The following is a 108,877-nucleotide window of genomic DNA, read 5'->3' on the forward strand; positions in this document are numbered from 1 at the left end:
GCGCGACCGCCCCGGTCAGGCCGGAAAGGCTCCACAGCAGGAAGCCGATGATCGCCACCGTCAGCGACGATGCCGCCAGTTCCTCAGGGCCCAGCCGGGCGATGAAGATCACGTCGACCGCGTAGGTCAGCATCTGCAACAGATTGGCCAGCACGAGCGGCACCGCGAGGCGGGCCGTTGCGGCGCTTTCGGCTTTCCAGCCGGGCGTAGGGGGGAGGGCAGTAGGTCTCATGGCAAACAGCCGGCCCGGATAGGCCAGGATTGTTGCAAGAGAAATCACAAAAGCACGCCAGCGGGTGAGTTTTGTCGCCAGCAGAGGTTTGCCGGACACAGTCAACGCACGGCCTCTTGCCCAAGGCACCCGTTGCCTTCTAAGTGCGCCAAACAGACGAAGGATTCCTTTTCATGCGTATTTCGATTTCGCTTGCCACGGTTTCGCTTGCTGCTCTCGCTCTTGCTGCCTGTGGTGGCCCGCCCGAGAGCGCGGATGAGGCTGCCGTTGAAGAGGTCGCGGCCGATAACGGTGCGGTCGACGAGGTCGAACTGACCCAGGCTGAGGGCGCCGCCGAGGCGGCCAATGCCGAGGCGACCGAAGCCGCTGCCGAAGAACCCGCCGCGAGCGCAACGCCTTCGCCGACCCCGAGCGCTTCGGCCAGCGCGCGCCCTGCGGCTGCTCCGACGCAGGCTGCCGCCGCTGCCGGTCCGCCCGACAGCTTCACGATCTGCACCGTGTGCCACTCGGTCTCGCCGGGCCAGAACATGGTCGGCCCCTCGCTCGCCGGTGTGGTCGGGCGCAAGGCGGGCAGCGTTTCGGGCTTCGCCTACAGCGCGGGCATGAAGAGCAGCAACCTGACCTGGAACGAGGCGAACCTGCGTCGCTATCTCGTCGATCCGCACGCGGTGGTGCCGGGTGGCTCGATGCCGGCGCCGGGCGTGAATGCCCAGCAGGCCGGCGAGATTGTGACCTATCTGAAATCTCTGTAAGGGCAGGCGCGGCGGCCCTGGGTCGCCGCCCGGCCTTGCTGGCATACAAAAAGGGCGGCACCATCGGGTGCCGCCCTTTCTGTTTGATCCGGTTGGATCGAAGCGTAATCGCGGGGCGATTACTTCAGCGAGCCGAAATTACTTCAGCTCGACGGTGCCGCCGGCAGCTTCGATCTTCGCCTTGATGTCTTCGGCTTCCGCCTTGTTCACGCCTTCCTTGATCGGCTTCGGCGCGCCTTCGACGAGCGCCTTGGCTTCGGTCAGGCCGAGGCCGGTCAGGGCGCGGACTTCCTTGATCACCTGGATCTTCTTGCCGCCGTCGCCGGTGAGGATGACGTCGAACTCGTCCTTCTCTTCAGCAGCCGGGGCATCGCCACCGGCAGCCGGGCCAGCCACAGCCACAGCAGCAGCGGCGCTGACGCCCCATGCTTCTTCCAGGGCCTTGGCAAGTTCAGCGGCTTCCATGACGGTCAGCGCGGACAGGTCTTCAACAAGCTTGGCAATATCGGCCATTGTGCTTCACTCCAAATTGGGCGGGGCGAAAAAGGTACGCCCCAAGATGTTTCGTTTCGAAATGCGAGAACCGCTTATGCGGCGTCCTTGGCGGCGTAAGCGCCGGTGACGCGGGCAAGCAGCGATGCCGGTTCGTTGATGACGCGCACAACCTTGGTCGCAGGCGCATTGACGAGACCGACGATCTTGCCCCGCAGCTCGTCGAGGCTGGGCATTGCGGCGAGCGCCCTGACCCCTGCTTCATCGAGCTTCACTGCGCCCAGAGACCCGCCGACAATTTCAAGCTTGTCGTTGGTCTTGGCGAATTCCACCGCAGCCTTGGCAGCTGCAACCGGGTCGGTCGACCAGGCCAGACCCGTCGGGCCGGTGAGATACTCACCAATGCCTTCGTAGTCGGTGTCCTTCAGGGCGAGCTTGGCGAGGCGGTTCTTCGCAACCTTGTAGGACGCACCAGCATCACGCATCTTGTTGCGCAGGTCGGTGGTCTGTTCCACCGACAAGCCGAGGTTGCGGGTGACAACCACCACGCCGACCTCGTTGAAGACCGTGTTGAGCTGGGCGACCGCGTCGGCTTTCTGCGAACGATCCATGCCTTACTCCTTCACTATGGCCACGATCCCGCCGAAGCGAAGCCGTGACCGGCTCATACTTCCACACCGCTGGTGCGGCATGGTCTTACGTTTGCCCGATACGCTTAGCGCGATCAGGCGAGTCCGTGATGGGGAAGGAGGAGCGCGAATGGCGCGAACGGAGCAGCCGCATGGGCTGGCCCGAAAATCTCTGTCCCCGTCTAGGCTGGAAATTAAGACCGGCAGATCCCGGTCACCAACTGTCTCGGACGGATGACCACGCGAGGTGGTCGGGGCGGGCTCATAGAGAGATGGCGCAAAAGGTCAAGCGATTCGGCTCGGGCGCGCCTGCACCGTAAAGTGCACGCCAAAGAAAAAGGCCCGCCTTCGTGGACGGGCCTTCCTCTCCTGCAATTCGGCCAGCCGCAGCCTTGTGAGCGCGGCTGGCAAAAACCGGATCACATGGTGTCAGCCTGGTCTTCCAGCTGTTCGGCCTTGCTGTCGACGGCGTCGGCCTGGGCTTCCATCCCGGCATCGTCGAGCGCGTCGGCCTGTGCTTCGAGCGCTTCGGCCTGCTCGTCGATCACTTCGCCCTGCGCTTCCACGGCCTCTTCCTGCACGTCCTGAGCCTCTTCGGCGGGCGAACCGCCACAGGCGGCGACAAGCAGGACGGCGGGCGAGGCAAGCAAGATCTTCTTCATGGCAATTCCCCTGATGGTTGGATTGCGGTGTAACTATCGATTGCGCCAATCGTTCCAGGTTATAGCGAAACTGGCGAACGGCTCCTGCGCGTCCCTCACGAAGGTCCTGCTCTCCTTGACGGCGCGGGGCCTGCGCCCTATATCGCGGCCACACCGAAAGCTTCGAGCAAGGCGCGCCTTACGCGGGGGTGCGCATCGGAAGGAAGCTTCGGCAATCCGTGAGACCTGAGGGAACGCTGCAATGCAGGCGCCGATAGCGGTGGCTGGCCTTGTGGCTTTTCGTCGTCTCATGGCCCTCCCGCCCGATTCGAAATTTCAAGGCAAGAGGCACACCTCCCTTATGGCGACCAAGGCGAACGCACCGGCGAAGGCTGGCAGCAAGGCAAAGCGCATCCGCAAGATTTTCGGCGACATCCACGAAGTGGTGCAGATGCCGAACCTGATCGAGGTCCAGCGCGAAAGCTACGAGCAGTTCCTGCGCTCCGACCCTTCGATCGGTTACGTTTCCGGCCTTGAGAAGACCCTGCGCTCGGTGTTCCCGATTCGCGACTTCGCCGGCACCGCCGAGCTGGACTTCGTCCACTACGAGCTGGAAGACCCGAAGTACGACATCGTCGAGTGCCGTCAGCGCGGCATCACCTATGCCGCGCCGATGAAGGTCACGCTGCGCCTGATCGTGTTCGAAGTGGATCAGGAAACCGAGACCCGCTCGGTCCTCGATATCAAGGAGCAGGACGTCTACATGGGCGACATGCCCTTGATGACGAACAACGGCACCTTCATCGTCAACGGCACCGAGCGCGTGATCGTGTCGCAGATGCACCGTTCGCCGGGTGTGCTGTTCGATCATGACCGCGGCAAGACGCACTCCTCGGGCAAGTTCCTGTTCGCCGCGCGGGTGATCCCGTATCGCGGCTCATGGCTCGACTTCGAGTTCGACGCCAAGGACATCGTGAACGTCCGCATCGACCGCAAGCGCAAGCTGCCGGTCACCGCGCTGCTCTATGCGCTGGGCCTCAACCACGAGGAAATCCTCGCGCACTTCTACAACACCGTGACCTGGAAGCGCGGCGCGAACGGCTGGGAAATCCCCTTCGTGCCCGAGCAGTGGCGCGGCCAGAAGCCGGGCTTTGCTCTGGTTGACGCGAAGACCGGTGAGGAAGTGTTCCCCGCCGGCCAGAAGGTCAGCCCGCGCGCTGCCAACAAGGCGGCCAAGGATGGCCTCGAAACCCTGCTGATCCCGACCGAGGAAATCTTCGGCCGCTATGCCAGCCAGGACCTCGTCGAGGACAGCACCGGCCGCATCTACATCGAAGCGGGCGAGGAAGTGTCGCCCGACAACCTCGAGAAGATCGACGCCGCCGGGATCGACCAGCTCGTCCTGCTCGACATCGACCACGTCACCACGGGCCCGTGGATCCGCAACACGCTCGACGCCGACAAGGCCGAGAACCGCGAAGAGGGTCTTGAGGCTATCTACAAGGTGATGCGCCCCGGCGAGCCGCCGACCAAGGAAACCGCCGAAGCGCTGTTCGAAGGCCTGTTCTTCGATGCCGACCGCTACGACCTTTCCGCCGTGGGCCGCGTGAAGCTGAACATGCGCCTTGGCCTCGATGCCGAGGACACCGTGACCACGCTGCGCAAGGAAGATATCCTCGCCGTGGTCAAGGAACTGGTCGACCTCAAGGACGGCAAGGGCGAAGTCGACGACATCGACAACCTCGGCAACCGCCGTGTGCGTTCGGTCGGCGAGCTGCTCGAAAACCAGTACCGCGTCGGTCTGCTGCGCATGGAGCGTGCCGTTAAGGAGCGCATGAGCTCGGTCGATGTCTCGACCGTGATGCCGAACGACCTCATCAACGCCAAGCCTGCCGTGGCGGCGGTGCGCGAGTTCTTCGGTTCCTCGCAGCTCTCGCAGTTCATGGACCAGACCAACCCGCTGTCGGAAGTCACCCACAAGCGCCGCGTTTCGGCGCTCGGACCGGGTGGTCTGACCCGCGAGCGGGCAGGTTTCGAAGTCCGCGACGTGCACCCGACGCACTATGGCCGCATCTGCCCGATTGAGACGCCGGAAGGCCCGAACATCGGTCTGATCAACTCGCTCTCGACCTTCGCCCGCGTCAACAAGTACGGCTTCATCGAGACGCCTTACCGCAAGGTGATCGAGGGCAAGGTGACCAGCGAGGTCAACTACCTCTCGGCGATGGAAGAGCAGAAGCACACCGTCGCGCAGGCTTCGGCCGAAACCGATGGTGGCGGCAAGTTCGTCGAGGATCTGATCTCGGCTCGCCAGAACGGCGAGTTCGTGATGAGCCCGTCCGAGCAGGTCACGCTGATGGACGTGTCGCCCAAGCAGCTCGTGTCGGTTGCCGCATCGCTCATTCCGTTCCTGGAAAACGATGACGCGAACCGCGCGCTGATGGGCTCGAACATGCAGCGTCAGGCCGTGCCGCTCGTGAAGGCGGAAGCGCCCTGGGTCGGCACCGGCATGGAAGAGACCGTGGCGCGCGATTCGGGCGCGGCGATCGCTGCCGTGCGCGGCGGCGTGATCGACCAGGTCGACGCCACCCGTATCGTGATCCGTGCTTCGGGCGAAGTCGATGCCGGCAACCCCGGCGTGGACATCTACACGCTGCAGAAGTTCCAGCGCTCGAACCAGTCGACCTGCATCAACCAGCGTCCGCTGGTGAATGTGGGTGAAGTGGTCGAAGCCGGCGATATCATCGCCGACGGCCCCTCGACCGATCTGGGCGAACTGGCGCTGGGCAAGAACAGCCTCGTCGCGTTCATGCCGTGGAACGGCTACAACTACGAGGACTCGATCCTCATCTCCGAGCGTATCGTGAAGGACGACGTCTTCACCTCGATCCACATCGAGGAATTCGAAGTCATGGCGCGCGACACCAAGCTCGGGCCGGAAGACATCACCCGCGACATCCCGAACGTCGGCGAGGAAGCGCTGCGCAACCTCGACGAGGCGGGCATCGTCTACATCGGTGCCGAAGTGCATCCGGGCGATATCCTGTGCGGCAAGATCACGCCGAAGGGCGAAAGCCCGATGACGCCGGAAGAAAAGCTCCTGCGCGCCATCTTCGGCGAGAAGGCTTCGGACGTGCGTGACACCTCGCTGCGCCTGCCGCCGGGCACCAGCGGCACCGTGGTCGAAGTGCGTGTGTTCAACCGTCACGGCATCGAGATCGACGACCGTACCCGGGCGATCCAGCACGAGGAAATCGAACGCCTCAAGAAGGACAGCGAGGACGAGCGCAACATCCTCAACCGTGCGACCTACAACCGCCTCAAGGACATGCTGATCGGCCAGACCGCATCGGCGGCTCCGAAGGGTGCGAAGAAGGGCGCGGTGATCGACGAGGCCACGCTCGAAGAACTGGACCGGATCGAGTGGTTCAAGTTCGCCGTCTCCGACGACAACATGCAGGCTCAGCTCGAAGCGGTGAAGAGCCAGTATGACGAGGCGATCAAGGCCATCAAGGACAAGTTCGAGGACCGTAAGGAGAAGCTCGAACGCGGTGACGAACTGGCGCCGGGCGTGCTCAAGATGGTCAAGGTGTTCGTGGCGGTGAAGCGCAAGCTGCAGCCGGGCGACAAGATGGCCGGCCGTCACGGCAACAAGGGTGTGATCTCGCGCATCCTGCCCGCCGAGGACATGCCCTTCCTTGAGGACGGCACTCCGGTCGATCTCGTGCTCAACCCGCTGGGCGTGCCTTCGCGCATGAACGTCGGGCAGATCTTCGAGACCCACCTCGGCTTTGCCGCGCGCGGGCTCGGCATGCAGATCGGCGAGATGCTGGATGACTGGCGCCTCAACAACCCCGATCCCAAGGCCGGGCCGCCGCCCGCCGTGCTGGTCGACAAGCTGAAGGACGTCTACGGCGACAACTACGTCGAAGACATCGAGAGCCGGACTTCGGACGAGATCTATGAACTCGCCGAGAACGTGCGTCGCGGCGTTCCGATGGGCACCCCGGTGTTCGACGGCGCGCGCGAGCAGGACGTGACCGACACGCTGCTGAAGGCAGGCTACGACCGTTCGGGCCAGTCGACGCTGTACGACGGCCGCACCGGCGAGGCGTTCGACCGCAAGGTGACCGTGGGCATCATCTATATGCTCAAGCTGCACCACCTTGTGGACGACAAGATCCACGCCCGCTCGATCGGTCCCTACTCGCTCGTCACCCAGCAGCCGCTGGGCGGCAAGGCGCAGTTCGGCGGCCAGCGCTTCGGCGAAATGGAGGTCTGGGCGCTGCAGGCATATGGCGCTGCCTATACCTTGCAGGAAATGCTGACGGTGAAGTCCGACGACGTGGTCGGCCGCACCAAGGTCTACGAGGCAATCGTCAAGGGCGACGACACCTTCGAGGCCGGCATCCCTGAGAGCTTCAATGTGCTCGTCAAGGAAATGCGCTCGCTGGGCCTGAACATCGAACTCTCCTCGCTGAACGACGGCGAGGAAGACGAAGACGGTACGACGGCGATCGCGGCTGAATAACAGGGAGCGGGCGGCACCGGTTGCCGCCCACCCCCATCGCCCCCTGTTTTTCCCCTCTCAAGGGAACTGAGAAATGAACGAACTGACCAAATTCACCAACCAGATGGCGAAGCCCGAAACCTTCGACCAGATCCAGATCGGCATCGCGAGCCCCGAGCGCATTCGCTCGTGGTCGTTCGGCGAGATCAAGAAGCCCGAGACGATCAACTACCGCACGTTCAAGCCCGAACGTGACGGCCTGTTCTGCGCGCGCATCTTCGGCCCGGTGAAGGACTACGAGTGCCTGTGCGGCAAGTACAAGCGCATGAAGTACAAGGGCGTCGTCTGCGAAAAGTGCGGCGTCGAAGTGACCGTGACCAAGGTCCGCCGCGAGCGGATGGGCCACATCGAACTGGCCGCGCCGGTCGCGCACATCTGGTTCCTCAAGTCGCTGCCTTCGCGCATCGGCCTGCTGCTCGACATGCAGCTCAAGCAGCTTGAGCGCGTCCTCTACTTCGAGAGCTACATCGTGATCGAGCCGGGCCTGACCCCGCTCGAAAAGTTCCAGCTCCTGACCGAAGACGAACTGCTCGACGCGCAGGACGAGTATGGCGAAGACGCCTTCTCGGCCGGCATCGGCGCCGAAGCCGTGCGCGTGATGCTGATGGACCTCGACCTCGAGTCCGAGCGTCAGGCGCTGCTCGACGAGCTGGAGACCACCAAGTCGAAGCTCAAGCCCGCCAAGATCATCAAGCGTCTGAAGGTCGTCGAAAGCTTCATCGATTCGGGCAATCGCCCCGAGTGGATGATCCTCGAAGTCGTGCCGGTCATTCCGCCGGAACTGCGCCCGCTGGTGCCGCTCGACGGTGGCCGCTTCGCGACCTCGGATCTCAACGACCTCTATCGCCGCGTCATCAACCGTAACAACCGCCTGAAGCGCCTGATGGAGCTGCGCGCGCCCGACATCATCGTGCGCAACGAAAAGCGCATGCTGCAGGAAGCCGTTGACGCCCTGTTCGACAACGGCCGCCGTGGCCGCGTGATCACGGGTGCCAACAAGCGTCCGCTCAAGTCGCTCAGCGACATGCTCAAGGGCAAGCAGGGCCGCTTCCGTCAGAACCTGCTCGGCAAGCGCGTCGACTATTCGGGCCGTTCGGTCATCGTGACCGGCCCGGAACTCAAGCTGCACCAGTGCGGCCTGCCCAAGAAGATGGCGCTCGAGCTGTTCAAGCCGTTCATCTACGCCCGCCTCGATGCCAAGGGTCTGTCGATGACCCTGAAGCAGGCCAAGAAGTGGGTCGAGAAGGAGCGCAAGGAAGTCTGGGACATCCTTGACGAGGTGATCCGCGAGCACCCGGTGATGCTCAACCGCGCGCCGACGCTGCACCGTCTCGGCATTCAGGCGTTCGAGCCCGTGCTGATCGAGGGCAAGGCGATCCAGCTGCACCCGCTCGTCTGCTCGGCCTTCAACGCCGACTTCGACGGTGACCAGATGGCCGTCCACGTGCCGCTTTCGCTGGAAGCCCAGCTCGAAGCGCGCGTGCTGATGATGTCGACCAACAACATCCTCTCGCCCGCCAACGGCAAGCCGATCATCGTGCCCTCGCAGGACATGGTGCTGGGTCTGTACTATCTCTCGATGGACCGCGAAGGCGAGCCGGGCGAGGGCAAGGTGCTGGCCGATATCGACGAGGTGCACCAGGCGCTTCACGTGGGTGCGGTGACCTATCACTCGAAGATCACCACCCGCGTTCCGCAGACCGATGAGAACGGCAAGCAGTACATGCGCCGCGTCGACACCACGCCGGGCCGCATGCTGATCGCCGAGTGCCTGCCCAAGAGCCACAAGGTGCCCTTCGAGGTGGTCAACAAGCTGCTGACCAAGAAGGACATCGGCGATGTGATCGATCAGGTCTATCGCCACACCGGCCAGAAGGACACGGTGCTGTTCGCCGACGCCATCATGACGCTGGGCTTCCGCCACGCGTTCAAGGCCGGCATCTCGTTCGGCAAGGACGACATGATCATCCCCGACAGCAAGGAAGGGATGATCGAGGAAACCAAGGCGCTGGTGGCCGACTACGAGCAGCAGTATCAGGACGGTTTCATCACCCAGCAGGAAAAGTACAACAAGGTGATCGACGCCTGGAGCCGTTGCGGCGACCAGGTCGCGGCGGCCATGATGGACGAAATTCGTGCGACGCCGAAGGACGACAACGGTCGCGAGGCGCAGATCAACTCGATCTACATGATGAGCCACTCCGGTGCGCGTGGTAGCCCGGCCCAGATGAAGCAGCTGGCCGGTATGCGCGGCCTCATGGCCAAGCCGTCGGGCGAGATCATCGAAACGCCGATCATCTCGAACTTCAAGGAAGGTCTGACCGTTCTTGAATACTTCAACTCGACCCACGGCGCCCGTAAGGGTCTGGCCGACACCGCACTGAAGACGGCGAACTCGGGTTACCTGACCCGCCGTCTGGTCGACGTGTCGCAGGACTGCACGATCGTCGTTGACGACTGTAAGACGCAGAACGCGCTCGACATGCGTGCGATCGTTCAGGGCGGCTCGGTGATCGCCTCGCTCGGCGAGCGTATCCTTGGCCGTACTCTGGCCGAGGACATCGTGAACGCCGCCACCGGCGAGCTGATCGTCAAGGCCGGCACCCTGCTCGACGAGCCGATGGTGGCTGCGATCGAGGCCGCCGAGACGCAGGTTGCGAAGATCCGCAGCCCGCTGATCTGCGAGGCCGAACAGGGCGTTTGCGCGACCTGCTACGGACGTGACCTTGCCCGCGGTACGCCGGTGAACATCGGTGAGGCCGTTGGCGTGATCGCGGCGCAGTCGATCGGTGAGCCGGGCACCCAGCTGACCATGCGTACGTTCCACATCGGTGGCGCGGCGCAGGTCAACGAGACTTCGCACCTCGAATCGATCTCGGACGGTAAGGTCGTCTATCGCGACATGCCGACCATCACCGACAAGCGCGGTCGCCGTCTGTCGCTCGCCCGCAACGGCGAGATGGTCGTGGTCGATCCCGAGGGTCGCGAGCGCGCCATCCACCGCGTGCCTTACGGTACCGAACTCAAGTTCGAGGACGGGGCCGAGGTCAAGGAAGGCGATCGTCTGGCCGAGTGGGATCCGTTCTCACTGCCGATCATCACCGAAACGGCGGGTGTGGTTCGCTATCAGGACCTGCTCGAAGGCAAGACGCTCGAAGAGCGCATGGACGACGCCACCGGCATCGCCCAGCGCGTGGTCATCGAGTATCGCGCCGCCGGTCGCTCCAAGAAGGAAGACCTGCGTCCGCGTCTGACCCTGTTCAACGAGGCGGGCGATGAGTCCGAGGCAGCACGCTACATGCTGGCTCCGGGCACGACGCTCTCGGTCGAAGACGGTCAGGAAGTGGTCGCCGGTGACATTCTGGCACGTGCTTCGCGCGAAGCTTCGAAGACGCGCGACATCACCGGCGGTCTGCCGCGTGTTGCCGAGCTGTTCGAAGCCCGCATCCCGAAGGACGCGGCGGTGATCGCCAAGATCTCGGGCCGGATGGAATTCATCCGCGACTACAAGGCCAAGCGCAAGATCGCGATCGTTCCGGAAGAGGGCGATCCGGTCGAGTACCTGGTGCCGAAGACCAAGGTGATCGACGTTCAGGAAGGCGACTTCGTGAAGAAGGGCGACACCCTGATCTCGGGCTCGCCCAACCCGCACGACATTCTCGACGTGATGGGCGTGGAAGCGCTGGCCGAGTATCTCGTGAACGAGATTCAGGAAGTCTACCGGTTGCAGGGCGTGAAGATCAACGACAAGCACATCGAGGTGATCGTTCGCCAGATGCTGCAAAAGGTCGAGATCACCAACGGCGGCGACACCACGCTGCTGCCGGCGGAGCAGGTCGACTACGAGGAAATGCTGGAGGCGAACGCCAAGCTCGCCAAGGGCAAGGAACCGGCACAGGGTGTTCCGATCCTGCTCGGCATCACCAAGGCCTCGCTGCAGACCCGTTCGTTCATCTCGGCGGCCTCGTTCCAGGAGACCACGCGCGTGCTCACCCAGGCTTCGGTCGAGGGTAAGAAGGACTCGCTGATCGGCCTGAAGGAGAACGTGATCGTGGGCCGTCTGATCCCGGCGGGCACCGGTGCGGGCATGAACCGCATCCGCGTGGCAGCCTCGGGTCGCGACGCGGCGATCCGCGCGCAGTACAAGAAGATGCAGGAAGCGCTGGTCGCTGCCGATACGGCAGCCGAGGAGCATGCTGCGGAACTGGCGCGCGATCCGGCCGACGATCTGGGCGATAGCGTGCTGGCATCGGTCGAGGGCGAGAGCCACGGCACCGACGCCGACGCGGGCGATTACCTGAACCCGGAGGCCGCTGACGGCGAATAAGCCGCCCGCGAACCTCAAGACTTTGGAAGGCCCCGCCGGAGCGATCCGGCGGGGCCTTTTCGTTGGCGGGCGGGATGGCCAGTGCGCTATCAACGACTAATGCAAATCATTCGCATTGCATCGCGAGTCTGGCTGGGTAGTATTGCTGCGAATCATTCGCAGGAGACGAGCATGCCGAAAACCCCATCCTCCGCCAGTGCCGCCACGCTTGAGCGGGTCGCCCGGCTGGCTCAGCCGGTTCCGCTTGCCAACCTGTCGTGGATCGCGCTGCGCACCGTTTCGGCCACGCGCCTGATCGCGGTCTGCGCGCGCGGAGGGCGCGATCCGCTGGTCGAGCTGACCCAGCGGCTGGGCGATGTCACCACCGCGCGGGTGTTCCTCTACTTCGCCAACCTCGTCGGTGCCTACTGGCCCGAGGACGTGCAGGTGATGCGGCCCTGCTGCTGCATCCTCAGCCCCGACGAGATGACGCTGGCCCTGATGGCCGACTGCGCCGCGACGGGGCGCCGCGAAGAGTTCAGCGCCGTGCTCGATGGCTTCGTGCGGTCCGACCGGCACGAAGAGCTGTACGACCGCACCACGGTGATGATCGCGCATCTGCAATGAGGCCGTGGCCTCGCCCGCACGAGACGCTATAGCGCAGGGCGATGACCACCACCCGCTTCGCTCCTTCGCCCACCGGCAACCTTCACGTCGGCAATATCCGCACCGCGCTCCACAACTGGATGCTGGCCAAGCGCGACGGCGGCAGGTTCCTGCTGCGGATCGACGATACCGATCAGGCGCGCTCGAAGGAGGCCTATGTCGATGGCATCCACGCCGATCTCGCCTGGCTCGGTTTGGTCCCCGATGGCGAGGAACGCCAGAGCGAACGGCTGGCGATCTACGAGGAGGCGTTCGAGCGCCTGCGCGCGGCGGGCCGGGTCTATCCGTGTTATGAGACCGCGCAGGAACTCGAAGTCCGCCGCAAGATCCAGCTCGGCCGCGGCCTGCCGCCGATCTACGACCGCGCCGCCCTCGCGCTGAGCGACGAAGAGTGCGCGGCGAAGGAAGCCGAGGGCATAGCCCCGCACTGGCGCTTCAGGCTCGACCATGCCGAGCCGATCGCCTGGGACGATGGCGTGCGCGGGGCGCAGAAATTCGATCCGGCGCTGTTGTCCGATCCGGTGATCCGTCGTGCCGATGGCTCGTGGCTCTATATGCTGCCGAGCTGCATCGACGATATCGAGATGGGCGTGACGCAGGTGCTGCGAGGCGAGGACCATGTCTCGAACACTGCCACCCAGATCCAGATGTTCACCGCGCTCGGCGCCACACCGCCCGCCTTCGCGCACGAGGCCCTGTTGGTGGGCAGCGAGGGCAAGTTGTCGAAGCGGCTCGGTTCGCTCGGCTGCGATGCCTTCCGCGAGCAGGGGATCGAGCCCGGTGCGCTGGTGGCGCTGCTGGCACGGCTGGGCACCAGCCTGCCGGTCGAACCGCTGGCGGATCGGGCCGAGCTGCTCGCCAGCTTCGATCTCGCCACCTTCGGGCGTGCGCCTGCGCGGTTCGAGGAGGCGGAGCTGGCGCGGATCAACCACGGCATCGTCCACCAGCTCACCTATGCCGAGGTTGAAGAGCGCCTGCCCGAGGGGATGGGCGAGGCTGGCTGGCTGGCGATTCGCCCCAACGTTGCCACCGTGGCCGAGGCTGCCGACTGGTGGAGCGTCGTGACCGGCCCGGTCGAACCCGGTGACCTGAGCGAGGAGGACCGCAGCTTCCTTGCCCGCGCCGCCGAACTGCTGGTCTGGAGCGAAACCCCCTGGGCCGATCTGACCGGCGCGCTCAAGGCCGAGACCGGTCGCAAGGGCAAGGCGCTGTTTCTCCCCTTGCGTCAGGCGCTTACGGGCCGCGCGCATGGCCCCGAGATGGCCGCGCTGCTGCCGCTGATCGGCGAAGAGGCGGCCCGCACGCGCCTCGCACTCGCAGCAAAATCACAAGGCTAGTTCGCAGACGCAGCGCAAAGGGGCTTGCAACGCGCTGAGCTTGGGTTATGTGGAGCGATGTTATAGCATTACATCTGTCCAAGTGAGATCCCATGAAGTCTATCCGGCTAGCCCTTTTCCTTTCCGCCGCCAGCCTTGCCGCCCCTGCGCTTGCCCAGGATGCCAAGCCCGCCGAAAAAACTGCCGGCGACGACTTCCATAATCGCGACATCAGCCGTGACACCATCGTGGTCAGCGCCGCCGGGCTGGAGCGGCTCGACGTGCTGGCGGGCACCTCGGTGCTGGAGGGCAATGCGCTGCAGCGCGATCTCGAAAGCCAGATCGGCGACACCATTGCCAAGCTGCCGGGTGTTTCGACCTCGGGTTTCGCCCCCGGTGCCTCGCGCCCGATCCTGCGCGGCCTTTCGGGCGAGCGCATCCGGGTGCTGACCGATGGCGTCGGCTCGATTGACGCTTCGGCGGTGTCTGACGACCACTCGGGCACGGTCGATCCGCTGATCGCCAGCTCTATCGAGGTGCTGCGCGGCCCGGCAGCGCTGCTTTACGGCAGCCAGGCAATCGGCGGCGCGGTGAACGTGATCACCAAGCGCATCCCGCCCTCGGTGCCCGACGAGCCGGTCCATGTCGACGGCATCGTCGGCGTCGACAGCGCCAGCGACCGGGTTGAAGGCGGTGCCTCGATCGACTTCGCGCTGGGCAAGGAAGTCGCCTTCCACATCGACGGCTCGTACCGCGAGACCGGCGATCTCGAAATTCCCGGCTTTGTCGCCACGCCCGCCTTGCGTGCGAAGCTGCTGGCACAGGCCGCCGAGGAAGAGGAAGAAGGCCACCTCGATGAAGCGGCGGAGTTCCGCGATGGTGCCAATGCCTCGGGCAAGCTGCCCAACAGCGCCACCCGGACCTCGACCGTGGGCGTGGGCCTTGCCTGGCATTCGGGCCAGAACATGTTCGGCATTTCGGCCGACTATTACGACACCAACTACGGCATCCCCGGTCTTCCCGGCGTGGGCCACGTGCACGAGCACGGCGATGAAGACCACGGCGACGAGGACGATCACGATCACGATCACGAGGAGGAAGGCCCCGTCACCATCGGCATGCAGCGCTACCGCGTCGATGCGCGCGGCGCGCTCGATCTGGGCGAGGGCTTCTTCGATCTGGTCCAGGCCAAGTTCGGCTATTCCGACTATACCCACACCGAGTTCGAAGGCCGCGAAACCGGCACCAGGTTCGATGTCGAGGGCGTGGAAGGCCGGCTTGAGCTGGTGCAGAACAACCGCAACGGCTGGGGCGGTTCGCTCGGCATGCAGTATTCGCACGTCGATTTCCGTGCCGATGGCGACGAGGCCTTCGTTGCGCCCAACACCACCGAGAACTGGGCGCTGTTCGCGGTCCAGCAGTTCGATATCGGCAAGCTCGGCCTGCAGGCAGGCGCTCGCTACGAGCACTCGGCGGTCGATGTCGACTTCACCGATGGCTCCAGCCTGTCGCGCGATTTCGATGCCTTCTCGGCTTCGGCCGGTGTCTCCTACGCGTTGATCGAGGGCTACGAGGACGACCTGCGGATCGGCATCAACGGTTCGCGCGCCGAGCGCGCACCGGTGGCGCAGGAGCTGGTCGCCGATGGCCCGCACGTCGCCACGCAAGCCTATGAAATCGGCGATCCGACGCTCGACACCGAAGTCGCCTGGGGGCTGGAGGGCTATGTCCGCGGTTCGATCGGGCGGGCGCTGGTCAGCGCCTCGGTCTATCACACCTGGTTCGACGGCTTCATCTATCTCGACGAAGCCGACCGCGCCCCGATTGGCGGGCTCGAAGTGTTCGAGTTCCTGCAGCAGGATGCCAGGCAATTTGGCGTCGAAGGGCAGGTTACGTTCCCGCTGATCGACGCCAACGGCTTCCGCCTGAACGCCGACCTGCGCGGCGACTATGTTCGCGCCACGCTGGACGACGGCAGCCCGGTTCCGCGCATCCCGCCGCTCAGCGCGCTGGCCGCACTGGAGGCACAGGTCGGCCACTTCGACATCCGCGGCGAGGTGGAAACCTTTGCCAAGCAGGACCGCGTGTCAGAGCACGAGAGCCCGACCGACGGCTTCACCTTCGTCAATGCCTCGGTAGCCTGGCACCCGATCGAGGGGCAGCAGAACTTCACCTTGCTCGCGCAGGTCGACAACATCTTCGATGTCGAAGGCCGTCGCCACACCAGCTTCACGAAGGAATATACTCCGCTCTCCGGGCGCAACTTCAAACTGAGCGCCCGGGTGAGCTTCTGAAGTTCGATGACACTAGCCTGATCTACCTTGCTCCCCTTCCCCAAGGGGAAGGGCTTCGAGGGTCGATGCTATGTCATCAAGCTCAAAAGGCTTACTTCTGGGTGACGGAATCGCCCACCTGCTTCACGGTGTCGCCGACCTGATCGGCGGCACCGCTGACAGAGTTGGCGGCATCGGCCACGGCATTGTCCTTGGCGACTTCGGCACCGCTCATCTGGGTGACGAAGTAGCCGCCGATCAGCAGCGCAACCAGCAGCATCAGCGCAATCGCCCAGGTGCCGCCGCCCGACCGACGCGGCGCATCGTCGCGCACGTAGGTGGTCGTGTGGCTATGGGTGTTGCCGGCCTCGTCGGTGGTGATCGTGGTGCGTTCTTCGCTCATCATACAACTCCTTGATTGGAGGGATGAACGCTGGACGCAGGCTTCGGTTTCCCGAGGGCCTTACACCTCGTCGTAGTGGAACGGCGCGATCACGGCCCTGGGGTGCGCCTCATAGTCGAAGCTTGGCGGCAGGTCCGGCTCCAGCCCGTCGATCGAGCGCAGCAGCGGCACGCCGCCCTTGTGCCAGCCCTTCTCGTACTCGGCATAGAAGTTGATCACGCCGTGCAGCCTGGCGATCCGCCACTTGCCGCCCTCGCGAACATATTCGTTCTCGTAGGTGGCTTCGCCCCAGCGGCCCTCGCGCCCGATCCAGCCGATCATGATGAAGGTGCGCCAGCGCGCCTTGGCCGTGCCCGCAGCGCTGTCGATATGGAGCACCGGCTGCAACTGCATGTGGTTGAACACTGCGCCGTCTTCGTAGGCGGGGAGCTGATGGAGATAGGCCCGCACCCGGTCCTGCCCGACATAGACCCCGCGTCCGGCGATCTCCAGCGTGCCATCCTTGGCGAAGAGGTCGGCCGCCTTGTCCCACAGCCCCTTGTCGACATAGTAGCCATAGGCGCATTGCAGGTTGATCAGCGCGCGATAGTCGTCGCCCTCCTGCACGCGCGCTTCGAGCGCCTCGATCCGGCTGAGCAGGTCGCCGAGGGTGGGTTGGCTGGCCATTGGTCTTCTCCCGTCAGAGCCGGGGCAGGGTGACGCCGCGCTGGCCCATATATTTGCCCGCCCGGTCGGCATAGGTCACTTCCGGGCGCTCGTTGCCCTGCAGGAACAGGAACTGGCAGGCGCCCTCGTTGGCGTAGATCTTCGCCGGCAGCGGGGTGGTGTTCGAGAATTCGAGCGTGACGTGACCTTCCCAGCCCGGTTCGAGCGGGGTGACGTTCACGATGATGCCGCAGCGGGCATAGGTGCTCTTGCCGAGGCAGATCACCAGCACGTCTTCGGGGATGCGGAAATATTCCACCGTGCGCGCCAGCGCGAAGGAGTTGGGCGGAATGATGCAGACCTCGGTCTCGCGGTCGACAAGGCTGTCGCCGTCGAAGTCCTTGGGATCGACCACCGCCGAGTTGACGTTGGTGAAGATCTTGAACTCGGGCGCCACCCGCGCGTCGTAGCCGAACGAGCTGAGCCCGTAGGAGATGCAGCCATCGCGCCGCTGCGCTTCGACGAAGGGCTCGATCATGCCTTCGTTGAGCGCCTTGTCGCGAATCCATTTGTCCGAAAGAATTGCCATGGGCGAGGGATTCCCGTTTGTGCCGGGGCAGGCAAGGGCAGCGTGATTTTTACCCCCTATTCGCGCACCCAATCATAGCGAAAATGCTCGCCATCGCGCTGCACATGGCCCGCGCTGGTGCCGCGGAAGTGGGCGGGAAAACACATGATCTGCTCGTCGGCGGCGCGGGCCATCACCTCCTGTCGCACGCGGCTGGCGGCGGCGGGGTCGGCGTCGAAGGCGAAGGGCAGGTCGAAGCGGATCATCTGGATCGGATGGTGGATCACGTCGCCCCAGAAGATCGCCGGAGCCCCGTCGGCCTGCGCGTTGACGATCACATTGCCCGGAGAATGGCCGAAGGCGGGTTCGAGCCAGACGCCGTTGCCGACCTCGCGGTGGGCGCAGAAATCGGCCTCCACCAGCTCGCCTTGCCCCGCCTCCATTACCGGCAGGATCGAATCCTGAAACGCCTCGAAGTGGACCGCCTCGCCTTCGGGATTGGCCTTGAAATAGTCGTAGTCCTTCTGCCCGAAGACATAGCGCGCGTTGCGGAAGGTCGGCACCCAGTGGCCACTTTCGAGCCGGGTGTTCCAGCCGATGTGGTCGAAGTGCAGGTGCGTGCACATGACCATGTCGATGTCCTCCGGCTGGAACCCAGCCCGCGCGAGGTTGCCGAGATAGTCGGTGTCGAGCTGGTGGACCGCTTCGATTGAGCGGTTCTTGTGATTGCCATCGCAGGCGTCGACAAGGATACGCTTGCCATCGAGCTCGATCACCCAGGAATGGACGCCGAAGGTCATCAGGCATTGTTCAGGATCGGGGTGGATTTCGCCCGGCGCATCGTACCAGCGGCGCATCCGGGTGATGTCCTCGGCGGTGACGCCGGGCAGGTTCATCAGCAGGGGCGTCGGGCTGTCCATCTCGTGGACCTTGTGCACGCGCATCCGGCCAAGCTCGATTGGCTTCATGGCAACTCTCTCTCCCGTTTTGCCCGCGAGGCTATCGTGTGGGGGCGAGCGGCGCTAGGGCTTTGCCATGCGTATCGTGTTCAGCCGCAAGGGGTTCGACAGCGCTTCGGGCGGCGGGCCGTCGCCGATTGTGGCGGGCAGGCCGGTCACACTGCCGATCCCGGCGGGCGCTGGACTTTCGCGCACCACCTATGGCGCGCTGGGGCTGGGCGACCATGCGGCGAAGGCCAGCCGGGGCCGTCTCGGGGCGGGAAGCCTGTGCCACCACGATCCGATGTTCCTCAATGGCGGAAAGGTGCTGCTCGGCCAGTGCGGCGCGGCGCAGACGCACCTTGCCAACCACGGTGTGAGGGCGGGCGATGTGTTCCTGTTCTTCGGCCTGTTCCGCGAGGAAGGTGGCAAGCCGCACCACCGCCTGTTCGGCTACCTGCGGGTGGACGAGGTGCTGCCGCTGGCGGCGATGGACCCGGCCCGCAAAGCCGAGCTTGCCGCCCTGGGCTTCCCCCACGCGCTGGCACTGCACGCCAGCAGTGGCAACGACACGCTCTATCGTGGGCGCGGCGGGCAGGCGTCGTATGCCAGCGATGCCCTGCGGCTGACCGAGCATGGCGCCTCGCCCACCAACTGGCGGGTGCCCGAATGGCTCGCCAAGGTGGGCTTGTCCTATCATCACAACCCGGCCCGCTGGACCGAGCCGGGGCGGCTCAAAAGCGTCGCGCGGGGGCAGGAGTTCGTCGCCGATGTGGGTGAGCGCGCTGATGCCCGCCGCTGGCTGGAGGCCATCGTGGCCGAGATGGAGATCTAGTCGCTGTTGAGGCAGTTGATCGCGTCGAGCACCCGCGCTTCGATCTCTGCGCGTTCGAGCCCCGGCGCGATCGGCTCGCCGAAATGCACGGTGATCGTGCCCGGCCGCTTCCAGGTGCGGTGGTACAGCGGCCCGGAATTGACCGCCACCGGCACCACCGGCAGCTTCAGCATCTTGTAAAGCGCGGCAAAGCCCGATTGCAGCGGCGCGCGCGTGCCGTGCGGAACGCGGGTGCCCTCGGGGAAGATCACGATCGGGCGGCCCTGCGCCAGCGCGGCCTTCGTTTCCTTCATCATGCTGCGCAGGGCGCTGGCCCCGGCGTCGCGGCGCACCTCGATAATGCCATAGATCCGCGCCGCATGGCCCCAGCCGGGGATCGCAAACAGCTCGGCCTTGGCGAGGCCCGCCGGGTGGTCGAAGATCACCGGCATCTCGATGGCCTCGGCAAAGGCCTCGTGCTTGATCGCATAGAAGGCCAGACCCTCGGGCCGCTGGCCGGTCTCGACCACGCGGATGCCGAGCAACGCCAGGCAGCGCCGGTGCCAGTGCCCCCAGCTGTCGCAGATCGCGCGCAGTCGCTTGGGCCGGTCGAGATAGCTCACCGCCACCGCAGCGAGCACGAAGAGCGCCGAACCGCCGTAAAAGGCGGCATAGAAGGCGATGTTGCGCAGATAGATCATCGGAACGGCGCTACCACGTAGGCGACGAGGAACTTGTTGTATTCGAGGAAGAAGGTCCACAGGCTCGCCTGCGAGCGGACCGCGTCGCGCACGATCACGATGCCCGGTGGCAGTTGCGCCGCCAGTTCCAGCGCGGCGCGGCGCATGTGCCAGTCCGCCGTCACCAGCACCAGCGAGCCATGCTTGTGCGTCGCCACCCAGTCCGCCGTTTCCAGCGCATTGCCGCGCGTATCGACCGCGATGTAGCCGAGCGTGATGCAGCACTCCATCAACTGCGGCTCGACCCGGTACTCGGCCTCGAACTCTTTTTCCTTCACCGAGGCATCGACCCCGGTGACGAGCATGCGTTCGACCGCGCCCGAGCGCAGCAAATCAAGCCCACGCGAAATCCGGCCGCCGCTGCCGGTCGGCACCACCACCGCATCGCCCTTCGCGGCGAGGTTTGGCTGCGGCAACACGCCCGCAAACCACACGAACCCGCCAAGCCAGGCGAGCAGGACAAAGGCCATCAAACGTCGAATCATCGCGCCTGCCTCATAGCTTGCGCCGCAAGGCTGTCAGCACCGTTGCACGGGCGGTGATCATGGCCAGAACCAGCGCGATCACCGGCACCGCCAGCAGCAGTCCCCAGTCGCCGAGCGACAGCCCCCCGCCAGCCACCAACCCGGAACCCAGCGCCGCAAACTGTGCGCCCAGCACCATCACCGCCGCCAGACCCAGCAGCAGCCCGGCAACCCCGCCGATGACCGCGTCGATGCCGACCGAGCGCTGAAAGATCGCGGCGATCTGTCCGTCGGTGCCGCCGAGGTGATGGATCACTTCAATCGTATCACGGTTGCTGCCGAGCGCCGTGCGCGCGGCCAGCCACACCGCCGCCGCCGCTGTCAGCGCCAGCAGCGCTACCAGACCCAGCGCCAGCAGCTTGAGGCTGCGCAGCGCGTCGAACACCGGCCCCAGCCAGTTGGCCTGCGCATCGATCTGCGCCGCCGGAGCGACCTTCGCCATTTCGGCGCGCAGAGAGCTCAGCATCTGTGCCGAAACCTCGCCATCGAGCTGCGCGTCGATCAGGCTCGGGGTGGCCATGGCATCGTCATCGACCGCGCCTGCGCCGAGCCACGGTTCGAGCAATTGCGACAGCTCCTCCTGCGGCACCTGGTGGACTTCGGTCACGCGCGGGTCGGTTTCGAGGAAGGCGAGCGCGGCCTGCGTCTGCCGGGCGCGCTCGGCCGGAGCGCCTTCGACCACCTGCACGGTGATCCCCCCGGCGATTTCGGAGCGGGCATTTTCGGCGACATTGTCGAGCGCCAGCGCGGCGGCGGCGGCGATAACGGTCAGCGCGACCATGATCGCGATCACCCAGGGCATCGGCCCGCCGATCCGCGCCTGCGGCAGCAGCCGCGCCGCTTCCCCCGGCATCAGCCGCCCAGCGCTCTCGAACAGCCGTCCCAGCATCAGCGGGGCATCCCTTCGCGGCGCGGCGGATAGCGCAGCGCACCGGTCGGATCGGACAGCCGCCCCTTGTCGAGCCGCATGATCAGCGAATCGGGCACCTTGCGCAGCAGGTGGACATCGTGGGTGGCCACCACCACCGTGGTGCCGAGCCGGTTCAGCGCCTCGAACAGGCGCAGCAGCTTCACCGCCATTTCCGGGTCGACGTTGCCGGTCGGTTCGTCGGCCACCAGCATTTCGGGCCGGGCGATCACCGCGCGGGCAATGGCGACGCGCTGCTGCTCTCCGCCCGAAAGCGTGGCGGGATGCGCATCGGCGCGCTGGTCGAGACCGACCCATTCGAGCATGTCGGCCACCGGCTTTGCAATTTCGCGCTCGCTCATCCCGGCGATGCGCAAGGGCAGGGCGATGTTGTCGAAGGCGTTAAGATGGGGGACGAGGCGGAAGTCCTGAAACACCACCCCGATCCGGCGGCGCACTTCAGGGAGGCGCTGGCGCGGCAGGGTGATCATGTCGTTGCCGAACATCCGCACCACCCCGCGCGAGGGCCGCTGTGCGCAATAGAGCAGCTTGAGCATCGAGGTTTTCCCCGCGCCGCTGGCCCCGGTCAGGAAGTAGAAGCTGCCGGGGTAGAGCGTGAACGAGACATCGGACAGCACCTCGCGGTCGGTGCCATAGCGTAGCCCGACGTTGTCGAATTCGACGATCGATCCCGCGCCCGTGCCCATGCCCGCTAGCTAGGGCACGAGGGCGCAAACGGGAAGGGCGATTGGCGTGAGTGGCGGGAGATTTTCGGCGGGCGCTTGTGGAAAAACGCAGCCACGGGGCGGCCTGCCCTTGCGCGCTGGCCACATCAAGCCAATGCGGTGTATGGAAAAGAATTCCATGCGAGTTAAAACAGTTTCATGATTATCCAGTGTCCTGCCTGCTCCACGCGCTATGCGGTGCCGGACGATGCCATCGGCATCGAAGGCCGCACCGTGCGCTGCGCGAAATGTCGGCAGAGCTGGTTCCAGGACGGGCCGGAAGTGCTGCTCGACGATGCCGCGGCAGCGCCGCCGTCCGCTCCTGAGGAGGCGGCAGATCCGGCTCCTGCGGCAGTCGAACCGCCAGCGGACCCTGAAACACCGCCTGTTCCCGCGCCTGCCTCCGAGGCCGAGCCGGCGCAGGCGCCCGTTGTGGCGGCTGTCTATGAGGACGAGCCGGGCTTCGTCGAAAAGCCCGCCGTGCGCACTGCCATGCCGCCGGCCGCGCCTGCGGGCTATGGCGCGGGCGAAAGCTCGCAATACGACCGCGAACCGCCGTTCCGCCGCCGCCGCAATCCGCTGCGGATGTGGAGCTGGGCTGCCGGTATCTTCGCGCTGGTGGCTGCCGGCCTGATCGTGGCGGTGAGTTTCTATGGCCTGCCCGAGTGGGTGCCGGTCAACCGGCCGACCTTCGCGATGTCGCCGCCGAACCTCCAGATCGATTTCCCGCCCGAACAGCAGGAACGGCGCGAACTGCCCAACGGCACCGAGTTTTTCGGCGCTTCGGGCACGATCACCAACATCGGCACGCAGGAGCAGGCCGTGCCCACGCTGCTGATCGTGCTGCGCGATGCGCGCGACCGGATCGTCTATTCGTGGGAAGTGCCGCCGCCCAAGCGCCAGCTCGCTCCGGGGGAGAGCCTGACCGTGAACGAGGCGGTGACCGATGTGCCGCGTTCGGCGCGTGTAGCAGAAATCGGCTGGAAGCCCGAATAGGTGCTTGCAGCGCATATCGGGCTTTGCTAGTGGCGCGCTCCTACCCGATGGGGCTTCGGCCCTTTCTTCCTGATGTGCGGTCGTGGCGGAACTGGTAGACGCGCAACGTTGAGGTCGTTGTGGGCGAAAGCCCGTGGAAGTTCGAGTCTTCTCGACCGCACCAGACAGTCCCTATCTTCTTGCTTCAAAGCGGGCCGAACCATAGCGGTGAAGCGCCCGGGCCGCTCCGCGGCGTCCGGGAAGGACGCGGTGCGGATGGCCGGGGTCGGCAGACTGCCGGAAGTTACGGGCGTTTCACTCATCCGAAATTCTTGTCGGCAAGCGCTGCTCTCCTTTCAATCTGATGCAGGCTGCTCGACCAGCTTGGCGGGGTCGAACAGCGGGTTCGGCTGGGCGCCACCGGGCCAACTGCGGAGATGGGCGGCGAAATCGGCCAGTCTCTTCCCGGACGGTTCGCCATCATAGAGCTGTACCCACTCCTCGCCGATCAGCCGGGCGAGTTTGGGCATTGAGCCGAGCGCGGGCACCAGCACCGGTCGAGACCTCGCGCGCCGGCCGACCCGGCCTGCCGGCAATACTCCCACTAATAGCTGCCACTGCGGCGCCCTGAGCGCTGCCTTCTCCTCGGTATTGGCCGCCAAACCGGCAGAAATCCGTCGTTTTATTGATGGAGTCAAAAAGGCTTTATTTTGATTTTGTCAAATGTATGCTGCGAGTCGCGCTGACCAAGGCCCGGCAGCGACGGGGCAACTACGAATAATCGAATCAGGGCCGGAAAAACTTGGGGGAGAATCCATGGCGTATCGCAATTCTGCGTTGGCCCGTGCGTGCCTGCTTGCCACCTGTGCAGCTGCAGGCCTGTCCGCACCGGCGCTCGGCCAGACGGCATCGGGCGGGGCAGCGGCAGACGGGGCCGCAAGCCAGCCGACCTTCGGCACGGCCATCGTCGTCACCGCCGAGCGGCGCGCGACCAACCTGCAGGACACACCACTTTCCATCGTCGCCGTGACCGAGGAATCGATCGAGGCAAAGGGTATCGAGAACCTGCAGGATCTCGCCACCTTCACGCCCAATCTCAACATCACCGGCGGGCGCGGTTCGGGCAATGCCAGCCCGCAGTTCTCGATCCGGGGCATCTCCGGCGGCGGGGGCGCGGCGGGCGAGCGCGGGGTCGGGCTCTATCTCGACGGGATCTACATCCCGCGCACCAACGGTTCGGTGCTGCGCGTGCTCGATATAGACCGGGTGGAGGTGCTGCGTGGTCCGCAGGGCACGCTGTTCGGCCGCAACTCGACCGGCGGCGCGATCCGCTATTTCACCAAGCGGCCCGAATTCGGCGAGACCAACGGCTATGTCCGCGCGACCGTGGCCAACATGGATCGCTCCGAGGTGGTGGCTGCGCTCAACCTGCCGATCGGCGACATGGCCGCGTTGCGGGTTCAGGGCGCGCGGCTGGTGCAGGGCGGCTGGGTCGAGCGCGGGACGCAGGATCTCGGGCGCACCAAGGACTATATCGGCCGGGTCGACCTGCGGGTCGAGCCGAGCCATGATCTGATGATCGACCTGGGCTTCGTCTATTCGGATTCCGAGGCCACCAGCTCGCCGCAGGTGTTCGAGGACTTCGACATGCGGCCCGGCATCGGCGAAGGTTTCTGGGAAGGCAACTATGCCGACTGGGTCGGCGATGCTCTCATTGCGGCCGGTCAGGAGCGGCTGGCGGCCTACAACGACCCGCGCATCGTGCGCGGCGATTTTACCGCGCCGAGCATCTGCCTGCTCGACGACTTCGATCCCGACTGGGACGAGGCCTGCGAGCAGTTCACCAACACCACCTTCGTGCAGGGCAGCGCCAACATTGCCTATGATCTGTCGGACAAGCTGACGATCACCAGCATCACGGGCATTTCCCACCTTGAGAACGAAAGCCGGGTCGACTGGCAGTTCCTCGGCACCGAGCAGCGCGACAATGCGCTCGAATCGTCGGTGTTCTATCAGGAGCTGCAACTCAACGCCGAGCTGTTCGCGGGCGCGGTCGACCTCGTGTTTGGCGGCAGCTACTTCCATGAGAAATCGTTCAGTGCCGCCGAGGTCAACACCCGGCGCGGCACCAGCGACACCCCGCGCGGCGGGCCCAACCGCAACGTGGGGCAGCCCAACGGCAATACCGATGCCGGCCTGTTCCACCGCGACGACATCGAGACCACGCAGAAGTCGGATTCGATTGGCCTGTTCGCCAGCGCCACCTGGCACATCACCGAAAGGCTCAACTTCACCGGCGGGCTGCGCTACGCCCATGACTACAAGGACTACGAGGAAACCGAGTATCCTTCGGCCGACTTCACGCCGGTCGCGGGCACCGATTCGACCACCGTCTGGAGCGACCACAGCTGGGACGAGGTCGACTGGCGCGGTTCGCTGGACTACCATCTGACCGATCACTGGATGTGGTACGCCACCGTGTCCAAGGCCTATAAGGCGGGCTCCTACAGCGGCGTCGGCATCGCTTCGGAGGTGGCGGGTGAACTGCAAAGCGGTGATTTCCTCCAGCCAATCGCGCCCGAACGGGTGGTGAGCTATGAAACCGGCATGCGGATCGAGGCCTTCGGCGGGCGCCTGCGCTTCAACCCGACCGCCTTCTATATGCAATGGTCGAACCGTCAGGCAGCGCGGCAGGTGCAATGCGCCGGTGAGCCGAACTGTCCCGATCCGCCAGGCTTCCGCATCGAGGTGTCCAACACCGGCGATGTCGATCTCTATGGTGTGGAGCTGGACGCGCAGGCCTATCTGACCGAGAACTTCTGGTTTGACGGCTCGTTCGGCTACACCGGCTACGATCTGAAGAACGAGGACGCGAACGGCGGGCCGAACCTCTATCCGGGGCCGCCGGAGATCAGCTTCAATGTCGGCGCGAACTATGCGGGCGACATCGGGCCGGGCAGGCTCTCGTTTAACGCGAACTATGCCTACACCGCCGACCAGCCGACGCACCCGACCGAAACCGGCGATTCGGCCTATCGTCTGCCGGCCATCGAACTGGTCAATGCGCGCATCCGATTCCAGCCGCACAATGCGCCGGTTTCGATCAGCCTGTTCGCGAACAACCTCTTCGACAACACCTATCCGACCTACGGCACCCGTTTCGGCGGCGGCTACTGGGATCGCGGCGGGCCTATTCCCTCGCTTCCCGCGGATGCCAAGCACGAACGCTCGGCGGTGTTCGTGGTGCGCGGGAAGCCGCGCGAAGTGGGGCTGACGCTGCAGTACGACTTCTGATCGCAGACTTGCCGGGGGCGCTCTCCCAAAGTTCTCAGCCCCCGGCAAACCAGCCATTATTGACTTTATCAAATAGGCATTTCACAAGGGTGCCGAGAGTTCAACGGGAGTGTCCTTTGATCCGCAATCAGCCCATCGCTGCCGTCCTTCTGGCCAGTGCGCTGGCTCTGGCCCCGGCCTTTTCTGCGCTCGCGCAGGAAGACGCTGCGCCCGTTCAGCCCGAAGTGACGCGCGAATATGTCCCGCTCTCGCCCGAGCGGCTGGAGGCCATGGTGCCCAAGCACCCCGGCTATCTCGGTGCGCTCGCCCCGGAAAACCTTGCGAAAGAGCGTCCCGCGCCGCCGTTCGACCTGACCGGCACCTGGTTCGTCGACCTGTCGGGCGGCTTTGCCCACTTCCTGTTCGGCCCGCCCTATCCGCGCTTCGGGCCTGAGGGGATCGAGGCGCTGATCGAGGCGCCCAAGGCGCAGGCCCGCAACGAGACTTATCGCGACGCCATCGGCCAGTGTTACCCGCCGGGCATGCCGATGATCATGACGCGCGTGTGGCCGCATGCCTTCATCCAGCTGCCCACCGCGATCTACATGATTTCCGGCTTCAACAACTCGGTCCGCACGATCTTCCTCGACGGGCGCAACTTCTCCGATCCCGATTTCGTGGTGCCCGGCTACAACGGCGAGAGCATCGGCCATTTCGAGGGCGATACGCTGGTGGTCCACACCAGGTATCTCGAACCGTCGAACCACTACATCGACCACGGCATTCCGATCTCCGATCAGTTCGAGATCATCGAACGCATCCGTATGCTCGAGGGCGGCACGGTGATGGAGGTCGAATACGAGCTGATCGACCCGCAGATGTGGGAGGGCGAGTGGAAGAGCACCAAGCGCTTCAACCGCGCGGACTACACCGACATCAACGAGAGCAACTGCATCCTCGCCTATAACGAAAACCTCCCCGGCACCGACCTCGGCAGCGAGGTCGCGGAGGAGCGGGGCCAAAGCGACATCGAAGGAACAGGTAATGACTGACAAGCTCACGCTGGCCGCCTGCGCCGGCGCAGCTCTGGCCGCAACGGCACTTGGTGCGCTGGCCCCACACTCTGCTCTGGCGCATCACAGCTTCGCCATGTTCGATCAGCGCAAGGTGATGACCATCGAAGGCACGGTGCACGAGTTCCAGTGGACCAACCCGCACGCCTTCATCGAGTTGGATGCCCGCAACGCGCAGGGGCGCACCACCCGCTATTCGATCGAGCTGAACAGCCCGAACAACCTCACCCGTCAGGGGTGGCGGCGCAACTCGCTGCGCCCCGGCGAAGTGATCAGCCTGCGCATGGCGCCGCTGCGCAACGGCAGCCCCGGCGGGCTGTTTCTCGATCTCACCAAGGCCGACGGCACCGTGCTCGATTCCGGCCTGCCGAAGAACGGCGCGGCCGTGAACGTGCCGCAGCTCTGATTCAAGGGAACCTCCGGTCATGAAAAAGTTCGCATTGCTTCTGCCGCTTGCCGCCCCCCTCCTCGCGCTGGGTGCGCTGGGTCCGGCGGCGATCCCGGCCAGCGCGCACCATTCCTATTCGATGTTCGACATGCAGAAGACCATCGTGCTCGACGCCACCGTCACCCAGTTCCGCTGGCAGAACCCGCATGCCTTCATCGCGGTCGAGGTCGACGAGGATGGCACCAAGCAGCGCTGGTCGATCGAGATGACCAGCCCCAACAATCTGGTCCAGAGCGGCTGGCGCCGCACCTCGCTGCGCACGGGCGACAAGATCCGGCTTTGGGTCCATCCGCTGCGCTCGGGCGCGCGCGGGGCGAGCTATATCGGCGTGCGCCTGCCCGATGGCAGCACGCTGGGAGACGTCGGCTGATGGCCATGAGGCCACGGCCTGGGGGAGAGACATACCAATGAACACCTGCCGCGCTGCCCTCGCAGCCTGCATCGCCCTGACACTGGTTCAACCGGCTTCCGCGCAGCTGGACGCTTCACCCGGTTCCCCTGTGCCCGAAGGGCTCAGCGAGGGGGAGGGCGCACCCTATCCCAAGGGCCACTATGCCGCGCTCGACCAGTTGCCCGACTGGGGCGGGATCTGGTTCATTCAGCGCCGCGCACCGGGCAGCGGGCCGCCGCCGCAGCCGGTGCTGAAGGGCAAGTATAACGAGGCACGCGAAGCCTGGCGCGCCGAGGTCGCCGCGAATGAGGGGGTCGAGCGGCTCGAACGCTCCAATTGTTCGCCGCCGGGTCTGCCGCGCATCATGCAGCTGCCGCAATACCCCTACGAGTTTCTGTTCACCCCTGGTCGCGTCACCATCAACCAGGAGGCCTGGATGCAGACCCGCACGATCTGGACCGACGGGCGCGGGCATCCCGAAGATCCCGATCCCACCTTTCACGGCCATTCGATCGGGCACTGGGAGGATGGTGCGCTGGTGGTCGATACTATCGGCATTTCCGACCTGCTCGAAGTGGGCGATGGCGGCCGCCATTCGGACCAGTTCCATCTTACCGAGCGGATCTATCTCTCGCCCGATAACCCGGACCTGCTGATCAACGAGATGCGGATGGAAGACCCGGAGGCCTTTGCCGAGCCGTTCGAGGTCACGCTCAGCTATCGGCGCGACCGCAATGGCACGCTGATCGAGTTCCAGTGCTCTGAGAACGACCGCAACCCGGTCGATGAGAACGGGAACACGCTTTATCTCTAGGCGCTCGCCTTGCGGGTGCGGTGGACATTGCGTCGCAGCATTGGCTGATCTAGCCTTTGTCCGATGACACAAGTGACAGCACCATCCGTCGGCATCTCGGAATCGGCGGAGCTTTCCTCCACAGAGGACCACCGCGACGAGAGCGGGCGCTTTGCGATCATGCGCGAGCTGACCTCGATGCGCATGATCAAGCTTTACAGCCTGCTGCGGCGTTCGGGCATGCTCGCGCGGCGGCGCCAGTTCGGCATGAACGAAACCGACTGGTGGATTCTGGCGCAGGTCGGTGAGTTTGCGCCGCTCTCGCTTAACGGTCTGGCCGAGCGGCTGGGGCAGGATCGCGGGCAGCTCAGCCGCGCGGTGAAAAGCCTTGTCCAGCGCGGCCTGCTCCGGCGCGATCGCAAGCCCGGCGGGCCCGAGATCGAGATTGCCCTCGCGCCCGAGGGACAGCGGATTTACCGCGATATGATCGAACTCGTGATCGAGCGTGACCGCGAGCTGACCGAGGGTTTCGCGCCCGAGTCCATTGAGGTGCTGCGCGGGCTGGTTGAAGAGATGATCGTCCGCGCCGAAGCGATGCTGGCGGAAGAAAAGCGGCTGGCGGCGCTCGATGCCGAGCGCGCCGACGGCTAGAGCGGGATGACTTAGCATTGATTAGCCAAAGCCCTTCCCCTTGGGGAAGGGTTGGGATGGGGGTTCCACGCGAGCGCCTAGCCCCACCCCCAGCCCCTCCCCAAGGGGAGGGGAGCAAGGTGGGCCCTAAACCGGCAGCCCCACGTAGTTTTCGGCGATGCTGGTCTGCGCCGCGCGGCTGGTGGCGATGTAGTCCAGCTCGGCCACCTGCATCGCGCGTTCGAACGGGCCATCCTCGGGGAAGCGGTGCATCAGCTTGGTCAGCGTCCAGCTGAACCGCTCGGACTTCCACACCCGCGCCAGCGCCGTATCCGAATAGGCGACGATGCCCTCGTTGCTGGACTTGTTGAAGAAGCCGGTGAGTGCGGCGGCGGCATAGTGCACGTCGCTGGCCGCGAGGTTCAGGCCCTTGGCCCCGGTCGGCGGCACGATATGCGCGCTGTCGCCGCACAGCAGCAGCGAGCCGTGGCGCATCGGCGCAAAGACGAAGGACCGCAGCGGGGCGATGCTCTTCTCGATTGCCGGGCCGCGGGTGATATGGGCGGCGGCGTCAGGGCCGAGGCGGATCGCCAGCTCGTCCCACAGCCGGTCGTCGCTCCAATCCTCGACCTTGTCGGTCAGCGGCACGTCGACATAGTAGCGGCTGCGCGTGTTCGACCGCATCGAGGCGAGGGCGAAGCCGCGTTCGTGGTTGGCGTAGATCAGCTCGTGGTTGCACGGCGGAACATCGGCGAGAATGCCGAGCCAGCCGAACGGATAGACCCGCTCGAACTCCTGCCCGACGCTGGCGGGAATGGCCTTGCGGCTGGGGCCGTGGAAGCCGTCGCACCCGGCGATGAAGCGGGCGTCGATCCGGTGCTGGGTGCCGTCGCTGGTGTAGGTGACATAGGGCGCGTCGCTCTCGACATCGTGCAGCGCGACATCGGCGGCCTCGTAGATCACTTCGAGGTCGCGTTCGGGGGCGGCGTCCATCAGGTCGCGGGTCAGTTCGGTCTGGCCGTAGACCATCACCCGGTTGCCGACGAGGTCCGCCATGTCGATGTGGATCAGCCGTTCGCCGTCAGCGAGGTTGACCCCGTCGTGCCACAGCCCCTCGGCCTTCATCCGCGCGTCGAGCCCGAGCCGCTCCATCAGCGAAACCGTGATCGTCTCCAGCACGCCCGCACGGATGCGACCGAGCACATAGTCGGGAGTCTGGCGTTCGAGCACCACGCAGTCGACGCCCTCGGCGCGCAGCAGGTGGCCGAGCAGCAGACCGGCGGGACCGGCACCGATGATGCAGACTTGCGTTTTCATGATCGAGGGCATCCTGTTTTTGCGTTCTTTCCTGTCTGACTAGGCTGGCGGGATAAAGAGCCAAGGCCAGATCCAGCAAACAACTTGGACTTTTCGCCGAAACTGGCGCAGGGTGGCGCTTGTGAACGCGCAGCTGCCGCCCCCTTTCTTCCTTTATGGCGAGCCGCCGCGCGCGGCTGATCCCGATTTTCTGCATGTCGAGGATCTGGCCGTGCGCTCGCGCCCCAGCGGCTGGCGCATTGCCACACACCGGCACGCCGATCTCAACCACCTGATCCTGATCACCGAGGGCGGCGGCGCGACGCTTTACGAAGGACAGGAACAGAGCTTCACCGCGCCGAGTCTGCTGGTGGTGCCCGCCGGGACGGTGCACGGCTTCTCGTGGGCGCGCGGGACGCAAGGGCGAGTGCTCACTATCGCCACGGTGCAGCTCGAACAGGTGCTGAGCCTGTGGCCCGAGGGCGCGCCACTGTTTGCCGCTCCGCGTGCCGTGGCGTTGGAGCCCGCAGAAAGCGCCGAGCTGGCCTCCACCGTCGCCCAGATCGCGCGCGAATGCACCTGGCACGCACTTGGACAAACTGCCGCCGTGCAGGCGCTGCTACAACTGGCGCTGGTGCGCGCCGCGCGCGCTGCCGAGCGCAGCGGCGCGGCTTCGGAGGCTTCCGGCAGGCAGGTGCGGCTGGTGGCACGTTTCCGCCAGCTGGTGGAGGAGCGTTATCGCCAGCGCGAGCCGGTGGCCGCCTACGCCCGCGCACTGGGCGTGAGCGAGACGGCGCTGCGCGATGCCTGCGCCGCGCAAGGCCTCTCGCCCACGCAGATTCGTGACGAACGCGCCGTGCTTGAAGCGCAGCGGCTGCTCGCCTTCTCGGCGGTGAGCGTGGCCGAGATCGGCGCCAGCATCGGTCTTGCCGACCCGGCCTATTTCTCGCGCTTCTTCCGCCGCCTGTGCGGAGTCTCGCCCGGGCAATGGCGCGCCCGCCTCGCGCGGCGCAAGCCCGGCTAGCCCCGCCAGCAGAATTGCTTGGGGGAAGCGGCCATGCGGCTTGCTTGAATTGCCTGCGGGCTGGACCTAGGTCGGGCAGCAGGAAAAGGGATTCGAACAGACATGGCCACCCACACCACCCGTATGCTCATCATCGGTTCCGGCCCGGCCGGCTATTCCGCCGCGATCTATGGCGCGCGCGCGGGGATGCAGCCGATCGTGGTGCAGGGGCTCCAGCCCGGCGGGCAGCTCACCATCACCACCGATGTCGAGAACTATCCCGGCTTTGCCGACGTGATCCAGGGCCCCTGGCTGATGGAGCAGATGCAGAAACAGGCCGAGCATGTCGGCACCCGCATGATGTGGGACACCATCGTCGAGGTCGACCTCGAAAATGGTTCGCCGTTCCGCGCCGTGGGCGACAGCGGTGACGAATATGTCGGCGACGTGCTGGTGATCGCCACCGGCGCGCAGGCCAAGTGGCTGGGCGTTCCGGGCGAGCAGGAACTGGGCGGCAAGGGCGTTTCGGCCTGCGCCACCTGCGACGGGTTCTTCTATCGCGGCAAGAAGGTGGCCGTGATCGGCGGCGGCAACACGGCGGTGGAAGAGGCGCTCTACCTCACCAACCACTCCGACGACGTGACGCTGATCCACCGCCGCGACGAACTGCGCAGTGAGAAGATCCTGCAGGATCGCCTGTTTGCATCCGACAAGATCACGCCCTTGTGGAACAAGGCGGTCGAGAGCTTCGAGGCGGGCGAGGATGGCAAGCTGCATCACCTTAACCTCGTCGACACCGTGACAGGCGAGAAATCGACGCTGGAGGTTGACGGGGCCTTCGTCGCCATCGGCCATGCGCCCTCGACCGAGCTGTTCAAGGGCAAGCTGGAGACCGACGCGGGCGGCTATCTCGTCACCGAGCCGGGTACGCCGAAGACCGCCATCCCCGGCGTCTTCGCGGCGGGCGACGTGATGGACCACACCTATCGTCAGGCGGTGACGGCGGCGGGCACCGGCTGCATGGCCGCGCTCGATGCCGAGCGGTTCCTCGCCACGCTGGAACATGCCGCCAAGGAAGCGCAGGCGGCGGAATAGGCGAAAGCCTGTCAAAGCCCTTCCCCTTGGGGAAGGGTTGGGATGGGGGGCCACACGCCAGCCAGCGTCGAGCCCCCACCCCCGGCCCCTCCCCAAGGGGAGGGGAGCAAGAGGGATCAGACTAACGGCATCCCGCTCTAATCGTGGTCCTTGCGCCCGAAGTCGGGGCGGGCGTCGTCCTGCCCGATGGCGACGATCCCGCGCCGGATCGCGCGGGTGCGGGTGAACCAGTCGAACATGGTCTCGCCGTCCTCGGCACGGATCGCCTCGCGCATCAGGGCGAGGTCGGTCAGGAACCGGTCGAGCATCTCCAGCACCGCCTCGCGGTTGTTCAGGAACACGTCGCGCCACATGGTCGGGTCGGAGGCGGCGATGCGGGTGAAATCGCGGAAGCCACCGGCGGAGAACTTGATCACCTCGCTGCGGGTCACCTGCTCAAGGTCGCTCGCGGTGCCGACGATGGTGTAGGCGATGAGGTGCGGGATGTGGCTGGTGACGGCGAGCACGCGGTCGTGATGGCCTGCATCCATCGTCTCGACCAGCGCGCCCAAATCCTCCCAGAAGGTGACCAGTGCGGCGACCTTCGCGGGATCGGCACCCTCGGGCGGGGTGACGATGCACCAGCGGCGGTGGAACAGCGAGGCAAAGCCCGCATCCGGCCCCGATTCCTCGGTCCCGGCCACCGGGTGTGCGGGGATCACGTGATGATGCGGCAAGGCTTCGCTCAGCGCGCTGTAGGTCGATTCCTTGGACGAGCCGACATCGCTGACGATGGTATCCTCGCCCAGGGCCGGGGCGATCGCGCGCGCGGCCTCGCCCATTGCGCCCACCGGCACGCACAGGATCACCAGATCGGCCTTTTCGACCGCTTCCACCGGCCTATCGGCGACGACTGCGGTCAGCCCCCGCTCCCGCGCCCTCGCACGCACATCGGGGTCGGCGTCGTAGCCAGCGGTGGCGACGCCCGGCAGGTGTTTCTGCACCGCCAGACCGATCGATCCGCCAAGCAGGCCGAGACCGATAATCGCGACGCGTTCGATGGTCATTGCGAGCCCTCTGCCGCCGTGTGCGCTGCCGCCCGCAGCGCTGCCGCAATCGCCTGCATCTGGTCGGCGGTGCCGATGGTGATGCGCAGCGCCTGCGGCAGGCCCTGTCCCGGCAGGTGGCGCACGATAAAGCCCGCCTCGTCGATAGCGGCCATGGCATCGGTGGCGGTGAGCGCGCCCTCGAACAGCACCAGCACGAAGTTGGCCTCGCTCGGCACCACGCGCAGGCCCGCGTTGCCGAGCGCCGTCAGCTCATCGCAGAAAGCAGCGCGCACGGCGGTGTTGTGCTCGCGCGTGGCAATGACAAAGGCCTGATCGTCAAGCGCGGCCAGCGTCACCGCCTGGGCGACGGAATTGACGTTGAACGGACCGCGCAGGCGGTTGAGCGCGCCGATGATTTCCGGCGCGCCATAGCCCCAGCCGACCCGCTCGCCCGCGAGGCCATAGACCTTGGCGAAGGTGCGCGTGACCAGCACGTTGGCCGCGCGGGTGGCCAGCTCGATGCCGCCATCGTCGTTTTCGGGCGCGACATATTCGGCATAGGCCTGATCGAGCACCAGCAGCACATGCGGCGGCAGGCCTGCGTGCAGGCGTGCCAGTTCCTCGCGGGTCAGATAAGTGCCGGTCGGATTGTTGGGGTTGGCGAGGAACACCACCCTGGTGCGCGGGGTGACCGTGGCGAGCAGCGCATCGATATCGGTGCCGTAGTCGGCATCTGGGGCTTCGACCGGTTCCGCCCCGCAGCGCCTTGCGGCGATTTCATACAGCGTGAAGCCGTAGCGCACGTAGAGCACCTCGTCGCCCGGCCCGGCAAAGGCGCTGGCGGCGATGGTCAGCAGCTCGCCCGAGCCGGTGCCGCAGACGATGCGCGCGGGGTCGATCCCGTGCAGTTCGCCCAGCTTCGTGCGCAGCGCGGTGCTGTCGGGGTCGGGATAGACCGACGGCGCCGGCGCGGTGGCGCGCGCGGCGAGCGCCGCCGGGCTGGTGCCGAGCGGGTTCTCATTGGCCGAGAGCTTGATGCGCGGCTTGCCATCCGCCCCGCCGGACTTGCCGGGAACATAGGCGTGAATGGCGGCGATATTCGGCTTCATCTGCGGCCGATCGGGGGTAGCTTCCTGAGTCACGCCACGGCGCATAGCCGCAGCGGGCGGCGAATGACAGCCAGTGATTGGCCGCACCCGATTGACAGCGGCGGGGCGCTTCGACAGGGATCGGGGCACGATGGCCACTTTGTCTGATCTGACTCTCAACCGGCTGGCGCTGTCCGCTCCGCTTCCGCTCGATAGCGGGCGCGACCTGCCGGGCGTCGAACTCGCTTACGAGACCTATGGCGAACTGGCGGCGGACAAGAGCAATGCCATCCTGCTGTTTCACGCGCTGACGATGGATCAGTTCGTGGCGAGCGAAAACCCGCTGACGGGCAAGCCGGGCTGGTGGCAGGCTTCGGTCGGGCCGGGCAAGGTGATCGACACCGACCGCTTCTTCGTGATTTGCGCCAATGTGATCGGCGGCTGCATGGGCTCGACCGGGCCTTCGAGCATCGGGCCCGAAGGCAAGCCCTGGGGCATGGAGTTCCCGGTCATCACCATCCGCGACATGGTCCGCGCACAGGTGGCCATGCTCGACCAGCTCGGGATCGGACGGCTGCACGCGGTGGTCGGCGGGTCGATGGGCGGGATGCAGGCGCTGAGCTTTGCCGCCAATTATCCGGACCGGGCCGGGCGCGTGCTGGCGATTGCCACCACCGCGCGGCATTCGGCGCAGAACATCGCCTTTCACGAGGTCGGGCGGCAGGCGATCATGGCCGATCCCGAGTGGCAGGGCGGTGCTTACTACGAAGGCGGCAAGGGCCCGGAGAAGGGCCTCTCCGTGGCGCGCATGGCCGCGCATATCACCTATCTCTCCGAAGCGGGGCTGACCGAGAAGTTCGGCCGCCGCCTGCAGGATCGCGACAGCAAGACCTTCGGGTTCGATGCCGATTTCCAGATCGAGAGCTATCTGCGCTATCAGGGGCTGAGCTTCACCAATCGGTTCGACGCCAACTCCTACCTCTACATCACCCGCGCGATGGACTATTTCGACCTCGCCGAGGAGCACGGCGGGATGCTGGCGGATGCCTTCCGCCAGAGCGACGCGCGCTTCTGCCTGATCAGTTTCGACACCGACTGGCTCTATACCACCTCTGATATGCGTGAGGTGGTCCACGCGCTGAACGCGGTGGCGGCGCCGGTGAGTTTCGTCGAGCTGTCCGCGCCGTTCGGGCACGACAGCTTCCTGCTCGACGTGCCCGCGCTTGACCGGGTGATGAAGGGGTTTCTCGAATGACCGCGCTGCCCGAAGGCTATGAGCTGACCGCCGATCAGAGCCGGATCGACGCGAAGGCCGCGCATGCCTATCTGGCGCGGTCGTACTGGTCGCCGGGTGTGGCGCTGGACCTGATCGAGCGGGCGCTGGCCAACAGCCTGTGCGTGGCGGTGTTCCATGACGGCGAGCAGATCGCCTTCGCCCGCGTGATCAGCGACAAGGCGACCTTCGCCTGGCTGGCTGATGTCCATGTGCTGGAAGAGCATCGCGGCAAGGGCATTTCGAAAGCGATGGTCGCGGCCTTGCTGGCGCACCCTGAGTTGCAGGGCCTGCGCCGCTGGGCATTGAGTACGCTCGACGCGCACGAGCTTTATCGCGGCTTCGGCTGGGACACGCCCGCCTATCCCGAACGGCTGATGGAGCGGATGGCACCCGGTGCCCATGCTCCGCCGGTGGTGCAGGCATGACCCTGCGCGCCGACCTCGCCAAGATCGCCGAGCTGGTTCCGGCCGGTGTGCGCGTGCTCGACGTGGGCTGCGGCGATGGCGAGCTGATGGCTGAACTGCGCGATGCCAAGGGCGTCGACGCGCGCGGGATGGAGATCGACGCCGCCGAAGTCGAGAAGGCTGTCGCGCGCGGGCTCAGCGTGGTGCAGGGCGATGCCAACCGCGACCTTGCCGACTACCCCGATCAGGCTTTCGATGTCGCGATTCTCAGCCAGACCTTGCAAACTGCCGAGCGGCCCGACTGGTTGCTCGAACAGCTTTTGCGGGTGGGCAAGGTGGCCTTCGTCAGCTTTCCCAACTTCGCCTATTGGCGGATGCGGTTGAGTCTATTGTGGACCGGCAGGATGCCCAATTCGCGGCACTTGCCGGCGAACTGGTACGAGACTGCGAACATCCACCACACCACCATTTTCGACTTTCTGGAGCTGGCCGGTGAGCGTGGAATTCGCGTGGAGGGCAGCTGGTTCTTTGCCGCCGGGCGCGAGATCGGCGGCGCGAATGCCAACTGGCGCGCCGAACATGCGGTGTTTCAACTGAGCCGTTAGCCAAGGGAGCCAAGGCCATGTCAGAAGCCGAGAACTTTGCCGGATCGTGCCTGTGCGGCGCCGTGAAATTCACCGCGCAGATCGCGCAGCGCGAGATGGCGGTTTGCCATTGCTCGATGTGCCGCAAGTGGTCGGGCGGAATGTTCTTCGCCGCCGAGGCCGAGCGGATCACCTTCGAGGACGAGGCTCAGCTGGGCGTCTATTCGTCGTCGGACTGGGGCGAGCGGTGCTTCTGCAAGACCTGCGGGACCACGCTGATGTGGCGCGGCAAGGATGGCAGCCATACGGCTCTCGCGGTCCCGACCCTCGACCGCGCCCCGGAGTTCGCGCTGACGACGCAGATCTTCATCGACGAAAAGCCGGAGGCCTACGATCTGGCGCAGACCACCAACAATCTGACCGGGGCCGAGGTCTTCGCGATGTTCGCGCCGCCGAATTAGAGCGGGATGACATAGTATTGACTCGCAAAGCCCTTCCCCTGCGGGGAAGGGTTGGGATGGGGTTTCACGCTAACCACCGCCGAGCCCCCACCCCCAGCCCCTCCCCAAGGGGAGGGGAGCAAGGTGGATCAGGCTTGTAGCGCGGCGGAAGCTTTTAGAGTCTTTGACAAGAGCTTTTAGAGCAGAAGCTTCGTTGTTTTGAGCGTCTCGTAAGATGCGCCAAAGAACCTCCTAACATCCTCTCAAAGGAACCTTGTACCTGCCGATAGGGCTGGGAGGGGGTGGCGCTCACGGCAGCACCGCTGTCCACGCTTGCATCTGCTCATCGGTCGGCGCGGTGTCAAAAATCACAAGCCGCCGGATGTAACCAGCTATGTTCGTCGTGCCCGATCCATTCGACCCCAAATCTTTGTGATCAAGGGTGGTATAAGCCCCGAACCCTGTGCGTGAATAAATAGGGCCGCCATTCGCGCAAAGCCGTACTCCGGTCGTATCGGTATCCACGAACATCATTGCCTTGTTTGTCAGTGGTGCCGTTGGGTCCACCGTCAGCCGGTTGGTGTCAGCAGCGGTCACTAGGGTTTTTCCGCCATCGTCTGTGCTTGCTGAAATTACCCCATCGGAATTGACCTTGATGATCTGGCCGAACAGAAATCCTGAAGGCTTCTGCGTGTCCCACTCGATGTAGACACCCCACGACGCGCCTGAGGCTAGAAAATCCATAAGGCCCGATGATTTCGGAGTGGTACTGCCGCCTTCAGTTGAGGTAGATGGGCGGTCGTAAAGGCGGCGGCGCGCCGTACCCGACATATCCCAAGGCGACAGTTCGTAGGGTGATAGGTCGCTGGTGACGAAGGCTACTGCGATTTGATCGCCTGACGTGCCCAGACGGAAACCAAACGAGGGGTCTGTCACCGTCGCCAAGGGAAGGCCATATCTTCCCCATCCGTCATAGCGAGGTTTATTGAGAGTGATCTCGGTCCAGTTCGCGCCTCCGTCTAGCGTCATCTCAACCGTCCCGGTTCCTGTAATCCGCTTGATGTCGGCATAAAGGTTGCGGGTGCTCTCAGCCAAAGTCACCGGATACAGGACTGTTCCGCCATCCGCCGTCGCCGTTAGCCGGGTTGCGCTGTTCGTGCGGTTCGCCCGATTGGTTTCATTCGCCACAGCCGTGATGCCCGTCTTGATCCAGGCAGCATTGGTAAGATCATTCGTCCAAAGTATAGGCTGTTCGCCATTGTTGACGATTGGCTCGACCAGAATTCCTCGTGACGAAGTGCGAAGAGTCGTTGAGGATGCAAAGCGCCGCAGCGATCCATCCGCATTCTCTGCATAGACAGGCAGGCTTTGTGACACGAGTTGCCGGAAAAAGCGACCATCGTTCGAGCTGGTGTTGTTGTCAGGCTGGATCGGGAAAACAGCAGGGTTGGAAGGAATGGGCGCGGACGCATAGGTCAGGATTTCCCCATCCGCCGATTGAGTCCAGTCGATGTCGTAGCGCGCTCCCTGGGCCGGGAAGGAAAGTGGGGCGACGCCTTCCGCCTCTGTCGTGAAGCCGTCCGACGTCGCAATCGCGCTGTCATTGCCCGCGTCGTCACGGTGCAAGAAGTGCGTGTAATAGGTCGTCTCGGCGCTCAGCCCGCTATTGCTGATGTTCTGTGTGCCGGTGGCGCTGACGGCCTGAGAGCCTGCCGCAACCGCACCCACGCCCGCCTTGAGGTTCGCCGCGCTCGGGGGTGTCGGGCTGGTCGAGATGAACCAGTAGAGCGTGCCGTTGCCCTCATTGGTGCTGACAGAGCCCGTCATGGCGTCGGTGCCGTTGGCAGCATCGGTCGGGCTGGAAAGCGTTGGGGCAATCACATCGCCCGCATCGGCAAGCGTCGTCGAAGTAAAGGTATCCGACACCCCGCCGATGGTCAGCGTCGTATTGACCGCCGTTTCGTAGCTGGCGCTGCTGGTGTGCCGCACCCGAAAGGTGTCGCCGTTCTGCGCCGTGCCAGCGCTGCTGGTGTAGGAGCCGCCATTCTTCGAATAGGTGCCGCCCGCTACCGACACAGCGACTGAAACGCCGGTGCCGAGCCCCGCCACCGTGATCAGGTTCGAAGTCTGTTGTGCGGAAAAGCCCGCGCCGGTCGCATCGGTGAAGTTAAAGGCGTCGGGCGTCTCGTCCACGGGAGTGGAGGCTTCAAGGGTCGCGATGCGCGCCTCAAATGCCGCAAGGGTAGCGGCAATGGTGTCGGTCGGGTTGTAGGTCATTCTGCGGCCTCCATAGCGGTCAAACGGCCATCAAGTTCGTCAGCCCAGGCGATGAAGCCGACCACCTGATCACCTCGTAGGTTGCTGTTGCTGAGCGTGTTGTAGATGGTTGCCACGGCGCTCACGCCGCCAACGCTCGCCTCGGTCGCCCCCCAGTCCTCCACGGACAAGTCCCAGCGTGTCTGTGCCGGATTTCGTCGCTCGTAGGACTTGAGGTTCACCAGCTTGCAGTAGTGGATACGGTAGCCCTGGCCGGGGCTCGCCTGCGGGTCTTCGACCACGAGCAGCGGCTTCGTCGAACCGCAGATCAACTGAAGGATGTAGAGCTGCTCGGTTTCCTCGGGACTGAGGTCCTGCAAAGTCCATTCGAACGCGCCCTTACGCACCCCTTCCACCACCGCGAAGCCGCCATCGGGTAGCGGTGTCGCGGTGCCGGTATCGATGACCTTTCGCCCGGCTCCCCAGGTCATATTGTACTGCGGCATGAAGGCTTTCCCGATCACCTGGCAACCGATCGAGACGGGCTGCTCACCAGCCTTCTGGGTCAGCGCTATTCTGAGGTATCGGACATTGACCGCCGAACCATGCCAGAGAGCGTTGGTTAGTTTCGGTGCCTGGCCGGGGCTGTCGACGGCGCGCAGGGCACTGTCGGCCATCACGGCAAACTCGCCGTGGCCGTCCAGCCCCCCGCTAATGCTCCATCGGGCATCGGCGTGCGCGCCATAGACGTGCCCCAGGAGGACGGTATCGATCGTGACCACTGCCCCCAGATCGACGTCGATCGTGGCGGCGGTGCCAGCGGCGCTGTCGAGCCAGACTTCCTTCGGGTCTGCGGTCAGCAGGTTGGCCGCGCCCGAGCCGCGCGAGGCGGTCAGCGTGGCCGGGGCGATCGGTGCAACCATGATCAGATTGGCCATCAGAGCCTCCTCAGCACGGTGACCTTTGAGAGGCCCGTGGAATGGTCGTCAGAGGCACCGGCGACGAACACGTCCACGCTCGCAGGGTAGCTGTCATCGTCGCAGGTCAGCGTGATCACCCGGCCAATCCGCTGCACCCATTTGCCCTGCAGCTCGACGGTATCCTTTACGAGCGGGCCTTCGAGGAAGGCGAGCTGGCGCTGCGCCTCCGCTTCCGCGTCGGATCGGTTGGCAAGCGTGGTGGCACGCTCCGAGCTTGACGCGAGGTCGCCCCACTTTGCCTGGGTCACGGCGTCCTGGCGCACGGCCCACAGGCTCTCGGCCGAGAGCCACTGCGCAAACTGCGGATCGACTGCCGGAGCTGTTGCCATCAGCCGTTCCAGTCCACCGTGGCCGCCTGAAGAATATCGCAGATGTTATCGCCAGCCTGGACGGCGATCTTGCTGGCAACCCGCAGCGCTTCGATCCGCGCCTCCGCTGCAGTGACTTCGCTCGATCGGGCCAGAACTTCCGAGCGCACCTGCGACACGGGAACGGCCGAACCAGAGATGGCACTGCGAGCCTCTGCCTCGGCGACCATGAAAGGATAAAGCGCAGGATCGGCTTCATCAGCACCGGCCGCCCAGCTCTGCGCTTCCGCGAGCTTTTGGGCATAGCGGCGATCCTGCCCCGCTATATCTGTCACATTGGACTTGAAGATTGCGGCAGCTTCCATATCGACCTTGCTGCGCAGATAGGTCTTCAATCTGCTGAAATCGGGTGTCTCTGCATAAGGATTTAGGATCAGCCCATCGGGCAGAATGAGTGCTGCCCGCCCATCCTCGACCGGCTGCATTTCCGCTTCCCGATCGCTGGGTGCAACGCCAATCGCGACGATCTGACCAGTGGTGGTGTCATAATGTACCCAGGTGCTCATCTTTTGCGTTCCTCGACCTCGAGAATGGTGTTGCTCATGTGGGAAAAATTGGTCGTCGCTCCGTTGAAAAGCGTCGTCCTGAACGAGATCGTGTGAGAACCGGCAGAGAGCCCGGCGACGACGGCCTTGTAGGCTTCGGTTGACCAGGTTGTGTCGTCGCCTGCGGGCCAGGTCGTGCTTGACCAGACCACTGTGCCACCAACGTAAATGTAATTGGTTCGGCGGGCGTTATCCTGCAGCCGCGCATTGGAATGCACCGTTATCTTGAGAACGCTGTCAGCCTCATCTTTGGTGACGGTGAGCGAGGCGATCGTTACCTGCACGTTGTTGTTGATATAGATAAGGCCGGTTTCGACGTAGTTGATCTTAGTGACCGCATCGAACCCGATCTTGCTTGTCCCGACTTGCAGGTTTCCGATCTTGGCGTTCGTCACCTCAAGGTTGCCGATTTTGACACCCGTGATCGCACCGTTGGCCAGTTCGTTATTGCCCACCGATCCCGGCGGCAGGCTTCCCCCGAATTGCGCGCTGCCGTTCTTGTCTACCCAGAAGACCCCGGAGCCCTTCGACACGTTTGCCGGGCTGGACGGGGTCGGTCCGGCCCAGAGCAGCAGGTCGTTGGAAGTGCCGAAGTTATGCCCCATCAGCACGCTGTTGCTGGGGCCCCGATTCCAGAGAATGCCGCCAACCCATGTCAGGCCGTAGCCGCCGCTGGGGCTGGTGACGCTGAAGACGTCGGCAAGCACGGCAAATGCCCCGGTCTGCCCATTGTTGTTGAGCGCGACCCCGGTGACATGGCCGTTGACGTTGACGGTCACACTCCAGCGGCCAAAGAGGGTCGCCACGTTCCCATTGAGGGTGGTGATCGCGGTTGTCTGCTGCGAGATCGACACGCCATGTGAGGCGACCGTCGTGTTGAGCGAGGCGAAGGATGTTTCGAGCGTGGCGAGGGCCGACGCCTGTGACGATACGCTGGCGCTGAGGGTGCCGATCGTATCGGACTGGTCGGCGACAATGCTTGCGGTCAGATTGTACGAATCGAGCGCGGCTGCGGCTGCATCGGTGGCAATCACCTGCTGGGTGGATGCAACCGTCGCGCTGGCAGCGGCGTCTCCAGCATGCGAGGCAGCCAACGCCGCACTCTCGGCCGCTCCCGCCGTATCGCCGTAGGTTGCGAAGAGATCGGCGATTTGCGCTTCGGCCGCAGCGACGGCAATCTCGGCCGCTGTCACGTCGGCCTGCAAATCAGCAAGGTCGCTTACGGCCTGCGCCACCTGGCTGGCGGGTACGCCGTTCACATTTTCCGTGTCTTTCGACGTATTGTCGCCCGTCACGTCCGCGCCCGGCTGAGCCGGTTTCAGATCCTCGATCGGCGTGCCGTCGCCATAGAGCACGATCGCAGCCAGGCTGCTGCGCGGCATCACCAACTCGTTGCGCCGATAGCCGAGGCGGCGTGTGCCCATCGGGCTGAAGCTGGCAACGCGGCTGGCCTTCACGATCCGCGCACTGGCGACAGGTGCGCCCCAGGCCCACTCGCGAATGGAAATCGTGCCTGCCGCCTCGATCACCCACAGCAGCGACACATTGCCCAGCAACTGATCGAGCACGGACGCTGCGGTGACGGTCTCGTCCTTCAGCAGCCATCCGGCCGGTGCAGGCCGCAGGATGGTCGCTTGCGCCACGTTTCCGGCAGTGAAGGCCGGGCCTCCTGCAGCGGCAACGATGCGCTCGGCAAGCTCGGCGCTGGTCTCGACATAGCCCGACCCGACCTCGCCCCTGATATCGGCCGTGATGGCGCGGGCATGGGCCGACCACCACTTTACGCAGGCGATACTCGGGGCGACGACACCGCCGCCCTGCGGCGCTTCAGCCGCCTGCAGTGCCGCGAACGTCGCCTCAGCACTGCCCTGCCACCCGAGCAAGGTCAGGCTCGCCGCTGCCGCGCCCCGGTCGCGCACGGCGTCGAAGGCATGCAGAGGGCGGGAAGGATCGGCAAAACACCAGATGTTATTCGCCGGATCGAGCGGCTCGCCCGGCACGTTCCACACCGCGCCGAGCGACCGCTGCTTGATCCGGCCAGCCCAGTCGGCTGGCCCTTCCAGCCCACCAGTACCGGCGAAGCGATCGGTCAGCAGCGGCTTCTTGAGGTCGGCTGCCGGATCGGAGAACTGGATCGTCATCACGCCATCGGCGATCGGCGTCTCCAGCACCTTGCCGGTCAGCACCACGGGAGGCAGCTCACCCTCGGTCGGCTCCGGCCCGATCCGCATGGTGATCGCGGCATCCTTCCAGAGAAAGGCGGCCATCTCCGCCAGGTCGGCCTTGCTGCTCGGCGACCAGCGCACCTCGCTGGCCGCAGGCACCGCGCCGGTTCCGAACTCGCCGTTTTCGAAGTCGAGCGCGGTCACGATCGTGGGCAGCTTTGCGATCCCGGCGCGCCAATGATGGCCACCGTAATGGTACGGTTTGATCCCGCCGCCACCAGCCAGGCGCACGGTCTCGGTCGCCCCGGTAGATACGCGGCGAGGGCTCGCTTCGATGAGGATAAGCGGCGCGCCCATCAGGACGTCCGCGCGAGCCGTGCCAGCGCGGCGTAATCATCGCCGGAGCCACCATTCCGCGCGATCTGCTCCAGCCAGGCGTTCATGGCCTTCTGTTCGGCCAGCATGCGGGCGTTCTGGTCATTGTTCTCGTCCAGCGCGGCATTGGTGGTGGCCAGTGCCGGGTCGCTGCTCTTCTGCGCATCGCTGATCCGCTGATTGGCAGCAGCGATCACGTCACGCGCACTATCGAGAATGAAGGCGTTGTCGTTGGCGAAGCCGCCCGTCGTTCCGTAAACCTCTTCCGAGACCCGGTTGAGCTGTTCGAGCAGCTCGGCCAGCCGGTCGGCTGCACCATCCTGCCCGGCTTGCGCTGCCGCCTTGGCGAGATCGATCTCGCCCAGCAGGGCATCACGCCGATCGACAGCGGAGCCTTCGAACAGGTCCCCGCTGGTCATCCGCGTGATGAGGTCCTGCAGGGAACCGACCTGTCCAGCGAGCAGCTGATCGGTCAGCGCCAGCCGGTCGGCAGCATTGCGCTTCTCCAGCGCCACGACATCGAGGCCGTATTTTCGGGCGATGCTAAGACGCTCTGCGGCGACACTTTCGAAGTCGCTAAGAGCCTGCGCGAGGGCGTCGGTCGGACCGGCCAGCAACTTCTCGATATCGCGAACCTTCAGCGCCTCTTCGAGCCCGGCCTCGATATCCTTGGAGGACTTCAGCGCCGTCTGAACCGCCTCCGAAACGCCCGTGATCGCGCCGTCTCCGATCGCATCGGCAAAGGCGGCCGCAAGAGCAGCTTGCGGATCGGTGCCGTTGTAAAGCGCACCGCTGGGACGCTTGGCCCCGGCGTCGAAGCTGGCTGAGCTGCCGACGCGGAAATAGTCTTCGCGCTGGCCGATCGAGACCGAGAAAGACCCGATCTGGGCACCCAGTGCATCGGCGACCTTGAGCAGTCCGGCATCGAGCGTGTCCGCCAGCGTTTGTACGTTGCTAAGCAGCTCGCCGCGTGCCTGGGTGCGCCCGCCAATGCCGGTCACTCCGAGGTTGGCATCGTCGACGTTGCCGAACAGGCTGCCCACCACGCTGCCGAGGATCGAGCCGATGATGTCCCCGCCGGGAATGCCGGTCATACCACCGATTGCGCCGCCGATCTGCGCGCCTTCGCGAGAGCCGCCAAGCCCCAGCGCGTCGCTGAGCATCGCGACGTTAGAGCCGGTCTTCGCGCCCGAAAGGCCCTTCGCCAGCCCTTCGGCAATCGACTTGTTCAACGCACCGCCGAACAGGCTGTCACCGATCTCGCCATCGAGAAGGCCTTGGACCCCGCCCAGCACCGCGCCGGTCTCGCCGCCCGTGAAATAGCCCTTCATGGCTCCGGCGAACGCGCCGGAGAGCTGGCCGAAGAACTCGACCCCGAACAGATTGTCGAGCTGATCGGTCAGCGTGTTCGCCATCCCCAACGTCAGCTTGTCGAGGAAGGCGTCGGGATCGATCCCCGCGACGCCGCGCTCCAGGCGGCGGGCGCTGACGACGATTTCGTCGGTGTTGTCGGCGGTCTCCTGCTGCGCGCGATCGGGGGTGTTTGCCGTAGCATTCCGCGCAAAGGGCGCGAATGCAGCGGCAAAGCCAGTACTGGTGCTCCCGCGTGCGCCGCTGTTGTCATTCGCGGCGCGGCCACCGATCAGCCCATCGATCCGCGCCGAGGCGGCCGACATCGTCTCGGCCAGATCGGTCGCGGCCTGGCCTGCCTTCTCGGTGCCTGCCTGCATGATGTCGACGCCGGTTGCGATGCCGGTGTTCTGTCGCACATAGTCGTCCAGTTCGCGCAGCATCGGGCCGAACAGCTGCTCGGTCAGCAGCTTGCCCTGCAGCCCGGCAATGTTGTCCTTGAACGAGGATAGGAAATCGCCCGCACCCGCCTTGCCGCTGAGCAGCGCCTCAAGGTCATTGCGAACTGTGCCGATGCTACCCGAATAGGCGGCGATCAACTCCTGCCGCTGCGCCAGCGCCTCGTTGAGCTCGCGCTCGGCCCTGACATTGTCGAGGATCGCCCGCCGCTGATCCTCGGTCACTTGTCCGACCCGATCCTGCAGCTGGTAGATCTGTTCGAGCGCGCGCGCCTCGTCCTCGCGCCCGGCAAGGATCAGCTCGCCGATATCTTCCTGCCGTCGGCTGGCCTCGATCAAATCGTTGAATGGGCGCAGCAGGCTTTGCTCGATCGCCTGGCGCGCAGCACCGGCGCTGGCGATCATGCCCTCGAAGCCCTCGGGCTTGCGCTTGCTCAGGTCGGCGACGATGTCGTCGAGCTGGCGAGTGGCCTGTGCAGCCTGAGACAGCAGTTGCGGCTGTTCACCGAATCGTTCGTTGATCCGGGCGATCTGTTCGGCGGCGCGCTTGCCAAATTCCGCGGTCTTTTTGAGTTCGCGCTCGGCGGCGTTCGATGAAGAGCGGGTCCGCGAGCGTGGGGCATTCCCTTCACGCCGAAGCTCAGGTGCGAGCTGCCCGCTTTCGAGAGACTGTTCGATGAGATCAGCCATCTCTCGGTTGCGCTCGGCCGTAAGCTTGTCGACCACTGCCTGCGCGAGCTCCGTGCGGCTGACGCCCGTGCCGCTCAAGTCCATGCTCTCGATCTGGCGTAGCGCGGCCCGGTTGCTCAAAACGCCAGCTTCTACCAGCTCCAGCATGCCCCTTACACTTGCTGCATTGTTTCCGCTCGACGACGCAACACCCTGCAAGTCGTTGGCCTGCAGCTCGAAGAAGCTAGGATTGGCCGTTTGCGCATCTGCCAAAGTGCTGCGCGAACTTGCCTCTTTTTCGAGCGCGTCTTTGCGCAGATTCATTGCCGTCAGCTGCGCATTGACGATCAGCAGCTCGTTCTGAGCTTTGATCCTGCCGCTGGTGAGGTCGAATATGCCGCCGAGGGCCGATTGCGCGGCACCAAGCGCATCCGCGCCAACCTCCGCTGCTTTTGCGGCTTCCTCCGCCTCCCACAGGCCATCCACGAGATTGGCCAGCATGCTGGCACCGACGAAAACGGCCGCACCCCAAGGTCCGGCGAGGAAGCTCGCGAACCCTGAGAACCGCCCGCCCATCTGCGAAACGGCATCGGCCACCTGTGCGCCCTGCAAGGCGATGATCGAACCGAGGTTGACGCCCGGCATCTGCGCCATGACGGCGACGTCCTGGATTTGGCGACCGAAGTTTACATAGCCAGCGCGGGCCTGCCTCACGCTTACGCCGGATCTGTTCAACGCCTCGTCCGATGCCCGCAGCGCGTTGACGGTGTCGCGGTGCTCCTTCTCGACCAGGCCGAGCGCGGTCTTCGTCTCCAGCAGCTCGCGGTTGTACTGCTCCAGGCTGATCTCGCCCGCCTTGTAGGCCGCGCGCGTCTGATCAGTCTGCTGCTTGGCGCGGGCCTGCGCCCCGGCCACCTTCTCGATCGACCTGTCGACCTTGTCGTAGGCCTGAGCGAGCTGGGCGGCGTTCTTCTCCGCGCCGTCCATGGCACTGTCGAACTTGTCCAGCGCCTGTTCGGCCCCACTGGCATCGCCCGTCAGGATAAAGCTGGTTTGCAGTGCCATCAGTCGCTCTCGATCACGCCGTTAAGCCGGTTGCGCGCCGCGCCTTCCATCGCCTGCAGGTCGGCCCACAGCGGCGGCTCGGAGGTGATCCCGCGACCGCTCAGGGCTACGCTCACGCTCGCGTAATCGAGCCCCTGATAGTAGACCTGACCACCGGCCATCGGGATCGTCCTCCATTGCGTGGTGCAAGCGAGGAAGGCCTGCAGGCTGGGCCAGTTCTCCGGCCAGACCTCGAACTCGCACCGTTCACCGCCCCGCGCCCTGATCGCTGCGACCGCCTCGGGCGGAGCGCCGAGCACCTCGGCATCCTTGGCCGCCTGCGACCAGTCCGCCTGCTTGCCGCCGCCCGCCCAGTGGCGGGCGGCATCCCTCAGTTTCCCACGCGCGTCTTGGAAACCGCCTTCAGGTAGGTCTGCAGAACGGCGGCGCTGACGTAGGACTTGCCCGCCAGCTGGTCGCGCAGGTTGTCCGAGTAGGGCACGGGCGTCTTCTTATCCTCGCCCACCAGATCATCGCCCCAGCCTTTCCACACGGCCTTGACCATGCCGAGCTCGCCCTTCTCGCGGTTGATCGCCTGCAGTTCCTCGTGGTCGATCACTTCGAACCTGGCGGTGAAGGTCTGCTCATCGTGCCCGCCGTCGACGGGCACCATGACGGGGACGATGTGCGAGAAAGTGGGGTTGCCTTTGGTGACTACAAACATGATCCGAATTGCCTCTTAGGTGAGAGTGAGCGTCCACTGGTCGTTGGCGACCGTGGGCAGCGGCGTGAAATCGAGCGGCCATTCGACGATGCCCTGCTGCTGCTCGTATCCGCTCGGCCGCTTCTGCTGCGCTGCCGGCACATCGAGCGTGACGATCTTCCCGGCAGCCGTGCCGTGCACCAGCTTGATTTCCTGCCGCGTGCCCGCATTGGCGATCGCGAACGGGTTGTAAGTGTCGAGCGAAACCGCCTCGACCTGCGCGCGCAGGGTCTCGGCCTTGTCGACGATCAGGATCGCCTCCTGGCCGATCAGGAACCGGCGCTGCACATCGTTGCCGAGGTTGAGCGTCAGGTCGCGCAGGACAAAGTCGCTGCCGCCGATCGTGAAGGTCGGCGTGTTGGCGTTGGTGGCCACCTGCGGGTCGGCGAAGGCGGAATAGTCCACAGCAGGTGCCGCAGCGGTCGTCGGCACCGTGAACAGGCCGGTCATAGTGCAGCTCAGCATCGGGATGCCCTGTGCCGAGACCTTCAGCTCGGCCGTGCCGCGCGCACCAAGGATGACATGGCGGGTGGTGCCGATCGCGAAGTAAAGGCACGCGCTCTCGCCGATCCCGGTGATCGGGTTGTAGGTGACGCTGTTGCCGGGATCGATCGTCTCGGCCACGTTCATCGCGCGCAGCAGCGGCCCCCAGGCGGGCGGCGTGCCCGCCGTGCCGGAGCCGACCAGTTCAAGGTCAAAGGTCAGAACGGCATGGATACCGACCGGAATGGTGGGATTGGCACCGAAGTTCGGCTTGTCGTTCGCCCGCTCGACGTCTTCGCCCTCCATCGGGCGCAGCGTCACGTTGCTGGCGAGGATGGCGTTGGCCGCGCCCGTCGGCACCGCATCGACGCCGTAGGATGTTTCGAGCTTCGCCAGGAACGTCTTCGATTTCCAGAACAGCATCTATTTGCCCTCCTCTTCGCTGTGCGTATCGGTCTGCGGTTTCGCGGCCTCGCTCGCCGTTGCCGCGTCGGCCAGCACGGCCGGGCTGTTGTCCTTCAGCGTGCCATTCTTCTGGCGCACGAAGCTACCGGCGCGCTGCGGCAGAACGGGCTTCTTGCTCTTCGTCATCGTGTGATCCTCAGTTGGTCGTTGAGCTGGAAATCGATCTGGAACACGAGCACGCCGTTCTTCGCGCCGACCAGATCGGCCTGAGCGAGCTGAAACACGCCGACCGCGTCATCCGGCCCCCATCCGGCCACTGCATCGATCACGTCGCCCACCATCGGGCTCATGTCGCGCAAGGCCTGATCGCCGCGCGGATCGCTCTGGAAGCGGTCCATCAGCACCACGGCCACCCCCTCGCTGTAATGCTGGCGAAACATGCCCGCAGCGACGTCAGCCTGCCCGCCGATCAGCCCGCCAAACGACACGAATGCGGCAGGCGTCACCTGCGGCAAGCGATCCTTCTCGACCAGGTCGGCAAAGTCGGCCGCGTTGCCGATCCGGCTCAAAACGGGGATGTGCGCAATCAGTCGCTCGCGCACGGCATCGAGGCGCAGGATCATACAAACCCCGTCAGGTTCTCGTTGCTGAAGGGGCGCGCCCGATCGGTGGTCTTCACGCCGCCGTCGTTCCGTGCTGCAGGTTCCACGCCTTCGAGCGGCAGCCGCACCGCGCCGCTGGCGATATCGCGCAGCGTGCGCATCGCCTGCTCGTAATCCTTCACGATCTTGGCGTCGGGCTCGTAGCGGTGCAGCTTGTAGATCGCGATCGAGCTGGCGAGGTCCACCAGCATCGGCGGCACCTCGGCCAGAGGCAGGCGATACTTGCCCGCCAGATAGCCGTCGATCACCGCGTCCGCATCGATCAGCGCACGCGTCACCACCTCGGCGTCGATCGCACCGGCCGGCACCTCGCCGCGATCGGTAAGCTCGATCAGCATGCGGGTGTCGAACCGGTCTGCAAGGATGGCTTGGGTGGCGTAGGTCATGTCAGGCTAGGCCTTGTTCTCATCGTTCGGCAGAGCGATCCGCTCGGGGCGGAACACGCTGCGATTGAGCGCCATGAAGCCCTGCTCTAGATGGTTGCGCGCGATCGCCAGCCAGCGGTTATCGTAGCGCGTTTCAGTGATGCCGATATCGAACATCACGTCGATCTCGCGCAGCAGCCGCTCTTCCACTTCCTTGAAGTGGTTGACCAGCTCGATCCGGTCAGCGCTCTGGTTCGTGTAACCGGCGACGGGGAGGGGAGCACGATCAGCCATGGTCTTCGCCCTCAATAACGACGCTCAGGCGCGGATCGGTGTAGATCGCGTCGAACTCCGCCTCATGAAGCTCATCGAGCGGGATGCGCACCGGCTCCGCGCCGAACAGGCGACCAGCACGGCGGCGACCACGCTTGGGACCGGTGACCACGATCGACTTCGCTTCGTCCTGAGTTGACGGTGGCGGTGGCGGTGGCGGTGGCGAAGGAGGTGCTGGCGACGGCGCAGGCGTGGGAGCGGCCTGAGGCTCCACAGTCGACGCGGGTGTCGATGTTGGCGTGGCCGAGGTCAGCACCTTGGCCGCATCGATCCACGCGACAAGCTCATCGGCGAAGTTCGCCAGGCTCTCGACCTTGGCCAGCTCCTTGGCATCGGCGGCGGCAAGCGCCGGGACACCATTGATCCCGGCCGCCTGCAGCTTCTTCTCCGTCGCCGGGCCGATCCCGGCGATATCGGTCAGCTTATGCTCGCCCATGATCAGGCCAGCCACGGCACGACCAGCAGCTCGGCCGTGCCCTTCCATTCGTTGGTTTCGCCACCGGCGGCGTTCTCGCTGTTGAGCAGCTTGAGGCCAGCGCTTTCGAGCGAGGGCGGCACCACCAGAAGGTTGCCCTTGAGGCCCAGCGGGCGGCCATAGTCGCCCTTCATGCTCGAAAGGGCAGCGCGGGCCGTGCCATAGTTGGCGGCGTTGAGCGTCTGTTTGGAGCCCCAGGCCATCTGCCAGAAGCCGAAGCCGAAGTTCATCCGGGCATCGACGCCGTAGATGAACTCCTTGCGATCGAAGACGTTGTCGTCCGTCTCCTTGTCCTTCGCCACCAGCAAGCCGAAGTCGCGCCGCACCTGCTTGATCAGCGGCTTGAGCGAGCGCGAGGTGTCGAGCAGGAACCATGGCGTACCAGAGCCGCCGTCGGTATTGGCGACCGATTGCGGCTCACCCGCCGCGTCGAGCACCGGGTGATCGGTGTCGAAGAAATTCTGGCCGTCGTAGCATTCGGTGGTGAAGCCTGCCTTCAGCAGGTCCCACACCATCTGCTCGGGATCGAGCACGGTGGCCTCGCCGATGCCTTCGAACAGCGTGGCATAGTGGCCGAGATTGTCGGTCTCGATGTCGTCCTTGTCGACACCGATGGTCAGCTCGAACGCCTTCTCCTTGATCGCATAGTCATGCTCGGAGATGTTCTGGACGACGCGATCGCCGATCCATTCGCGGACCTTGGGCATCTTGCCCAGCCAGCCGTACTTCTGCTCCTTCTGCGTTGCACGCACGACGGTAGCGATGCGCTTGGCCATGGCTGCAGGTGCGCCATCGATGCCCCGCTGCATGGCGGCCGAATAGCCGGTGCGGAGCGCTGCCAGATTGGCACTGTTGATCTTCATGTCCTGGGACCCCTTTAGATTTCGATCCAGACGCCCTGGGCGTCCACATCGTAGATCTTCCCGGCAGCCGAACGCGTGTTCGTGCCGTTGGTGAGCGCGACGGTTTCATCGTCGACGACGTAAGCCGTCTTGCCGATGTCCTCCGGGCCGATTTCGTCCGCCGCCGCGCTGTTGCCGAAGCGGTAGACGCCACGGCGCACGTTAATGGTCTTGTCGCCAGCAGCGCCCGCGCTGTTGTCGACGTACTCCTCGGCGCGGCCGACGGCGGTCAGCGTGGTTGCCGTGGAACCGGGCACGGCGGTGCCAGCGGCGTTGAGGCACACCAGGGCACCGGCATAGATCGTCGTCGCGGCGGCGACGTTGAACTGGCGGAGATCGCCCTCCTTGCGGGGCGTGTTGCGGTCAGCGGCAAGAGCCATCAGAGGGCCTCCTCGTTCTCGCCCAGCTCAGCGGCACGGGCTTTCTTGAAGCCTTCGGGATCGATGCCCATCAGCGCGATGGCCTGAGCGTCGGCGTCGTCGAGTTCGGCGGATCGGGCAGGCTTGCTGCCGCCAAGGTTGATCCGGCCCCCAAGCGCGGGCTTGGCGCCGATCAGCTTCTCGGTCCGCGCCGGGTTTTCCATGTGCATGGCGATGTAGTCGTCACGCATGGCCTTCACGCCGGGGCGTCCCTCGGCGATCGCACTGTCGACAAAGGCCGTTGCGGCGGTGCGGGCCTGAGCGGCCTCCATTTCGTCGAGCTTGGTGTGGGCGGCGTCGAGCCGCGACTGCAGCGCCGTGATCGTGCCGTCGTTGCCGTCATCGGCCGACAACTTGCCGATCCCGGCAATGATCGTTTCGGCGCTCGCCCCATCGGCGAGGCCCAGAGCCTTGCCGATCGGCAAGAGTGCAGACTGGACCGCCTCTTCGGTGGTTGCGCTCAGCGCCTTTTTCATCGCCGCTGCGACATCATCGTCGCTGGCGTTCTCATCGAGGCCGAGGGCGGCGATGAGCATCATCTTCCAGTCCATGCTGGTTTCCTCCTGGTTAAGGGCGGTGAGCCCTTCGAGATTGGGTTGGTTGACGAGGCTGGCGCGCCGGATGGCGACAATCCGCTTGTCCTTGGTGTGCGCGATCACCGGTGAAATGCCGGAATATGCCTTTTCGCGGCGCAGCTGGCGGCCAGCGTCGTTCCACTCGACCTCGCCCCAGATACCGTCCTCGCGCAGCTGCAGTGCCACGATCCAGCCGCGTGCCGGAGCGGGAAGCCCCTTGGGCGCGGCAAGATCAGTGGAGTGGTTTTCATCCAGCACCAGGCGTCCGCCCGGCGCGAGGCTTTTCGACATCAGCGCATGATAGTCCTCCACCACATAAGGTCCGCGACGGTCGGCAGTGTTGACCACGCCCCCGGCCGGAAGCAGGTGGACCCACTCCTTGCCGGTTTCGTCGCTCGGTTCGCCCAAGGCGAATGCCGAACACAGCGCGATCTGATTGCTCGTTCCCATGCCGAGCGTGATGGCGCAGGCGATGCGCGCATCCCATGCCCGCCACGGCGGGCATCATGGTGCAATCTGGGGGAAATCAGGCGGAAAGTGTGAATCGGCCCGATGCGACTGGTGCCACGATCAGGGCGTAGAGATCAATCGTTCGTCGCGCCTTCGCTCACTGATCGAGCGCTTTCTCTAGCCATTCCTCGACGATGTCGATCACGTTCTCGTTGTCCTCGCGCCCCATTCCCAGCCACTGGCGAGCAGGGATGCGCCCCCACGGGATCGGGCGGCCGCGCGAGTTGGTGCCAAACGCGCCCTTGGCCGCGCCCTGGTCCATCACCCGCGAATTGATCTGGTTCGAACCGATCACCACGCCATGCTGGTTGGCAAAGCTGGCAATGGTCCGCGAGAGCAGCTTCGAAGGGCCGATTAGCGGCTTTCTAAGCGATCCGTAACCGAGCGCCTTGTAGCGTGCGAGCGTTGCTTGGCTCTTCGGTGCCCAGACAACGCCATCAGGCGTCTTGCCGTCCACGAAGCGCCGCCGGTGCCGTTCGAGCAGATACTCGCGGATATCCTCGTAGACCGGCGTCATGTTCGCCAGCTGCGCGGCGGCGCGGCGGATCACCTCGCGAGAGGCCCCTGCATTGAACTGGACGCCAAACATCGCTATTTCCCCTCAGGTCGATGGCATTGCCCACCGGGGTCTAGAGCTACCGGGACGTTTCGGACGTTTGGGAACAGGGCCATCGGCTAGTTTACCTCGCATATTTGACCACGTAGAACGTCTTGAGCATCAAGGTGCGCGTCCCGCCGCGCAGCTCGAACACGGCTTCGTAGACCTTCCCGGCAATCGTCTTCCGGAACAGCGCGCGAGGCAGGCCCTTGTGCTCATCTCCGCCCGATAGGATTGCATCAGGCTGTTCGACCAGCTCCGGCAGCAATGCAAAATCCACTGGTGTGATCGTGATCGCGCTTTTCCCCGACGGCCCGTGCTCGCTGCGAATGTGGCGGGTGCCATTCCGGTCGATGGCGAAGTCGAAGCCCGTCTTTCTGATCGCTTCGGTGCCCAGCGCCTCGTTGATCTGCGCAACGTGGCCGCTGCGCGCCATGCCCAGCGTCCGCGTCGGCTGCACGGGGGCCATGTCCTCTGTGCCCGCATCCGTGCGATCAAACACACGCTGCGCGTAGCGCCGCAGATCGTCCCTTGTGCTCGGCAAGGCACGGTATGCCCGACTGAGCTGGTCTGAGGTCTCAGCGGGCAGCTCTTCGAGGAAGGCCGTGGCGATGCGATTGTCCCAGCTGCCGACCTTGGCGGCCAGTGCCTGCACCTTCTCCGAAACACTATCGCCGGGCGCGTAATCCCAGTTCTTGCCTATCCCCACCGGGGCACCGGTCTTCGGATCGATGGCCTGCCAGTCCTTCGGCAGTGTCTTGCCCGGCTTGCCACCAAGGCGCTTCGCCGCGCGCTCCGAGCTTGCGCCGAGCACGTAGCAGCTGCAGCCCCAGTCGCTCGGCGGATAGTGCGTGCGCCAGAACAGGTGAGCAGGGTTAAGCATAAGCCCGTCCCAGTCGAGGTGCTGCGGTCGCGGCTCCTGGCTGCCGCCGTGGCGATAGACCCAGATCGGGAAGTTGCCCGCCTTCAGCTGCGCCAGCCGCCCGGCCGCGTAGCTGGTCATGGCGTTGGTGGTCAGGATCGTACGAACACGCCACGCCTCGCCGCGCACGCTGCCCTCACCGGTCCAGCCGGTCCACCCGTTGCGGCGGACGATATCGCGAAAGTCGGCGCGGAACTCTTCCAGCCCGCGCCCTTCTGAAATCGCCTTGTCGACGGCGGCTGCCAGATCGCTCAGCAGGTCAGCCTTCGCCGCACCTGCCACCATGAACGCACTGTCATGTTCGGAGCGCTTCAGATCGTCCCATGCCTGCGTCGGCACCTGATTGCCGAGCTTGCTGCGAAAGAACGCGATCTGCTCGGTAAAGGGGCGCTGAAACGCTCCTGAGACCGCGCTCGGATGATCGCTCACGCGCTTTCGTCCAGAAGGTCCGAACGTCCGGCCAGATGCGAGACAGTCATGGCCTGAGCAAGTGCGGTACCGAGCTGCTCGGTCGAGACTTCAGGAAAGCCGGACGCGAGCATCTCGCGCAGCTCGCCGAGGTCGGCAGCCTTGCTCATCATCGCTTCGATCGTGTCGACCATAGCCGCGACTGCGCCTTCAGCTCCGGCCGCCGCTGCCTCTGCGGCCTGCCGGGCCGGATGTTTGGCGGGGCGATCATCACGCGCTTGCAGAGCCGTCATGGCTGGCGCTTCCGGGGCGGACTGAGTTTGGGCCGGTCGGAGCAGTTCGTCGTCATCTTCCGGATCGGCAAGCCCGAACTTGTCGCGGATTTCGGCCTGCTTCACCCGCAGGCCCATCGGCACCAGTTGCGCAAGGCTGCTGGAGAGCAGCTGCAGGTCTTCCTGCTTTGGCCGCGCGATCACGAGGCGCGGATAGCCGACATCGCCGGTGGGAGGCCCGAATTCGAGATCCATCCATGGGCGGATCAGGTCGCGGTTGAGCGTTCCCGAGAGCCCCTTGCAGTCGGCGGTCTCGATATCCTCCTGCACCTCGCGGTGCTCCTGGCTCACCGCGTGCCCGCCGCTCACCGCGTCGGTGGTGGTGGTCTGGCCCAGCACCGCCTTCGACATCTGCCGATCGAGCCAGTCCGCGCGCTTCTCATAAAGATCGCTGCCCGTGCCGACATTCTTGGCCTCGACGAAATCCATCGACATGCCCTCGGGGATGATCGCCGCGCAGTCCCCGGCAATGTTCGCCACCGCCCGGAACAGCGTATCCTTGTCCTCGCTGCTCGCGCCGGGTCCGAACTTTCCGAGCCTGAGGGGCTGGCCATAGGTCTGGGTGAACACGGCCCAGTCGCGCATGGTGTAGGCCTTGAACATCCAGTTCCACGTCGCGAGGCGGGCGATGCCTGATCGCACAGGCAGCCCGGACTTCGCCTTCACCTCGTGTCGGATGAACTTGAACGCTGGCAGCGGTTCGTCCTGGCCGTGGCCGTCGATCCCGCCGCGTAGCAGCGGTGTCACGCCGTCCCGGTCTGGGCGGAACCAGCGGGCATCGCGCCATTCGAGGCTGGAGGGCTGGTATTGGCCCTCACTGAAGTCCCAGACGATCTCGGTAAACGACAGCCCTTTGCCGACGGCATCGAGAATGTCGAACAGCTCGCCCGACAGCTCATCCCGCTTGAGCCAGGTGCGGACCAGATCGGCACGGCGCACGTCCTCGGCTCCGTCGCTCGCCGCTTCCACGGTGATGTCGACCTGACTGACGCTGCGCTTGCGTGTGGCAAGCACGCCAGCATAGTGCAGATCACGCTCCTCGATCTGCTCGGCGAGCTCGAAATAGCTGAGCGGCTCGCCCATATCGGCCTCGCGCAGAATGCGGGCGAGCCGCACTGGCGTAAGCCCGTCGCCGGGGTAGCCGGTCACTGGCTGTCGAACACCCGCGAGGGTCGGCCCCGACACCTCTCGCTGCAGCAATTGCTTCTTCAGTGGGTTGCCCCACCGGTCGACCAGGCCGGTCATTGGCCCACTCCTTTCATCTGAATAGCCGCCAGAGCCGATTTAAGACGGGTTAAGAGGGCGGGTGCGGGCATTTTGGCGGTGAGGGGGCGCGAAGCCATCAGAAAGCCCCTCCTGCGCCGAATATGGAGCCGAGCGGCCTGCGCCACCATTCGCGACCGCTTTCTCGGCTGTCGAAATCGCTGTCAGGGTCGCCGAACGGGTCGCCGGTTGACCGTCCCACGGCGCGATAGTCGTAGGCAGTCTCGTTGGGGTTCATCGTGGCCGCATGGAAGTTCCAGAGCGCCACCGCGTTATCGCCATGGCGCTTGCCGCCGTCGGTGCCTTCCTCGCGCACCGACTTCGGCATTCGGGCCACGCCCCCGATCATTTTCAGCTGGCGCAGATCGTCGCGGGTGTCCTTATCGGCAGGGATCAGGATCGTGCCGTCCTCGAATGCCGCGCGGAAGAGCGGTCCGTACTGGCGGCTCCATACAAGGCTCGGCATCAGCTCGACGATCCGCTCCGGGCCTAGCTTCTGCGCCGCCTCCTGCGCCAGCGCCATGCCGTTGCCGTTGGCATCGAGCACGCCGCCGCCGAAGCGGCCATAGTGACCAATCTGCTCGACCAGCCAGAACAGCGCCTGCTTCTGCTGGTCGTAAGGGCATCGATCCAGTTCGAGGATCATCGGCACGTGCCGCTTCAGCTGCTCATCGACAAAGCCAATCGGGTAGGAGCTGCGATCCTGCCGCATGGCGAAGTCGCCGCCGAGGAACCATGTGAGGCTTTGGCCGCGATAACGATCGAGCGCCGGGGCCACCTCGCGCTCAAGCCAGGCGAGCATGTCCGCGCGGCGCTGGGCTTCCGGCCAGTGCACGAAGTCCGGCTTGCCAGCAGTGGCGATCGGCGGAGCCCATCGCGCCACCTTGTAGCTTTGATCGGTGCAGGCCTCGATCCAGGCGAGCGGCAGCAGCGTGCCTTCGCCTTCGCGCGGGATCGCATCGAGCTCCTCGCGCATCGCTTCCACGCGGCTGCCATAGCTCTTGCGAATGCGGCGATACCATTCGGCCTTGCCTTCCGCCGTCGGTGTCCAGCCCCGGATCAGGCAGACCCGCTCATAGAGGCCATTCGCCACGGCATCGTCGAAGGTCGCGCGGTGGATCGAGTACTCGTACTTGCCCTCGCGGCTCTCCTTAACCAGCTCGTTAAAGGCATTCAAATTGCCGTTATGCGTGCTGATAATGCGGATCGTGCCGCCCCAGATCAGCATCGCGTTACAAGCATCGATCACGGCCGCCACGTCGCGGTGGAAGGCCGCTTCATCGATCACCACGCGCCCCTGCAGGCCGCGAATGTTCGCCGGGCTGGATGAAAGGCCGACGATCTGAAACTCGCTGGCGAAGCGGATGCGATAGGCGTTGATGTACTTGCTCTCGCCGTCGGGCTGCCGGTCCTCGAACAGGAACTCGTGCACCGAGACCAGTTCCTTGGCCACACTGGTGGCGAACCGCGCGCAGGTGGCGACGAACTCCAGGCCCTTGTCCTTCGTGTCGCCGATGTAGAACGTGTTGTCGCCACCGGCGCTGCGCGAGGCGGCCGCGATCAGCGTGGAATCGAGCGCCTCGGCAAAGGTAAAGCCGGTGCGGCGGCCTTTCTCGGCCAGCTTCAGCGGCGAATGATCGGCCACCCATTCACGCTGGTGCGCCATCAGGATGCCTTCGGCCAGCGGGTCCATGCCCTCGGGCGGCAGCTGGCCCGGCATAAGATCATCGATCGGCGAACGCGGTGGTGCTTGGTCGGCGGTGGGGAGGAAGTCGGTGTCGGTCTGGTTCATGCCAGCTCATCCCACCAATCACAGAGCGAGACCGGGCCATCGGTCGCGATCCAGCCATGTGATTTCAGTGTGCGTAGCAGTCGCTGTGCCTCGCCATCGGTGAACCTGTACCGGTTCCAACACCAGTTCCCGACCCACTCAGTGGTTGGGCTGGCAAGCTTGAAGACTTTCCGGTGCAGACGAATTTTTCGACCCGTGAGCACGGTGAATTTGACCGGCTTGCCCCAGGGCGGTTCGATCGTCATTCCGCCGCAGCACGCTGCGGCTACCCTTCCGGCGAACAGCCCGTTGTCGGGATCGTTGCAGGCAAGGTCGATGGCGGCGAAACGGCTCATAGCGGCCCCACCACGTCAAAGCTCTCAACCTGCCAGCCGTCGAACCGGTAGCAAATCGAGAGCCGCATGCCGTTGGCGAATTCGGCCGTCAGGTAGCGCCGCGCGTCCTGCTGGTCGTAGTAAACCGACGCTTGCAGAGGATCGCCCCACGCCGGGAGCACCTCCTGGCACTCGCGCCGCAGCCGTGCGCCGAGGCCTGCGAGCTCGGGTTCATCGCGACGCCACTCACGCGGCACGCCTGCGGGCCAATCACGGCCGCTCATGCAATCGCCAGAGGAGGCATTTCAGCGTCCACTCCTCGGTGCAACTCCACCTGCGAGCCGCTCGCCAAACCGTTCCAGTAGTCGTTCTCAGCAGCCCGCCCGGTCTTCGCAGCAGAGCGGGAATCGACACCGACAAGCTGAGGGTGGCGCTCGGCGAGATATTGGTCGATCACGGCGTCTTGGGGCAGCTGCGGGGCCAAACGGGCGATCTTGCTGTAAACAGCGAGGGTCCATGCCTCGCAGTAAACGTCGGCTCGCCGCCGCTTGTTCGCGGTTTTGCAGCGGCTCAATTTGGCTGCGATATAGTCTCGGCGTGCGCGCTTCAGCTGCCGGAAAAGCACTGCGAAGGCGTAGGAGGCAATCTCTGCTGAAACGCCGCGCCCGACGAACGTGCGGTCGCCGCCCTCATTGATAAACGACACGACGCCGAACGCTCGTTGTACAGCGGCGCACAGGTAGGTTTCCCATACAGGCGGCCGTTGCGTTCTGCTTGCTCGCGATGTGGCCTCCTCGATGTCGGCCATTTGCAGCATTTCGAAGCTGATGCCGTTCTCGTCCATCAGGGCTTTGGCCTTGGCCAAGGCAGCGGCTGCCTCGTACTCGTTGGATGAGCCGGCGAGTGCAAAGCACTTCTGAATTTTGGCGAGGAGCTGCTTATCCATGCCGCTCACTTCTTCGCCTCGCGTACCCCGAGGAAATCACGCCGCAGCTGCTCGATGCGCTCGGGCGAAAGCCCGGCTTCGCGCGCCATCTCCTCGGCCTTGTCGGCTGCCTGCTCGATCTGCTTGCTGACGCGGGCTTCGAGCTGCTTGCGATATTCGTCCGAGGCGCGCTGCGCGTTCACGGCGCTTTGCAGCGCGCGGCCCAGCTCCATGATGTTCTTCGAATCGACCTCGCCCTCTTCGAGCATCTGGAACATCGCCAGCTTGAGCATTTCGGCCACGGCAACCGTCACCTGATCGGGGCCGTCGCTGCCGAGGCTGGTCACCAGCTCGCCCGAAATTCGCTGCACCTCGTCCAGCTTGCGGAACTGGATGGCCTTGCGCACGGCGTAGCGGCTGAAGGCACCTTTGCTGATCGGCTCCAACCCTTTGTCCATCAGCCGTTCGTTGAACTCGGCGAGGATGACGGTCTGCGGAAGCTTCCGGTCGCGCAGCTTCTCCAGCGCCCACACGACATCGGCCTCGGCCTCTTCGGGCAGCAAGTCGATCGACGACAGCCGCCCCCGGCCGCGCTGCGAGCCCGATGCGCGTTCCTCGCTCATCAGCTGGCGTCCCTCGGCCGGGTGACGCCCGCGAGGATCGAACGCTGCGCCACATGGTGCTGGCCGGGGGCGAGAATGCGCGCGATCGGGATCGCCCCGGCGCTGATCACCTCGACCGCGCCGAGATCGGCCAGGAGGTTCAGCTGGGTCGCCAGCCACTCGGGCGTGCGATCGATGCCATAGCGTGCGCGCAGGAGACTGCGCAGCGAGACCGCGTTGAGATGGCCGTCAGTCTGGGCATCAAGCTCGACCAGGATAAACAGTCGCGCATCTGCCGCCAGCTGCTCGTGAACACCCGAAAGGCTCTGGCTCAGGCTCATACGTCCATCCCTTTCTTCACGATCGCGTCATAAAGCCGGTCGACCTGCCGCGAAGTGTGCTGGATCATCGGCTGTTGGCTGGCCACTGCCTCGCCCAGCTTGCTCACCTTGGTGTCGTGAATCTTCAGCTGGTCTTCGAGCCGCTCTATGTCGACCTTGCTGGCCGATCGGTGCTCGATCTCGGTGACGCGATTTTTGATCGAGGTGACCTGGCCTCTCATGCTGGCGACCTCGCGCTGCAGCTCCCCGGTGCCGACCGGATTGGCCGCACCACCGCGCCGGATCGCCACGCCGATACCCAGCAGGATAAAGGCGATGATCGCGATTTGCAGCCATTCACTCATACCTGTCACCTTGTTCACTGTTGCGCCGAACAGGGCGGTTGCGGCGATATCCGCCTCCGCCGTTGGCCGACATCTCTTCAAATTCATCGGAAGGATCGAAGGGCTCGGCTTCTGCGGTGCTGCGGTCTTCGTCGGGAAGGCCGATCAAGCCGCCGATCCGACGCCGCACAGCGCGAAAGCCTGCGCTGACCAGCTCCTTCAGTTCCTTGCCCAGCAGTTCGATCAGCGAGTATCCGGAAAAGCCGAGGCCGATCGCCACCACGAAGGCGAACAACCAGCGCGGGCGCATCTCGATCACCCACAGCTCGACCACCACCAGCATGATGGCCGACACGAGAACGAACTGGCCCAGGCTGAGCTTGCTCTCCTCACGCCGCGCGAGCGGACGGGCGGCGAGCACACCGAAAGCGGCGAGCAGCGCAGTCACCACCGGCACCTCGACGCCGCCGAGGTCGAGCGCGATGTACGCAGCCTCGGGCACGGGATTGAGCACTGCACTCACGGCCATTGCCGGAAGCCAGCCTGCGGCGAACTTGCCTGCTGAGACACCTGAAATAATCATCGGCGCTCGTGATCCTCCTGGCAGTCGAAGCAGCGCCGCGCGTTGGGCATGGCCATGCGCCGGGCGACATCGATGGGATCGCCGCAATCGCAGCAGTGCTCTTCACCGCGCCCGGAAAGGCTGGCACGCACCATGGCAATGCGCCGGTCGCGCTGCTCTTCCTCGAACAACTCCGAGGCTTCGAGTGTGCGGTTATTGCCCTGCATCGAAGGTCTCCGGCATGGGGGCGGGCTGTGTGATGATCGGAGCCACAGGCACCGTTGATTGCCTCTCCACCCAGCTGATCAGCGCATCGAGCTGGACGGCCTGCTCGCTGGCGATGAGCCGCTCTTCGAGGCTCATGTTGCCGGTGCAGATATCCGCGCCGCTCAATTCGTCGGGCCAGTCGAGGCCGGATCGGGCGGCAGGAAATCCATGATCCGCGGACGCTGCATCAGTGCTGGTGGCGGCATCGCCGGGCTGGGGCAGATCAGCTGCTGAGGCACCGCCGTGATCGGCCGCATCGGTTGCTCGTCTTTCGGCTGCAGCGCGCAGCCGCCGCTCAGCAGCAGCAGCGCGGGAGCGCAGCGCCGCAACCCGTTGCTGGTATTCATCGGTGGCCTCCTGTGTGATGGCTTCCTGCTCGGCTTTGACCCGCGCGACGTTGGCATGAGCTGCGGCGGTCGCCGCCAGCACTGCGGACTGAAACCTGCCGATAGTCTTGGCATGGGCAGCGCGCTCGGCCTGCACCTGGTTTCGGGCTTCCTTCAGCTTGGCCTCGGTGCCCTTGTGTGCGGCGCGTTCCTTGCTCAGGTCACTGCGCATTGCCGGATCGACCAGCAGCCAGTGGCACAGTGCCACGAACCAGCCGACCACCAGCGGGCCATTGCGCCAGTCCGCCACCATCCATTTCAGGATCGCCTTAAGAGCGTCCGAAGCGACCTTCAGGACGCCTGTTGCCTTGAGCGTTAGCCAGGTGAAAATGCCGGTCACCGCGTCAGCCCTCAGCGTGGCGGCCGAGCTGCTCGGCGCGCCGCAGCCAGCCCTTGAGAAACCGTTGCTGGCGCGCGTCGCGCCGCACGATCGCAACGTAGCGGTCGGCGGCGGCCTGGCGGTAAGCCTTCACGATGTCTGCAAGCAGGCCGCGCGCGATGAAGCCGTCGAGATATCTTTGGGTTCGGAACCCGACCACGCCGTCGACCACGAGAGGCGTCTGGCGGAAGTGGTGCTCGGCGACCACCTTGTTGAGCGCGCGCTGCAACAGCTTGCGGGCAGCAACATTCCCGCCGTTCACGCCTTGGTCGAACATCATCTCCCCGATTGGGCGCGGCATGTTCTCGCAGCGCAGCACCTTCCAGAAGCACCGCTCATAGAGCTCGGCCGCATCGAGCACGGTCAGCTTGCGGATATCCTGCGCGTCGATGTCGCCGTCGAAATCAAGGTCGAAGTCGGCGAAGCCATCGCCGTCGAGATCGATCTTGCCCGCCGATTTCAGGAACCGCAGCGAGATGCCGTATTTGGTCGCGCCGCCGCGATCGACCGGGTCGTCTACAAACTCGCCTTCCACACCGAGCAAATCGACATAAGCATTGACGAACCGCCGCGAATAGCCGCGTTCGACCAGGTCCTGAATGCTGATTTTGCTCGCTGCCATGGTGCCGTCCTGCCGAAATGGCGGAGCATCCCGCTCCGCTCTTCCCGGAGCCCTTCTGGATCATGGCAGGGGGTGACAGTATGCCCGCCACGGCGGGCATGATCGGTCAAATGTCGAGGGAGAGCTGGGCGGAGCCTTTGACAGGCTTGTCATCCATGCGGGCGAACAGCTTGTCCACTCCGCTCTCGGTGATGCCCAGCGCGCGGGCGATCTGGGCATTCGAAAGCCCTTTCGCGCGGTAATGCCGCGCCCGAAACGCGCGCGCAAGAGGGATGCGTAGCACGGCAGGGGCGTATCGCTGCCCCAGCCGGTGAGCCATATCGGTGCCGATCGCAGCGGCGATCTCGTGATCGGCATCAGGTGTTACGGGGATATAGACGCGCGTGCCGCCGAAAGCCTCGACCAGCGCGATAAACGCGCCATCGCCCAACAGAGCAATCAGATCGTGGCTCAGCTGCTCGCTCATTGGTCGGTGCAGCGCTCCGGATCGAGCACACGTGCGCTCTGGTAGGGGCTCTTTTCTTCAAGCACCGTCACCAGCGTGCCGCCGCGCATCAGCAACAGCATGCCATCGGCCTTTACCACATACTCGTAGACGCCGAGCTGGCGAGCAGCTCGGTGCGCGCGGGTAAGCGAGCGGCGCAGGTCTTCGCGCAAGGCCTCGACATCGAGCCCACCGCCACGCTCAAGAAAGCGCAGCAAGCCGTGGTCGCTGATCGCCGGCACGTCTGCTGCGGCTTCATTGGCCATTGCAGACAATCCAGATGATCAGCGCCCATACTGAGAGTGCAGCGAGCATTGCGCCCCAGAACCAGCGCAGCCGTATCGCCGCCTCTCGATCAATCGGGCGGCGGCGATAGTTGATGCGGGAATTGCGCATCATGCCTGTCCATCCCGTGCGATCTGCAGGACGTGTTCGCAGAATGCGCATTCGGCGCTCTGCCGCCCGATGAACCATTGCCGCCCCTCACAGGCAGGGCACAGATTGACCTGTCCGAGCCGGTAGCGTTGGACCGGAAGGAACGTGCGCGCGGTGGCGATCCGCCGCCGTGTCATGTGCCGTGTGACCGTTGCAGCCAGTTTCATCGCCCGCTCCTGTCATGGTGCGGAGCGACCTCGCGCAGCTTGGCTCCAAGCGCTGATGCCAGGCGGTGATAGTCCTCGGCCGAATATCCGCGCTCGGTCTCACGGGTCTCGATCCCGCACAGACGGTAGGCGGCGGTGTCGAGCGACCAATCCTGCGGAATTGCCCCTGCCGACTTGAGCTTCGCCACGATCAGCTCGCAGAGGTGTTGCTGCAGCGTGGACGGGGCGAGCTTCTTGCCCGACACCGGACAGTTCTGCCGCCAGCCCGCGCGCTCTGCCATGGCCTTCAAGGCTTCGATCAGCCGGAAGCCATCCGACTGCCGCGCCCAGACCAGCCGCTCGCAACCGAGCTGACGCTTGGCAAAGGCCTCCAGCGCCAGTTCCGACGGGTTGTGAACCTCGCCGAGGTGGTAAAGCGAGATCCACAGCGCCCGCGCCTTCTTGGCCACCGGGTGCTGCGCGCCCTTCTGGCCCGCCTTGGGCAGGGGCTGAAAGCCCAGCGCCTTCATCCGGGCGAGAACCGCATCAAGGGCCTTCTCATCCATCTCTTTCAGGCTGCGCGCGCCAGCCACATCGAACAGGACTTGGCGGTAGTCGTCCTCGTCCATTTTGAGCTGGTGGCGGGCGATGTTGATCTTCCCCAGCATCGCTCGACGGTGCTGGGTTGATCGGTCGAACGTCGCTTTGCGGGCTGCGTTAGCCATGGGCGCGCCCTCCATTTTGAGGCGACAGGGCATCGCCCGTGAACGTCGCGCAAAGGGCGGCGAATTGGAGGTCTTCCAACCTCAGCCGGATTGCCATGCGGTGCAGATTGATGATCGTTGTATGGTGGCGCCCGCCAAGATGGCGTCCGATGGTCGGATAGGAGAAGGCCGGTTCACATGTCCGCAGCAGCCAGACGGCGAGAGCGCGGGAATGCACCAAAATCGCCTTGCGCCGATACGAGAGCAGCTCGTGTTCATCGATGCCATAGGCCTCGCATACGAGGGCGATGGTCGACTTCGTGACCAACTGCTCAATCAGCGGCGGGATGTTTTGCCACATCCCTAGGTGAATTTTCAGCCGGTGCTCGATCGGCCGGATTGCGATGGGGGCGTTCATGGCAGCACCGCCATGGCACCGGCCACACAAATGAACCCGGTGAAGCAGGCCACTGCGAAATCGAACACCTCGACGGCGAGCTCTGCGCGCGAAACGCCCAGCTCTTCGACATAGTCGCGGATCACGGTCCGCACCGTGTTGACCAGCGCGCGCATCATGACCGGTTCGCCCGAGCAGAGAAGCGAACCCAAGCTTCCTTGAGGTCAGCCACTTCGAGAGGTCGACTCTGAGAACGAGAAATCAACAGCGCTTCGCAAAGTGTCTCGGTCGGATTGCCGAGCCCGCCACCCATCTCGGCGATTTCACCGAGGAATTTGACACATTTGGGATCGGTGACGTTCCATGCGTCGGCCAGTGCCTCCACGTCCTTCGCAAAGGGGCGCTCCCAGACGATCGGCCGCATTCGCCTCCGCAGCTGAGGTACGTCGCTCGTCTGAATCAGCTTGTGAAGCCGCATGTCCCCCATGAAGACAACACCCAGTCCAATCTCGTCGCTCCACGCGCGGATTTCTTCCATCGCCTTGATCGTGAGTTCCTGTGCCTCATCGATCAGGAGGAGCGGGTGGCGCAGCTTTTTCAGGTGATCGACGATTTGCGCGGACAACCGGTCCGGCGCGCCCTTCGCATTGTCCTGACCCAGCGCGCTCAGTATCCGGACCATTGCCGACATCAGCCCGGCCGACGAAGGTCGCATCGTCGCCAGGATCACATTGGGATAGAGCTGCTGGAACTGTCGGGCAGATGTTGACTTGCCCAGCCCCGATGGCAGCGAGACGTAATACATCTTTCCGCGCTGAGCCATCAGGAACAGATGGTGCAGTCGCTGGCTGGTCTCGGTTTGGAAGAAAGCTGGCGCTGTGACTGGCTCAAGGTCTGCCGCTTCGTGAGCGGACAACATTTCGCGATATCGGCGAACATGCTCGGCGGGGCGCTCTTCCTTGCCGGGGTATCCGTTCTTTCCTCCGAACAGGCTGATGGTGCTGTCGGGCAGGCCTGTGCGCTTCGCAAGTTCAGACCACGACAGCCCCGTTTCGTGCTTGTGGTTCTGAAGCCAGCGGCGCTCGTTTTCGATATCGATCGTTGGCGTAGGTGTGCTCATCGGTTAAATCACTTCCCGTCTGCTGCACCCCAAGGGTGCGTTTCGTGGACGGTGCGCGGGGATCAGTTTGCAGCTCGCCCCCGCGCACCACTTCAGTCCACCGCCCTCAGCTTCCCCAAGGCGGTGAAAAACCTGTCGTCGCTCGCAGCGCGCTGATCTTCGATCTGATCGACAATCTTCATCGCGGCAGCCGTCTTGCTGTGGTGGACCAGCCTGACCGCCCCGGCTTTCAGTGGTCGCGGCGCTGTGTTCTTCTGACGATCTGCTGCCAGTGCCCGCTGCGCTGCGGCGATATCGGCCGCGCTCATCTCGCGTTCGGCTTCCAGCCCGGCGCGCACCGCCCGCCGCTGCTCCTTCTTGCGCTTGCCGGTTGCGATCGCACCCGCCACATCGCCGAACCCGCTATCCTGCAACAGCGCCGCCTCGGCCAGGTAGCGACCCTCCCGGTCGTAGACGTGGATCGACTGGTGCAGGTTGTCCGGGTCGAACCGCACGGTGACCATCTCGCCCCGATGGGCGCTGCACTCGGGCGACCAGTAGCGGTTCTCGTAGAGCTTGATCTCGCCATTGCGCTTAGAGAGGCGCTTCCGCTCCGCTGCCAGCAGCGCCATGCGCAGCTGCTCGGGTGTCGCCTTGCGGATCGTCGCCTCGGCATAGCTCTCGGCAAAGGTCTGGTCGAAACTGCGCCCCCGGCATACACCTGCGCGCCGTCCCAGCCGGGCGTTATGGTCGGCAATGCCGCGCTCCACGATGCCCTCGAACTCATCCCACGGGATCGCCCGCTTGCCGTAGTTCTCCGGCTTGTTGACCGGGCTGTTGCCGGTGTAAGCGCCCGCGCATTCGGGGCCGCGCGCGATATGGTCGCACAGGTCGCGAAAGGCGCGCTCGATCGGCTTCGATTGCCCGTGGTAGACCTGCGCGAACCGCACTTTGATCCCGAGCGAAACGAGCAGACCCGCCGGTTCTTCAGCGATCGTCTTGAAGCGGTATCGGGTAGCTGCACCCGCCGTCAGTGCCTTGCTCGCGAAGGTGCGGCTGTTGTCCAGCAGGCATTCGCGGGGAATGCCGTATTCGCGGAACAGGTCGGCAAAGGCGAGCCGGGTGGCAAGCACATTTTCGGAGAGGTCGAGCCGCCAAGCCAGCATCTTGCGGCTGTAAATGTCCTGAATCGCCACCATCACCGGACGAACCGGCTTGCCGGTCTCAGGGTGCGTCACGAAAACGTCGAAGGTGTGCCCGTCGATGTTCACGATATCGAGCGCGTGCAGCCCTTCAAGCGTGCGGCGAACGTCCGGTGTTGCAGTTTCCAAAGCTTCTTTTCCTTTCCTTCCCAGCGTCACCACGCGCGGGTCCAGTTCACGCTCCAGGCGGCGTCTGATCGACCGTTCGGAAGGCAATTGGATGCCTCTCGAATCCGCGATCTTTGTGATCCGCGCCCAGCAGCTCGAAAGGCTCGGCTGCTCAGGCCGCAGCCAGTCGCTCTTGAGCATGGCCCACAGGTCGGCAGGCATCTGAGCGCGTTGCCCTCCGCCTTTCCGGCGCGGTGCGAGCGCGGGCAGCCAGTTCGCCTGAGCAATCCCGTCGACCAGCGATTTCCAGTTCCAGATCGTGGCTGGCGACACGCCATTGGCCGACGCCTGCTCGCCGACTGCGGCGCTGGCGGTCGCTCCGGCCTCTTCGAGCAGAGCAGTCTCGTTGAGAATGTGCAGGCGTCGTGCGGCTTCCTCGCGCACTGCTGCAGGCTGCTGCTCGAACCATGCCCAGCTGCCGCGCAAAGGCGTCTTGGCCTCGTCTTGGCTCGGCTCTGCGGCCAGCAGGCCACGCCGCACCAGATCGACGCGGGCAGGACCGGGCAGAAGGCTCATGTGGAATTCGCTGCCGCCGCCACGGGCCTTCCGCTCGCGGACCAGCAACTCGCCATCCGGGCTGACCTTGCTCGCCCAACGTTCATCGCGTGCGCGCCGGTTGATCGCCCGCTTATCCGCAGGCAGGCCGGGCAGGCGCAGCTCGGCCAGTTCGGCTGCGGAGAACCACTCGCGCGGTTCGGCAGCCTGCTCATTCGCAGCGGACGCAACGCGGTCAGTCAGGGCTTGTGCTGCGAGTTTCACTTATTTCCCCTGATCACCGGTGCGCCGTCGCCCTTGATGCGGCGGCGCTCTTTCTTGAGTTCTTCCATCATCGCGTCGATCTGGCCGAGGCGTGCGGTTTGCACCTCCCTGCCGATCAGGACGCCAGCGCCGAGCTCCCGCGTCAGCGGATCGAGCAAGTCCTGCCGCGAAGTGACCAACAGCAGCGCCCAGAACCGGCTCATGGGCACCTTGTGATCGCTGCGCGCCGGGCTCGCGTAGGCGTCCAGCATCTGCCAGCTCACGTCTTCGTCGAGGATCTCGCTCATCTCGGCTGCGATCACCTTCCGGCTGCGCGGATCGCTGGCCAGAATGGTGCCCACGGTTTGCGAGATGCGCCGCTCCAGCCCCGCCAGTGCGGCAACGCCGCTGGCAGGTGCGGGCGCTTCGAAATCGAAGCCCAGCTGGCCGGGATGAGCGCGAGCCTTCGCCATCGCCTCAGTTCCTCAGCATGTGGGCAGCATCCCACTTCCTGAACGGTGCCGTGGCCGGGCCATATTTGCGCTCGAATTCCTCGGCGGTCGCCTGCAGGCGCGCCATGCGCTCTTCGTGCTCGATCAGCTGCGCAGCCTCTGCAGGCGTGATCCCGCCGCGCTGCGCGCGCTCGAAGGCGAGGCGATGCTTGCGGTAGTAAGCGGCATTGCGGGACGTGCTGGCCATCATGCGCTCCTGCTCTGAAGAATCGTGCGGACGTCGGCATCGAAGCCCCTGCGCACCTGCCGCAGGTCATCGTCGCGCTTGCGTTGTGCCGCGCTGATCTGTTCGAGGATGGCTGGCGGGCTCGCCCGTTTCGGCAAGACCGCGATCACGTCGCTAGGCTGCAGTCTCTGCAGGCCATGGCTCCAGCGGCCTTTCGAGGTCAGCCAGCGCCTCACGCGCAGCCTTTCCGGACTCTGCTCGGCCACGCGGGCGAGGATGAACTCGCGAACCTCGCGGTAAACCACGATCCTGCCGATCAGGCGGGTGCCAGCCGAGGCCTTCATGCGAAGTACTCCAGCTTCACCACCTGCAACGGCGCACCGTCGGGCGTGCGCGGAATGGCGGGCACATGCAGCGGCGTGATCGCACGCGAACTGCCGTGCCGCCGCAATATCAGTCCGCGATCTTCAAGCCCGGTCAGCAAACGATGGACCGCGCCTTTGCCCTTGACGCCGACGCCAGCCGCCATCTCCACGAAGCTCGGCCCGTAGCCATGCGCTCCGATATAGCCGACGATGTAGCGCAGCAGATCGTACTGGCGGGGGGTTGCACCCAGCATCAGAGCGCCTCCCCGATCGGATCGTCGAATCGGGGCAGCCACACGCTGCGCGTCTCGCCCGGCGCGGTCGGATGCCGCACGTCCCAGACCACGGCGCAGTAATCCACCGCGCCGTCTTTGTAGGCCTTGCTGCCCATCGCATCGATCATGTCGCCGGGCGGCATGCTGGGGCGCTGGGTGAAGTACAGCACCTGCTGCGGCGGATGGTCGAGCCGGAACAACCGGCCCCGCTTCTTGCCACCCGCTAGCCACTTGATTGGAAACAGCGTCACCACCCGGTGCGTGGCGAGCTTCAATGCGTGGCGCACGAAGGCCTCGCCGATTCCCTCGATGTAGGAATAGGGCGCGTTCATGAAGATCGAGACCGGCCGCACCGGTGGCGCGGTCAGCTCAAGGAAGTCCGCCGAGAAGAACGTCGGCCGGATATGGAAATCCTGCCAGGCGACGTTCTCGACCAGATCGCTGAGGTAAATGCGCGTGGAGAAACCCCAGTCGGCCAGCCGCGATCCGGCATGGCCATAGCCTGCAGCCGGGTCCCAGATCGCCGCACCATCGGCCAGCTCAGGCTCCATGCCGATCTGGCGCGCGACCATGTCCCATTCCCAGCCCTGCTCGACATACCAGTCGAGCGGGTGCCGCTTGGCCTTCTTCGTGCGGGTCACTTCGCCGTTACGCATGGCCAAGGCCCTCCTTCATGCGGAGGGCGCGCAGGTCGTAGGCGAGCAGGCGCGGGGCCTTGTCCCACAGGTGAACAACCAGCTGGGCCGGGGCACTGAGAACGGTGTCGTCGCGATAGGCCCAGCCGCAATCGTCGTGATGCGCGAGCCAGGCGAGCGCGGAGAGATAGCTCGCGCGCATCAGCCGATCCACTCCCCTGGGCCCATGGGACGGCCGTCGAGATCGGTCTCACGCAACAGCGAAATCTCGACGACAATGCCAAGCCAACGGATCGTCAAGGTGCGCCCTTCGGCTTGAAAGTCGTCTGCTGAAATACAGGTGCCGCTATGGTCGATTTCGGGGAGCAGCCTCATGCGACACCACCTTGCTCAGGTGCGAGAGCTGGCTGCATTTGCGGGTAGGCGATTACCTCGATCGGCCCCGCATAGAAGACCGTGTCCGGCTTCTTGCGGTGCGCGCCAATGGTGATCAGCAGGCCGGTGAAATTCACTTTCATGCCGCGTCCTCCTCGTCCAGCAGCTCGCGCAGGCGAGCCTTCATGTCCTTGCTCAGCAGGTTCACGAACCGTGGCAGACACTCGCGCTTGGCGGTGATCGAAAGCCGCCCCCAGCTGTCGATCATCGTGCTGGTGAACTTCACGTCGGGCGTGGGCGCTGCACCCTTGGTGCTGTCGATGCCCAGTTGCGCCCGCGCCATGTCGGCCGAGAGGTCGCGATCTTCGAGCAGCGCCTCGATCACCTCGCGGCGCTGCGCCTCGTCTTTCACGTCCTGCACCAGCTTGAGCTGGCTCCGGTTCTCGCCGACAATCGGGTGGCGCGAGAGCGCCTCGATCAGCTCAGGAAAAGGCTCGATCAGCAGACGGAAGATGGCGAGGTCGCGATGGATTTCGCGCTTGCCCAGCTCCATGGCGGAGCCGACGGAATCGACCCAGCTGGATGCTTGTGCAGCGTTTGCAGAAGCATCATCGGATACGGAGTGACAACTTGTCACTCCGTATGCTTGTGCCAAGTTGTCACAAGCATCCTCGGCATCGTCGCGCAGCGCTTCTTCGGTGCGCATTTCGCCGTGCTTAACCCGGTCCCAGCGCGCCTTAACAGCCAGCTGTTGCTGGCTTTTTCCGCCTCGCTCGCGCGCCAGCCGCTCCTGCGCAGCCTGCACCAGCGCGGCGGTGAATTTGGCGCGCTCGATCGGCCCCAGCGGGCGGCGGTGCAGGTTCTCGCTGGCCTCAAGGTCGGCGAGCTGGTCGGGCTTGCCCGAGACTTCGATCGCCCAGACCGTAATCCCTTCCATCCGCGCGCCGATCAGCCGGTGCATGCCGGTCACCAGCCGCCATGGCTTCTTGCCCTCGGCGATCACCTGATCGATCGGCTTGCTCGGCAGGTTGCGCACCACCTTGATCGGGTCGCGCTGGCCGTCGACGGCCATCAGCCGCCCCAGCGCCGCCGCCTTGTCCTCGTGCAGGAAGCCGATCCGGTCGCCCTCGAACACGTCGGTCGGTGCCAGCTCGAACAGCGTGGCATTCGTCAGCAGGGTGTTCATTCGGCATCCCCACTTAGACGATGACCGCCCTCAGAAGCGCCGCTAGCCTCCCCGCCACCAGCAACAGGAAGGGAACCGTCATGACCGCCGAAGACAGACAGACCATGTTTGAGAACCGCCTCGATTTTCTTGAGGTCCAGATCGACGCCATGCGCGGCCTCGTCACCGGCCTGCTCGCCATCATCGAGCGGGATCAACCCGGCCTCGCGGCCCGCTGCCGGGACTGCGCAAGCGCTGTCATGATCCAGATCGGCAACGAGAGGTCCAACGCGCTTGAGGGCGCGCTCGATGCGCTGGTCGATGATGTCGAGCAGCTGCGCGGCCTGCCAGCGAACGATTGAATCGCGACGTGCTTCCGCTTCCGCCCGTTCCGCGCGTAGCGCACTCGCCAACTTGGCGCGGCGAACCGCCTTCGGGTTGGCGAAGCCAAGATCGTCCAGCACCTTCACGCTGCAGCCCTCCCGCGCCTGTTATCTTCGGTCACGTTCCGCAGTCGCTGCAGCGCCAGCGCCGCACTGCCCAGCGAACGCGGGGAGGCTTCCTCATCATGCGTGACACAGTTGGAAATCCGCTCGCGCAGCACCTCGGCGGTCGCCACGAATCCTGCGCGCCCGCCGTCCGGGCCAAGCCGCGTCACGATTTCCTCGGTGACCTGCTGGCTTTCCTCGAACCGTCGCAGCGCCAGCGACTGGCGCACCGCGAACCGCCCGAAAGCCCCCTTGCTGATGCGCTTCACAGCCTTCGCCGCCAGCCGCCTGTTCAGTTCCGCCAGGATATCCACCTGCGCCAGCCGCCGCTCGGCCAGCGCCTCGCGCACCCACGCCACGTCTTCGTCGCATTTGGCAGGCAGTTGCTCGATGCTGGAAAGCCTGCCGCGCCCGCCGCGCTTGGTCGCTGGCGTCGGGATGAACCGCGCGGGTTGAGCGGACTGCCCAAGCTGTCCTCGGCGGTAGGCCATGAACACCGTGATGATCTCGCGGCGCAGAGCCTGCGCCAGCGGGCTGCGGCTCAGCATCGCCAGCAACAGCGCCTGCTCTTCGTTCAGCAGGTAAACCGTGACCTCGCGCTTCGCGCCGCTGCCCAGCTCGACCATTTCGCACCTGGTGCGCAATGGTCCGTAGCCTGCCAGTTCTTCGAAGTTCCGCTTCACAGAGCGGCGGATGTCGAGAGGCTGCGCCATGCCCAGCCGTTCGCCCAGCCGCACGTCCTCGATGCAGGCATCGCCCTCCAGCTCGCGGATATCCGCTGCACACAACGCCACCGCATTCATGCGCGCTTCTCCTGCGCAGGAAGGGCGTGCTTTTCGCTCTTCGGCCCTCTATGCCGGGGCGAAATGGCTAACTTCAGGTATTGATCATGATAACGGCGCGACACCCGATGCACCGGAATATCCAGCTCATCCGCGATTGCCTCTGCCGTGGGCAGGATCGGATGTCCGGCCAGCACAAGGCTTACCGAATGGTTCATCAGCCCTTTTTCGCGCTCAAACGCCAGCATCGAGCCGTACCGCTGGCGGATACGCGACTTGATCTCTTCTTTGTGCAGGGGAGGGTTCATGGCTAACTCTCGTTTTACATATGATGTCATCATCAAAACTATAGTTTACATTTGATGTCAAGCGTGGACGAGCAGATTGCCGCGTGGCGCGCGAGCTTTCATGCTGCATCAGATCGCCAACTCGCTCTTTTAATTGGGTATTCTGCCCAGAATTTTGTGAATTGGAGGAAACGCGGGGCGATCCCGGAAGCCGCCTACGAACGTGTCGCGGCGATCTTGCCCGATCATCAACGCGCGCAGGCACGGCAGGCACGGCGCGAGGAACTCGGCCAGCAGCTGCTTTACGAAGGCCGCTGCCTGGCCATCTTCATCGCGCCGTCGTTCGATGCCTATGGCCGGCGCTTCTCACCCCTCGAATATGCAGCGCAAATGCGTGATTTCACGTCATTCTTTGATGAGATCGCCCTCGCCTGCGCCGAACGCATCGCCGATCGCAAGGAGGAGAAAGGCGGCAACGCCACCGAGGCATTCGAGAGCATCGTCAAGGATATCGGCAAGCCCGATGCGCCCGACCGGCTCGAAACGTTCTACGAAGAGGTGACCCAGCGCGCCCGCTACTGGCGCTACGGCGATGGTGAGTAGGGTACCCTCGTTACGGGTACCCTTCGCAACTCCCCCACATTGTGGGGGTCTGGTGTCCGCAATGTGGACCCCAGCGCGCTGAAATTTCGCGCCCAGTTTCACTCGTGTAAGTAGGGTTGCGCTGGGCCGCTTTTGCTTAATTTATCGTTAGATATCAATAAGTGCCCAGTTCGGGCCGAAAATGGCGAACTGGGCACGATAAACCCCAGTTCGCGCCCACTTAACGCAGCCCTAAGAGCCTCTCAGATGCGTCTTGAATGGCCCTGAAACGGCAGAAAACCGCCACTAAGAGCCGCCTAAGACGCTCACTTCTTAGATCGCGCCACTCCAGCCGCAAGTGTCAGATCATCGTCTAAATCGACCGTCACTCTAGACAATCGCAAACCGGCTGGGAGCGCTGGCCAGATCGAGCCCCGAAGCGCGAAAACCACGATTTTCCGCCATTTCTGGACCGCCAATTCCCGGCTCTCCCCGGAAATCCCCGCCAAAACCACCCCGGTCGTCCACTCTAACTGGTGGTGTCAACTAACAAGGCTAATGTCATCAGAATCTAAGGCTCAGGCGACCTTCAGCACCGAATCGTTGCGGGCGAGGCACCACAGGCTGAGCCCGGCGGCCTCGGCGCGGGCGACCGCCATCGAAGTCGGCAGCGAGATAGTGACCAAGCTGGTCGCGCCCGCGCGCACCGCCTTCTCGACGATCTCGTATGAGCAGCGCGCCGAGGACAGGATAAATCCCTCGGACGGGCTCTGCCCCGCAGCGGCGAGCGCGCCGACCAGTTTGTCCATCGCATTGTGGCGGCCCACGTCCTCGCGGGCGTGGAGGATCGTGCCATCCGGCGCGCAGAAGGCGGCGGCATGGGCTGCGCCGGTGGCCTTCGTCAGCGGCTGGTGATCACGTAGTTTTGCCAGCGCGCGGAAGATCGCGGCGCTTTCGATGGCCTCGTGCTTTGCCACGGGCGGCAGGGGCTTTGCGACCGCCTCAAGGTTCTCGATCCCGCACAGCCCGCACGAGCTTTCCGCTACCCGCGTGCGCACGCGCTCGGTCAGCTTGTCGATCCCGAGGCCGGTCAGTTGCGCGCGTGCGATCCAGCCTTTCTCGACTTCGACCACCGCCAGATCGGCGATATCCTCGACCGACTGCGCCAGCCCTTCGGTGAGCGCAAAGCCACGCGCGAAGTCTTCGAGGTCCGTCGGCGTGGCCATCATCACCGCATAGGCGAGCCCGTTGAACTCGAGCGCCACCGGCACTTCGGGCACGAACTCGCGGCTCAGCAGGATGGTGCCGCCCGAAAGCCCGAACTGGGTGACTTGCCTTGTGGTCGTTGCCATGTTCCAAATCCCGTCCGCTCGCCCTGAGCTTGTCGAAGGGCTGCTTTTCCTTCGACCCCAGCGCTAGAAGAAAGGACCACCCTTCGACAAGCTCAGGGTGAGCGGAGGTTGGGTTAGCCCGCGTCGTTGTGCCCGACTTCGTCGACCTTGTTGAACTCGGTCGCGCCGGTCTGCGGGGCGGGGTTTGCGCCCTTGGCCAGCTTCTCCACCGCCGCGGCAGCAATCGGCGACAGATGCGACCAGTCGTCACCGAAGATCCCCGCCTTCATGCGGGGATCCCAGAACTTGTTGATGTGGTCGGCGGTGGCCAGCACGGCGTTGTCGTGCCCGATTGCCTCGAAGTTGCGGGCAATCTGGTCGGCCATCCGGCGCAGCTTGTCGGTGCTCATTATTCGGCGGGCTCCACGTGTTCGATCCGGCGCGCCATGGCGGCGAGGTCGGCATAGTCTTCCTGCCACTCGGTCGGCCCGTTGCTGGGCGTGACCTGCACCGCAGTCACCTTGTACTCGGGGCAGTTGGTGGCCCAGTCCGAATTGTCGGTGGTGACGACGTTGGCTTGCGTACTGGGATGGTGGAAGGTGGTGTAGACCACACCCGGAGCCACCCGGTCCGTCACCAGCACACGCAAAGTGGTCTCGCCCGAACGGCTGGCCAGCTTGGCGAAGTCGCCCGTCTTCAGCATGCGGTTTTCGGCATCGGTCGGGTGCATTTCGAGGATATCCTCCTCGTGCCAGACGTTGTTGCCGGTGCGCCGGGTCTGCGCGCCGACGTTGTACTGGCTAAGGATGCGCCCGGTGGTCAGCAGCAGCGGATAGCGCGGACCGGTCTTCTCGTCGGTCGGCACATATTCGGTGACCACGAACTTGCCCTTACCGCGCACGAAGCCATCGACGTGCATGATCGGCGAGCCCTGCGGGGCCTTGTCGTTGACCGGCCACTGCAGCTGTTCGTTGGCATCGACGCGTGCCCAGTTCAGCCCGGCAAAACCGGGGGTGAGGCGAGCGATTTCGTCGAGGATCTCGGAAGCGTGGCTATAGGTCCAGTTGCAGCCGATGGCATTGGCGAGCAGCTGGGTAACCTGCCAGTCCTCATAACCGTTGGCCGGCTCCATCACCTTGCGCACGGCCTGCACGCGGCGCTCGGCATTGGTGAAGGTGCCGTTCTTCTCGAGGAAGGTGCTGCCCGGCAGGAACACGTGGGCATAGTGCGCGGTCTCGTTGAGGAAGATGTCGTGCACGATCACGCAGTCCATCGCGGCAAGACCGGCGGAAACGTGCTTGGTGTCGGGGTCGGACTGGAGGATGTCCTCGCCCTGGATGTAGATCGCCCGGAAGCTGCCATCGACGGCGGCATCGAGCATGTTGGGGATGCGCAGGCCCGGTTCCGGGTCAAGCTTCACGCCCCAGTCGTTCTCGAACAGCTCGCGCACCTCGGGGTTCGAGATGTGACGGTAGCCGGGCAGCTCGTGCGGGAAGCTGCCCATGTCGCAGGCGCCCTGCACGTTGTTCTGGCCGCGCAGCGGGTTCACGCCCACGCCCTCGCGGCCGATGTTGCCGGTGACCATCGCGAGGTTGGCAATCGCCATCACGGTCGACGAACCCTGCGAGTGCTCGGTCACGCCGAGGCCGTAGTAGATCGCGCCGTTGCCCCCGGTGGCGAACAGGCGCGCGGCTTCGCGTACGGTTTCTGCCGGAACCTTGGTGACGGCCTCGAGGAATTCGGGCGAATGCTTCTCTTCGGAGACGAAGCGCGCCCAGTCCTGATATTCATCCCAGTCGCAGCGCGCGCGGATGAAGTCCTCGTCGGCGAGGCCTTCGGTGACGATCACGTGAGCGAGGCTGGTCAGTACGGCCACATTGGTGCCCGGCTGCAAGGGCAGGTGATGCGCGGCCTCGATGTGCGGCGACTTCACGAGGTCGATCCGGCGCGGGTCGACCACGATGATCTTGCCGCCTTCGCGCAGGCGCTTCTTCATGCGGCTGCCGAACACGGGGTGCGCGTCGGTCGGGTTGGCGCCGATCAGCAGGAACACGTCGGTCTTTTCCGCCGAATCGAAGTTCTGCGTGCCGGCGCTGGTGCCGAAGGTGGTCGAGAGGCCGAACCCGGTCGGCGAGTGGCAGACGCGGGCGCAGGTATCGGTGTTGTTCGAGCCGAACCCGGCACGGATCAGCTTCTGCACGAGGAAGGTTTCCTCGTTGGTGCAGCGGCTGGAGGTGATGCCGCCCAGCGCGCGCGGACCGCTCTTGGCCTTGATCTTGTTGATCTTGCTTGCCGCGAAACCGATGGCCTCGTCCCAGCTCACTTCGCGCCAGGGATCGGTGATCTTCTCGCGCACCATCGGCCTGGTGATGCGGTCCTGGTGGTTGGCATAGCCCCATGCGAAGCGGCCCTTCACGCAGGAATGGCCGTGGTTTGCCTTGCCATCCTTCCACGGCACCATGCGGACGAGCTGCTCGCCCTTCATTTCGGCGCGGAAGGCACAGCCGACGCCGCAATAGGCGCAGGTGGTGACGACGGCGCGCTCGGGCTTGCCGATCGCGGTAACGCTCTTTTCCATCAGCGCCGAGGTCGGGCAGGCCTGCACGCAGGCACCGCAGGAGACGCACTCGGAGCTGAGGAAGTTGTCCTCGCTCTGGCCGGCGGAGATCACGGAGGCAAAGCCGCGCCCGTCGACGGTCAGCGCGAAGGTGCCCTGCACTTCGCCGCAGGCGCGCACGCAGCGCGAGCAGACGATGCACTTGTCGGCGGCAAAGGAGAAATAGGGGTTCGACTTGTCGACCGCGCCATCGAGATGGTTCTTGCCTTCATAGCCATAGCGCACATCGCGCAGACCCACGGCGGCTGCTTCATCCTGCAACTCGCAGTCGTTGTTGGCCGAGCAGGTCAGGCAATCGAGCGGGTGATCGGAGATGTACAGCTCCATCACGCCCTTGCGCAGCTTTTCGAGGCGCGGGGTCTGGGTCTTGACCTTCATGCCCTCGGCGGCGGGGGTGGTGCAGGAGGCAGGAGTGCCGCGCGCGCCTTCGATCTCGACCAGGCACAGGCGGCACGAGCCGAAGGCCTTCACGTTGTCGGTGGCGCAGAGCTTGGGGATGTGGCCGCCCGCCATGGAGGCGGCGCGCATCACGCTGGTGCCAGCCGGAACGGTGACGTCGCGGCCATCGATGGTCAGCGTGACCTGCTTGTCGGACTGCACTTCCGGTGTGCCGAAATCCTGTTGCGGTTCGTAACCCATGCTAATGCTCCAATGCCGCGAGATCCGCGGGCGTATTGATGTTCGCAGGCGTCGAGGCACTTTGCACACCGCGCGCATTGGCGGCTTTGGCAAAGGCGATCATCGAGTGGCGTCCTTCACTCTGGAGGATGCGCTCAGCAATCGATGCGGCGTCTGTATTCCAATGCCCGATAACGGGCTGTTTTTCAAGATAGGCGCTGGCTGGCGACAGCAATTCGAGCAGGTTCTGCGGCAGGCCGAAACTGTCGACCGACGTCGTGAGCACCGAAGCGAATTGGTGATCTCGCGCATGATTGAGCGCGCCGGACACGCCGCCAAGCGGACCCATGCCGGGGCGCGGGGCGTCGGGAATGCACGGCGCGGGGCCTGCGGTGCGGCCAACGATCACCACCTTGTCACACAGTTGCGCCAGCGCTTCGACGGCGCGTTCGAGCAGGGTGCGGCCATCCAGCACGGCGAGCGCCTTGTCGCTGCCGAACCGGGTGGACATGCCGCCTGCAAGGACCGCGCCGAGGATCACTGTCCCACGCCTCCAAGCCCGCTCATCCTGAGCTTGTCGAAGGGCTGCTCTTCCTTCGAGCGCAGGGCCCGAAATAAAGACGATCCTTCGACAAGCTCAGGATGAGCGGGGTTGGGGCGGAAGGGCATGCTTACTCAGCCATTTCCGCCGGAACTTCGCTTTCACCGAAGAAGTCCTGCGGCCAGTGCTTGAGCGCACTCATCACCGGGTAAGGCGTGAAGCCCCCCAGCGCGCAGAGCGAGCCGAACTTCATCGTTTCGCAAAGATCCGTCAGCAGGCCGACTTCCTCGGCAGCCTCGCGGCCCTTGTCCTTGGTGGTATTGTGCATCTGCGGGCGCAGTTCGAGCACGTCGCGCTGGCGGCCGCCGGTGCGGATGCGGTCGATCACCTCGACCCCGCGCACCGCGCCGATCCGGCACGGGGTGCACTTGCCACAGCTTTCCGCCGCGCAGAACTCCATCGCAAACCGCGCCATCTCGCCCATGTCGACGCTCTCGTCGAACACGGTGATCCCGGCATGGCCGATCAGCGCATCGGCCGCCGCGAACTCTTCGTAGCCGAACACGAGGTCGAACTGGTCGGGGTGGATATAGGCCCCGAGCGGCCCGCCCACCTGCACTGCCTTCACCGGCTTGCCCGTGAAGGTGCCGCCGCCGATCTCGTTGACCAGCTCGCCCAGCGGCAGGCCGAAGGCGACTTCGAACAGGCCGCCGTGCTTGATATTGCCCGCCAGCTGGATCGGCATCGTGCCCTTCGAGCGATCGACCCCGAGCCGGGCATATTCCTCCGCGCCGCCCTCGGCGAGGATGTGCGGGATGGCGGCGATGGTCAGCACGTTGTTGACCACGGTCGGCTTGCCCATGAAGCCCTCGAGCGCGGGCAAGGGCGGCTTGGCGCGCACTTCGCCGCGCTTGCCTTCCAGCGAGTTGAGCAGCGAGGTCTCCTCGCCGCAGACATAAGCGCCCGCGCCCATGCGCACTTCCATGTGCAGCGGCGAAATGATCGGCTCGGCGCGGCGGATCGCCTCTTCCATCTTGGCGATGGCGTGCGGATATTCGCTGCGGGTGTAGATATAGGCGGTCTGCGCGCCCACGGCATAGGCGGCAATCGCCATGCCTTCGATCAGCTGGTAGGGATCGCCCTCCATCAGCATCCGGTCGGCGAAGGTGCCGCTGTCGCCCTCGTCGGCGTTGACGACGATATATTTGCGGTCGGACTTGGCCTCGGCCACGGTCTTCCACTTGATCCCGGTGGGGAAACCCGCCCCGCCGCGCCCGCGCAGGCCCGAGGCGAGCACTTCCTCGATCACCGCCGCCGGTTCCATCGTGCGCACGCGCTTCCACGCCTGCCAGCCGCCGGTGTCCTCATAGTCGTCGATGCTGGTCGGACGGGTCTTGCCCGCACGCGCAAAGGTCAGGCGCTGCTGGCGGGCGATGAACGGGTGCTCTGCGATAACGCCGATGCCCTTGTCGCTCGATCCGTCGAGGATCGCATCGACATCGTCGAGCGTGGCCGGACCGAAGCCCTTGCCGTCGATCTCGACCATCGGTTCGAGCCACTGCATGCCCCAGCTCGATGTGCGGTGCACCTCGCAGCCCTTGGCCTCGAAAGCCTTGGCGAGCTTGTCTGCGCCGCCGGCCAGCGCCAGCGCGTCATCGGAAATCTTTACCAGAGTCATGCGTTTTCGATCAGCTTGGTGATCGCCTTCTCGTCGAGCCGGATATGGAGGTCATCGCCGGTGCGCGCGGCGGGGCCGGAGCTGCACAGGCCGAGGCAATAGACCGTCGAAATCTTCACGCGCTTGCCTGCCGCCGCTTCGGCAGCACCCATCAGCCGCTCGACCCCGTTGGCCTTGCAGGCCTCGGCGCGGCAGATCTGCACCACGGGGCGCGGATCGGCTTCGGGGGTGTAGTCGTGATAGAAGCTCACCACGCCATGGATGTCGGCACGGGTGAGGTTGAGGCCCTTGGCCAGCAGCACTTCGGTTTCGGCATCGACGCAGCCGAACTCGTGCTGGATATCGTGGAGGATCGGCAGCAGCGGCCCTTCCTGATGCGCGTGCGCGGCGATAATCTCGCCAATGCGCTGGCTCTTGTCACTCATGCGTTCAACCTCTCGGCATGCCACGCAACATGGTCGGCCATGAAGGTGGAGATGAAGTAATAGGAGTGGTCGTACCCCTCCTGCATCCGGATCGTGGCGGGCATATCTGCCGCAGCCACTGCCTCGTCGAGCAGGTGCGTTTTCAGTTGCTCTTCGAGGAAATTGTCGGAGGTGCCCTGATCGACCAGCAGGTCGGGCAGGCGCGCGCCGTCTGCGATCAGCGCGCAGGCATCGTATGCGCGCCATGCGGCCTTGTCGGCGCCGATATAGCCGGTCAGCGCCTTTTCGCCCCAAGGGCAGTTGAGCGGCGACACGATCGGCGCAAAGGCGGAGGTCGACTTGTAACGCCCCGGATTGCGAAGCGAGATGGTAAGCGCGCCGTGCCCGCCCATCGAGTGGCCGGTGATGCCCTGGCGTTCAATATCCACGGGGAAGTTCGCGGCGATCAGAGCGGGCAGCTCGTTCTCGACATAGTCGCGCATCTGGAAGTGCGTCGCCCACGGCTCCTGCGTGGCGTTGACGTAGAAGCCTGCGCCCTTGCCGAAGTCGTAGCCTTCGTCGTCGGGCACATCATCGCCGCGCGGGGAGGTGTCTGGGCAAACGAATATGACCCCGTGCTCGGCGCAGGCGGCACGGTATTCGCCCTTTTCCATGACATTGGCATGGGTGCAGGTGAGCCCCGAAAGGTAGAACAGCACCGGCAGCTTCGCGCCTTCGGCATGGTCCGGCACATAGACCGCGAAGGTCATTTCGGTGCCGGTGGCTTTGCTGGCGTGCTTGTAGACGCCCTGCGTGCCGCCAAAGGCGCGGTTGGTGCTGACTGTTTCGAGGCTCACGAGATGCTCCTCAGTCCATCCGATAGAGAGCGCACAGCTTGTGGCCGTCGGGGTCGCGCAGATAGGCGAGATAGAGCTTGGTTCCGTGCATATCGCGCACGCCCGGCGCATCTTCGATCTCGGTGCCGCCAGCAGCTGCGCCGGCGGCGTGCCAGGCGTCGGCCTGCTCGGGGTTGTCCATGGCAAAGCCGATGGTGCTGCCGTTCGAGATACAGGCCGGTTCGCCGTTAATCGGCTTGGTGACGAGGAAGGCACTGCCCTTGTGGGCGTAAACCAGTCGCCCCTTGGGATCGTAGGTGCCGGGTGCGCCGCCGATAGCGGTGAACACGGCATCATAGAAGGTCTTGGATTTTTCGAGGTCGTTCGAGCCGACCATCATGTGGCTGTACATTCTCGGGATACTCCTTCGCTCAGCGCGGGCCGGTGTTGACGGCGTAGGCGCACAGTTTGTGGCCATCGGGATCGCGCAGATAGGCACCATACATGTTGCCCGGCGAATTTTCACGGAAACCCGGTGCGCCCGCATCGGTGCCGCCATTGGCGAGGCCTGCGGCATGCCAGGCCTCGACCTGATCGTAGTCGGCGGCGCGGAAGCCGAAAGTGAAGCCGTTCATGCAGGTGGCTGCCTCGCCATTGGCGGGCGTGGCGACCACGAAAGAGCCGTGCTCGCTCGGATAGGCGGTGCCGTGCGGCATGTCGTGACCGGCATGGCCCAGCACGGTCATCGTGGCGTTGTAGAACTTGCGCGCGGCGGCGACATCGTTGGTGCCGACGAAGACGTGATTGAACATGGTGTTGGTCTCTCCTCTCAGGCTGCCCGCAAAGGGCGCGCGTGACTCGGCGATCACATAGCCGAAGTTTTCGGCCTTGTGAAAGAACGAATGCTCAATTGGGCAAATTGGCAAGGCGCGGCAGGGTTGGGCCTGCCGCTTCGCTATGCCTGTTCGTGCTCGTAGACGACGCAGAGCTTGTTGCCGGTCGGGTCGCGCAGATAGGCGACCGTGACCATCTGGCCGGTGGCAGGCGAGATGCGTTCCTTCGGAGCGCCTTCGCAAAGCGAACCGCCATTGGTGAGCCCGGCCGTTTGCCAGGCGTGGACCGCCTCGGCACTCGGCGCGAAGAACCCGAGCGTGCCGCCATTGGCATGGGTCGCCTTCTGGCCGTCGATCGGACGCCCGATGATCAGCATTTGACCCTCGTGCCGATAGATGAAGCGGCCGTTCGGATCGGGCACGCCGGGGCCGACCCCGATGGCGGCGAAGGTCGCGTCGTAGAAGACGCGCGCCGCCTCGGGATCGTCGGCTCCGAACACCATGTGGCGAAACAGGCCGGTCATCGCCCGCGCCTCGCTCAGAACACCACCACCGAGCGGATCGACTTGCCCTCGTGCATGAGGTCGAAGGCGGTGTTGATCTCTTCGAGGCCCATCACGTGGGTGATCATCGGGTCGATCTCGATCTTGCCCTGCATGTACATGTCGACGATCTTGGGCACGTCGGTGCGGCCCTTGGCCCCGCCGAACGCCGTGCCGCGCCAGTTGCGGCCCGTCACCAGCTGGAACGGACGGGTGGCGATTTCCTTGCCCGCCTCGGCCACGCCGATGATGATCGAGGTGCCCCAGCCGCGGTGGCAGGCTTCGAGCGCGGTGCGCATGACCTCGGTGTTGCCGGTGGCATCGAAGGTGTAGTCCGCCCCGCCGTCGGTCATTTCGACGATCTTGGCGACGGTCTCCTCGCGGCTCATGCCCCTGGTGTTGAGGAAGTGGGTCATGCCGAACCTGCGGCCCCACTCTTCACGGTCGGGATTGAGGTCGACGCCGACGATCATGTTCGCGCCCGCCAGCCGCGCACCCTGAATGACGTTGAGGCCGATCCCGCCGAGGCCGAACACCACCACATTGTCGCCTACCTGCACCTTGGCGGTGTTGGTGACCGCGCCCACACCCGTGGTCACGCCGCAGCCGACATAGCAGGCCGACTGGAACGGCGCGTCTTCGCGGATCTTGGCGACGGCGATCTCGGGCAGCACGGTGAAGTTCGAGAAGGTCGAACAGCCCATGTAGTGGTAGATCGGCTGGCCCTTGTAGCTGAAGCGGGTGGTGCCGTCGGGCATCAGGCCCTTGCCCTGCGTGGCGCGGATCGCGGTGCACAGGTTGGTCTTGCCGCTGAGGCAGCTCTTACACTGGCGGCATTCGGGGGTGTAAAGCGGGATCACGTGATCGCCGGGCTTCACCGAGGTAACGCCCGCACCCACTTCGCGCACCACACCTGCGCCCTCGTGGCCGAGCACCGAGGGGAAGATGCCCTCAGAGTCGAACCCGTCGAGCGTATAGGCGTCGGTGTGGCAAATGCCGGTGGCCATAATCTCGACCAGCACTTCGCCAGCCTTCGGGCCTTCGAGGTCAAGCTCGACGATTTCGAGCGGCTTCTTCGCCTCGAAGGCGACTGCTGCGCGGGTTTTCATGATGAGGGTCTCCTAGATTTTCAATCGAGCGGCGTGCCGGCGGGCAGGTCGGCGGCGCTCACCAGTTCATCGCCTTCGCGTTCGGGCAGCATCAGGAACAGCACCAGCGAGATCACCGAGCCCATGGCCATGATGATCGAGACGGTAAGAAGTTCCGAATTGCCGAGCACCGTGAACAGCGTGCCGGCCAGCAGCGGACTGCCTGCCGCACCGAGCCGGCCGATCCCGAGCACGAAGCCGGTGCCGGTGGCGCGGGCATAGGCGGGGAAGCCGCGCGCGAAGGCGGCGTAGTAGCCCGAAATCGCGGCATTGGTGAAGAAGCCGGTGATGACGGTCGCCCACTGCCAGGCATCGAGCGTGTTGCGGCCCAGACCGAAGCTGGCCACGGCGACCGAGCCGAGCAGCAGCATCAGCGCAGTCGGCCAGCGAATGCCGAGGCGCGCCATCACGAAGCCGAACAGCGCCGAGCCGAAGAACCCGCCGACATTGGCATAGGTGAGCACGGTGGCCGCTTCCGAGGGGGCATAGCCCGGCGGGTAGTCGGCCACGATCTGCACCGCGAACTTCAGGATGTAATAGAAGGTGATGGTGTGGAACATGTAGCCGAAAGCCAACAGCAGCGTGACCGGACGGAGCTTGGGGTTCGACAGAATGTCGGTGACCTTGGGCCGCGTGGCCGACATGTCGAGCGGCGGCAGTTCGGCAATCGGGGCCTTGCCGAAGGCGGCAAGCGTCTTGTTGACGCCTGCGACGTTGCCCTTGCCCGCGTTGTAAGCGGCGGTTTCCGGCACCAATGCATAGAGCACGGGGATCAGAGCGGCGGTGACGATCGCGCCGAAGTCGAACACGCCGCGCCAGCCATAGGCCTCCAGCAGCCATTCCGAGGCCGCGATGCCGCCGACGATCGCGCCCAGCGGATAGCCCGCCACATAGACCGCGATGGCGGCCTTGCGCCACTTGCTGTTGGTGCTTTCGGCGGTCACCGCGTTGGTCGCGGCGAGCATGCCGCCGATGCCGATGCCGGTGATGAAGCGATAGATCACCAGCGGCGTTACCGAGGTTGCGTGCCCGGCGGCCCACATGCCCGCAGCCATGAACAGCAGGCACACCAGCATGGTGTTCTTGCGGCCATATTTGTCAGCCGCGCCGCCCAGCAGCACCGAGCCGAAGCCCATGCCAACCAGCTCGGCTGAGAGGACGACGCCCAGCGCCGCACGTTCGATGCCCCATTCGGCAGAGATGCCCGGCGCGGCAAAGGCGCTGGACAGCACATCGAACCCGTCGAGCGCGTTGAGCATCACCATGAGGATCACCACGACCCACTGGCGCACCCCCATAGGCGTATCGTTGATGACAGTGATGGGGTTCGTGCCCCCGCCAGGTGCAGCCATGGTTCGTGTCCCTCTCCTCAGTTCGCGCGGACTATTCGTGGATTCGCGCGAGCATTTCCACCAATTTCTTGACTTCGTCCGAAGTGAACCGGCTCTTCAGCCAGCGCTCATGTTCTTCGATGCAGGTTTTGGCCTGATCGAGCGCGTTTCGGCCCTCATCGGTCAGGTGCAGCAATTGCTTGCGCCCGTCGGACGGGCAGCGTTCGCGCCACAGATAGCCGCGTTCCTGCATGCGGCTGACGATCGACATCGCGGTCGCCCGATCCATCCGCAGACGGTTGCCCAGCTCGCTCTGCGCGATGCCAGGCATTTCGGCCACCAGCCACAGCGTGCTGACCTGCTTCTGCGTCAGCCCGAGCGTGGCGAAAGTCTCGCTGAAATGGCGATACACCGCCCCGTGCGCGAGGCGGATGTGAAAGCCCAGCACAGAGTCGAGCGAAGCCGGGCCTTGCCCCGCTCCGTCCTTGCTCTCGATCAATGCGGGTTGTGCCAACGTACCTATTCCTCGACCTTGCCTATTTGTTAGTGAAGCATACAATCGAGCGCAAGGAAGAGGATTCGAAAGAGATATGGCGCAGTTCCCTGACACCCCCAATTTCACCGGTTTTAACACGCCCAGCCGGGTTGAGGCCGATATCGAGGATCTGGATTTCGACGGCACGATCCCGCCCGAAATCGACGGCGCGTTCTTCCGTGTGCAGCCCGATCCGCAGTTCCCGCCGCTGCTCGGCGATGACATCGCCTTCAACGGTGACGGGATGATCACCCGCTTCCACATCCACGACGGGCAGGTCGACTTCAAACAGCGCTGGGCCAAGACCGACAAGTGGCACGCCGAGCGCGCCGCTGGCCGCGGCCTGTTCGGCAAGTATCGCAACCCCGTCACCGACGATCCCAGCGTGAAGGGCATGATCCGCAGCACCGCCAACACCAATGCCTGGATCTATGCCGGCAAGCTGTGGGCGATGAAGGAAGACAGCCCGGCCCTCATCATGGACCCGGCCACGATGGAGACCGACGCCTTTGAGACCTGGGAAGGGGCGATGAAGTCGCAGACCTTCACTGCGCACCCGAAGATCGACCCGGCCACCGGCAACATGGTCGCCATCGGCTATGCCGCGAGCGGTCTGTGTACCGATGACGTTTCCTATATGGAGGTTGCGCCCGACGGATCGCTGGTCCGCGAAAAGTGGTTCAAGGTGCCCTACTATTGCATGATGCACGACTTCGGCATCACCGAGGATTACCTCGTGCTGCATATCGTGCCCTCGACCTCGAACTGGGACCGCCTGAATGCGGGCGAGGTCCACTTCGGGTTCGACACCACCATGCCGGTCTATCTCGGGATCATCCCGCGCCGCGACGATCTGAAGGACGAGGACATCCGCTGGTTCAAGCGCGACAACTGCTTTGCCAGCCATGTCGTCAACGCCTGGCAGGAAGGCTCGAAGGTCCACTTCGTGATCCCGGAGGCGAAGAACAACATGTTCCCGTTCTTCCCCGACATCCACGGCGCGCCGTTCAACGGGCCCGAGGCGATGAGCAAGCTCACCCGCTGGACCGTCGATATGGCCTCGAACGGCGAGGACTTCGCCGAAATCGAGCAGCTGACCGACACCGCCAGCGAGTTCCCGCGCATCGACGACCGCTTCACCGGCACGAAGAACCGCTACACCTGGGGGCTGGAGATGGACATGCGCCGTCCCAACGAGCTGAAGGGTGGCAGCGCCGGCGGGTTCCTGATGAACTGCCTGTTCCTGAAGGATCTCGAAACCGGCGCCGAGCAGCACTGGTGGTGCGGCCCGGTCTCCTCGATGCAGGAACCGTGCTTCATCCCGCGCGCGAAGGACGCGCCCGAGGGTGACGGCTGGATCGTGATGCTGTGCAACCGGCTGGCCGATCACAACACCGACCTGTTGATTTTCGACGCGCTCGATATCGAGAAGGGTCCGGTGGCGACCGTCCATGTGCCGATCCGCCTGCGCTTCGGCCTGCACGGCAACTTTGCCCTCAGCGAGGACATCGGCCTCAAGGCGAAGCAGCCAGAGCCTGCTTGATCTAAAGGTCTCTCCCCGGCACACATTGCCGCGGGAGAGACCGCATCGTGAAAGAGCCCGGCCATGAGTGAACCCGATTTCGAGAAGTACAAACCGGGCCTCGAGTTCGTCTATGAGGCGGGCGGCGAGCTGGAGGCCCCGCGCGAGATCGGGCCGGTGGTCGATGGCACGCGCCGGATCATTCCCATTTGCGATGGCGGCTATGTGAAGGGTCCGAAGATCAGCGGCAAGCTGATGGGCAATTCGGCTGACTGGCAGCTTACCCGCCCTGATGGCGTGACCGTGGCCGACGCGATCTACGCCATCGAGACCGACGACGGCGCGATCATCCAGATCCGCAACAAGGGTCTGCGCCATGGCCCGCCCGAGGTGATGGACCGCCTGCGCCGCGGCGACGAGGTCGATCCGAGCGAATACTATTTCCGCACCGTGCCCGAATTCATCGCGCCTGCCGGTCCCTACGAATGGATGAACCGCTCGATCTTCATCTGCTCGGGCGCGCGTTTTGCATCGTCGATCAAGCTGTGGGTCTGGCGCGTGACCTGACCGGCGCTTTGGGGGAGAGGACATGGGCGCAAACGACGCCGCCGGATCAGCCAGCCGCAGGTATCAGATCCTGCTGGTGAGCTTGCTGTGCCTGAACTTCGGCATCCTGTTCTTCGACCGCAACGCGCTCAATTTCCTCATGCCCTTCATCCAGCCCGAGCTGGGGCTGAGCTATACCGAGGTCGGCCTGCTCGGATCGGCGCTGTCGCTGACCTGGGCGCTGGCGGCGATCTTCGTCGGCTGGCTGTCCGACAAGACCGGCAAGCGCAAGATCCTGATCCTTGTTTCGACGCTGATCTTCTCGGTCTGCTCGGTCGTTTCGGGGCTCGCCACCGGCTTCCTGATGTTGCTCGGCGCGCGGCTGCTGATGGGGCTGAGCGAGGGCGGGGTGATGCCGATCAGCCATGCGATGGTCGCCCACGAGGTCGAGCCGAAGCATCGCGGGATGGCCATGGGCGTGACCCAGAACCTCGGCTCCAGCATCCTCGGCTCCTCGGTCGCGCCGCTGGTTCTGGTGCCGATCGCACTCGCCTACGGCTGGCGCAACGCCTTCTTTATCGCCGCCATACCGGGGCTGATCTCGGCGCTGCTGATCTGGCTGTTCGTGATCGAGCGCAAATTGCCGCCGCGCCCGGTGTCCGCGCCCGGATCGAAGCCGCCGCTGCTCGAAGTGGCGAGCGAGCGCAACGTGATCGTCTGTGCGCTGCTGGCGATATTGCTGGTGGCCTATCTGGTCGTCACCTGGGCCTTCATGCCGCTCGTGCTGGTGCAACTGCGCGGATACTCCGAAAGCGATGCGGCATGGCTGATGGCGGTGCTCGGCATTGCGAGCGCGGTCTGCGGTTTCCTCGTGCCGGCCCTGTCCGACCGGCTCGGGCGGCGCCCGGTGATGGTCGGCTTCACGCTGTCGGGCGTGATTCTGCCGCTTGGCGCGCTGCTGTTCGATGGGGCTTTCGTGGCCATGGCGGTGATCTTCTTTGCCGGCTGGGCCTTCAACGGCATTTTCCCGATGTTCATGGCGACGGTGCCCGCCGAAAGCGTCGATCCGGCGCGGGCGGCTACCGCGATGGGGATCGTGATGGGCGTGGGCGAGGTGCTGGGCGGAGTACTCGCCCCGACCATCGCGGGCTCGCTGTCCGATGCTTACGGTTTGCAGGCGGTGTGCTGGTTGCTGGTGGCACTGGCGCTGGGCGGCACGCTCGTCGCGCTGGCCCTGCGCGAAACCGCGCCCGGCGTACTTGCCCGCCGTTCCGCCTTATCCCCCGCCTGATCGGAGACCTGTATGACTATGCCCACACCCGCAGACGACCTTGCCATCCGCCAGCTGTTCGCGCGCTACTATCGCGCGCTCGATGTGGGGGACACCGAGGGCTACCTCGATTGCTACACCGCCGATGCCCGCGCTTATGAGGAAGGGGCCAATGGCATCGAGATCCGCGAAGGCCGCGAGGAAATCCGCAAGCTGGTGCTGCGCTTCCACGAACGGCCCGATTTTCCCGGCCACCAGCACCATTTCGGCAACCTCATCTACGAGCCCGATCCCGAGGGCCGCGCCGACTGCTGGGTGGTGCTCAGCTATGCGATGAGCACGATCACCCGCCCCGGTGAGGGCACGATCATGCACTGGAGCGGCCATGTGCGCGACGTGGTGGTGAAGCAGGGCGACCAGTACCTCCTCGCTTCCAAGCAGATCATGGCCTGGGGCGGCGAGGTGCTCGAAAGGTTTTCACTGCGGGGGTGACATCTGGCCTCATTGCCCTAGGTTCGGAACCCGAGCCCCCCTGCCTGTTTATTCGGGTGTAAACGCAAAAAAGGAGTCCCTCATGCGTAAATTCGCTCTGCCCCTGCTCGCCCTTGGCGCTGCCACCCTGGCTGCCTGCGGCGGCAACGACGCCGATGAGACCGTGATCGACGATGTGGCCGCAACCGATGGCGCCGCCGCCGGTGCTGGCGAAACCGCCACCGCTGCGCTGAAGACCGCCGATGGCGAGGAAGTCGGCACCGTCACCGCCACTGGTTCTGCCGGCGGGATCACCATCGACGTTTCGGCGATGAACATGCCCGAGGGTCTGCACGGCGTGCATGTCCACACTGTCGGCTCGTGCGAGGATGGCTTTGCCGCAGCCGGCGGGCACTGGAACCCCGCCGAAGCCAAGCATGGCCTCGAAGCTGCAGACGGTCAGCACGCGGGCGACATGCCCAACCTCGAAATCGGCGCCGACGGCACCGGCTCGCTCACCTACATGCTTGCGCCCTCGGCCACCTTCGCGGGCCTGATGGACGAGGATGGCTCGGCCTTCATCGTCCACGCGGGCGAAGACGATCAGACCACCGATCCGTCTGGCGACAGCGGCGACCGCATCGCCTGCGGCGTGTTCACCGCAGGCTGATGCCAGCCGCGCCGCGCGGCATTAGTCGCGCGGCTTCTTGCTGAACGGCTTGCCCGGCTTCGCGCCGGGCTTGCCGAAGCGCTTCCCCGGCTTGGCGCCATGCGGCTTTCCGGGACCGCCGCCCTTGCCGGGCTTGAACCCGCCCGAGCGGAACGGACGCGGTTTGACCGGAGCGGGGCCGCCATCGCGCCCCATGCGCCGGTTCTGGCGCGCCATGTCGCGCGGTGCGCTGTCCGACAGTTCGATCCCGATCGATTCCTCGCCTGCCTCACGCTCGCTCTCGCCGGTCCGGCGCGCGGCAGCGGCGAACTTGTCGGCAATCGCGCGCGGGATTTCGACGAAGGTCTCCTGCGGCGTAATGCGGATCGCGCCAATCTCGTTTTTCGAGATGTGCCCGCGGCGGCAGACCACCGGCAGGATCCACTTTGGGTCCGCCCCGTTGCTGCGCCCGACATCGAGCCGGAACCACACGGTGTCCTCGAACCCCGGACGGTGCCGCTGCGCGCGGGCATTCTCGCGTGCTTCGGGGGTGTTGGCGGTCAGCTCCTCGGGCTGCGGCTGACGGGCACGGTGCGCCTGCACCAGCATTGCGGCCAGCTCTTCCGGACTGCGGCGGCCCAGAAGTTCGCGGGCCAGCGCACGGTCGTCTTCCTCGATCTCTACGGGCGCGAGCAGCTTTTCCATCAGGCGGGTGTGATCCTGCTGGCGGATCATCTGCGCGCTCGGCGGATCGATCCATTCGGCCTCGATCTTGGCTCCGCGCAGCATTCCCTCAACGCGGCGGCGACGCGGCCAGGGCACGATCAGCGCGGCGATGCCCTTCTTGCCCGCGCGGCCCGTGCGGCCCGAGCGGTGTTGCAGCGTTTCGGCATCGCGCGGAATCTCGACGTGCACCACCAGCGAGACACCCGGCAGGTCGATTCCGCGAGCGGCCACGTCGGTCGCCACACAGACGCGCGCGCGGCGGTCGCGCAGGGCCTGCATCGCCTGATTGCGCTCGGACTGGCTGTGTTCGCCTGAGAGGGCGACCACGGCAAAGCCGCGTTCCTGCAAAATCGCGGTGAGGTGGCGCACTTTCTCACGGGTGGCGCAGAACAGGATCGCGGTCTCGGCCTCGTGGAAGCGCAGCAGGTTGACCACGGCCAGCTCGACCTCGGGCGGGGCGACGGTGATCGCCTGATAGGTGATGTCGCCATGGCCGCGGGTTTCGCCCACGGTCGAGATGCGCAGGGCGTCGCGCTGGTAGCGGCTGGCAAGATTGACGATCGGGCGCGGCAGCGTGGCCGAGAACAGCAGCGAGCGCCGGCCTTCGGGGGTGGCGTCGAGAATCTCTTCCAGTTCCTCGCGAAAGCCCATGTCGAGCATCTCGTCGGCCTCGTCGAGCACCACGGCGCGCAAGGCCGAAAGGTCGAGTGCGCCGCGTTCGAGGTGGTCGCGCAGACGGCCCGGAGTGCCGACCACGATCTGCGCCCCGCCCGCAAGGTTGCGGCGTTCCTTGCTCGGGTCCATTCCGCCTACGCAGGTGGCGATATGCGCGCCTGCATTGCGATAGAGCCAGGCGAGTTCGCGGCTGACCTGCAAGGCCAGCTCGCGGGTCGGCGCGATCACCAGCGCCAGCGGCTTGCCATCGCGCGGCACCCGGCCATCCGGTCCGAGCAGGTCGCTGGAGAAGGCAAGGCCGAAGGCGACGGTCTTGCCCGAGCCGGTCTGGGCGGAAACGAGCAGGTCGCGTCCCGCAGCTTCGGGAACGAGCACCTGCGACTGGACGGGCGTAAGTTCGGTGTAGCCCTTTTCTTCGAGCGCGGAGGCAATGACGGACGGCAGGTCAGGAAAGGACAAACAGGGAGACTTTCATTCGAGGAGGCCAGCGGATCGTGGCAGGTTGCGGCATCGAGGCGCGCGAATCATCGGCGCGCGCAGCCGCTCACGCCGCGCGCCCTACACGCAAATTGCCGTTTCTCTCAGTGCGAAATTAACAACCCGGTCTATTTGATCCGCACATCGAGCAAGGTCGGCCCACTTTCCGCCATCGACCAGCCCAGCGCCGCGTCGAGCGCATCGACGCTGTCGACCGGCTTCGAAGGTACACCAAGCCCTTCTGCAAGCTTGGCAAAATCGAGCCCGGTAAGGTCGCAGCCGGGCACGTGGTTCATCCCGAATTCGCTCGAAAAGCCGGTCAGCGCGGCATAGGCCGAATTGTTCAGCACCACGAAGCTGACGTTCGCTTTCTCCTGGAAGGCGGTGAACAGGCCCTGGATCGTGTACATGGCAGAGCCGTCACCGAGCACGGCCACAACCTTGTCCGGCTGCCCCAGCGCCACGCCCACAGCAGCGGGCAGCGAGTGGCCGAGGCCGCCGCTGGCGCAGGTGTAGAAGCCGCCCTTGCGGGTGATCGGCAGGGTGACGTGTTCCGGCCCGCGCGCTGTGGGCGCCTCTTCCACGATCACCGCGTTATCCGGGCGCAGCGCGGCGATGCGTTTGAGGACGTAGGGCGCGGTCATGTCGGGTTCGGGGTCGATCAGCTGGTGGCTGGTGCCGGAGAAGGGGCGGGCCTTCGCGGCTTCGGCCAGCATGGCCAGCGCCGCCGCCGGATCGCCGAGCACCCCGCCGCCACCGGGCAGGTTCGCAAGGTGGTTCGGATCGTCGCTCAGCGCCATCAGCGCTGCGCCCTCGGGCCAATGCGGGCCCGAGCCTTCGACATGGTAGGTGAACACCGGTGCGCCGACCACGAGGATCGCGTCGTGGGCGCCGAGCGCATCGCGGATCTGGTCGCGCCAGGCATTGAGGAAACCCGCGAACTGCGGGTGCGTTTCGGGGAAGACTTCGCGCGCGGCATAGGGCGCGGCCCAGACGCTCACCCCGGTCTTTTCGGCCAAGGCAATCGCAGCATCCCAGCCGCCCGCATTGGCAACCCCGGTGCCGAGCACCAGCGCCGGGTTCTTCGCGCCATCGAGCATGGCGGCGATCTTGGCGATGCCGGCGGGGTCGGGGAAGGTGCGCAGGGTGAGGTCGGGCAAGGCGGGCATCTCGCATTCCCGCTCCCAGTCGTCGACCGGGATCGAGACGAACACCGGACCCATCGGCGGGGTCAGCGCCACGGCGAAGGCACGGGCCAGCGCCAGTGGCACGTCCTCCGCGCGGGCGGGCTCGATGGCGAACTTGACGTAAGGTCGCGGGAATTCGGTCGGGCGCTCGGCACCGAGGAACGGGTCGAACGGCAGGATCGAGCGCGCCTGTTGGCCCGCCGTCACCACGATTGGAGCGTTGTTCTTCCAGGCGGTAAACAGGTTGCCAAGTGAGTGCCCGGTGCCTGCGGAGGAGTGCAGATTGACCAGCGCGGGTTTGCCGCTGGCGCGGGCAAAGCCGTCGGCCATGCCCATTACCACCGCTTCGTTGAGGCCCATGACATAGGGGAAGGGCATGCCCTTGAGCATCGGCAGCTCTGTGCTGCCGGGGTTGCCGAATAGCCGGTCCACCCCGAAGTGTTCGAACACCCGGTAAGCCGCTTCGCGTACGTTGGTCATAGCCGTCAAATCTCCTGTCCCCCGGCCCGCGCGCGGGTGCAGGCCTTCCTTGTCGTGGCGGTGCGGGAGCGGGCCGCGACAGCCCGCTCCCGGCGCAGGTCGGCCTAGATGCCGAACAGCGCCTCCGCATTGGTCTGGTAGAACTTCTTCATCGTCTCGCGCGGCAGGTCCATCGCATCGAGCAGACGCACCTCGTCGGGCACATACTGGTAGGGATAGTCCATCGCGTACATCACGCGATCCTCGCCCATGACTTCCATCATCAGCTTGATCGAGGCGGGGCTCGGCAGGCCCGAATTGGTGCCCCAGACGTTGTTGCGCAGATAGTAGTGCAGCTCGTGGTTCTGCGGCTTCATCCGCTCATAACGGCCCGAGCGGATGCCCGCCTGATGCATGAAGTTGAGGCGGTCGATCCAGAACGGCAGACCCTCGCAGCCGTGGCCGAGCACCAGCTTGAGCGAGGGATAGCGGTCGAAAGCGCCTGAGGTGAGCAGGCGCAGCGCGTGGAAGCTCGTCTCCACCGCAAATCCGAACACTGCGCCTTCGAGGCCGACCTCGGCCATGGTGCCGATCATGTCGTCGGGCGGGCCTTGCGGGTGGATGTAGAGCGGCATGTCCAGCTCGGCGCAGGCGCGCAGGATCGGTTCGAACTGCGGCTCGTCGAGATAGTGGCCGTGGGTGTGCGAATTGATCTGCACACCGACGAAGCCCAGCTCTTCCTTGGCGCGCTTCAGTTCCTGTGCGGACCACTCGGCGTCCTGCGGGCAGACCGCTGCCATGCCGACGAAACGGTCGGGATAGCGCTCGCAGGCGGTCTTGAGGTGATCGTTGGCGCGGCTGGCGATGCCGCGCGCCTCGTCAAGGTCGAACAGCGACTGCACGCCGGGGCTGGTCAGCGCCAGCACGGCCTTGTCGATGCCCGCATCGTCCATCGCCTGGATGCGCAGTTCGCCGAGGTCAAGCAGGCGTTCGCGGATGAAGGTCGTGCGCTCCGAAGGCGAGGTGCCGTAGAAGCCCCAGAGGTTCATCGTGCCCTTGTCCGCGCGGCCTTCCTTCACCAGACGCATGATCGCATCGAGTTGCTCCTGCGTGGCGAAGGCCTCTTCGGTGGCGATGCGCAGATAGCCCTTCTGGCCGCCGGTCAGTAGTGGTTCGGTCATAGTCTTTCCTCTAATGTCGGCGCGCGTCCTTCGACAGGCTCAGGACGAACGGAAATGCACCCAAGTGCCTCCGTCCGCTCCTGCTGAGCCTGTCGAAGCACGGCCACGCCATCAAGCTTCGTGGACGGCCTTGGTGACCATGCAGGCGAGCACGCCCTCGGGGCCGTCCTCGCTGCCGTGGCCCGACCATTGCACCCCGCCGAACGGCGTGTCGGACCCGCCGATCATGTGCGTGTTGATGCCGACCATGCCGGCTTCGATGGCATCGCCGAGGCGGCGCTGACGCGCGGCATTGGTCGTCCAGTTGTAGGCGGCAAGGCCATAGGGCAGGCGGTTGGCCTCGGCGATCATCTCCTCCTCGGTGCGGTAGGGGTTGATCAGTGCCAGCGGGCCGAACGGCTCTTCGTTCATCACATCGGCATCAAGCGGCACTTCACTCAGCACGGTGGGCTGGAAGAAGAAGCCCTGGTTGCCGATCCGCTCACCGCCGGTGTTGAGGCGCGCACCCTTGTCGACCGCATTGGCGATGAACTTCTCCATCGCCTCGGGGCGGCGGGGGTTGGCCATCGGGCCCATCTGCACGCCGTCCTCAAGCCCGTTGCCGACCTTGGTCGCGGCGAGACGTGCGGCCATGCCGTCGCGGAATTTCTCGAACACGTTTTCCTGCACGATGAAGCGGGTGGGGCTCACGCAGACCTGACCGGCGTTGCGGGTCTTGCCCGGCGCGGCGGTGGCGAGCGCTGCTTCGACATCGGCATCGTCGAAGATCAGGACCGGGCCGTGGCCGCCCAGCTCCATCGTGGTGCGGATCATGTTCTCGCTGGCGAGCTTCACGAGGTGCTTGCCGACCACGGTCGAGCCGGTGAACGACAGCTTGCGGATGATCGGCGAGGCGAGCAGGTGGCTCGAAACCTCGTCGGGCACGCCGAACACCGCCTGCGCGACCTGCTTGGGCAGGCCCGCATCGAGCAGGCACTGCAACACGCCGAGCGCGGAGGCCGGGGCCTCTTCGGCGCTCTTGAGGATCACCGAGCAGCCCGCCGCAATCGGTGCGCCGAGCTTGCGGCCCGGATTGCCGAGCGGGAAGTTCCATGGCGCGAAGGCGGCGACCGGGCCGATCGGCTCGTGCCGGACCACCGAGCGCTGGCCCACCGGGCGCACCAGCTCGCGGCCATAGAGGCGGAAGGTTTCGCCGGCGTAGAACTTGAACAGCCCGACGTTCATCATGACCTCGATCCTGGCCTCGGCGAAGGGCTTGCCCTCTTCCATCGTGGCCACGCGGGCGAGGTCGTCGGCGCGTTCGAGCATCAGGCGCGCCGCGCCTTCGAGCACGGCGGCGCGTTCCTGCGGGGTGGACTTGCGCCAGATCCTGAAGCCTTCGTCAGCCACTTCGAGCGCACGATCGAGGTCGGTCTTGTCGGCCAGCGGCAGCTCGGCCAGCGTTGCGCCGGTGACAGGGTTCACCACGTCGAAGGTGCGGCGGCCACCGCCGGAAACCTGCTCTCCGTTGATGATCATGTGCAGGGAAGGATAGTCGGTCATTGCAAGTCCTTTGTATCTGCCCCGCGACCGCCCGTGCTGAGCCTGTCGAAGGGTGTTTTTCGTTTTAGGTTTGCGACAGCTTGCCAGCATGGCTGTCTTGCGACAGGCTTCCGGGCAAGCGGATTATGATGTTTGGTTCAGCCTTTCGCCGCCAGCGTGGCATCGTGTTCGCGGCGGGCGAGGCGCTGTTCCATATTGGTCAGCGGCACCTCCTGCGCGGCGATGCGATCTTCGGACATTACGAGTCTCCCAATTCGTATGCTGCACATACGATTGTGGGAGCCAGCGGTTCAAGTCAACGGGAATAGCGCTGCGGCAACGAAACGGACCGCGTTGCATCCCGCGCCAGCCCCGGTTCGGCCTAGAGCCCGCGTTCCTGCAACCGGGCGACCTCCTCGCCATAAGGCTTGATCGCGCGCCACATGAAGATGGTTGCCAGCGGCATGAACGCACCGGCCACGATCAGCAGCGCTTCCCACAGCTTGGCCGGGTCGCCCACGATCACGTCGCTGACCGTGCCGATCACGAAGCTGCCCATGGCGCCGAAGAAGGTGAACATGAACAGGTAGAACGCCGTCACCTGCCCGCGCATCTCGTTGGGGGCGATGCGCTGGATGGCGGCGTTCTGCGCGGGCGCTCCGGCGAGGCCGCAGAACGAGGTCAGCGCCATGCAGGTCAGCGCCAGTTCGCCGGTGGGCATCAGCGGCGCGGCAATGGCGAAGATGGTGGTGCAGGTGAAGATGATCGCACAGGCGCGGATATTGCCGTCGATATATTTGCGGTTCATCCAGCTCACGAACACGCCGCCCGCCAGAATACCGCAGATCGAGGCGACGAAGATCAACGGGCCGAGCAGGTTGCCGATCTCGTCGGCGGTCCAGCCATAGGTGCGGGTGATGAACGGCACGCGCCAGGCAGGCAGCCCCTGACTCTCGATCGCCGACATCGCCAGCGCAAAGAACAGCGGCCAGTAGACCGCACCGCGCGCGTTGATCGCCCTCAGCGCATCGAGCCCGGTAAAGGCGAGCAGCTTGCGGCCCAGCGGCGCATCGGGCGGCACCAGCCGGTTTGTGCCGGGCGGCAGGCGGCGGGGCGGTTCGCGCACCATCAGAAACAGGATCGCGGCGACAAGGCCCGGCGCGCCGATGATCAGCAGGATCAGCTGCCAGGAAAAGATTTCGAGGCCGAGAAAGTCGATCCGTTCGGGCATGGTGTCCGTCCAGGCGATCAGCTGGCCGCCACCCCAGGTGCCGAGCGACGATCCGAACACGAAGCCCACCTGAACCAGCGCGAAGACCAGCGGCAGCCGCATCGGGCGGAAGGCATCGGCCAGCAGCGAGTAGGAGCCCGGCCCATGCGCCGCGCCGCCAGCGCCGACGAACAGCCGGGTGCCGATCAGCTGGGAAAAGCTCTGCGCCAACCCGCCCAGCGCGGTGATCACGCCGACCACCGCGATCCCGCCCGCCAGCACCAGCTTGCGCGGATAGATGTCGACGAGGCGCGACAGCGGAATGCCCACGAACACGAAGGCGACCACGCTGGCCGGGCCAAGCAGGAAGCCCAGCGCGGTGTCGGACAGGCCGAAGCTGCCCTTCATCTTCTCGGCCAGCATCGCGAAGACGGTGGAATCGAAAAAGGTGATGAACATCGTGAGCACGATCACGAACAGCGCGAACCAGCCCCTGCGCTCGCTCGGCCAGGGCATCTGCGCGGCGGTGCCCGCTTCGTCAGCGGCCGCAGCTTCTCTGGTGACCGGGGCGCCCGGAGTTATAGCCATCGATGATCCTCTCTCACGGTCTTGTTGACCTTTTCCGAAGTGCCCATCAAGCAGTTTCGGCGACATGATGCAGGTCAATATCCTTTCGCAAAGTGCCGTAAAACCAACGGGAGAGAGAGCCGATGACGAAATATTCCGCCACCTATGCGCAGGACCGCGCCGAGATCGAGGACCTGATGGCGCGCTATCTGTTCGCCATGGATTATAACGACTTCGATACCTACGCGGACACCTTCACCGAGGATGGCACGCTCGAATATGCGCGCGGCGCGGTGACCGGGCGCGAGAACATCCGCGCCTCGGCCAGGACGTTCAAGGAGGCGGTCGGCTCGCTCTATCAGGATGTCGACGGCAACCCTGCGATCCTGCGCCACGTGCTGTGCCAGTCGGTGATCCGGGTCGAGGGCGACAAGGCCTGGCACACCGGGTTCTGGTTCGAAACCGCCAACGATGGCCCGCGTCTGCCTGACAGCGGCCGCCTGACCCCGACGCTCGGCACCTTCGGTATTTACGAGGATGTGCTGGTGCGCGTCGATGGCGAGTGGAAGTTCCAGTACCGCAACATCAAGAACGAGTTCCTCACCGGGCGCGAATCGGGTGCGGCGAACCCGGTGCTGGCGATGGACCGGCTTGCGTAAGCCGCAAGACAGCCTTCATTCACACTGACATGGCAAAGGGCAGGCATGATCCGCATCGTGTCTGCCCTCGTATCTGTCCTCGCGCTGCTGGGGGTTTCGGCCTCACTGCAGGCCCAGCAACCTGCGCCGCTCAGCCTTGAGCAGCGCATGAGCCTGCGCTGTTCCGCCGCCTTCGCGCTGGTCGCCCATGGGCAGGCGAGCGGCGATGTGCGGGCGCTCGCCTATCCGCTACTGGGGGACGATGCGCGCGAGTTTTTCGTGCGCGCGGCTGCTCAGGTGATGGATGAGGCCGGACTCGACGAGGAGGGCATCCGCGCTGCCCTGGCCGCCGAGGCGCAGGACCTTGTCGATCATGACAGCATCGCGCCGGTGATGGAAGTCTGCCTGCCGCAACTCGGCCAGCTGGAGGCCGCGCCGCGCCGCTGAATTATCCGCACTTGCGGCACACCCGTGCTGGACCCAAATGCGCGCCTCGGGCATTGTGAACTATTACCATGTGGCAACTCTATCATTTTCCGCTCTGTCCGTTCAGCCGCAAGGTGCGCCTTGCGCTCAGCGAGAAGGGCGTGGCCTACGAGCTGAAGCGCGAAAATCCGTGGGATGCGAGCGACAACTTCTACGCCCTCAACCCGGCCGGGCGCACGCCGGTGCTGCACGATTCGGAGCGTAACCGCACGCTGGTCGATAGCCAGGCGATCTGCGAATATCTCGAAGAGACGGTCGACAAGACCCCTCTGATCCTCGGCACGGCCTTGGCGCGGGCCGAAATCCGGCGGCTGGTGGCGCTGTTCGACGAGAGCTTCTTTCACGATGTCACCGGCCCGCTGATGCACGAGAAGATGAAGAAGCGGATCGTGCTGCGCGCCGCGCCCGACAGCGGCGTGCTGCGCTCGGCGATGCGGCTGGCGCACGAGCATCTCGACTATATCGACTGGCTGATCGACAACCACCGCTGGCTGGCAGGCGCGCAGATGAGCCTGGCCGATTTCGCCGCCGCCGCGCAGATTTCGGTGGCGGACTACCTCGGCGGGATCGACTGGACCGGGCACGACACGGCGCATAGCTGGTATCGCGTGATCAAGAGCCGACCGAGCTTCCGCAGCCTGCTCACCGACAAGATGGAGGGCATTCCGCCTGCGAGCCACTACGCGGATGTGAATGCGTGATTGTTTCGCGCTCGCCCATCCGGGCGAGCGTCCTCGCGGCCGTTCCCTTCACTGCGTTGCGGGGCCGCTGCGGGCGGTCAGTCGCCCCCTGCGACTGGCTGGCAGGTCAGCCGCTCAGGGCAGGCTTGCGGTTTGCCGGTCGCCAACCGATATTCTTGCAACAGCGGGAATGTCGCGCTGAAACGGGCCGAAGGCTCGCAAGCGCGACTGCGCGCCCGCAGGTGCCCTGCACCCCGGACTTGTCCGGGGAAGGGATCAGCACCGAGGATAGCCAAGGGGCCGGATGGCCCCGCCGGCGCTTGAGGAGAAAACAATGCCCGAGAAGCTCAACCTGACCGAAGCCGAATGGCGCGAGCGCCTGTCGCCCGAGCAGTATCGCGTCCTGCGCGAAGGCGGAACCGAGCGGGCCTTCACCGGGCAATACGAGAAGAACAAGATGGCGGGCGAATATGTCTGCGCCGCCTGCGGCCTGCCGCTGTTCGAGAGCGAGGACAAATACGACAGCGGTTCGGGCTGGCCCAGCTTCACCGCACCCGCCACCACGGACGCGGTGGAAGAACACCGTGATGTGTCGCACGGAATGATCCGCACCGAGGTCACCTGTGCGCGCTGTTCGGGCCATCTTGGCCATGTCTTCCCCGATGGTCCGGGGCCCGACGGCCTGCGCTATTGCATCAATTCGGCCTCGCTCGACTTCAAGCCGGAGGAAAACTGAGCGCGCACGGCAGCTTGGCCGTTCACCCTGCATTAGCTTTGCCCTATGCATGGTGCTCAGGTGACGCAGGATAGAACGGCAAATGGCCAGCGGGCGGGGTTCACGCTCCAGGAAAGTGAGTAAGGGCAAGAGCGCCAGGAAGTCCGGGGCCTTCTGGCACTGGACGAAGCGGCTGCTCGTGGCAGGTTTCGTGGTGGCGGGGCTTGCCGCCGTGGCGCTGTTCACGGCGGTCTATTTCGCGGCGCAGGAAATGCCCGGCTTCGAGCAGCTCAAGTCGAGCCAGAACGGCCAGACCATTGTCGTGCGCGCGCGCGACGGCACCGAGATCGTCGAGCTTGGCCCGTCTTATGGCGAGTGGCTCGATGCCAACGAAATCCCCGAGGTGATGAAGCACGCGATGGTCTCGGTGGAAGACCACCGCTTCTATTCGCACCTCGGGATCGATCCGATGGGCCTTACTCGCGCGGTCTACAATGCGCTGCAGCAGGACCGCGGCGTTTCCGCCACCTCGACCATCACCCAGCAGCTGGCGCGCAACGTGTTCCTCAATTCCAACCGCACGCTCGACCGCAAGGCGCGCGAGGCGGTGCTGGCGCTGGCGCTCGAATGGAATTTCTCCAAGGAGCAGATCCTCGAACTTTATCTCAACAAGGTCTATTTCGGCGGCGGCGCCTATGGGATCGACAGCGCCAGCCGCAAGTTCTTCAGCCACTCGGCGCGGGAGCTGAGCCTTGAGGAAGCTGCGATCATCGCCGGGCTGGTCAAGGCGCCGAGCCGCTATTCCCCTACCGCTGATGCCCAGGCTGCGGTCGACCGCGCGCGCGTGGTGATCGGGCAGATGGTCGCCTATGGCGACCTTGACCCGGCGCGCGTGCCGCAGTTCGACACCTCCATCGTTCACCTGCGCGAGGAGGCGGGGCAGAACTCGATCCGCTATTTCACCGACTGGGCGCTGCCGCAGCTCGATCTGCTGCTGCCGAACGGGTCGAACGAACCGATCGACGTCTGGACCACCATCGACATCGGGATGCAGCGTGCGGCGACTGCCGCGGTGAAGTCGAACGTGCCCAATGGCGCGCAAGGCGCGCTCGTCAGCCTTGATCGCGATGGGGCGATCCTCGCCATGGTCGGCGGCACCGACTACGTGACCAGCAACTACAACCGCGCCACCGAGGCGCTGCGTCAGCCGGGCTCGGCATGGAAACTGTTTGTCTATCTTACTGCGCTGGAAGGCGGCTATCGCCCCGACGATACCGTGCACGACCAGCCCGTCACCATCGACGGGTGGAGCCCGCGCAACTCAGGCGGCACCTATGCCGGGGCCATCGACGTGCGCAGCGCCTTTGCCTATTCGAAGAACACCGTCGCCGCCTCGCTCGGCTATGAGTTCGGCTTTTCGAACGTGGCCTCGATGGCGCGCCGGTTCGGCATCAGCACGCCCATTTCAACACTGCCGGCCATGGTGCTCGGCTCCAGCGAGGTGCGCGTGATCGACCTTACCCGCGCCTTTGCGGCGGTCGCCGCCAAGGGGCAGTCGGTCGAGCCCTATGGTATTATTCGCGTGACCGGGGCCGACGGGCGCGAACTCTATCGCCACGAGGAGCCGCGCGCCTACCAGCTCGTGCCCGACTATGTCGCGGCCGGGATCACCGATCTGCTGCAAACGGCGGTCGCCACCGGCACCGGTCGCGCGGCGCAGATCGGCCGCCCGGTCGCAGGCAAGACGGGCACGACCTCAAGCAACAAGGACGGCTGGTTCGTCGGCTTCTCCTCGGGGATTACCACCGGCGTGTGGATGGGCCGCGACGACGCCAAGGCGGTGCCCGGCCTGCAAGGCGGACGCGCGCCAGCCTCGGCCTTTGCCACCTACATGCGCTATGCGGTGAAGGATCGCCCGGTCGAGCAGTTCGACACCGATCTGAAACTGCCCGAATGGCAACTCGAACCCGATGACGAGTACTATTACGGCGAGGATTCCGACTACTATTACTACATCGACGAGAACGGCAATCTGGTCGAGCCGCAGCGCCCAGGCGCGGTGCGCGATCAAGCCCCGTCCTACGATCAGCTGGACCCGGCCGGAATGGACCGCGACCCGCCGCCTGCCGCCAACGACAGCTTCCTCGACCGGGCGATCAACGGTCTGCGCCCCGGTCGCGACCGGCCTGAAGCCCCCACTGCACCCGCTCCGGCGCCATCGCCAACAGCGCCCGCCGACCGGCGCTATCAGCAACCGGTCAACTGATCCCGATCAGGCAAGAAAAAGGCCCCGTCCGGCTCGTGCCGAACGGGGCCTTTTTTCTGGGCCGTTGCCGCTTGCTTGCGGGGCCTATTCGCTCAGCAGTCGCACCGCGACCGACTGCGGCTGACCGCCGCGCGCCTGTGCCCGCAGCAGCACCGCGCCGCGGCGGCTGTCGCGCGCCTCGCGCAGGATGGCTTCGAGGTCGGCGACCTGCGCCACCGGGGTGCCGTTCGCGGAGAGGATGATGACCCCGCGCGAGAGGCCCTTGCGCGCCGCATCCGAATTGGGCGCGACCACCGTGATGGCAAGGCCTGTGGTGTCGTTCGGAACGCCAAGCTGGCGCGCGATCGTCGGGGTCACCGGCACCGCCTGGATGCCGAGCAGCTCGGCCAGCGGGCCGCCACCCTGGTTGGGAGCCATGGGTGCGGCGTCTTCGTCGTCATTGCCGCTGAACATCTGCTGCTGGCGCAGCTCCTCGTCGCTCGGACGGCGGCCGACGGTGGTGCGCACCGTCTGTTCGCGGCCCTCGCGCAGGATGCGGACCGGCACGGTGGTGCCCGGCGCGATGTTGGCGACGATGTACGACAGCGAATTGTCGCGGGTCACATCCTTGCCATCGACCTTCAGCACCACGTCGCCCGCTTTCAGGCCGGCCTTCTCTGCCGGTTCGCCGGGGCTGACCATCTGGATGAACTCGCCGCGATTGCGTTCGATGCCGAGCGCTTCGGCCATGTCGTCGTCAACCGGCTGGATGCGCACGCCGAGATAGCCGCGCAGGATTTCCTCGCCGTTGATCAGCTTGTCGACGATCGGCTGGGCGATGTCGGCAGGAATGGCAAAGCCGATGCCAACGCTGCCGCCGGTGGGCGAATAGATCGCGTTGTTGATGCCGATCACATTGCCCTGCATGTCGAACAGCGGGCCGCCCGAGTTGCCGCGGTTGATGGCGGCGTCGGTCTGGATGTAGCGGTCGTAAGCGCCGCCGCCGGCCGTGCGCAGCACCGAGGAGACGATGCCGCTGGTCACCGTGCCGCCGAGGCCGAACGGGTTGCCGATGGCGATCACCCAGTCACCCACGCGCGCCTCGGTCGAGCCGCCGAAGTGAACGAAGGGGAAGGGCTCCGAGCGCTGGATCTTGAGCACGGCAAGGTCGCTCTGCGGATCGGTGCCGACCAGCTCGGCCGGATATTCGGTGCCATCGGCCAGCGTCACAGTCACGCCTTCGAGCTTGGCGCGGGTATCGGGCGGGCTGACCACGTGATTGTTCGTCACCACGTAGCCATCGGCCGAAACGAGGAAGCCCGAACCGAGCGACTGGGCTTCCTGCGTGGTCGGGCCGCCACCGCCGCGATTGCCGAACAGATCGGCAAAGGGGGTGCCGGCAAACGGGTTCTGGTTCTCGACGGTGATTCGCTGGCGGGTGGAAATATTGACCACTGCCGGCTGCAAGGCCGCGGTGAGGTCGGCAAAGCTCGACGGCGCGCCAGCACGGGGAACCACGTTCTCCATCTGCACGCGGTCGTTCTGGGCGACCTGGGCTCCGGCGGGGTGGCCGGTGACGAGCGAGACGACCGCACCGCTGGTCAGCAGGGCGGCGGTAATGCCATAGGAATAGCGCACGGGCTTCACGTCCTTATGTTCCTCTCTAACTGCAACATGCAGGAGCTTTTTGGTCCTGCCGGTAGATTGGGTACGTCCAGCGCCTTTTCCAGCGTACTGCGGCTGAATGCGGGTTTAACGACAAGTGTAGTCGATAAATTCCCTTAGCCAGCCGCGCGGTCGCGTCAGCGACCGCGGAACTGACGCAGATACTCGTTATTGCCGTCCATAATGATCGAGCTTTCCCCGTTTCCGGTCTCGAAAGTCCGGCGGTAGGACTGCATCGCACGCCAGAAATCGTAGAACTCGGGGTCCTTGTTGAAGGCGTCGGCATAGATCTTGGCGGCTTCAGCTTCGGCTTCGGCGCGGATGATCTGCGCATCGCGGCGGCCACCGGCGCGAATCGTCTCGGCCTCTTCCTGCCGGTCGGACTGCATGCGGTTGAAAGCGGCCTGCAGCGGGGTGCCCTGCGGCAGATCGGCGCGCTTGATGCGCACGTCGAGGATCTGCGCGCCATAGCGCCGCGCCTGCGCGTCAAGCACCTGGCGGATGCGGGTCATGGCATTGCCGCGCTCGGGCGTGAGCAGGCTGGCGAAGGTGCGCCGGCCCAGTTCCTGCCGCAGCACCGAGATCATGATCGGCGCGAGCTGGTTGCGCAGCCCCTCTTCGGTGCCGGCGCTTTCCACCATCAGCACAGGGTCGATGATGCGGAAGCGGGCATAGGCATCGACTTCCAAACGTTGCTGATCTTGCGACAGCACTGTTTCGGAATCCATGTCGAGGTTGAGGATGCGGCGGTCGACCATCTGCACCCGCTCGACGATCGGCATGCGCAGGACGAGACCCGCGCCCGTCTGGCCATAAGGCTGTTTCGGGTTGAAGGCGTTAATCTTGCGTACGGGTTCACCGGTGCGGATCACCACGGCCTGCTTCGTTTCAGGGACGATCACCACCGAGCTTGCCAGAGCCACCAACAGGGCAACGACGGCAATGACGGCGAACTTGTGCTGTTGCCAGATCGCTTCCATCTTACTGGCCCTCCTGCTTGGCTTGCGGGGGCGTGATGGTCACGCTGTTGCCCTGAGCCTCCTGCGAGCGGCGGCGCAGTTCGGGCAGCGGCAGATAGGGGGTTACGCCCGAGCCGCTTTCGACGATGGTCTTGTCGGTTTCGGCAAGCACGCTTTCCATGGTCTCGTAATAGAGGCGCTGGCGCGTCACCTGCGGGGCGAGGCGGTACTGCTCGTAGATTTCGTTGAACTCGGCCGCGCCGCCCTGCGCCTGCGCGAGGAGCTGCTGTTCGTAGCGGCGTGCCTCGTTGAGGTTACGCTCGGCATCCTGCCTGGCGGCGAGCACGTCGTTGAAGGCCTCGATCACCTGCTGCGGCGCTTCGGTCTTGTCGATTTCGATACCCTGGATCGCGACGCCCGCGCCATAACCATCGAGGATCGCCTGCATGCGCGTGCGCACGCGGAACTCCACCTGCTCGCGGCCTGAGCCTGACAGCACGGTATCGAGATCGGTCTCCGCGACCGAGGCGCGCATCGCCGCTTCGGCCACTTCGCGCACGGTCTCGCCCGGCTCGGCAAGCTGGAACTTGAACTGGGACAGATCCTTGATGTTCCAGCGGATGATATAGGACAGATCGACCAGATTCTGATCGCCGGTGAGGATCAGGTTCTCGTCGCCGCCGCCAATCGTTTCGAGGCGGATCTGGCTGACGTTCTCGACCTCGACCATCTGGATCGGCCACGGCCAGGTAAAGTTGGTGCCCGGCTGCATCGGCCCGGCATACTGCCCGCCGAGCCAGGTCTTGATGCCTGCCTCGCGCGGCTGCACGAAGTGGACCGAAGTGAGGCCCAGCCACAGCAGCACGACGCCGCCGATGGCGATCGGGAACCAGCTCTTGCCGCCGGGGCGTTCGGGCATGCGGAAGTTGGGGCCGCGCGGGCCGCCGGTGCGGCGCGGGCCTTCGGGGCCGCGGTTCTTGAACAGGTCTTCGATGCTGGCCGAACCGCGCGCGCCATCCTTGCCGCCGGGCAACCAGGGGTTGCGCGGGCCATCTTCGCCCGATGGCGTGGGAGTGGGCGTGCCATCCCCGTTGCCGCCGGAGTTGTCGCCATTGTTGCCCGAGGGCTTGCCCCAGGGGCTACCTTTGCCGGCCATTGCCAGTGCGATCCTTTCGATCTTCCCGCCCAGTCGTTCCATAGCCCTACTGTATAAGGCGGGTTGCCACGAAAAACAGGGGCGACAAGCAAGTTTTCGGTGCTTTGGCGGGCGCAAACGGGCTAGGGGCAGCGTCATGAGCATGGATGACACAGTTCGCGCCGCCATTCCCGCAGAGCTTTCGGGCATGGTCAGAAGCGCCAAATTCGCCAACGGGATTGCCACCATCATTGCCGATGCCTCCGGGCTGGGGCGCAGCGCCGCCGCGCAGCTCCAGAGCGAGCTGGAACAGGCCGTGGGCGGCGTGCCCGGAGTTACCGAAGTGCGCGTGGCGCTGATGGCCGACAAGGTCGAACGACGCATCATCGCGGTCGGCT

The 108,877-nt window shown here is 65.1% G+C and carries 121 protein-coding genes and 1 tRNA gene (1 of these 122 cut by a window edge); 34 read left to right on the forward strand and 88 right to left on the reverse strand.

Going from position 1 to position 108,877, the window contains the following annotated elements; all coding sequences use genetic code 11:
- A partial coding sequence (locus D2V17_RS13955; protein ID WP_245978728.1) for an MATE family efflux transporter occupies positions 1-232 on the reverse strand: 232 nt, incomplete at its 3' end.
- A 173-nt stretch (positions 233-405) separates the two neighbouring features.
- Here D2V17_RS13955 and D2V17_RS21000 point away from each other — a divergent pair.
- Positions 406-984: a c-type cytochrome gene (locus D2V17_RS21000; protein ID WP_147367411.1), complete on the forward strand. Its 579-nt coding sequence runs from the start codon at positions 406-408 to the stop codon at positions 982-984.
- Positions 985-1,122: 138 nt separating this feature from the next.
- Here the strand turns inward: D2V17_RS21000 and rplL are convergent, their stop codons facing one another.
- The 3 genes from rplL to D2V17_RS13980 all read right to left on the reverse strand — a co-directional run bounded on the left by rplL (position 1,123) and on the right by D2V17_RS13980 (position 2,767).
- On the reverse strand, positions 1,123-1,497 hold the full coding sequence (rplL, locus tag D2V17_RS13970) for a 50S ribosomal protein L7/L12 (RefSeq protein ID WP_119593422.1): 375 nt from the start codon (positions 1,495-1,497) through the stop codon (positions 1,123-1,125).
- Positions 1,498-1,571: 74 nt separating this feature from the next.
- A complete protein-coding gene (rplJ, locus tag D2V17_RS13975; protein WP_119593423.1) occupies positions 1,572-2,087 on the reverse strand; it encodes a 50S ribosomal protein L10 in 516 nt (171 codons plus the stop codon).
- A 437-nt stretch (positions 2,088-2,524) separates the two neighbouring features.
- Positions 2,525-2,767, reverse strand: coding sequence for a putative periplasmic lipoprotein (locus D2V17_RS13980; protein WP_119593424.1), 243 nt, complete (start codon positions 2,765-2,767; stop codon positions 2,525-2,527).
- A gap of 340 nt (positions 2,768-3,107) precedes the next feature.
- On the opposite strand from D2V17_RS13980, the gene rpoB reads away from it, so the two are divergent.
- The 5 genes from rpoB (at position 3,108) to D2V17_RS21935 (ending at position 15,898) form a co-directional block, all read left to right on the forward strand.
- Complete coding sequence (gene rpoB, locus D2V17_RS13985) at positions 3,108-7,277, forward strand: DNA-directed RNA polymerase subunit beta (RefSeq protein WP_119593425.1); 4,170 nt, start codon at positions 3,108-3,110, stop codon at positions 7,275-7,277.
- A 73-nt stretch (positions 7,278-7,350) separates the two neighbouring features.
- Complete coding sequence (gene rpoC, locus D2V17_RS13990; protein WP_119593426.1) at positions 7,351-11,643, forward strand: DNA-directed RNA polymerase subunit beta'; 4,293 nt, start codon at positions 7,351-7,353, stop codon at positions 11,641-11,643.
- A 171-nt stretch (positions 11,644-11,814) separates the two neighbouring features.
- On the forward strand, positions 11,815-12,249 hold the full coding sequence (locus D2V17_RS13995; protein WP_119593427.1) for a DNA-directed RNA polymerase subunit beta': 435 nt from the start codon (positions 11,815-11,817) through the stop codon (positions 12,247-12,249).
- Positions 12,250-12,290: 41 nt separating this feature from the next.
- Positions 12,291-13,625: a glutamate--tRNA ligase gene (gene gltX, locus D2V17_RS14000; RefSeq protein WP_119593428.1), complete on the forward strand. Its 1,335-nt coding sequence runs from the start codon at positions 12,291-12,293 to the stop codon at positions 13,623-13,625.
- 92 nt (positions 13,626-13,717) lie between these two features.
- Positions 13,718-15,898 (forward strand): TonB-dependent receptor, encoded by a 2,181-nt coding sequence (locus D2V17_RS21935; protein WP_119593429.1) that lies wholly within the window; start codon positions 13,718-13,720, stop codon positions 15,896-15,898.
- Positions 15,899-15,989: 91 nt separating this feature from the next.
- Here the strand turns inward: D2V17_RS21935 and D2V17_RS14010 are convergent, their stop codons facing one another.
- Genes D2V17_RS14010 through D2V17_RS14025 form a run of 4 tightly spaced genes read right to left on the reverse strand, consistent with a single transcriptional unit; the run spans position 15,990 to position 18,461 of the window.
- Positions 15,990-16,280: a hypothetical protein gene (locus D2V17_RS14010; protein WP_119593430.1), complete on the reverse strand. Its 291-nt coding sequence runs from the start codon at positions 16,278-16,280 to the stop codon at positions 15,990-15,992.
- A gap of 60 nt (positions 16,281-16,340) precedes the next feature.
- Positions 16,341-16,946, reverse strand: a complete 606-nt coding sequence (locus D2V17_RS14015; protein WP_119593431.1) for a nuclear transport factor 2 family protein — start codon at positions 16,944-16,946, stop codon at positions 16,341-16,343.
- Positions 16,947-16,959: 13 nt separating this feature from the next.
- Positions 16,960-17,514, reverse strand: a complete 555-nt coding sequence (dcd, locus tag D2V17_RS14020; RefSeq protein ID WP_119593432.1) for a dCTP deaminase — start codon at positions 17,512-17,514, stop codon at positions 16,960-16,962.
- A 56-nt stretch (positions 17,515-17,570) separates the two neighbouring features.
- Entirely contained in the window at positions 17,571-18,461 is an 891-nt protein-coding gene (locus D2V17_RS14025) for an MBL fold metallo-hydrolase (RefSeq protein ID WP_119593433.1), read from the reverse strand.
- A gap of 67 nt (positions 18,462-18,528) precedes the next feature.
- On the opposite strand from D2V17_RS14025, the gene D2V17_RS14030 reads away from it, so the two are divergent.
- Positions 18,529-19,266 (forward strand): Nmad3 family putative nucleotide modification protein, encoded by a 738-nt coding sequence (locus D2V17_RS14030; RefSeq protein WP_119593434.1) that lies wholly within the window; start codon positions 18,529-18,531, stop codon positions 19,264-19,266.
- Here the strand turns inward: D2V17_RS14030 and D2V17_RS14035 are convergent.
- The 4 genes from D2V17_RS14035 to ftsE are packed head-to-tail and all read right to left on the reverse strand — an operon-like array spanning position 19,263 to position 22,123.
- Complete coding sequence (locus D2V17_RS14035; RefSeq protein ID WP_119593435.1) at positions 19,263-19,946, reverse strand: lysophospholipid acyltransferase family protein; 684 nt, start codon at positions 19,944-19,946, stop codon at positions 19,263-19,265. The two genes, D2V17_RS14030 and D2V17_RS14035, sit on opposite strands and share 4 nt — an antisense overlap.
- Positions 19,943-20,470: a YdcF family protein gene (locus D2V17_RS14040; protein ID WP_119593436.1), complete on the reverse strand. Its 528-nt coding sequence runs from the start codon at positions 20,468-20,470 to the stop codon at positions 19,943-19,945. The genes D2V17_RS14035 and D2V17_RS14040 overlap by 4 nt, the downstream gene beginning before the upstream one ends.
- 10 nt (positions 20,471-20,480) lie before the next feature.
- A complete protein-coding gene (locus D2V17_RS14045; RefSeq protein ID WP_119593437.1) occupies positions 20,481-21,398 on the reverse strand; it encodes a cell division protein FtsX in 918 nt (305 codons plus the stop codon).
- Positions 21,398-22,123 (reverse strand): cell division ATP-binding protein FtsE, encoded by a 726-nt coding sequence (gene ftsE / locus D2V17_RS14050; protein ID WP_119593438.1) that lies wholly within the window; start codon positions 22,121-22,123, stop codon positions 21,398-21,400. The genes D2V17_RS14045 and ftsE overlap by 1 nt, the downstream gene beginning before the upstream one ends.
- 177 nt (positions 22,124-22,300) lie before the next feature.
- Here ftsE and D2V17_RS14055 point away from each other — a divergent pair, with 177 nt between their 5' ends.
- Both D2V17_RS14055 and D2V17_RS14060 read left to right on the forward strand, forming a co-directional pair.
- Positions 22,301-23,137 (forward strand): MJ0042-type zinc finger domain-containing protein, encoded by an 837-nt coding sequence (locus D2V17_RS14055; RefSeq protein ID WP_119593439.1) that lies wholly within the window; start codon positions 22,301-22,303, stop codon positions 23,135-23,137.
- A gap of 76 nt (positions 23,138-23,213) precedes the next feature.
- Positions 23,214-23,300 (forward strand) — tRNA-Leu (locus D2V17_RS14060).
- 172 nt (positions 23,301-23,472) lie between these two features.
- Here the strand turns inward: D2V17_RS14060 and D2V17_RS21005 are convergent.
- Positions 23,473-23,778: a hypothetical protein gene (locus tag D2V17_RS21005; protein ID WP_147367413.1), complete on the reverse strand. Its 306-nt coding sequence runs from the start codon at positions 23,776-23,778 to the stop codon at positions 23,473-23,475.
- Between the two features lie 154 nt (positions 23,779-23,932).
- Between D2V17_RS21005 and D2V17_RS14070 the strand changes: the two genes are divergently transcribed.
- From D2V17_RS14070 to D2V17_RS14095, 6 genes are all read left to right on the forward strand, one after another.
- Positions 23,933-26,410: a TonB-dependent receptor gene (locus D2V17_RS14070; RefSeq protein WP_191229195.1), complete on the forward strand. Its 2,478-nt coding sequence runs from the start codon at positions 23,933-23,935 to the stop codon at positions 26,408-26,410.
- Between the two features lie 116 nt (positions 26,411-26,526).
- Positions 26,527-27,441 (forward strand): hypothetical protein, encoded by a 915-nt coding sequence (locus D2V17_RS14075; protein WP_119593442.1) that lies wholly within the window; start codon positions 26,527-26,529, stop codon positions 27,439-27,441.
- On the forward strand, positions 27,434-27,868 hold the full coding sequence (locus tag D2V17_RS14080; RefSeq protein WP_119593443.1) for a DUF6152 family protein: 435 nt from the start codon (positions 27,434-27,436) through the stop codon (positions 27,866-27,868). The genes D2V17_RS14075 and D2V17_RS14080 overlap by 8 nt, the downstream gene beginning before the upstream one ends.
- A 19-nt stretch (positions 27,869-27,887) precedes the next feature.
- Positions 27,888-28,280, forward strand: a complete 393-nt coding sequence (locus D2V17_RS14085; protein WP_119593444.1) for a DUF6152 family protein — start codon at positions 27,888-27,890, stop codon at positions 28,278-28,280.
- Between the two features lie 37 nt (positions 28,281-28,317).
- On the forward strand, positions 28,318-29,115 hold the full coding sequence (locus D2V17_RS14090) for a hypothetical protein (protein ID WP_119593445.1): 798 nt from the start codon (positions 28,318-28,320) through the stop codon (positions 29,113-29,115).
- Positions 29,116-29,178: 63 nt separating this feature from the next.
- Positions 29,179-29,745, forward strand: coding sequence for a MarR family winged helix-turn-helix transcriptional regulator (locus D2V17_RS14095; RefSeq protein WP_119593446.1), 567 nt, complete (start codon positions 29,179-29,181; stop codon positions 29,743-29,745).
- Positions 29,746-29,871: 126 nt separating this feature from the next.
- Here D2V17_RS14095 and pobA read toward each other — a convergent pair whose 3' ends face one another.
- On the reverse strand, positions 29,872-31,041 hold the full coding sequence (gene pobA, locus D2V17_RS14100) for a 4-hydroxybenzoate 3-monooxygenase (protein ID WP_119593530.1): 1,170 nt from the start codon (positions 31,039-31,041) through the stop codon (positions 29,872-29,874).
- 121 nt (positions 31,042-31,162) lie between these two features.
- On the opposite strand from pobA, the gene D2V17_RS14105 reads away from it, so the two are divergent.
- Together D2V17_RS14105 and trxB are read left to right on the forward strand one after the other, a co-directional pair.
- Entirely contained in the window at positions 31,163-32,044 is an 882-nt protein-coding gene (locus D2V17_RS14105; protein WP_119593531.1) for a helix-turn-helix domain-containing protein, read from the forward strand.
- Between the two features lie 102 nt (positions 32,045-32,146).
- A complete protein-coding gene (trxB, locus tag D2V17_RS14110; protein WP_119593447.1) occupies positions 32,147-33,118 on the forward strand; it encodes a thioredoxin-disulfide reductase in 972 nt (323 codons plus the stop codon).
- A 137-nt stretch (positions 33,119-33,255) separates the two neighbouring features.
- Here the strand turns inward: trxB and D2V17_RS14115 are convergent, their stop codons facing one another.
- Together D2V17_RS14115 and hisC are read right to left on the reverse strand one after the other, a co-directional pair.
- Positions 33,256-34,164, reverse strand: a complete 909-nt coding sequence (locus D2V17_RS14115; RefSeq protein ID WP_119593448.1) for a prephenate/arogenate dehydrogenase family protein — start codon at positions 34,162-34,164, stop codon at positions 33,256-33,258.
- Positions 34,161-35,255 carry a histidinol-phosphate transaminase gene (gene hisC / locus D2V17_RS14120; protein WP_245978733.1) on the reverse strand — a complete coding sequence of 365 codons (1,095 nt, stop codon included), beginning with the start codon at positions 35,253-35,255 and terminating at the stop codon, positions 34,161-34,163. Before hisC ends, D2V17_RS14115 begins: the two co-directional genes overlap by 4 nt.
- A gap of 130 nt (positions 35,256-35,385) precedes the next feature.
- On the opposite strand from hisC, the gene metX reads away from it, so the two are divergent.
- From metX to D2V17_RS14140, 4 genes are read left to right on the forward strand one after another with little or no spacing between them, the layout of a single operon-like run.
- Positions 35,386-36,489: a homoserine O-acetyltransferase MetX gene (gene metX / locus D2V17_RS14125; protein WP_119593450.1), complete on the forward strand. Its 1,104-nt coding sequence runs from the start codon at positions 35,386-35,388 to the stop codon at positions 36,487-36,489.
- Positions 36,486-36,935 (forward strand): GNAT family N-acetyltransferase, encoded by a 450-nt coding sequence (locus D2V17_RS14130; RefSeq protein ID WP_119593451.1) that lies wholly within the window; start codon positions 36,486-36,488, stop codon positions 36,933-36,935. Before metX ends, D2V17_RS14130 begins: the two co-directional genes overlap by 4 nt.
- On the forward strand, positions 36,932-37,519 hold the full coding sequence (gene metW / locus D2V17_RS14135; protein ID WP_119593452.1) for a methionine biosynthesis protein MetW: 588 nt from the start codon (positions 36,932-36,934) through the stop codon (positions 37,517-37,519). Before D2V17_RS14130 ends, metW begins: the two co-directional genes overlap by 4 nt.
- Positions 37,520-37,536: 17 nt before the next feature.
- The gene (locus D2V17_RS14140) at positions 37,537-37,959 is read left to right on the forward strand and encodes a GFA family protein (protein WP_119593453.1); all 423 of its coding nucleotides are present in this window, start codon (positions 37,537-37,539) and stop codon (positions 37,957-37,959) included.
- A gap of 288 nt (positions 37,960-38,247) precedes the next feature.
- Here D2V17_RS14140 and D2V17_RS14145 read toward each other — a convergent pair whose 3' ends face one another.
- The 49 genes from D2V17_RS14145 to D2V17_RS14355 all read right to left on the reverse strand — a co-directional run bounded on the left by D2V17_RS14145 (position 38,248) and on the right by D2V17_RS14355 (position 72,963).
- Positions 38,248-40,215 (reverse strand): hypothetical protein, encoded by a 1,968-nt coding sequence (locus tag D2V17_RS14145; RefSeq protein WP_119593454.1) that lies wholly within the window; start codon positions 40,213-40,215, stop codon positions 38,248-38,250.
- Complete coding sequence (locus D2V17_RS14150) at positions 40,212-41,132, reverse strand: hypothetical protein (protein WP_119593455.1); 921 nt, start codon at positions 41,130-41,132, stop codon at positions 40,212-40,214. The genes D2V17_RS14145 and D2V17_RS14150 overlap by 4 nt, the downstream gene beginning before the upstream one ends.
- The gene (locus tag D2V17_RS14155; RefSeq protein WP_119593456.1) at positions 41,132-41,503 is read right to left on the reverse strand and encodes a hypothetical protein; all 372 of its coding nucleotides are present in this window, start codon (positions 41,501-41,503) and stop codon (positions 41,132-41,134) included. The genes D2V17_RS14150 and D2V17_RS14155 overlap by 1 nt, the downstream gene beginning before the upstream one ends.
- On the reverse strand, positions 41,503-41,967 hold the full coding sequence (locus D2V17_RS14160; protein WP_147367415.1) for a hypothetical protein: 465 nt from the start codon (positions 41,965-41,967) through the stop codon (positions 41,503-41,505). The genes D2V17_RS14155 and D2V17_RS14160 overlap by 1 nt, the downstream gene beginning before the upstream one ends.
- 77 nt (positions 41,968-42,044) lie before the next feature.
- Positions 42,045-44,609, reverse strand: a complete 2,565-nt coding sequence (locus D2V17_RS14165; RefSeq protein ID WP_119593458.1) for a hypothetical protein — start codon at positions 44,607-44,609, stop codon at positions 42,045-42,047.
- Positions 44,609-48,169 carry a coiled-coil domain-containing protein gene (locus D2V17_RS14170; RefSeq protein ID WP_119593459.1) on the reverse strand — a complete coding sequence of 1,187 codons (3,561 nt, stop codon included), beginning with the start codon at positions 48,167-48,169 and terminating at the stop codon, positions 44,609-44,611. Before D2V17_RS14170 ends, D2V17_RS14165 begins: the two co-directional genes overlap by 1 nt.
- On the reverse strand, positions 48,169-48,468 hold the full coding sequence (locus D2V17_RS14175; RefSeq protein ID WP_191229196.1) for a DUF1799 domain-containing protein: 300 nt from the start codon (positions 48,466-48,468) through the stop codon (positions 48,169-48,171). The genes D2V17_RS14170 and D2V17_RS14175 overlap by 1 nt, the downstream gene beginning before the upstream one ends.
- A 71-nt stretch (positions 48,469-48,539) precedes the next feature.
- Positions 48,540-48,872, reverse strand: a complete 333-nt coding sequence (locus tag D2V17_RS14180) for a hypothetical protein (RefSeq protein ID WP_119593461.1) — start codon at positions 48,870-48,872, stop codon at positions 48,540-48,542.
- Between the two features lie 15 nt (positions 48,873-48,887).
- Entirely contained in the window at positions 48,888-49,817 is a 930-nt protein-coding gene (locus tag D2V17_RS14185) for a phage tail tube protein (RefSeq protein ID WP_119593462.1), read from the reverse strand.
- Positions 49,818-49,985 (reverse strand): hypothetical protein, encoded by a 168-nt coding sequence (locus tag D2V17_RS21390; RefSeq protein WP_191229197.1) that lies wholly within the window; start codon positions 49,983-49,985, stop codon positions 49,818-49,820.
- On the reverse strand, positions 49,982-50,422 hold the full coding sequence (locus tag D2V17_RS14190; protein ID WP_119593463.1) for a phage tail terminator protein: 441 nt from the start codon (positions 50,420-50,422) through the stop codon (positions 49,982-49,984). Before D2V17_RS14190 ends, D2V17_RS21390 begins: the two co-directional genes overlap by 4 nt.
- Entirely contained in the window at positions 50,419-50,847 is a 429-nt protein-coding gene (locus D2V17_RS14195) for a gp436 family protein (RefSeq protein WP_119593464.1), read from the reverse strand. Before D2V17_RS14195 ends, D2V17_RS14190 begins: the two co-directional genes overlap by 4 nt.
- A gap of 6 nt (positions 50,848-50,853) precedes the next feature.
- A complete protein-coding gene (locus D2V17_RS14200) occupies positions 50,854-51,120 on the reverse strand; it encodes an Acb2/Tad1 domain-containing protein (protein ID WP_119593465.1) in 267 nt (88 codons plus the stop codon).
- Entirely contained in the window at positions 51,113-51,610 is a 498-nt protein-coding gene (locus D2V17_RS14205) for a helix-hairpin-helix domain-containing protein (RefSeq protein WP_220474124.1), read from the reverse strand. The genes D2V17_RS14200 and D2V17_RS14205 overlap by 8 nt, the downstream gene beginning before the upstream one ends.
- Entirely contained in the window at positions 51,598-52,497 is a 900-nt protein-coding gene (locus D2V17_RS14210) for a Mu-like prophage major head subunit gpT family protein (protein WP_119593467.1), read from the reverse strand. The genes D2V17_RS14205 and D2V17_RS14210 overlap by 13 nt, the downstream gene beginning before the upstream one ends.
- A gap of 14 nt (positions 52,498-52,511) precedes the next feature.
- Positions 52,512-52,916, reverse strand: coding sequence for a hypothetical protein (locus D2V17_RS14215; RefSeq protein WP_119593468.1), 405 nt, complete (start codon positions 52,914-52,916; stop codon positions 52,512-52,514).
- Positions 52,916-53,980, reverse strand: coding sequence for a phage protease (locus D2V17_RS14220; RefSeq protein ID WP_119593469.1), 1,065 nt, complete (start codon positions 53,978-53,980; stop codon positions 52,916-52,918). The genes D2V17_RS14215 and D2V17_RS14220 overlap by 1 nt, the downstream gene beginning before the upstream one ends.
- A 157-nt stretch (positions 53,981-54,137) precedes the next feature.
- Positions 54,138-54,629: a phage virion morphogenesis protein gene (locus D2V17_RS14225; protein WP_119593470.1), complete on the reverse strand. Its 492-nt coding sequence runs from the start codon at positions 54,627-54,629 to the stop codon at positions 54,138-54,140.
- 91 nt (positions 54,630-54,720) lie between these two features.
- Positions 54,721-55,989 (reverse strand): phage minor head protein, encoded by a 1,269-nt coding sequence (locus D2V17_RS14230; RefSeq protein ID WP_119593471.1) that lies wholly within the window; start codon positions 55,987-55,989, stop codon positions 54,721-54,723.
- Entirely contained in the window at positions 55,986-57,545 is a 1,560-nt protein-coding gene (locus D2V17_RS14235) for a DUF935 domain-containing protein (protein ID WP_119593472.1), read from the reverse strand. The genes D2V17_RS14230 and D2V17_RS14235 overlap by 4 nt, the downstream gene beginning before the upstream one ends.
- A gap of 97 nt (positions 57,546-57,642) precedes the next feature.
- Positions 57,643-59,355 (reverse strand): hypothetical protein, encoded by a 1,713-nt coding sequence (locus D2V17_RS14240; protein WP_119593473.1) that lies wholly within the window; start codon positions 59,353-59,355, stop codon positions 57,643-57,645.
- Positions 59,352-59,690: a hypothetical protein gene (locus tag D2V17_RS14245; protein ID WP_119593474.1), complete on the reverse strand. Its 339-nt coding sequence runs from the start codon at positions 59,688-59,690 to the stop codon at positions 59,352-59,354. Before D2V17_RS14245 ends, D2V17_RS14240 begins: the two co-directional genes overlap by 4 nt.
- Complete coding sequence (locus D2V17_RS14250; protein WP_119593475.1) at positions 59,687-59,953, reverse strand: hypothetical protein; 267 nt, start codon at positions 59,951-59,953, stop codon at positions 59,687-59,689. Before D2V17_RS14250 ends, D2V17_RS14245 begins: the two co-directional genes overlap by 4 nt.
- Entirely contained in the window at positions 59,950-60,615 is a 666-nt protein-coding gene (locus tag D2V17_RS14255; RefSeq protein ID WP_119593476.1) for a DUF7168 domain-containing protein, read from the reverse strand. Before D2V17_RS14255 ends, D2V17_RS14250 begins: the two co-directional genes overlap by 4 nt.
- A gap of 5 nt (positions 60,616-60,620) precedes the next feature.
- Complete coding sequence (locus D2V17_RS14260; RefSeq protein ID WP_119593477.1) at positions 60,621-61,217, reverse strand: DUF3486 family protein; 597 nt, start codon at positions 61,215-61,217, stop codon at positions 60,621-60,623.
- Positions 61,217-61,537 (reverse strand): hypothetical protein, encoded by a 321-nt coding sequence (locus D2V17_RS14265; RefSeq protein WP_119593478.1) that lies wholly within the window; start codon positions 61,535-61,537, stop codon positions 61,217-61,219. The genes D2V17_RS14260 and D2V17_RS14265 overlap by 1 nt, the downstream gene beginning before the upstream one ends.
- Complete coding sequence (locus tag D2V17_RS14270; protein WP_119593479.1) at positions 61,534-61,881, reverse strand: hypothetical protein; 348 nt, start codon at positions 61,879-61,881, stop codon at positions 61,534-61,536. The genes D2V17_RS14265 and D2V17_RS14270 overlap by 4 nt, the downstream gene beginning before the upstream one ends.
- On the reverse strand, positions 61,874-62,443 hold the full coding sequence (locus D2V17_RS14275; protein WP_119593480.1) for a hypothetical protein: 570 nt from the start codon (positions 62,441-62,443) through the stop codon (positions 61,874-61,876). Before D2V17_RS14275 ends, D2V17_RS14270 begins: the two co-directional genes overlap by 8 nt.
- Positions 62,440-62,649: a TraR/DksA C4-type zinc finger protein gene (locus D2V17_RS14280; protein ID WP_245978729.1), complete on the reverse strand. Its 210-nt coding sequence runs from the start codon at positions 62,647-62,649 to the stop codon at positions 62,440-62,442. The genes D2V17_RS14275 and D2V17_RS14280 overlap by 4 nt, the downstream gene beginning before the upstream one ends.
- Positions 62,636-63,415: a hypothetical protein gene (locus D2V17_RS14285; protein ID WP_119593481.1), complete on the reverse strand. Its 780-nt coding sequence runs from the start codon at positions 63,413-63,415 to the stop codon at positions 62,636-62,638. Before D2V17_RS14285 ends, D2V17_RS14280 begins: the two co-directional genes overlap by 14 nt.
- Positions 63,416-63,419: 4 nt before the next feature.
- Positions 63,420-64,076: a glycoside hydrolase family 108 protein gene (locus D2V17_RS14290; protein ID WP_119593482.1), complete on the reverse strand. Its 657-nt coding sequence runs from the start codon at positions 64,074-64,076 to the stop codon at positions 63,420-63,422.
- A gap of 106 nt (positions 64,077-64,182) precedes the next feature.
- Complete coding sequence (locus D2V17_RS14295; protein WP_119593483.1) at positions 64,183-64,542, reverse strand: hypothetical protein; 360 nt, start codon at positions 64,540-64,542, stop codon at positions 64,183-64,185.
- Positions 64,539-64,826, reverse strand: coding sequence for a hypothetical protein (locus tag D2V17_RS14300; RefSeq protein ID WP_119593484.1), 288 nt, complete (start codon positions 64,824-64,826; stop codon positions 64,539-64,541). The genes D2V17_RS14295 and D2V17_RS14300 overlap by 4 nt, the downstream gene beginning before the upstream one ends.
- Positions 64,816-64,959 carry a hypothetical protein gene (locus D2V17_RS21395; protein WP_191229199.1) on the reverse strand — a complete coding sequence of 48 codons (144 nt, stop codon included), beginning with the start codon at positions 64,957-64,959 and terminating at the stop codon, positions 64,816-64,818. Before D2V17_RS21395 ends, D2V17_RS14300 begins: the two co-directional genes overlap by 11 nt.
- Positions 64,956-65,162, reverse strand: coding sequence for a hypothetical protein (locus D2V17_RS21010; RefSeq protein WP_147367417.1), 207 nt, complete (start codon positions 65,160-65,162; stop codon positions 64,956-64,958). The genes D2V17_RS21395 and D2V17_RS21010 overlap by 4 nt, the downstream gene beginning before the upstream one ends.
- Positions 65,159-65,866, reverse strand: coding sequence for a gp16 family protein (locus D2V17_RS14305; RefSeq protein WP_191229200.1), 708 nt, complete (start codon positions 65,864-65,866; stop codon positions 65,159-65,161). Before D2V17_RS14305 ends, D2V17_RS21010 begins: the two co-directional genes overlap by 4 nt.
- Entirely contained in the window at positions 65,859-66,263 is a 405-nt protein-coding gene (locus tag D2V17_RS14310; protein ID WP_119593486.1) for a helix-turn-helix domain-containing protein, read from the reverse strand. The genes D2V17_RS14305 and D2V17_RS14310 overlap by 8 nt, the downstream gene beginning before the upstream one ends.
- Positions 66,260-66,454 (reverse strand): hypothetical protein, encoded by a 195-nt coding sequence (locus D2V17_RS21015; RefSeq protein ID WP_147367419.1) that lies wholly within the window; start codon positions 66,452-66,454, stop codon positions 66,260-66,262. The genes D2V17_RS14310 and D2V17_RS21015 overlap by 4 nt, the downstream gene beginning before the upstream one ends.
- A complete protein-coding gene (locus D2V17_RS14315; RefSeq protein ID WP_119593487.1) occupies positions 66,418-67,362 on the reverse strand; it encodes an AAA family ATPase in 945 nt (314 codons plus the stop codon). The genes D2V17_RS21015 and D2V17_RS14315 overlap by 37 nt, the downstream gene beginning before the upstream one ends.
- Positions 67,363-67,454: 92 nt before the next feature.
- Complete coding sequence (locus D2V17_RS14320) at positions 67,455-69,470, reverse strand: transposase domain-containing protein (protein ID WP_119593488.1); 2,016 nt, start codon at positions 69,468-69,470, stop codon at positions 67,455-67,457.
- Entirely contained in the window at positions 69,467-69,922 is a 456-nt protein-coding gene (locus tag D2V17_RS14325; RefSeq protein ID WP_119593489.1) for a hypothetical protein, read from the reverse strand. The genes D2V17_RS14320 and D2V17_RS14325 overlap by 4 nt, the downstream gene beginning before the upstream one ends.
- 4 nt (positions 69,923-69,926) lie before the next feature.
- Positions 69,927-70,148, reverse strand: a complete 222-nt coding sequence (locus D2V17_RS14330; protein WP_119593490.1) for a hypothetical protein — start codon at positions 70,146-70,148, stop codon at positions 69,927-69,929.
- The gene (locus D2V17_RS14335) at positions 70,148-70,471 is read right to left on the reverse strand and encodes a hypothetical protein (protein WP_119593491.1); all 324 of its coding nucleotides are present in this window, start codon (positions 70,469-70,471) and stop codon (positions 70,148-70,150) included. The genes D2V17_RS14330 and D2V17_RS14335 overlap by 1 nt, the downstream gene beginning before the upstream one ends.
- Positions 70,468-70,746 carry a LexA family protein gene (locus tag D2V17_RS14340; protein WP_119593492.1) on the reverse strand — a complete coding sequence of 93 codons (279 nt, stop codon included), beginning with the start codon at positions 70,744-70,746 and terminating at the stop codon, positions 70,468-70,470. Before D2V17_RS14340 ends, D2V17_RS14335 begins: the two co-directional genes overlap by 4 nt.
- Positions 70,746-71,423: a class I SAM-dependent methyltransferase gene (locus D2V17_RS14345; protein ID WP_119593493.1), complete on the reverse strand. Its 678-nt coding sequence runs from the start codon at positions 71,421-71,423 to the stop codon at positions 70,746-70,748. The genes D2V17_RS14340 and D2V17_RS14345 overlap by 1 nt, the downstream gene beginning before the upstream one ends.
- A complete protein-coding gene (locus D2V17_RS14350; RefSeq protein WP_119593494.1) occupies positions 71,416-71,604 on the reverse strand; it encodes a hypothetical protein in 189 nt (62 codons plus the stop codon). The genes D2V17_RS14345 and D2V17_RS14350 overlap by 8 nt, the downstream gene beginning before the upstream one ends.
- Positions 71,604-71,777 carry a hypothetical protein gene (locus tag D2V17_RS21400; RefSeq protein ID WP_191229202.1) on the reverse strand — a complete coding sequence of 58 codons (174 nt, stop codon included), beginning with the start codon at positions 71,775-71,777 and terminating at the stop codon, positions 71,604-71,606. The genes D2V17_RS14350 and D2V17_RS21400 overlap by 1 nt, the downstream gene beginning before the upstream one ends.
- Positions 71,774-71,920, reverse strand: a complete 147-nt coding sequence (locus tag D2V17_RS21405) for a hypothetical protein (RefSeq protein WP_191229203.1) — start codon at positions 71,918-71,920, stop codon at positions 71,774-71,776. The genes D2V17_RS21400 and D2V17_RS21405 overlap by 4 nt, the downstream gene beginning before the upstream one ends.
- Positions 71,917-72,963 (reverse strand): hypothetical protein, encoded by a 1,047-nt coding sequence (locus tag D2V17_RS14355; protein WP_119593495.1) that lies wholly within the window; start codon positions 72,961-72,963, stop codon positions 71,917-71,919. Before D2V17_RS14355 ends, D2V17_RS21405 begins: the two co-directional genes overlap by 4 nt.
- 80 nt (positions 72,964-73,043) lie before the next feature.
- Between D2V17_RS14355 and D2V17_RS14360 the strand changes: the two genes are divergently transcribed.
- Complete coding sequence (locus D2V17_RS14360) at positions 73,044-73,304, forward strand: hypothetical protein (protein ID WP_119593496.1); 261 nt, start codon at positions 73,044-73,046, stop codon at positions 73,302-73,304.
- A gap of 104 nt (positions 73,305-73,408) precedes the next feature.
- Here the strand turns inward: D2V17_RS14360 and D2V17_RS14365 are convergent, their stop codons facing one another.
- Both D2V17_RS14365 and D2V17_RS14370 read right to left on the reverse strand, forming a co-directional pair.
- Complete coding sequence (locus D2V17_RS14365) at positions 73,409-74,233, reverse strand: phage protein Gp27 family protein (protein ID WP_119593497.1); 825 nt, start codon at positions 74,231-74,233, stop codon at positions 73,409-73,411.
- On the reverse strand, positions 74,230-74,520 hold the full coding sequence (locus tag D2V17_RS14370) for a helix-turn-helix domain-containing protein (RefSeq protein WP_191229204.1): 291 nt from the start codon (positions 74,518-74,520) through the stop codon (positions 74,230-74,232). Before D2V17_RS14370 ends, D2V17_RS14365 begins: the two co-directional genes overlap by 4 nt.
- A gap of 63 nt (positions 74,521-74,583) precedes the next feature.
- On the opposite strand from D2V17_RS14370, the gene D2V17_RS14375 reads away from it, so the two are divergent.
- The gene (locus D2V17_RS14375; RefSeq protein ID WP_147367421.1) at positions 74,584-75,102 is read left to right on the forward strand and encodes a hypothetical protein; all 519 of its coding nucleotides are present in this window, start codon (positions 74,584-74,586) and stop codon (positions 75,100-75,102) included.
- 557 nt (positions 75,103-75,659) lie between these two features.
- Here D2V17_RS14375 and fdhD read toward each other — a convergent pair.
- From fdhD to D2V17_RS14440, 13 genes are all read right to left on the reverse strand, one after another.
- The gene (fdhD, locus tag D2V17_RS14380) at positions 75,660-76,433 is read right to left on the reverse strand and encodes a formate dehydrogenase accessory sulfurtransferase FdhD (protein WP_119593500.1); all 774 of its coding nucleotides are present in this window, start codon (positions 76,431-76,433) and stop codon (positions 75,660-75,662) included.
- A 113-nt stretch (positions 76,434-76,546) separates the two neighbouring features.
- Complete coding sequence (locus D2V17_RS14385) at positions 76,547-76,822, reverse strand: formate dehydrogenase subunit delta (protein ID WP_191229205.1); 276 nt, start codon at positions 76,820-76,822, stop codon at positions 76,547-76,549.
- Entirely contained in the window at positions 76,822-79,668 is a 2,847-nt protein-coding gene (gene fdhF, locus D2V17_RS14390) for a formate dehydrogenase subunit alpha (protein WP_119593501.1), read from the reverse strand. The genes D2V17_RS14385 and fdhF overlap by 1 nt, the downstream gene beginning before the upstream one ends.
- Position 79,669: 1 nt before the next feature.
- Positions 79,670-80,188, reverse strand: coding sequence for a molybdenum cofactor guanylyltransferase (mobA, locus tag D2V17_RS14395; protein ID WP_119593502.1), 519 nt, complete (start codon positions 80,186-80,188; stop codon positions 79,670-79,672).
- 130 nt (positions 80,189-80,318) lie between these two features.
- Positions 80,319-81,866 (reverse strand): NADH-ubiquinone oxidoreductase-F iron-sulfur binding region domain-containing protein, encoded by a 1,548-nt coding sequence (locus tag D2V17_RS14400; RefSeq protein WP_119593503.1) that lies wholly within the window; start codon positions 81,864-81,866, stop codon positions 80,319-80,321.
- Complete coding sequence (locus D2V17_RS14405) at positions 81,863-82,291, reverse strand: NAD(P)H-dependent oxidoreductase subunit E (RefSeq protein ID WP_119593504.1); 429 nt, start codon at positions 82,289-82,291, stop codon at positions 81,863-81,865. Before D2V17_RS14405 ends, D2V17_RS14400 begins: the two co-directional genes overlap by 4 nt.
- Positions 82,288-83,127: an S-formylglutathione hydrolase gene (gene fghA / locus D2V17_RS14410; protein WP_119593505.1), complete on the reverse strand. Its 840-nt coding sequence runs from the start codon at positions 83,125-83,127 to the stop codon at positions 82,288-82,290. The genes D2V17_RS14405 and fghA overlap by 4 nt, the downstream gene beginning before the upstream one ends.
- 10 nt (positions 83,128-83,137) lie before the next feature.
- The gene (locus tag D2V17_RS14415) at positions 83,138-83,518 is read right to left on the reverse strand and encodes a VOC family protein (RefSeq protein ID WP_119593506.1); all 381 of its coding nucleotides are present in this window, start codon (positions 83,516-83,518) and stop codon (positions 83,138-83,140) included.
- A gap of 19 nt (positions 83,519-83,537) precedes the next feature.
- Positions 83,538-83,918, reverse strand: coding sequence for a VOC family protein (locus tag D2V17_RS14420; protein ID WP_119593534.1), 381 nt, complete (start codon positions 83,916-83,918; stop codon positions 83,538-83,540).
- Positions 83,919-84,061: 143 nt separating this feature from the next.
- Positions 84,062-84,463: a VOC family protein gene (locus D2V17_RS14425; protein ID WP_342767847.1), complete on the reverse strand. Its 402-nt coding sequence runs from the start codon at positions 84,461-84,463 to the stop codon at positions 84,062-84,064.
- A gap of 14 nt (positions 84,464-84,477) precedes the next feature.
- Entirely contained in the window at positions 84,478-85,590 is a 1,113-nt protein-coding gene (locus D2V17_RS14430) for an S-(hydroxymethyl)glutathione dehydrogenase/class III alcohol dehydrogenase (RefSeq protein ID WP_119593507.1), read from the reverse strand.
- A 20-nt stretch (positions 85,591-85,610) separates the two neighbouring features.
- Complete coding sequence (locus D2V17_RS14435) at positions 85,611-86,981, reverse strand: MFS transporter (protein ID WP_191229207.1); 1,371 nt, start codon at positions 86,979-86,981, stop codon at positions 85,611-85,613.
- A gap of 31 nt (positions 86,982-87,012) precedes the next feature.
- Positions 87,013-87,474 (reverse strand): Saro_0803 family transcriptional regulator, encoded by a 462-nt coding sequence (locus D2V17_RS14440; protein WP_119593508.1) that lies wholly within the window; start codon positions 87,472-87,474, stop codon positions 87,013-87,015.
- A 76-nt stretch (positions 87,475-87,550) separates the two neighbouring features.
- On the opposite strand from D2V17_RS14440, the gene D2V17_RS14445 reads away from it, so the two are divergent.
- The 5 genes from D2V17_RS14445 (at position 87,551) to D2V17_RS14465 (ending at position 91,974) form a co-directional block, all read left to right on the forward strand.
- Positions 87,551-89,038 carry a lignostilbene-alpha,beta-dioxygenase gene (locus D2V17_RS14445; protein ID WP_119593509.1) on the forward strand — a complete coding sequence of 496 codons (1,488 nt, stop codon included), beginning with the start codon at positions 87,551-87,553 and terminating at the stop codon, positions 89,036-89,038.
- A gap of 63 nt (positions 89,039-89,101) precedes the next feature.
- Positions 89,102-89,584: a DUF3237 domain-containing protein gene (locus tag D2V17_RS14450; protein WP_119593510.1), complete on the forward strand. Its 483-nt coding sequence runs from the start codon at positions 89,102-89,104 to the stop codon at positions 89,582-89,584.
- Positions 89,585-89,606: 22 nt separating this feature from the next.
- Entirely contained in the window at positions 89,607-90,854 is a 1,248-nt protein-coding gene (locus D2V17_RS14455; RefSeq protein WP_119593511.1) for an MFS transporter, read from the forward strand.
- 12 nt (positions 90,855-90,866) lie between these two features.
- Positions 90,867-91,325, forward strand: a complete 459-nt coding sequence (locus tag D2V17_RS14460) for a nuclear transport factor 2 family protein (RefSeq protein WP_119593512.1) — start codon at positions 90,867-90,869, stop codon at positions 91,323-91,325.
- Between the two features lie 82 nt (positions 91,326-91,407).
- Entirely contained in the window at positions 91,408-91,974 is a 567-nt protein-coding gene (locus tag D2V17_RS14465; RefSeq protein WP_119593513.1) for a superoxide dismutase family protein, read from the forward strand.
- A gap of 21 nt (positions 91,975-91,995) precedes the next feature.
- On the opposite strand, the gene D2V17_RS14470 is transcribed toward D2V17_RS14465, so the two are convergent.
- The 5 genes from D2V17_RS14470 to D2V17_RS14490 form a co-directional block, all read right to left on the reverse strand.
- The gene (locus D2V17_RS14470; protein WP_119593514.1) at positions 91,996-93,813 is read right to left on the reverse strand and encodes a DEAD/DEAH box helicase; all 1,818 of its coding nucleotides are present in this window, start codon (positions 93,811-93,813) and stop codon (positions 91,996-91,998) included.
- A 146-nt stretch (positions 93,814-93,959) separates the two neighbouring features.
- Positions 93,960-95,498, reverse strand: a complete 1,539-nt coding sequence (mdlC, locus tag D2V17_RS14475; protein WP_119593515.1) for a benzoylformate decarboxylase — start codon at positions 95,496-95,498, stop codon at positions 93,960-93,962.
- 104 nt (positions 95,499-95,602) lie between these two features.
- Positions 95,603-96,658 (reverse strand): amidohydrolase family protein, encoded by a 1,056-nt coding sequence (locus tag D2V17_RS14480; protein ID WP_119593516.1) that lies wholly within the window; start codon positions 96,656-96,658, stop codon positions 95,603-95,605.
- Between the two features lie 111 nt (positions 96,659-96,769).
- Positions 96,770-98,200, reverse strand: a complete 1,431-nt coding sequence (locus D2V17_RS14485) for an NAD-dependent succinate-semialdehyde dehydrogenase (protein ID WP_119593517.1) — start codon at positions 98,198-98,200, stop codon at positions 96,770-96,772.
- Between the two features lie 361 nt (positions 98,201-98,561).
- A complete protein-coding gene (locus D2V17_RS14490; RefSeq protein WP_119593518.1) occupies positions 98,562-99,977 on the reverse strand; it encodes an MFS transporter in 1,416 nt (471 codons plus the stop codon).
- Positions 99,978-100,099: 122 nt separating this feature from the next.
- Here D2V17_RS14490 and D2V17_RS14495 point away from each other — a divergent pair, with 122 nt between their 5' ends.
- The 5 genes from D2V17_RS14495 (at position 100,100) to D2V17_RS14515 (ending at position 104,741) form a co-directional block, all read left to right on the forward strand.
- Positions 100,100-100,615: a nuclear transport factor 2 family protein gene (locus D2V17_RS14495; protein ID WP_119593519.1), complete on the forward strand. Its 516-nt coding sequence runs from the start codon at positions 100,100-100,102 to the stop codon at positions 100,613-100,615.
- Positions 100,616-100,660: 45 nt separating this feature from the next.
- A complete protein-coding gene (locus D2V17_RS14500; RefSeq protein ID WP_119593520.1) occupies positions 100,661-101,041 on the forward strand; it encodes a hypothetical protein in 381 nt (126 codons plus the stop codon).
- 68 nt (positions 101,042-101,109) lie between these two features.
- Positions 101,110-101,781: a glutathione S-transferase family protein gene (locus tag D2V17_RS14505; protein WP_119593521.1), complete on the forward strand. Its 672-nt coding sequence runs from the start codon at positions 101,110-101,112 to the stop codon at positions 101,779-101,781.
- 313 nt (positions 101,782-102,094) lie between these two features.
- Complete coding sequence (gene msrB, locus D2V17_RS14510; RefSeq protein WP_119593522.1) at positions 102,095-102,496, forward strand: peptide-methionine (R)-S-oxide reductase MsrB; 402 nt, start codon at positions 102,095-102,097, stop codon at positions 102,494-102,496.
- An 82-nt stretch (positions 102,497-102,578) separates the two neighbouring features.
- Positions 102,579-104,741 (forward strand): transglycosylase domain-containing protein, encoded by a 2,163-nt coding sequence (locus D2V17_RS14515; RefSeq protein ID WP_119593523.1) that lies wholly within the window; start codon positions 102,579-102,581, stop codon positions 104,739-104,741.
- A gap of 84 nt (positions 104,742-104,825) precedes the next feature.
- Here D2V17_RS14515 and D2V17_RS14520 read toward each other — a convergent pair whose 3' ends face one another.
- The 3 genes from D2V17_RS14520 to hflK form a co-directional block, all read right to left on the reverse strand.
- Positions 104,826-106,367: a Do family serine endopeptidase gene (locus D2V17_RS14520; protein WP_245978731.1), complete on the reverse strand. Its 1,542-nt coding sequence runs from the start codon at positions 106,365-106,367 to the stop codon at positions 104,826-104,828.
- A 155-nt stretch (positions 106,368-106,522) separates the two neighbouring features.
- Positions 106,523-107,365 (reverse strand): protease modulator HflC, encoded by an 843-nt coding sequence (hflC, locus tag D2V17_RS14525; protein WP_119593524.1) that lies wholly within the window; start codon positions 107,363-107,365, stop codon positions 106,523-106,525.
- 1 nt (position 107,366) lies between these two features.
- Positions 107,367-108,500 (reverse strand): protease modulator HflK, encoded by a 1,134-nt coding sequence (hflK, locus tag D2V17_RS14530; RefSeq protein ID WP_119593538.1) that lies wholly within the window; start codon positions 108,498-108,500, stop codon positions 107,367-107,369.
- A 136-nt stretch (positions 108,501-108,636) separates the two neighbouring features.
- On the opposite strand from hflK, the gene D2V17_RS14535 reads away from it, so the two are divergent.
- Positions 108,637-108,877 carry the 5' portion of an Mrp/NBP35 family ATP-binding protein gene (locus tag D2V17_RS14535; protein WP_119593525.1) on the forward strand. Its footprint extends 725 nt past the window's final position, so only the first 241 of its 966 coding nucleotides appear in the window; its start codon is at positions 108,637-108,639; its stop codon lies off the right edge, out of view.

The sequence above is a fragment of the Aurantiacibacter xanthus genome (assembly GCF_003584015.1).
Lineage (GTDB): Bacteria > Pseudomonadota > Alphaproteobacteria > Sphingomonadales > Sphingomonadaceae > Alteraurantiacibacter > Alteraurantiacibacter xanthus.

Excerpts from the sequence above, each read along its gene's own strand:
- rplJ (WP_119593423.1), bottom strand. The coding sequence starts at position 2,087 with ATGGATCGTTCGCAGAAAGCCGACGCGGTCGCCCAGCTCAACACGGTC.
- D2V17_RS14010 (WP_119593430.1), bottom strand. The coding sequence starts at position 16,280 with ATGAGCGAAGAACGCACCACGATCACCACCGACGAGGCCGGCAACACC.
- fdhF (WP_119593501.1), bottom strand. The coding sequence starts at position 79,668 with ATGGGTTACGAACCGCAACAGGATTTCGGCACACCGGAAGTGCAGTCC.
- D2V17_RS14480 (WP_119593516.1), bottom strand. The coding sequence starts at position 96,658 with ATGACCGAACCACTACTGACCGGCGGCCAGAAGGGCTATCTGCGCATC.
- D2V17_RS14330 (WP_119593490.1), bottom strand. The coding sequence starts at position 70,148 with ATGGCCAGCACGTCCCGCAATGCCGCTTACTACCGCAAGCATCGCCTC.
- D2V17_RS14165 (WP_119593458.1), bottom strand. The coding sequence starts at position 44,609 with ATGGGCGCGCCGCTTATCCTCATCGAAGCGAGCCCTCGCCGCGTATCT.
- D2V17_RS14055 (WP_119593439.1), top strand. The coding sequence starts at position 22,301 with ATGATTATCCAGTGTCCTGCCTGCTCCACGCGCTATGCGGTGCCGGAC.
- D2V17_RS14255 (WP_119593476.1), bottom strand. The coding sequence starts at position 60,615 with ATGGATAAGCAGCTCCTCGCCAAAATTCAGAAGTGCTTTGCACTCGCC.
- D2V17_RS14095 (WP_119593446.1), top strand. The coding sequence starts at position 29,179 with ATGACACAAGTGACAGCACCATCCGTCGGCATCTCGGAATCGGCGGAG.
- D2V17_RS14300 (WP_119593484.1), bottom strand. The coding sequence starts at position 64,826 with ATGGCCAATGAAGCCGCAGCAGACGTGCCGGCGATCAGCGACCACGGC.
- D2V17_RS14430 (WP_119593507.1), bottom strand. The coding sequence starts at position 85,590 with ATGAAAACCCGCGCAGCAGTCGCCTTCGAGGCGAAGAAGCCGCTCGAA.
- D2V17_RS14035 (WP_119593435.1), bottom strand. The coding sequence starts at position 19,946 with ATGATCTATCTGCGCAACATCGCCTTCTATGCCGCCTTTTACGGCGGT.
- D2V17_RS14180 (WP_119593461.1), bottom strand. The coding sequence starts at position 48,872 with ATGTTTGTAGTCACCAAAGGCAACCCCACTTTCTCGCACATCGTCCCC.
- D2V17_RS14225 (WP_119593470.1), bottom strand. The coding sequence starts at position 54,629 with ATGTTTGGCGTCCAGTTCAATGCAGGGGCCTCTCGCGAGGTGATCCGC.
- D2V17_RS14435 (WP_191229207.1), bottom strand. The coding sequence starts at position 86,981 with ATGGCTGCACCTGGCGGGGGCACGAACCCCATCACTGTCATCAACGAT.
- D2V17_RS21010 (WP_147367417.1), bottom strand. The coding sequence starts at position 65,162 with ATGAAACTGGCTGCAACGGTCACACGGCACATGACACGGCGGCGGATC.
- hflC (WP_119593524.1), bottom strand. The coding sequence starts at position 107,365 with ATGGAAGCGATCTGGCAACAGCACAAGTTCGCCGTCATTGCCGTCGTT.
- D2V17_RS14030 (WP_119593434.1), top strand. The coding sequence starts at position 18,529 with ATGCGTATCGTGTTCAGCCGCAAGGGGTTCGACAGCGCTTCGGGCGGC.
- D2V17_RS14270 (WP_119593479.1), bottom strand. The coding sequence starts at position 61,881 with ATGAGTGAATGGCTGCAAATCGCGATCATCGCCTTTATCCTGCTGGGT.
- D2V17_RS14160 (WP_147367415.1), bottom strand. The coding sequence starts at position 41,967 with ATGCAGCCGGTCGAGGATGGGCGGGCAGCACTCATTCTGCCCGATGGG.
- D2V17_RS14040 (WP_119593436.1), bottom strand. The coding sequence starts at position 20,470 with ATGATTCGACGTTTGATGGCCTTTGTCCTGCTCGCCTGGCTTGGCGGG.
- D2V17_RS14070 (WP_191229195.1), top strand. The coding sequence starts at position 23,933 with ATGGCGTATCGCAATTCTGCGTTGGCCCGTGCGTGCCTGCTTGCCACC.
- D2V17_RS21935 (WP_119593429.1), top strand. The coding sequence starts at position 13,718 with ATGAAGTCTATCCGGCTAGCCCTTTTCCTTTCCGCCGCCAGCCTTGCC.
- D2V17_RS13980 (WP_119593424.1), bottom strand. The coding sequence starts at position 2,767 with ATGAAGAAGATCTTGCTTGCCTCGCCCGCCGTCCTGCTTGTCGCCGCC.
- gltX (WP_119593428.1), top strand. The coding sequence starts at position 12,291 with ATGACCACCACCCGCTTCGCTCCTTCGCCCACCGGCAACCTTCACGTC.
- D2V17_RS21400 (WP_191229202.1), bottom strand. The coding sequence starts at position 71,777 with ATGAGGCTGCTCCCCGAAATCGACCATAGCGGCACCTGTATTTCAGCA.
- D2V17_RS14385 (WP_191229205.1), bottom strand. The coding sequence starts at position 76,822 with ATGAGCACCGACAAGCTGCGCCGGATGGCCGACCAGATTGCCCGCAAC.
- D2V17_RS14400 (WP_119593503.1), bottom strand. The coding sequence starts at position 81,866 with ATGACTCTGGTAAAGATTTCCGATGACGCGCTGGCGCTGGCCGGCGGC.
- D2V17_RS21395 (WP_191229199.1), bottom strand. The coding sequence starts at position 64,959 with ATGATGCGCAATTCCCGCATCAACTATCGCCGCCGCCCGATTGATCGA.
- D2V17_RS14345 (WP_119593493.1), bottom strand. The coding sequence starts at position 71,423 with ATGCGTAACGGCGAAGTGACCCGCACGAAGAAGGCCAAGCGGCACCCG.
- D2V17_RS14490 (WP_119593518.1), bottom strand. The coding sequence starts at position 99,977 with ATGGCTATAACTCCGGGCGCCCCGGTCACCAGAGAAGCTGCGGCCGCT.
- D2V17_RS14265 (WP_119593478.1), bottom strand. The coding sequence starts at position 61,537 with ATGAGCCTGAGCCAGAGCCTTTCGGGTGTTCACGAGCAGCTGGCGGCA.
- D2V17_RS14350 (WP_119593494.1), bottom strand. The coding sequence starts at position 71,604 with ATGCGCGCGAGCTATCTCTCCGCGCTCGCCTGGCTCGCGCATCACGAC.
- D2V17_RS13995 (WP_119593427.1), top strand. The coding sequence starts at position 11,815 with ATGCCGAAAACCCCATCCTCCGCCAGTGCCGCCACGCTTGAGCGGGTC.
- hisC (WP_245978733.1), bottom strand. The coding sequence starts at position 35,255 with ATGAAGCCGAATATCGCCGCCATTCACGCCTATGTTCCCGGCAAGTCC.
- D2V17_RS14185 (WP_119593462.1), bottom strand. The coding sequence starts at position 49,817 with ATGCTGTTCTGGAAATCGAAGACGTTCCTGGCGAAGCTCGAAACATCC.
- D2V17_RS21405 (WP_191229203.1), bottom strand. The coding sequence starts at position 71,920 with ATGAAAGTGAATTTCACCGGCCTGCTGATCACCATTGGCGCGCACCGC.
- D2V17_RS14145 (WP_119593454.1), bottom strand. The coding sequence starts at position 40,215 with ATGACCTACAACCCGACCGACACCATTGCCGCTACCCTTGCGGCATTT.
- D2V17_RS14460 (WP_119593512.1), top strand. The coding sequence starts at position 90,867 with ATGACTATGCCCACACCCGCAGACGACCTTGCCATCCGCCAGCTGTTC.
- D2V17_RS14215 (WP_119593468.1), bottom strand. The coding sequence starts at position 52,916 with ATGGCTCTTGCCGCTGACCGCAACACGCCCCGCAAGGAGGGCGATCTC.
- D2V17_RS14250 (WP_119593475.1), bottom strand. The coding sequence starts at position 59,953 with ATGAGCGGCCGTGATTGGCCCGCAGGCGTGCCGCGTGAGTGGCGTCGC.
- metX (WP_119593450.1), top strand. The coding sequence starts at position 35,386 with ATGGCCACTTTGTCTGATCTGACTCTCAACCGGCTGGCGCTGTCCGCT.
- D2V17_RS14025 (WP_119593433.1), bottom strand. The coding sequence starts at position 18,461 with ATGAAGCCAATCGAGCTTGGCCGGATGCGCGTGCACAAGGTCCACGAG.
- D2V17_RS14240 (WP_119593473.1), bottom strand. The coding sequence starts at position 59,355 with ATGAACCAGACCGACACCGACTTCCTCCCCACCGCCGACCAAGCACCA.
- D2V17_RS14150 (WP_119593455.1), bottom strand. The coding sequence starts at position 41,132 with ATGGCCAATCTGATCATGGTTGCACCGATCGCCCCGGCCACGCTGACC.
- rplL (WP_119593422.1), bottom strand. The coding sequence starts at position 1,497 with ATGGCCGATATTGCCAAGCTTGTTGAAGACCTGTCCGCGCTGACCGTC.
- D2V17_RS14290 (WP_119593482.1), bottom strand. The coding sequence starts at position 64,076 with ATGGCAGCGAGCAAAATCAGCATTCAGGACCTGGTCGAACGCGGCTAT.
- hflK (WP_119593538.1), bottom strand. The coding sequence starts at position 108,500 with ATGGCCGGCAAAGGTAGCCCCTGGGGCAAGCCCTCGGGCAACAATGGC.
- D2V17_RS14190 (WP_119593463.1), bottom strand. The coding sequence starts at position 50,422 with ATGATCCTGCGCCTCGATGCCGTGCGCGAGCGACTGATTGCGCACATC.
- ftsE (WP_119593438.1), bottom strand. The coding sequence starts at position 22,123 with ATGGGCACGGGCGCGGGATCGATCGTCGAATTCGACAACGTCGGGCTA.
- pobA (WP_119593530.1), bottom strand. The coding sequence starts at position 31,041 with ATGAAAACGCAAGTCTGCATCATCGGTGCCGGTCCCGCCGGTCTGCTG.
- D2V17_RS14080 (WP_119593443.1), top strand. The coding sequence starts at position 27,434 with ATGACTGACAAGCTCACGCTGGCCGCCTGCGCCGGCGCAGCTCTGGCC.
- D2V17_RS14295 (WP_119593483.1), bottom strand. The coding sequence starts at position 64,542 with ATGAGCGAGCAGCTGAGCCACGATCTGATTGCTCTGTTGGGCGATGGC.
- D2V17_RS14445 (WP_119593509.1), top strand. The coding sequence starts at position 87,551 with ATGGCGCAGTTCCCTGACACCCCCAATTTCACCGGTTTTAACACGCCC.
- D2V17_RS14140 (WP_119593453.1), top strand. The coding sequence starts at position 37,537 with ATGTCAGAAGCCGAGAACTTTGCCGGATCGTGCCTGTGCGGCGCCGTG.
- msrB (WP_119593522.1), top strand. The coding sequence starts at position 102,095 with ATGCCCGAGAAGCTCAACCTGACCGAAGCCGAATGGCGCGAGCGCCTG.
- D2V17_RS14315 (WP_119593487.1), bottom strand. The coding sequence starts at position 67,362 with ATGAGCACACCTACGCCAACGATCGATATCGAAAACGAGCGCCGCTGG.
- D2V17_RS14260 (WP_119593477.1), bottom strand. The coding sequence starts at position 61,217 with ATGAGCGAGGAACGCGCATCGGGCTCGCAGCGCGGCCGGGGGCGGCTG.
- D2V17_RS14370 (WP_191229204.1), bottom strand. The coding sequence starts at position 74,520 with ATGAACCCTCCCCTGCACAAAGAAGAGATCAAGTCGCGTATCCGCCAG.
- D2V17_RS14155 (WP_119593456.1), bottom strand. The coding sequence starts at position 41,503 with ATGGCAACAGCTCCGGCAGTCGATCCGCAGTTTGCGCAGTGGCTCTCG.
- D2V17_RS14450 (WP_119593510.1), top strand. The coding sequence starts at position 89,102 with ATGAGTGAACCCGATTTCGAGAAGTACAAACCGGGCCTCGAGTTCGTC.
- D2V17_RS14485 (WP_119593517.1), bottom strand. The coding sequence starts at position 98,200 with ATGACCGACTATCCTTCCCTGCACATGATCATCAACGGAGAGCAGGTT.
- D2V17_RS14355 (WP_119593495.1), bottom strand. The coding sequence starts at position 72,963 with ATGAACACCCTGCTGACGAATGCCACGCTGTTCGAGCTGGCACCGACC.
- trxB (WP_119593447.1), top strand. The coding sequence starts at position 32,147 with ATGGCCACCCACACCACCCGTATGCTCATCATCGGTTCCGGCCCGGCC.
- D2V17_RS14420 (WP_119593534.1), bottom strand. The coding sequence starts at position 83,918 with ATGTTCAATCACGTCTTCGTCGGCACCAACGATGTCGCCGCCGCGCGC.
- D2V17_RS14340 (WP_119593492.1), bottom strand. The coding sequence starts at position 70,746 with ATGCTGGGTGCAACCCCCCGCCAGTACGATCTGCTGCGCTACATCGTC.
- D2V17_RS14090 (WP_119593445.1), top strand. The coding sequence starts at position 28,318 with ATGAACACCTGCCGCGCTGCCCTCGCAGCCTGCATCGCCCTGACACTG.
- metW (WP_119593452.1), top strand. The coding sequence starts at position 36,932 with ATGACCCTGCGCGCCGACCTCGCCAAGATCGCCGAGCTGGTTCCGGCC.
- D2V17_RS14425 (WP_342767847.1), bottom strand. The coding sequence starts at position 84,463 with ATGACCGGCCTGTTTCGCCACATGGTGTTCGGAGCCGACGATCCCGAG.
- D2V17_RS14415 (WP_119593506.1), bottom strand. The coding sequence starts at position 83,518 with ATGTACAGCCACATGATGGTCGGCTCGAACGACCTCGAAAAATCCAAG.
- D2V17_RS14365 (WP_119593497.1), bottom strand. The coding sequence starts at position 74,233 with ATGAATGCGGTGGCGTTGTGTGCAGCGGATATCCGCGAGCTGGAGGGC.
- D2V17_RS14280 (WP_245978729.1), bottom strand. The coding sequence starts at position 62,649 with ATGCAGGGCAATAACCGCACACTCGAAGCCTCGGAGTTGTTCGAGGAA.
- D2V17_RS14515 (WP_119593523.1), top strand. The coding sequence starts at position 102,579 with ATGGCCAGCGGGCGGGGTTCACGCTCCAGGAAAGTGAGTAAGGGCAAG.
- D2V17_RS14505 (WP_119593521.1), top strand. The coding sequence starts at position 101,110 with ATGTGGCAACTCTATCATTTTCCGCTCTGTCCGTTCAGCCGCAAGGTG.
- D2V17_RS14305 (WP_191229200.1), bottom strand. The coding sequence starts at position 65,866 with ATGGCTAACGCAGCCCGCAAAGCGACGTTCGACCGATCAACCCAGCAC.
- D2V17_RS14310 (WP_119593486.1), bottom strand. The coding sequence starts at position 66,263 with ATGAACGCCCCCATCGCAATCCGGCCGATCGAGCACCGGCTGAAAATT.
- D2V17_RS14200 (WP_119593465.1), bottom strand. The coding sequence starts at position 51,120 with ATGGCTGATCGTGCTCCCCTCCCCGTCGCCGGTTACACGAACCAGAGC.
- D2V17_RS21390 (WP_191229197.1), bottom strand. The coding sequence starts at position 49,985 with ATGACGAAGAGCAAGAAGCCCGTTCTGCCGCAGCGCGCCGGTAGCTTC.
- D2V17_RS14235 (WP_119593472.1), bottom strand. The coding sequence starts at position 57,545 with ATGACCGGCCTGGTCGACCGGTGGGGCAACCCACTGAAGAAGCAATTG.
- D2V17_RS14015 (WP_119593431.1), bottom strand. The coding sequence starts at position 16,946 with ATGGCCAGCCAACCCACCCTCGGCGACCTGCTCAGCCGGATCGAGGCG.
- D2V17_RS14500 (WP_119593520.1), top strand. The coding sequence starts at position 100,661 with ATGATCCGCATCGTGTCTGCCCTCGTATCTGTCCTCGCGCTGCTGGGG.
- D2V17_RS14115 (WP_119593448.1), bottom strand. The coding sequence starts at position 34,164 with ATGACCATCGAACGCGTCGCGATTATCGGTCTCGGCCTGCTTGGCGGA.
- D2V17_RS14170 (WP_119593459.1), bottom strand. The coding sequence starts at position 48,169 with ATGGCACTGCAAACCAGCTTTATCCTGACGGGCGATGCCAGTGGGGCC.
- fdhD (WP_119593500.1), bottom strand. The coding sequence starts at position 76,433 with ATGGCAACGACCACAAGGCAAGTCACCCAGTTCGGGCTTTCGGGCGGC.
- D2V17_RS14085 (WP_119593444.1), top strand. The coding sequence starts at position 27,888 with ATGAAAAAGTTCGCATTGCTTCTGCCGCTTGCCGCCCCCCTCCTCGCG.
- D2V17_RS14360 (WP_119593496.1), top strand. The coding sequence starts at position 73,044 with ATGACCGCCGAAGACAGACAGACCATGTTTGAGAACCGCCTCGATTTT.
- D2V17_RS14275 (WP_119593480.1), bottom strand. The coding sequence starts at position 62,443 with ATGATTATTTCAGGTGTCTCAGCAGGCAAGTTCGCCGCAGGCTGGCTT.
- D2V17_RS14495 (WP_119593519.1), top strand. The coding sequence starts at position 100,100 with ATGACGAAATATTCCGCCACCTATGCGCAGGACCGCGCCGAGATCGAG.
- D2V17_RS14195 (WP_119593464.1), bottom strand. The coding sequence starts at position 50,847 with ATGACCTACGCCACCCAAGCCATCCTTGCAGACCGGTTCGACACCCGC.
- dcd (WP_119593432.1), bottom strand. The coding sequence starts at position 17,514 with ATGGCAATTCTTTCGGACAAATGGATTCGCGACAAGGCGCTCAACGAA.
- D2V17_RS14245 (WP_119593474.1), bottom strand. The coding sequence starts at position 59,690 with ATGAGCCGTTTCGCCGCCATCGACCTTGCCTGCAACGATCCCGACAAC.
- D2V17_RS14210 (WP_119593467.1), bottom strand. The coding sequence starts at position 52,497 with ATGAAGATCAACAGTGCCAATCTGGCAGCGCTCCGCACCGGCTATTCG.
- D2V17_RS14405 (WP_119593504.1), bottom strand. The coding sequence starts at position 82,291 with ATGAGTGACAAGAGCCAGCGCATTGGCGAGATTATCGCCGCGCACGCG.
- mdlC (WP_119593515.1), bottom strand. The coding sequence starts at position 95,498 with ATGACCAACGTACGCGAAGCGGCTTACCGGGTGTTCGAACACTTCGGG.
- D2V17_RS14455 (WP_119593511.1), top strand. The coding sequence starts at position 89,607 with ATGGGCGCAAACGACGCCGCCGGATCAGCCAGCCGCAGGTATCAGATC.
- rpoB (WP_119593425.1), top strand. The coding sequence starts at position 3,108 with ATGGCGACCAAGGCGAACGCACCGGCGAAGGCTGGCAGCAAGGCAAAG.
- D2V17_RS14325 (WP_119593489.1), bottom strand. The coding sequence starts at position 69,922 with ATGGCGAAGGCTCGCGCTCATCCCGGCCAGCTGGGCTTCGATTTCGAA.
- D2V17_RS14045 (WP_119593437.1), bottom strand. The coding sequence starts at position 21,398 with ATGCTGGGACGGCTGTTCGAGAGCGCTGGGCGGCTGATGCCGGGGGAA.
- D2V17_RS14465 (WP_119593513.1), top strand. The coding sequence starts at position 91,408 with ATGCGTAAATTCGCTCTGCCCCTGCTCGCCCTTGGCGCTGCCACCCTG.
- D2V17_RS14130 (WP_119593451.1), top strand. The coding sequence starts at position 36,486 with ATGACCGCGCTGCCCGAAGGCTATGAGCTGACCGCCGATCAGAGCCGG.
- D2V17_RS21000 (WP_147367411.1), top strand. The coding sequence starts at position 406 with ATGCGTATTTCGATTTCGCTTGCCACGGTTTCGCTTGCTGCTCTCGCT.
- D2V17_RS14335 (WP_119593491.1), bottom strand. The coding sequence starts at position 70,471 with ATGAAGGCCTCGGCTGGCACCCGCCTGATCGGCAGGATCGTGGTTTAC.
- rpoC (WP_119593426.1), top strand. The coding sequence starts at position 7,351 with ATGAACGAACTGACCAAATTCACCAACCAGATGGCGAAGCCCGAAACC.
- D2V17_RS14220 (WP_119593469.1), bottom strand. The coding sequence starts at position 53,980 with ATGGGAACGAGCAATCAGATCGCGCTGTGTTCGGCATTCGCCTTGGGC.